The organism is Rhizobium sp. L51/94 (genome assembly GCF_019355555.1).
Taxonomy (GTDB): domain Bacteria; phylum Pseudomonadota; class Alphaproteobacteria; order Rhizobiales; family Rhizobiaceae; genus Rhizobium; species Rhizobium rhododendri.
The window spans coordinates 3,350,290-3,463,368 of record NZ_CP072141.1; the positions used below are offsets into that span (position 1 = coordinate 3,350,290).

Here is a 113,079-nt window from a genome sequence, read left to right on the forward strand (position 1 = left end):
GATGGCAACCAGCGTCCAGACGATGAGGGAGGTGAAGAACACCTTGGGCTGAGGAAAGAAGGAATGAAACACAGAGATCGCTTTCCTGAACGGGAAGATGGGAAGCATCAGCCGATGCTGATTTTGCGGGAACCTAAGGCAGTTCCAAAGCAGCGGCAACGCTCTTCCCGCTTTCTTACACATTTGTAACGGCTTGTTCCCAGGATATCATCCGATTGCTGAGCGCATCGGCGCCACGCACCGCCGGGAGGTTGCATCTGGCTTCGCGTGCCCGCGTCGCCGAGGCTGCGCGCCGATCAGGTCAGGCGCCTTATTCGTCCGCCAACGTCAAAATCACAGGCCCGTTTCGGGTGGCGATGACGGTGTGTTCGAACTGTACGGTAGGCGCGCGCGGATCGCTGTAAAGGGTCCAGGCATCGTCGCCGCCCTCGGCCCAGCTGGCGCCGAGCGACAGGAAAGGCTCGACGGTGAAGACCAGCCCGTCCTGCATGATCCGCGTCTCGCTCGGATCGGCCCAGGTCGACACCTCGGCCGGCTCCTCGTGCAGCGAGCGGCCGATGCCGTGGCTGGCCAGATTGGCGATCAGCGTGTAGCGGTGCTTTGCAGCAAAGGCGCCGACGGCCTTGCCGATCTGCAGGAAAGGCACGTCGCTGCGCACCTGGTTGAGGCCAACCCACAGCGCCCGCTTGCCATCGCGGCACAATCGCTCGATCTTCGGCTTGACCGGTGGCACCGTGAAGGATGCGCCCGTATCGGAAAAGAACCCGTCCTTTTCGGCCGACACATCCAGATTGACGAGATCGCCGGCCGCAATGACGCGCGGGCCCGGAATTCCGTGCGCCACTTCCTCGTTGACGCTGATGCATGTCGCGCCGGGAAAGCGATAGACGGTCTCGGGCGCCGACCGTGCACCGGCGTCTTCAAGCGCCTTGCGGCCGATAGCATCGAGCTCCAGCGTCGTGATCCCCGGCTCGAGAGCTGCAGCCATCACCTTCAGCGCATTTGCGCAGATACGGCCGATGTCCTTCATCTTGGTGAATTCGTCGTCGCTTGAAATGATCATCGAAACAGGATTCCGGCTCTAGCGGCCCTGTCGGGCCAAACGGATGGAGCGCTGGCTTTCGCGCCTCCTCGCTCGTCCGTCAATGCCTTTTTCCCTGTGCGCCCGTCATTTGCGGCCTATCCGGCGCTCAGAGCGTCCCCACCAGCGACGCCAGCTGGTCGGCGCACTGGCCCCAGCCCTCGTAAAAACCCATGTTCTCGTGCGTTTCGCGATCCTCTGCGCTCCAGTGCAGCGCCCGGGCGGTGTAGCGTGTCTGGCCGTTGCCGATGTCCTCGAACGTGACGATGGCGGTCATGAACGGCTTGGCCGAGGGTATCCAGGCGCTGGTGAAGGCGTCAGTGAAGACCAGCTTGCGGTTTTCGACGACATCCAGGTAGACGCCGCGGTTGGGATACTCCACGCCATCCGGCCCGAGCATCACGATGAAGCTGGTGCCGCCCGGACGCGGATCAAGCTCGGCAGTCGTGGTCCTGAACGGCAGCGGGGCAAACCACTGCTTCAGCAGTTCCGGCTCCGTCCATGCCCGGAACAGCTTGTCGGGCGTCGCTGCAATGACCCGCGTCAGCGACAACTCGTGACGGACGATATCGGCTTCGCGGACCGTATCTTCTTCGCTCATGGGACATTCCTCCTCGGTGATTGCCTGGACATATGCAGCAGCGGAAGTCTAGGACAAGTCCGGGATCTCGCCAATGGCTGCATGCCTGGACGCAGTGCTTGCACCTTTCCCCGTCAAGCGCGAGAAGAGGCAGAAATCCAATCGGTGAGACGATGACCAGAAAACAAATTGCCATCATAGGCGCCGGCCCCGCAGGTCTCATGGCCGCTGAGGTGCTGGCCAGTTCCGGCCACGCTGTCAACGTCTATGACAGCATGCCGACGGTCGCGCGCAAATTCCTGCTGGCCGGCAAGTCCGGCCTCAACATCACCCATTCAGAGGACCATGCCGCGTTTGCCAGCCGCTTCGGCAGTTCCAATCCCAGGCTTCGCCCTGCCCTCGACGCCTTTGGCTCGGATGCGGTGCGGCAATGGGCAGCAGATCTGGGCATTGAAACCTTCGTCGGCTCCTCCGGCCGCGTCTTTCCCCGCGCCATGAAAGCCTCGCCCCTGCTGCGCGCCTGGTTGAAGCGCCTGCAGGCCGCAGGCGTCACCATCCTTGCGCGACATCGCTGGATCGGCTTTGCCGATAACGGCCATGTTTTCGAGACGCCGGAGGGCAAACGCACGCTACCGTCAGATGCGACATTGCTGGCATTCGGCGGAGCCAGCTGGCCAAGGCTCGGCTCGGACGGCCAATGGACGACAGCGCTCGCAGACTCAGGCGTCGAGATAGCGCCGTTCCGCCCGGCAAACTGCGGCTTCGATGTCGAATGGAGCGAGGATATCGTCACCCGCTTTGCCGGCGCACCGCTGAAATCCGTGACGGCCACCTCGGATGCCGGCACGTCTCCGGGCGAATTCGTCATCGGCCGGCATGGCATAGAGGGTAGCCTCGTCTATGCCCATGCCGCAGCCCTTCGCGACCGTCTTGAGAGAACCGGCAGCGCCAGCCTCACGATCGACCTTGCACCGGGGCGAAATGCAAACCGGCTGGCAAAGGACCTGGCCCGCCAGGGCGCCAAAGCCAGCCTCTCCAATCGCCTGCGCAAGGCAGCAGGCATCGAGGGCGTCAAGACCGCGCTGCTGCGGGAATTCGTGCCCGCCGCCGATCTTGCCGATCCGGACCGTCTCCCCGGCTGGATCAAGGCGCTGCCGATCCCGGTTCTCCGGCCGAGGCCGATAGCCGAGGCGATCTCCTCTGCCGGCGGCATCGCCTGGGCTGCGATCGACGAGGGCTATATGCTGAAGGCCCGACCCGGGACCTTCGTCGCCGGCGAGATGATCGACTGGGAGGCGCCGACCGGCGGTTACCTGCTGACGGCGTGCTTTGCCACCGGCCGCGCCGCCGCTAACGGTCTGGATGCCTGGCTCAAGCGCTGAATGAAGCAGTTGAATCAGCCTTCCCGCCGAGTGACGCAAGCGATTAATACGATTCGGTTTTTCAGATCCTTCGGGCCGGAGATTCCGGCCTGACTACCCGCCGCTCAGGGTGCGCCGCACAGCGTCCTTCCAGCCCTTGAGCTTGACCGCGCGCGTCGCCTCGTCCATTTCGGGCACGAATTGCCGGTCGACGGCCCAGGCCTTGGCGAAGGCCTCGCGCTGTGGCCAGACGCCGGCGCGGCTGCCGGCAAGCCACGCGGCCCCGAGAGCCGTCGTCTCGAGAATCGTCGGGCGATCTACCGGCGCGTCGAGCAGATCGGCCAGCCGCTGCATGGTCCAGTCGGAAGCGACCATGCCGCCATCGACCCTGAGCACCGTCTCGTCCGCGCGCTTCTTCCAGTCCTTGTGCATGGCGTCGAGCAGGTCGCGTGTCTGGTAGCAGACTGCTTCCAATGCCGCATGGGCAAATTCCGCAGGGCCCGTGTTACGCGTCAGCCCGAATATCGCGCCGCGTGCATGGGCATCCCAGTGCGGCGCCCCGAGCCCGGTAAAGGCCGGCACGAGGTAGATATCCTGTCCGGGATCGGCCTTGGCCGCCAACCTGCCCGATTCCTCGGCCGAGCCGATCAGGCCCATGCCGTCCCGCAGCCACTGCACCGCAGCCCCTGCGATGAAGATCGAGCCTTCGAGCGCATAGGTGGTCTTGCCATCGAGACGGTAGGCGATGGTGGTGAGCAGCCGGTTCTTCGAGCGCACCCTGTCCGAGCCGGTGTTGAGCAAGGCGAAGCATCCGGTGCCATAGGTCGATTTCATCATGCCGGGCTCGAAGCAGGCTTGCCCGATCATGGCCGCATGCTGGTCGCCGGCAACGCCAAGAATGGGGACCGCCGCGCCGAAGATGTCGGGATCGGTGACGCCGAAATCGGCGGCGCAATCCTTGACTTCGGGCAGCATCGCCGCTGGCACGCGCAGGATGTCGAGCAGCTCCTCGTCCCACTCGTTGTCGGCAATGTTGAACATAAGGGTCCGAGACGCATTGGTGGCGTCGGTGACGAAATTTTTGCCCCCGGTCAGTCGCCAGATCAGGAACGTGTCGATCGTTCCGAAGCAGAGTTCGCCCCTTGCCGCCCGCGCACGGGCGCCTTTGACATTGGCCAGCATCCAGGAAAGCTTGGTCCCCGAAAAATACGGATCGAGCAGCAGGCCGGTGCGCTTCGTGAACAGTTTTTCCAGGTCCTGGCGTTTCAGCTTGTCGCAATAGGCCGCCGTCCGCCTGTCCTGCCAGACGATGGCGTTCTGGATCGGCTTGCCGGTGTCGCGCTCCCAGACGACAACCGTCTCGCGCTGGTTGGTAATGCCGATCGCGGCGATCTGCCCGGCCTCGATGCCGGCAGCGGCGATGGCATCGCGCACAGTCGAAAGCACGCTCTGCCAGATATCCTCCGGATCGTGCTCCACCCAGCCGGATTGCGGATAGATCTGCGGGAACTCCATCTGTCCGACGCCTGCCACCTTCATCTTGTCATCGAAGATGATCGCCCGCGCCGAGGTTGTTCCCTGGTCGATTGCCAGAATATAGCCGCTCATATGATGTCCGTCCTTCTCCCGAGACGACACCAATAGGACAGGCTCGCCCGTCTGAACAGAAAGCAAATGGTAAAATTATTGCCGCCGGCGGCAGGTTGTCAGTTGCAGGACTTTGGGACTAACCTCAAATTAAAGTAGCAACGCGCGGACAGAGAGCAGAGCATGGCCAGAACAGTCGTCGTCACCGGTTCCACCAGCGGCATAGGCCTTGCCATCGCCAGCGCCTTTGCCGGCAGGGGCGACAATGTCGTCATCAACGGCTTCGGCGAAGCTGACGAGATCGAGGCCATCCGCGCCAGCCTCGAGGTCTCCGGCGGCAGTGTCCTTTATCATCCGGCCGATATGACGAAGCCTGCCGAAATCGCCGACCTGATCGCCACCGCTGCGGCAGCCTTTGGCGGGATCGACGTGCTGGTCAACAATGCCGGCATCCAGCATGTCGCCCCGATCGAGGACTTCCCGATCGACCAATGGGACCGGATCATCGCCATCAACCTTTCCAGCGCCTTCCACACCATCAGGGCGGCAATTCCCTTCATGAAGGCCAGGCGCTACGGCCGGATCGTCAACATTGCCTCCGCCCATGCGCTGGTCGCCTCGCCTTTCAAAAGCGCCTATGTCGCCGCCAAGCACGGCATCCTCGGCCTCACCAAGACGGCGGCGCTGGAACTGGCCGAATTCGGGGTGACGGTGAATGCGATCTGTCCCGGCTACGTGCTCACCCCGCTGGTGGCGAGCCAGATCCCCGACACGGCAAAGGCGCGCGGCATGACGGAAGAACAGGTGAAGACCGAGGTGCTGCTCAAGGCCCAACCGACGCGCGAGTTCGTAAAGGCAGAGGAAATTGCCGCTTTGACGCTCTATCTGGCCAGCGACGAGGCGCGCCAGGTCACGGGAACGCACGTCTCGATTGACGGAGGATGGACTGCAGCCTAACCATGGCAGGTTGAAAGTTTATGACAAACGGCAAGAGGCTCCATGAACGACACGATCCGGTTCATCCTGAATGGCGAGGACATCGCCCTGTCGAGCCTGCGGCCGACGGAGACCCTGCTGGATTTCCTGCGCATCGGCAGGCACATGACCGGCACCAAAGAAGGATGCGCCGAGGGCGACTGCGGTGCCTGCACGGTTCTGGTCGGGAGGCTGATCGACGGCGGGCTGCATTACGAATCGGTCAACGCCTGCATCCGCTTTGTCGGCTCGCTGCACGGCACCCATGTCGTCACTATCGAGCATCTGGCCGCCCGCGACGGGACGCTGCATCCCGTCCAGCAGGCGATGGTCGACTGTCACGGCTCGCAATGCGGTTTCTGCACCCCCGGTTTCGTGATGTCGCTCTACGGCCTCTGGCTCGCCAACGAAAAGCCAGGCCGCGCCGCCATCGAGAAGGCCTTGCAGGGCAATCTCTGTCGTTGCACCGGCTACGAGCCGATCGTCAAGGCGGCCGAACAGGTGAGCCTGCTGCGCCCGAGCGCGCTGTTCGATCCTTTGCAAAAGACCCGAGCCGACATCATGGCACGGCTCTGGGCGCTGCAGAGCCGCGAGACGATCACCGTATCTTCGGGCGATGAGCGCGTGATCGTCCCCGGCTCCATGGACGATCTCGCCCGCATCCTGGCACAGGAGCCGGATGCCACCGTGGTTGCCGGCTCCACCGATGTCGGCCTTTGGGTCACCAAGCAGATGCGGGTACTGAACCCGGTGGTCTTCATCAATCATCTCACCGAAATGCAGTCGATCACCTCAGGTGACGGCGGCTTTACCATCGGCGCCGGCGTCACCTATACGCGCGCCTTCGAGACTATCGCCTCCCGCGTACCGACACTCGGCCGGCTGATCGACCGTATCGGTGGCGACCAGGTGCGCAATATGGGCACCATCGGCGGCAACATCGCCAACGGCTCGCCGATCGGCGACAGCCCGCCGCCGCTGATCGCTCTCGGCGCCACCGTCAAGCTGCGCTCCGCTGCAGGAACCCGCCAGTTGCGACTGGAAGACTTCTTCATCGCCTACGGCAAGCAGGACAGGCATCCGGACGAGTTCGTCGAGAGCATCTTCGTGCCCTACCCGGCCGACGATGCCAAATTCGCCGTCTACAAGATCACCAAGCGCCGCGACGAGGACATCACCGCCGTGCTCGGTGCCTTCTACCTGACGCTGGACGCTAACAACGACGTTCACGACATCCGCATCACCTTTGGCGGCATGGCCGGAACGCCGAAGCGGGCCCGCACCGTCGAGGCCGAACTGATCGGCAAACCCTGGACCGAGGCCACCGTCGAGGCGGCGCGTCCCGCCTTCGATTCCGACTTCCAGCCCTTGACCGACTGGCGCGCCACCGCCGAATACCGACAGCTGACGGCCAAGAACCTGCTGCTGCGCTTTTATCTTGAGACCACGGGCGAACCGCAGGAACTCAGGCGCTTCGAGGAGATGGCGTGATGGACAAATCCACATTCGAGAAGCGCAAGATCATCAACGGCGCCATGCACGCGTCGCTGAAGCATGATTCGGCTCACAAGCATGTCACCGGCGCTGCCGACTACATCGACGACATTCCGGAGCCCGCCAACCTCCTGCACGGGGCGCTGGGCCTGTCCGACCGGGCCCATGCGGAGATCGAGGGCATCGACCTTTCCGCCGTTGCCGCCGTCCCCGGCGTGATCTGGGTGATGACCGGCGCCGACGTGCCTGGGATTAACGACGTCAGTTCGAACGGCAAGCACGACGAGCCGCTGCTCGCCGAAACAAAGGTCGAGTTCCACGGCCAGCCAATCTTCGCCGTCATCGCCACGACGCGCGAGATTGCGCGCCGCGCCGCACGGCTGGCCAAGATCGACTATCGCGACCTGCCGCACTGGAGCGACATCGATGGCGCGCTGGCCAACGGCGGCCCCGTCGTCTACGAGCCGATGACCCTCAAGCGCGGCGAACCCGAGACCGAGATGGCAAAGGCACCGCAGCGGCTGAAGGGCCAGATGCGGATCGGTGGCCAGGAGCATTTCTATCTCGAAAGCCATATCGCTATGGCTATCCCCGGCGAGGACGACGAGGTGACCGTCTGGTCCTCGACCCAGCATCCGAGCGAAATCCAGCATATCGTCGGCCACGTCCTCAACATTCCGTCCAACGCCGTGACCGTCAACGTTCGCCGCATGGGCGGCGGCTTCGGCGGTAAGGAGACTCAAGGCAACCAGTTTGCAGCGCTCGCCGCCATCGCCGCGAAAAAACTCAACCGCGCCGTCAAGTTCCGCCCAGACCGCGACGAGGACATGATCGCCACCGGCAAGCGCCACGATTTCCTGGTCGATTACGAGGTCGGCTTCGACGAAGACGGCCGCATCCACGCGCTCGACGCCACCTTTGCGGCGCGCTGTGGCTTCTCCTCCGATCTCTCCGGCCCGGTCACCGACCGTGCTCTCTTCCATGCCGATTCCAGCTATTTCTACCCGCACGTCCATCTGGTCTCAAAGCCGCTGAAGACCCACACCGTCTCGAACACCGCCTTTCGCGGGTTCGGCGGGCCGCAGGGCATCGTCGGCGCCGAGCGCGTCATCGAGGAGATCGCCTATGCTGTTGGCAAGGATCCACTGGATATCCGCAAGCTGAATTTCTACGGTCAGCCAGGCTCCGGCCGGACGCTGACCCCCTATCACCAGGAGGTCGAGGACAACATCATCGGCCGTCTCGTCGACGAACTCGAAGCCTCCGCCGACTACCGGGGCCGTCGCCAGGCGATCGTCGAATTCAACCGCAGCAGCCGCTACATCCGCAAGGGCATCGCGCTGACGCCGGTGAAATTCGGGATTTCCTTCACGATGACCGCGTTCAACCAAGCCGGTGCGCTCGTGCATGTCTATCAGGATGGCTCGATCCACCTGAACCACGGCGGCACCGAGATGGGCCAGGGCCTCTATACCAAGGTGGCCCAGGTGCTGGCCGAGGCCTTCCAGGTCGACATCGAGCGGGTAAAGATCACCGCGACGACAACGGCCAAGGTGCCGAACACTTCGGCCACGGCCGCCTCTTCCGGTTCCGACCTCAACGGCATGGCGGCCTATGATGCAGCCCGGCAGATCAAGGAGCGGCTGGTCGCCTTTGCTGCCGCTAAGTGGAATGTCGAGCCGGCAGACGTCATATTCCTGCCGAACCGGGTTCGGGTCGGCGAGATCGAGATCCCCTTCCCCGATCTCATCAACCAGGCCTATTTCGCCCGCGTCCAGCTTTCCGCCGCCGGCTTCTACAAGACACCGAAAATCCACTGGGACCGCAAGGCAGGGCGTGGCACGCCGTTCTACTATTTCTCCTATGGTGCCGCCTGCTCGGAAGTCTCCATCGACACGCTGACCGGCGAATATCTGATCGACCGCACCGACATCCTCCACGATGTCGGCAGGTCGCTGAACCCGGCCATCGACATCGGCCAGATCGAAGGCGCCTTCGTGCAGGGCATGGGCTGGCTGACAACGGAAGAGTTATGGTGGGACGCCAAGGGCCGCCTGCGCACCCACGCGCCCTCGACCTACAAGATCCCGCTCGCGTCCGACCGGCCGAAAATCTTCAACGTCAAGCTCGCCGAATGGTCGGAAAATAGCGAGCCGACCATCGGCCGCTCAAAAGCCGTCGGCGAACCCCCCTTCGTGCTCGGCGTTTCCGTGCTCGAAGCCCTCTCCATGGCCATCGCCAGCGTCGCCGACTACCGCCTCTGCCCCAGACTCGACGCTCCCGCTACGCCCGAGCGGGTGCTGATGGCCGTAGAGCGGCTGAAAGGCCGATGAGGACGAACGACTTGCCGATATCCCGCCCCGGACCGCAACAACCGTGCCGGGAAGCCGAAGCCGCACCGAAAAACCCTCGGCAAATCAACACCTCCCCTCATTCCTGTGCTGGCAACAGGAATCCAGCCACGGCGCGTCTGCGCCGTGAGGGCACGCTTCCACTAGCAACAGAAGATCTTTCGCGCCCAAAGACTTGGGCGCACTGGATTCCTGTGACAGGCACAGGAATGAGGGTAGTGGGAGGCGCTTGTTCCCCTCTCTCCTTGTACGCCGGGGACGGCCGCATTGCACTTATTGTCCAGATCCGCCGCTTGCGCATCACACCGATAAATCTACGGCACACTCACCTCTTCACTCATTCCTGTGCTCGTCACAGGAATCCAGCCATGGCGCGTCTGCGCCGTGAGGGGATGCTCTTCCGGGCCACGATAAGCCCCCCGCGCCCAAAGACTTGGGCGCACTGGATTGCTGTGACTGGCACAGGAATGAGGGAGACCGGGGGGACTTCCTTGATGCTCTCCGTCTATCCGGAGGCCAGGCCATGATCCCCTCCCTTGCCGCCTTCCTCGCGCAAAATCCCGCTGCCGTCCTCATTGAGATCACCGGCACGCAAGGGTCTGTTCCGCGCGAGACGGGCACGTTCATGCTGGTTTCGCAACACGACATCTGGGGCACCATCGGTGGTGGGCAGTTTGAGTTTCTGGCGATTGCCAATGCGCGGGCGATGCTCGGCGGCGGTGGCATCGAGGTGATGGATATTCCGCTTGGCCCTGAGATCGGTCAGTGCTGCGGTGGCCGGACGCAGTTGCGCTGCCGTCTCGCCAGTGCAGAGACGATCGCGGACCTCCACAGGCGGCTGGATAGGGAGGCGGAAGCCTTCCCGCAAGTGACGCTTTTCGGCGCCGGCCATGTCGGGCGGGCGCTGACGGCGGCGCTGAAACCGTTGCCGGTCGCAACCCTCGTCGTCGAGACCCGCAGGGAAGAACTGGATGAGCTGCCCGATGGCACCGCGACACGGCTGCTCGCCATGCCGGAGGCGCTAGTTGCTGAGCTTCCACCCGGCAGCGTGGTGCTGATCCTCACGCATGACCACGCGCTCGATTTCCTGATCGCCCGGGAGGCTCTGGCACGAAGCGATCTGGCCTATGTGGGAATGATCGGATCGGCCACCAAGCGCGCCACCTTTGCCCATTGGCTGGCACGCGAAGGCGGCGACAAGTCCTCGCTCGGGCGCCTGACGCTGCCCATCGGCGGCGCCACCGTCAAGGACAAACGCCCCGAAGTCATCGCCGCCATGACCGCAGCCGAAATCCTGACCGCGCTCACCTCTTACCGCAGCCATGGGTCCCGATAGCGGGGATCGCGACCGTCGAGGAAACCGAGATCGCGCTTGACGCGGTCCGGCGTGGCATCGAGGTCTAGCTTCCCGCCAGCAGGCAACAGTCTGGTAAAAAAGTGCAGCAATTTTCCACGAATTGATATCCTCCGTCTTGCCATTCCAAGCGGCGAGACTGCATTGCAGGCCATGACTTCACCTTTGTTTAATTGATCTCAGGGATTGCAGTGTGCCGCCGAAAATGCTGCAGTTCCAATCGAACAACCGTCTGCATGCATAAAGAGAACTGATCCATGAAGTTATCGAGGCAGTTTCCCCTCAATGCGCTGCGCGTGTTCGAAGCGGTGGCGCGGCTGGGCAGCTTCACGAAGGCGGGCGAAGAGATCGGCATGACGCAGACGGCCGTCAGCTACCAGATCAAGCTGCTCGAGGAGAATATCGGCGAGGCCCTGTTCCTGCGCCGACCACGGCAGATCAGCCTCACCGAAACCGGGCTAAGGCTGCTGCCAAAGGTGACCGAGGCCTTCGGGATATTGAACGAGGCGATGGCGTCCGTGAGGGAGGCTGCCGAGGAGACGCTGATCATTCACTCGACGCCGACATTTGCGTCGCAATGGCTCGCGCGCAATCTGGGCTCGTTTCAAATTCTTCATCCAACAATCGCCGTTCGGCTTAAGACCTCGGATGACCTCATCGATTTCAGCCGCGAAACTGCGGACGTTGCCATCCGAAGCGGTGGCGGAAATTGGCAGGGTCTTGCTGCCAACCGGCTCATCAAGGTCGATTTTACCCCGATGCTCAGCCCACGCCTTGCGGAGGACATTGGCGGGATCCATGCGCCAGAAGACCTGCTGAAGCTCAGGATCATCGATGCCGGCGATCCCTGGTGGGTTATCTGGTTCAAGGCGGCGGGCGTAGAAAACCCTGACCTGGAAAGCCGGCCCCGCAGCCGGCTGGGCGCGCAGTCGTTCGAGGCGAGCGCCGCAATTGCAGGCCAGGGGGTGGCTATCCTGACACCCGAATTCTACCGGGACGATCTGGCCTCCGGACGGCTGCTGCAGCCCTTTCCGCTGGTTTGCGACGATGGCCACGATTACTGGCTGGCCTATCCCGAAAGCCGGCGCAACACGCCGAAAATCAGAGCCTTCCGAAACTGGCTGATGACCGCAATTCACGGCACGACCGCATGAAAGGCAGGCGCCATCGGCAATCGCTCGGCACGCGTCTCACCTGCAACTGTAACCGAACCGTCACATCTTCCCGCCGCGTGTTCGCAGGCGCAACAAACAGCATGGTATTCGCCGCCTTCCCCTTCCCTCCGCGCTGAAAATTTTCCAATGTGGGGCGACTGCGACAGGGGACGAATATGTACGAATACGCCATCGCGTGGGAATGGCTGGCCTTTGCGGCCCGCTGGTTTCACGTCATCACCGCCATCGCCTGGATCGGTTCGTCCTTCTATTTCATCGCGCTGGATCTCGGCCTCGTGAAGCACGCCAATCTGCCTGCAGGCGCCTATGGCGAGGAATGGCAGGTGCACGGCGGCGGCTTCTATCACGTGCAGAAATACCTGGTGGCGCCGGCCAGCATGCCGGAACACCTCACCTGGTTCAAATATGAGAGCTATTTCACCTGGCTCTCCGGCTTCCTCATGCTGGCGATCGTCTATTACGGCGGCGCCGACCTCTTTCTGATCGACCGGCATGTCCTCGATGTCAGCGCTCCCGTCGCTATCCTGATCTCGCTTGCGTCGCTCGCCGTCGGCTGGATCGTCTACGACCAGCTCTGCAAGTCGCCGCTCGGCAAGAATACCTGGGTGCTGATGGGACTGCTCTACGTCGTGCTGGTCTTCATGGCCTGGGGCTACACCCACCTCTTTACCGGCCGCGCGGCCTTCCTGCATCTCGGCGCCTTCACGGCGACGATCATGTCGGCAAATGTCTTCTTCATCATCATGCCCAACCAGCGCGTTGTCGTCGCCGACCTCATCGCCGGCCGCACGCCGGATGCGAAATACGGCGTCATCGCCAAGCAGCGTTCGCTGCACAACAACTACCTGACCTTGCCGGTCATCTTCTTCATGCTGTCGAACCACTATCCGCTGGCCTTCGGCACGGCCTATAACTGGATCATCGCCGCACTAGTGTTCCTGATGGGCGTCACCATCCGCCACTGGTTCAACACCACCCACGCCCGCAAGGGCCGTCCGACCTGGACATGGCTCGTCACCGTCATCCTCTTCATCGTCATCATGTGGCTGTCGACGGTGCCGAAGATCCTGTCCGGCGATAAGGACGCAGCAGCCGTCGCGCCGGCCTTCCAGCAGTTCGCCGCTGACGCCCATTTCCCGGCGGCAAAGGCCATCGTTACGACGCGCTGTTCGATGTGCCATGCGGCAGAACCCGCCTACGAGGGGATCGTTCGGGCACCGAAGGGCGTGATGTTCGAGACCGATAGCGAGATCGCCATGCATGCCCGCGAAATCTACATCCAGGCCGGCCGCAGCCACGCCATGCCGCCGGGCAATGTCACCGACGTGACGCCGGAGGAGCGCAAGGTGCTGGTCGCCTGGTTCGAAAGCTCCGTCAATCAAGGCAAGACGCAATGACCTCCACACTTCTGCGCGGCCGGCTTCTCTCCTTCAGCCGCGCGCCGCACGACCTCTCCGACACCGGAAGCTACGTCTACGAAAGCGATGGCGGCCTGCTGCTCGAAGGCGGCCTGATCGTCGCACGCGGCCCCTACGATGCGATCAAGGCCAAGGCTCCAGTCGATGCGGTCGAAATCGACCACCGTCCACACCTGATCATGCCGGGCTTCATCGACACCCACCTGCATTTTCCCCAAATGCAGGTCATCGCCTCCTATGCCGCCAATCTGCTGGAATGGCTGAACACCTACACATTCCCCGAGGAATGCCGTTTTGTCGAAAGCGCCCATGCCGAGCGCATTGCCACCCATCTGTACGACGAACTGATCCGCCACGGCACGACCACTGCCGTTGCCTATTGCTCGGTCCACAAGACCTCCGCCGACGCTTTCTTCCGCGAGGCGCTTCGGCGCAACATGCGCATGGTCGGCGGCAAGGTGATGATGGACCGTAACGCCCCTCAGGGCCTGCTCGATACGCCGCAGCTCGGCTATGACGAGACCCGCGCCGTCATCGCCGAATGGCACGGCAAGGGTCGCAACCACGTCGCCATCACGCCGCGCTTCGCCATCACCTCGACACCGCAGCAGATGGAGGCGGCAGGCGCTCTGGCCCGCGAATTCCCCGAGCTGCACATCCAGACCCACCTGTCGGAAAACCACGACGAGATCAAGTTCACCGCAGAACTCTACCCCGAGGCGCTAGACTATACCGACATCTACGCCCGCTACGGCCTGCTCGGCGACAAGACGCTGTTCGGTCACTGCATCCATCTCTCGGAGCGCGAGGCGGATGCAATGAGCGAGGCCGGCGCGATCGCCGTGCATTGCCCGACGTCCAACCTCTTCCTCGGCTCGGGCCTGTTTCCGCTGAAGGCGTTGGCACGTCGTGAAAAGCCGGTTCGCATCGGTGTTGCCACGGATATTGGCGGCGGATCGAGCTACTCGATGCTGCGCACCATGGACGAGGCTTACAAGATCCAGCAGTTGCTTGGCGAACGGCTGAACCCGCTGGAGAGCTACTACCACATGACGCTTGGGAACGCCGAGGCGCTTGCTCTTGCCGACCGCATCGGCACGCTCGACCCCGGCAGCGACGCCGACCTCGTGGTTCTCGATGCAGCGGCTACGCCTGCCATGGCGTTGAAAATGGAGGTGGTGAAAAGCCTGGTCGAGGAGCTTTTCCTCCTGCAGACCATGGGCGACGACCGGGCCATTGCGGAGACCTATGTTGCCGGCGTGGCGTCAAAGACAGCACTGTGACTATTTGGTACCAAATTTAAAAAAGCTCTTATAAAGCAAGTCAGCATTTACCCTTATTTAAAGCCAGCTGACCTAATGGTCTCAGCGGCAAGGGATCGTTTTCGGCCGCCATGATGGCACCTGCCGCTTGCCATTTCACTCATCATTTCGCCGGACCCCCGAGTTGCTCGCTTCGTCAAGAGCGGGAGGCATCGCCTCCTGCTGCCGACGTTTGCGTCCCATTCGTTGCCCGCCCACTCCTCCGAGGACAAATGTCAATTCTCAAGAACGCCAGCATCCGCACCAAGATCCTGTCGCTGATTATCCCGCTTTGCATCGTCGGCGTTGGAGCAACGGCTTTCGTCGCAAGCCGCTATAAGGCCGCCGATACGGATTACTCCAAGTTTATTGCGACCGACAACGTTGCGTCCGTCGAAATGGCAAGGGCAAACCGCAACCTGGGTGCGACCGCCTACAATGCTTATCGGGCACTTACCTACTCCGCGAAGGATCCAGCCTTCGGCGCGGCTGTAAACCTCTACGAAACCAGCAAGTCGCAGCTTTTCGGGAAGCTGGATTTCGTGAAGACAAGTCTTCCTGATCGCGCCCGGCAGGTCGATGCGCTGATCGTCAGGATCAAGGAAATCATTGCCCTGACAGACGCGTCGGTGCGTGCGAGCCAGGCGGGCCAGAGCGACGAAGCCAAGGCCCTCATGGGCAAGGCCGACAGCCTGATCACTCCCGTTGCCATGGATACAGTAGCGCTCAACGATGAAATTATTGCGGCGGTCGGCGCCAAGAGCGACGAGCTCACGGAGCAGACCAACCACACGATCTTGACGTCCCTGACCGTTGTCGGGATCACTTTCGCGCTCGGTATCCTGGCTGCTCTATTCGTGGCCGCGAAAGGCATCACAGCACCGATCGTTCGCCTGCGCGACCGGATGACGTCGCTGGCCCAAGGGCATACCGAGGCCCCGGTCGAAGGTCAGGATCGCCGCGACGAAGTGGGCCAGATGGCAGAGGCTGTCTCCGTGTTCCGCGACAATGCCATCGAGCGCCTTCGCCTTGAAGCCGAGGCAGAGAGCAACCGCAGCATGTCGGAGCGCGAGCGGATGGCACGCGAGGCACAAAAAGCGGAGGAAGCAGCCAACGTGCAGTTCGTCGTCGATCAGCTGGGCGCAGGGCTGGACCGGTTGGCCAGCGGGGATGTCGCCTATCGCATCGAAACACCGTTCGTCAGCCACCTCGATGGTCTTCGCGCCAATTTCAACGGCTCGGTCGCAAACTTGCAGGAAGCATTGCAGGACGTCGGCCGGAATGCGCGTGGAATTGACGCCGGCGCCAACGAAATCCGCTCCGCTGCCGATGACCTGTCGAAGCGAACCGAGCAGCAGGCGGCCTCAGTTGAGGAAACTGCAGCAGCCCTCGAGGAAATCACCACCACAGTCAAGGATTCGAGCCGCCGCGCGGAGGAAGTTGGAAACCTTGTATCAAAGGCCCGAGACGGCGCGGAAAAATCCGGTGCCGTTGTGCGGGAGGCGGTAATCGCCATGAACGAGATCGAACGGTCGTCGGGGGAAATCTCCAACATCATCGGCGTAATCGACGAGATCGCATTCCAGACCAATCTTCTCGCCCTCAATGCCGGCGTCGAAGCCGCCCGCGCCGGAGAAGCAGGCAAGGGCTTCGCCGTCGTTGCCCAGGAAGTCCGCGAACTGGCCCAGCGGTCTGCCAAGGCCGCCAAGGAAATCAAGGCGCTTATCACGGCTTCCGGCGAGCACGTTCGCTCCGGCGTCCAACTCGTCGGCCAGACGGGTCAGGCGCTCGAGGTCATCGTGACCGAAGTTCAGGAGATCAATCGCCATATCCATGCGATGGTCGAGTCCACCCGTGAGCAATCCGTCGGCCTTCAGGAAATCAACACCGCCGTCAACACGATGGATCAGGGCACGCAGCAAAATGCCGCCATGGTCGAGCAATCGACCGCCGCAAGCCACAGCCTGGCCCGCGAGGCTGCATCGCTCAACGAACTCCTGGCCCGCTTCAATGTCGGCGGCGAGGCTGTCAGCGCCAAGCCTGCTGTTCGCAGCGTCTCCGCCTCATCCCGCCCCGCCCCCTCTCCCGCGCGAGCCTTGGGCCGCAAGGTCGCCAGCGCCTTTGGCGGACGTGCATCGGCCGCCGCTGAGAACGCCTCCTGGGAAGAGTTCTGAGCCGTCACCAGCCAAACATGAAAGCGGGCAGACCTTGCCCGCTTTCACAGGGACTACCCATGCGGAAACTGCTTTTCTCGAAGACAACCCCGGAGTCGGCACCAAAGCTCGCATTTGCCCTTGACCCGGCGCTCGCAGCGGAAGAAATTCGGCCAGCAAAATCGCCGGAATTATGCATAGGCGAAGCCACCTTTTACCCATGAAGGCAGTTTTGATGTCCACACCGCTCACGATCGCCGATCTCAAGGCCCTGGCGAAGCGCCGCGTTCCCAAGATGTTTTTCGACTATGCCGATTCCGGCGCCTGGACGCAGTCGACCTACGACGCGAATGAGAGCGATTTCCACAAGATCAAGCTGCGTCAGCGGGTTCTGGTCGACATGACGAACCGATCGCTGCAGACGACCATGGTCGGACAGACGGTGTCGATGCCGGTGGCACTGGCGCCAACCGGACTGACGGGCATGCAACATGCGGACGGCGAGATGCTGGCGGCGCGCGCCGCAGAAGAGTTCGGCGTGCCCTTCACCCTGTCGACCATGAGCATCTGCTCGATCGAGGATGTCGCCTCGGTGACGACGAAGCCCTTCTGGTTCCAGCTCTACGTGATGCGGGACAAGGACTTCGTGATGAACCTGATCAACCGCGCCAAGGCCGCAAATTGTTCGGCGCTGGTGCTGACGGCAGACCTGCAGATCCTTGGCCAGCGCCACAAGGACCTGCGCAACGGCCTGTCCGCACCGCCGAAATTCACTCCGAAGCACATCTACCAGATGGCGACGCGGCCGATGTGGTGCCTGCGCATGGCCGGCACCAAGCGCCGTTCCTTCGGCAACATCGTCGGTCACGCCAAGAACGTATCGGACCTCTCCTCCCTGTCATCCTGGACGGCCGAACAGTTCGACCCCAAGCTCTCCTGGGACGATGTCGCCTGGATCAAGAAGCAATGGGGCGGCAAGCTTATCCTCAAGGGCATCCTGGACGTCGAAGATGCAAGGGCTGCGGCAGAAACCGGTGCCGATGCCATCGTCGTCTCCAACCACGGAGGCCGCCAGCTCGATGGCGCTCCTTCGTCGATCTCGATGCTGGGACGGATCGTCGATGCGGTCGGCGACAAGATCGAGGTCCATCTCGACAGCGGCATACGCTCCGGCCAAGACGTGCTGAAGGCAGTCGCACTGGGCGCCAAGGGCACCTATATCGGCCGCCCCTTCCTCTATGGCCTCGGGGCGATGGGCAAGGAAGGCGTAACACTGGCTCTCAGCATCCTGCGCAAGGAAATGGACGTCACCATGGCACTCTGCGGCAAGCGTGACATCAACGATGTCGATAGGTCGATCATCTCGGAGTTGTCGCAAATCTGAGGCTTCGGCCCAACTGCTACCTCAGCCAGCCCGTGGCAAGGCCGCTCGCCCAGTCCGGCCGTCCGTTGGCGAGCGCGAGCCCTGCAGCGGCCATGTGATCGTAGGCAACATTGCGGAAGGTCGCCGTCCAGCCGGTTTCCAGCTTTTCGAGGATCGCGTAGGACGCCAGCGGATGACCGGCCTCCACCTTGTGCGGATAGGGCGCGTCATCATCATAAGCCGGGCAGCCGACACTGCCGGGATTGACGATCAGGCGACCATCGGGCAGGCGCACCATGCGCGGAATGTGGCTGTGCGCGGCAAGTATAAGAGGCTGCGGGATATCGACGGCCAGGGCTTCGATCGCCTCGATCGGCTTCAGGGAAACCCTTCCATCCGGCGACACCTGCTCCAGCCAGTATAGATTGTCGTCCTCGGGCGTCGCATGGCAGAGATAGGCCTCGCCCTTATAGAGTAGATTCGTCGGCAGGGCCCGGATCCACTCAAGATGGGCCGGCGACATCTGGCGATAGGCGACGCTGTCGGAGATCTCCATCTCGGATACGGCACGGTCGATCAGATAGCGATCGTGATTGCCACGCACGGTGACCATGGGCCTCGCCAGCAGCAGGTCGCCGACCTTGCCGGCGTCCAGCGGCCCGCTGAAGCAGTCGCCGAGATTGACGATATCGGAAATGCCCAATGCCGCGATGTCGGCAAGCACGGCCTCGAGCGCAAGGAAGTTGCCGTGGATATCGGCGATCGCGGCAAATCTCATTCTCAGCTTCCCCGATATGTCGAATAGCCGTAGGGCGAGATCAGCAGCGGCACGTGATAATGGGCAGTCGTATCGGCGATGCCGAAGCGGATCGGCACGACATCGAGAAACGCAGGCTCGGGCAATTGGCAACCCGTGCCGCGCAGATAGTCGCCGGCGTGAAACAGCAGTTCGTAGGTGCCCGCTACGAAACTGTCGCCAACCAGCATCGGTCCGCCATCGACCCGGCCATCTGCGTTGGTGACGAGCGTCTTCAAGACCGTCCGCACCTCCCCGTCGATCCGGGAAAGAACGATGTACAGGCCTTCTGCAGGCTTGCCGAGCGCCGTGTCGAGCACGTGGGTCGTCAGTCCGGTCATGGCGTCGGTGCTCCGATGATATAGGGGGTCTCGAAAAAGAATTCCTGCAGATTGTTGTCCGGCCCGTCCCGGTCGACCACGAGAAAATCGCTGGCCTCTCCGAGCGTCATCAGTGGATGATGCCAGACATTTCTGGCGTAGTTCACACCTTGGTCACCTCGGGCGAGAAACACGCGCGGCCGGCCGGGTCGCCCACCCTCGTCATCTGAAACGACCACGAGGAATGGCCTGCCGGACAGGGGCGAAAAGCTCTGGCTGCCGAACGGATGTCGCTCCATCATGTCGACTGCGTAGGGAAAGGCACGAGGCTGGCCCCGAAACAGGCTGATGATGACAACCGCGCCATCCCCCTCGGCCTCCGCCGTGGCAAGCGCATGGAACCGCTCCGTCGTGCCGCCATTGATGAGGCGCATCCTGGCAGGATCGGCTTCGATGACATCGCCAAAAGGTGCAAAGGCGGATCGGGTGAGAGGCCGAATATCGAGAGATCGGGAAAGTGTCATCATTCGCCTTGAGCACGCCAGTTGCGCAAGCCTTGCAATTGATCGAGCAACTCGGGAAGCATGGTTGCGGCGGTGTACCAGACGGTATCCAGATCCAGCTGGAAATACTGATGGGCAATGCGGTTACGCATATCCCGGATGTCGCGCCACGGGATGTCGCTATGCTGGGCAACAAAGTCGGGATGGCCATCCATGATCTTAACCACGCACTCGCCGATCGCCATGATATTCATCACCACCGCGTCCTGGGTTCTCTCGTCCAGCAGAAACGCATCGTGCCCTACGTCGGCGGCATATTTTGACGCCTTGGTTGCGGCTGACTGCATGCGATCCAGATAGGTGGCGAGCCTGTCATCGCTCATATGGCAACCGCCTCGGCGATGATGCGATCCCTGATCCTGGGCGGAAAATCGCCCGGCACCTTGACGTCGACACGTACACCGAGTGCAGCCTCCAGATCACCCTGCAGGCCGCCAAGCGTCAACAATGTCGTACCGGGCATCGCGTCGACAAGAATATCGAGATCGCTATCGGCCCTGTCCTCACCCCGCAGCACGGACCCGTAGACGCGCGGATTTGCCAGCCGACGATTGGATACGATTTCCCGTATCACTTGTCTGTTGTCTCGAAGGGCATCCGATGGCTTCATGTCCAAGCTCCTGAAGCCATCATTATAGGCAACAATCCGGAGGAACGAAAGGCGCGGCAATCAAGCCTTCGTCCCAAACAACCGCAGCCGCATGATACCGCCGTCCGGATTCAGCGATGACGTCGCCATAGGGTGCAAACCGGTTGGCGTCTGATGCGGCCGCGCGCATCCGATCGAGCATCAGGGCGATGCGATCTTCGCTCATATCGGTTTTGCTTCGGCGAGAACCCGCATCCGGACATTTTCCCGAAAATCACCCGGCGTCAAAAGATGCACCGAAGTACCAAGCATCATTTGCTCGAGTGCGTCCTGAAGGCCTCCGAGAGATAGGAGAGTGCTGCCCGGAAGCGCATCCACCAGAATATCGAGGTCGCTGTCGGGACGATCCTCGCCGCGTGCTACCGAGCCGAAGACGCGCGGATTGGCCGCGTTGAAGCGCTCCGCAACGTCACGAATCGCCTGCCTGTTTCTATCCAGCACTTCCGATGGCTTCATCGCCACAACACTCCTGACGATGCAACCATACCGCAGCGAGGCAGAAGAAAAAAAACTCAAGCCTTCGTCCCAAACAACCGCAGCCGCATGATGCCGCCGTCCGGGTGCATCGCCAGCCTGACGTGGGTGACCGGGCCGATGTCGGCCAGTGCCTCGTTGCCGAACGGATGGATGTGATCCATCTGCAGCTTGGTGCGTGGCAGGAGCGGCTTCCACTGTTCGGAGGCGGCGATATCGGCCTCCGTCAGGCTATCGCCGAGGTCGGGCAGATAGGCGCCAAGAATCTCGCAGGTATCGGGGAAATTGCCCTTGTAGAATGCCGTATCGACGATGGCGCGATGGATTCTTCCGGCATGGCCGAGGCGAATGATTGCCCAGTCATGGCCAGGCCCGCGACGACGCTTGGTTTCCCAGCCATCGCCCATATTGCGACCGCGGCCCGGGCCGAGCAGCTTGTCCGGATGGCCGTAATGGGCGTCGGACCAGGCCAGTGCCTTGGCACCGTGGAAGACGTAGGCAAGATCGACTTCCTCGGAAGCACCCACCTTCGACCAGTCGAAATAGGCCGTGCCATAGACCCGCAGCCGGGCAATGCCGCCATCCGGATAGATGTGCAGCCGCAGATGCGTCCAGACCTTCTGCTTGTCGTCTATCTCGAAGAAATGGTGGGCGCTGGGGCCGAGCGGCGACTTTGCCAGCAGTTCCGTCCAGGCGGTCGTTGCATCCGGTTCGCCTGCCTCGACGAAGGCTGCCTCGATCGAGCAATGGGGCGGATAGTTGCCGGTGAAGTAGCCGGTATCGACGTCGAAACCGAAGATCTTGCCCGGCATGGCAAGGCGGATTATCGCCCAGTCATGGCCGGCAACGCGCTTGCGGCGGCTTTCCCAGCCATCCATCCACTTGCCGTTGTCGTCATAGGCCAGCGCATCCCAGTGGGGCGGCTCGTCCTGGAGCATGCGGCTGAGCGGCGCGAAGAATTCGTCGGAGACATCGATGCCCTTGGCACCGAGGCGGGCGGAGGCAAGGTTGATGGCACCCTCGGTGAAGGATGGCATGTCGGGCAGGTCGATGTAGGTCATTCAAGTCTCCGGAAGCATGGTTTTAAGGCGCAGCAGGGCAATCTTCTCCACCTGCACGCAAGCGGTCGCGAACTCCGTGTCGCGGTCGTTGTTGATACGCATCTCGAACGCATCGAGTATGTCGTCCTTGGTCAGGCCTTTGACGGCGATGATGAAGGGAAAGCCGAATTTCGAAACGTAGGCTTTGTTCAGTTCGGAAAAGCGGGCGTGTTCCTCCGGGCTCAGCCTGTCGAGCCCCGCCCCCGCCTGTTCCTGCCGGCTCTCCATCGTCAGCTTGCCGGCAATGGCCAGCTTGCCCGCGAGATCGGGATGGGCGCGCAGCACCGTCAGACGTTCGGCATGGGTCGCGTCACGAAACACCGACACCATGGCGCCGTGGATGCCAACCGCCGTCAGCGGCTCCTTGATAATGCCGGCGTCGACGGCGCGCTCGGCGATGTAGGGCGAATGCTCGAAAACGCCGCCGAAGCGCGTCACGAAGTCGTAGCGCATGATCATCTACAGCGTTCCCGGCTGGTGGTGCGCGTGCCAGTGGCGGGCGATCTCGATGCGCTGCGGGATCCAGACCTTCTCGTGGCCGAGGACATATTCGATGAAACGCTTCAGGGCGGCTGCGCGCGCCGGACGGCCGACGAGGCGACAGTGAAGCCCGACCGAGAGCATTTTTGCGCTGCCGGCCTTGCCCTCCTGATAGAGCGTGTCGAAGGCATCCTTCAGATAGGCAAAGAACTGGTCGCCCGAGTTGAAGCCCTGCGGGGTCGCAAAGCGCATGTCGTTGGTATCGAGCGTGTAGGGGATGATGAGGAAGGGCTTCTGGTCGATGCCCTTCACCCAGTAGGGCAGATCGTCGGCATAGCTGTCGGAGGAATAGAGAAAACCGCCCTCCTCCATGGCCAGCCGCAGCGTATTGTCGGACGGCTTGCCCTGGTACATCCCGTAGGGCCGCTCGCCGGTCAGTTCCGTATGCAACCGCACGGCCTCGACGATATGCTTGCGCTCGACCTCCTCCGGAAAATCCTTGTATTCGAGCCACCGGTAGCCGTGGCTGGCAATTTCCCAGCCCGCCTCCTTCATCGCTGCTACGGCCTCCGGGTTACGCGCCATGGCCATCGTCACGCCGTAAACGGTCGCCTGCACGTTGAGATCGGTAAACATCCGCCACAGCCGCCAGAATCCGGCCCTCGAGCCGTATTCGTAGATCGATTCCATGTTCAGATTGCGCTGGTTGGGCCAGGCTGCCGCACCGACGATTTCCGAGAGAAGATTTTCCGAGGCCGGATCGCCGTCGAGAATGGAGCTTTCGCCGCCTTCCTCGTAGTTGATGACGAACTGCACCGCGATACGCGCGTCACCCGGCCATTTCGGATCGGGCGTTGTCCGGCCATAGCCGATCAGATCGCGCGGATAGATATCGGATACCATCGAACCACCTCATGAAGTCAGGCAGACGGTAAGCATCGAAAGCGGAGTTGTCGAGACGGAAAGTGAGCGCCTGCAGCACGGCAGACGACGGTTCGTCAGGCGGATTTCCGCGCACTGACCTTGCCCATCGGATGCAGCGAGTGGACGCGGAATGGACCGTCGTTGCTCTCTTCCATCATCAGGGCGATATTGGAGACGAGAATCGGTTCAGCCAGAACAGGCTCGAAGAGATCGCGCAGGACGCGTTCCATACGCGGCATGTCTGCTGAATGCACAGGTCCCGTCAGCGCCATCCTGAAACGGAATTCATCCATCACGTCGGCGCATCCCCAACGATGGAGGTTGGCGAACTGCGTCGCCGACAGCAGGTCGGGATCGCAGCGATCGATTTCCGCCTCGGTCAGCGGCGCGCGGAAATGATCGAACTCCTGCGTCAGCGCCGAAGCGAGATAATTCAGCGCACTGAGCGGATAAGACGGCACGAGCCCAAAGGCATTGCCGAGCCGTGCGACTTCGAGGCGCGGGATTTGAAATGGCTCGAATGTCCCTGAATAGCGCATGAGGTCGCGCAGCAATGCGGCTTCAGCCGTCGGCTCAGCCAGTCGGAACGGTGCTTTGAGCGCTGCATGGAAGCCATAGCGACGCGGCAGGGCGGTATGAAAGGCGACCTCGCGCAGGCCGAGACCGCCAATCTCCGGCTCCTCGACCCGTTCGCCCGTATAGACGTTCCGACCAAGCCAGCTCGCAGCAACCATCGTCAGCGGATCGCGCGGAGGCGGTGTAAATCCAATGATATAGCGCATGATCCCTCCTCCGGGCCGCGGCCACACGGATAGGTCCATGCGCAACGATGCAGATAAGCGATTTGCGTGACAGAATGACGAAGCGCGGCCGGCAAATTTCACGCAGTGCGCGAAGCCACGCGAATGTGATTCACCAGGGTGAAGCTTTCGGGCATTTCAGATGCGAAAGCCGGAGCACCGGAGATCTCGCCGATAGCGATGGCAGCAAGCCGGTGTGCCAGTCCGAAGGTGATCTTGAAGCCGCCGGTCAGCGCGATCAATGAGGGGTGATCCGGATGCGGCCCTACCATTGGATCGCGGTCAATGGCTTTCGGGCGCAAGCCTGCCCATCGCTCCACGAGTTCGGCCTGTGCCAGCAGCGGCACCATGGCTCGCACGGATGCCAGCAGCGTATCGAGCAGCGCATCGGTCGACAGGGGATCGTCGAACTGGTTTTCGCTGGTGCTGCCCACTGCCACATGACCGCCATCGTGCGGCACGATGTAAAGACCGTCGCGAAAGATCACTGGCAGGTTGGGGTCGACATCGACCTTAAGAAGCGCGGCCTGTCCCTTGACAGCCTGCCCCAGCGGCTTTTGCAGATCCGTCGTCAATTGTCCCAGCAGCGGAAAGGCAGCATGTCCGGCCGAGAGGATACAATGTCCGAAGCCAATATCGCCTGCCGTGGTATGCGCCACGCCGCGGACAGGATCGAGGCTCTCGACTGCCACGCCCTGAAGGATGCGGACATTCCGCGCGCCTTGCAGGAAGGCCGACAAAACCGCGATCAGCCCACGCGGCGCGACCCGCGCGGCCAGCGTGTCATGCACAAAGCCGCTTTCCCCCGACGCCGGATCGATCCAGCCTTCTCCGGGATCGTCGATGACATTCCAGTGGAATTGCCTGTCTCCCTCGCGCCAGTTGGCGTCGGCATCGCGCGAGTGGCCTTCGGCGATCTTGCGCAGGTGTGGCTTCGGCAAGGGGATGAAACGGCCGGAGCGACGATAACCTGCCGAAAGGCCGGTTTCGAGCTCGAGTTCGGCGATATCGCCTTCGAGCGCCACGAGCGAGGCCAGCTGGAATTGCTTCTTGTTGTCCCAGCGATCCGGCATGTAGGGCATCAATGCGCCGAGCACGCCGCCGCTGGCGCCGGACCCCAGAAGGCCGCTGTCGACCAACAGCGTCTCGATGCCCTGGCATTCCGCATGGACCGCAGCCCAGAGGCCCATGATGCCGCCGCCGACGATCAGCAGTGCGGTAGACGATTGACCGGCAGGCTTTGCCGGATTAACGGCTCTTGGCATGACAGATCCAGTTTCCGATGACGCGTCGCAGACGATGAGCCAGCCGCTCGAATGGCGCGACGGCGATATGCCTTATTCGTCTGCCTTTGGCGATCATTTTTATTGCCAGACCGATGGCCGCCTCGAATGCAGTCACGTCTTTCTCGACGGCAACGGCCTGCCGGCGCGCTGGCACGGCCGGTCGGAATTCCGCATTGGCGAACTCGGCTTCGGCACCGCCCTCAATTTTTGCGAGACGTGGCGCCAATGGAAGACCGAGCGTTCGGCCGGCGCGACGCTGCATTTCATGTCCTTCGAACTGTATCCGATGCGTGCACAGGAGATCGACCGGGCTTTGTCCCGCTGGCCGGAAATCGATGACGAACGAAAGGCGCTGGTCACCTGCTGGCCCGAGACGCCGGAAGGCATCGTCTCGCTGCAACTGGACGAACAGACGCGACTGAGTGTCGTTTGCGGCCCCGCGCTAGATGGAGTAGGTGCCGCGGAAACGGGTTTTGACGCGTGGTTCCTCGATGGCTTCGCGCCGTCCCGCAACGGCGACATGTGGTCGCCTGAACTGATGCAACTGGTCCACGACAAGACGTCGCAAGGCGGCACGTTCGCCACCTACGCCGCCGCTGGTTTCGTACGCCGCAATCTGCAGGCTGCTGGCTTCGCCGTCGAACGACGCAAGGGCTTTGCCGGAAAGCGCGAAATGCTCTGCGGTGTCAGGGGTCTATCAGACGCTTGATTGCTGATCGGAGCTTTTGGCATTTTTCATCCACAGCCCGATCTTCGCTTCCAGCAGTTCCGGGCTTATGGGCTTCGACATATAGTCGTCCATCCCCGAGGCCATGCACAGTTCACGGTCACTTTCGAGCGCATGGGCGGTGACGCCGATGATCGGCACGTGGCGTCCGGCACCGTCCGCCGCTTCGATCTCGCGGATGGCACGGGTCGCCTGCAGCCCGTTCATGATCGGCATCGAGACATCCATCATGATCAGCGACGGAGTGCACCGGCGGTAGGCAGCGACCGCCTCCTCGCCGTTCCTGACAATCAGGAAATGAGCGCCGGCCGCTTGCAGGATTTGCGTGAAGACGATCTGGTTGACCTCGTTATCCTCTGCCACCAGGATATCGACGCTCTCCGCTGGCCTATCCGTCACAAAAACTGCAGCAGCCGAGACGGACTGCCCCGCGACGGCCTCCGGGGCCTCGGACACCAGCGGGCGCGGCGCCTCGCCGGTCGAGCGACGCTGACGGGCCGTGCGCACGACCTCGATCACCGTGTTGCGGAGCACGTTTGCGCGCGCGGGCTTCATCAGGTGGGCGTCGCCGCTCAGCGCTGCGTATTCCCTGTCAGCGCCGGCAACATCCATCGATGTCAGGAAAATCAGCGGCACCCCGTCAAAGCGTCGATCCTGTCGCATCGTGCGCGCAATATCGGCTCCGGTCATGCCCGGCATGTTGTAGTCGAGTATGACGGCATCGACCGCGACCCCGATGTCGGCGGCCTCCGACAGGATCGCGAGACCCGTCGGACCATCGGCGACGGCAACGCTCTGGAAGCCCCATTCGGCAAGTTGTTCGGTGAGAATCTGGCGATTGATGGCGTGATCGTCGATGACGAGGATCTGTGCACCCTTGACGTTGACCGGAACCTGCCCTTTGCCACGCGAGCCGGTTGCAGTCGGCAACGGCAGGTGGATCTTGAAGGTCGAGCCGCTGCCAAGGGCGCTTTCAACTTCCAGATAACCCCCGAACAGATCCACGAGCCCAGCGGTGATCGCAAGGCCGAGGCCGGTACCCTCGTGGCGGCGTGTCGACGACGAATCAACCTGCGAGAATTTGTCGAATATCGAGCCTAGCCGATCCTTCGAGATGCCGATGCCGGTGTCGGTCACACGGATGGTGACCATGGTGGCCCTGCCCGGCACAGGGTCCGCATCGACATCGACAAGCACATGACCGTGCTCGGTGAACTTGACCGCATTTCCGACGATATTGGTGAGGATCTGACGGAAACGCCCGGCGTCGCCGATCACCATCGACGGCAGGCGCGGTGAGACGCGCACCAGTAGTTCGACATTCTTCTCGCCGGCCTGAGACGAGAGCAGCGTCGCGACATCCTCAACCGCTTCCGCCGGATCGAAGCTCGTCTGCCGCAACTGCATCTGCCCGGCATCGATCTTGGAGAAGTCGAGGATGTCGTTGATGATCGTCAGCAGTGCGTTGCCGGATTTGGAGATGATGTCGACGAAGGTCGTCTGGCGCGCATCGAGCCCGGTCTTGCCCAGCAATTCCGCCATTCCCAGCACACCGTTCATCGGGGTCCGGATCTCATGGCTCATATTGGCCAGAAACTCCGACTTTGCCCGGTCCGCGGCTTCGCTGCGGGCAAGCAGGCGCTGCAATTCCGTCTCGCGGTCCTTCATGTCCGTGACGTCGGTGAAAACCACCAGCCATCGGCCGGAAGGGCCCATGGATGCGTTCATGTGCAGCCACGTCTCGCCACGGATATTGAAGTTTGCCGAAATCGGCTGGTGACGACGGATCCTGTCGGCCCAGGCAGCGAGTGCCTCCTGCGGCGCGGGTCCAAGGTCGCCCCGCGCGGCACAATGACGGAAGATCTTCAGCCATCGCCTGCCGACGGACAGCGATGCCGCCTCGATCTGCAGCATACCGGGCAACGCATCGTTGGAGAGCATGATGATGCCGTCCTCGACGATCATCAGCCCTTGAGACATCGCATGCGTCGCATCGGTCATCAGTTCGCCCAGGCGCTCCAGTGCCTCACGCCCTTCCGATAGCTCCCTTTCCTTCCGGCACAGCGAAGAAACGTCTGCGTAGCAGAGCAAGGTCCGGTTGCCGGAAAGCTTGCGACCGTCCACCAGCACCCGGCGGTCCACGCCAAAACTGATTTCGGACTGGAGACTGCCGTCGGGGCCGGAGATCGCCTCTATCCGCGCCTGGTAGAGCGTTTCCCAATGCGGGGCGTCCGGGCCGAAATAGCCACGCGCATGATTTCGGCGCATCACCTCGCGAAGCGACGTCGCCTCCCGGCGATCCTCCTCAGACATTCCCCATATCTCGTAGAAGGCATCGTTGGCATATTCGAGGTCGAAATTCTGATCGAAGATCAGCACGCCTGTCGGCAGCGAACCTATGATGTTTTCCAGATCCTGACTAAGCTGCTCGGCGCGCGCGCGCGTCTCCGTAAGCTGCCTCTCGCCCAGCTTCAGCGTCGATACGTCATCCATCGAGCCGACGACATAGTGATTGCCAGTGGAGGTGGAAACACCCTTCAGCCGCGTAACGACCGCATGCTGGCGCCCCGGGGCGTAGGCGACCTCGTCCTCGAATTCGAGATGCTGCTGGCTGCGCAACATGGCTTCGTTTTCCGCGAAGAAGGCCGTTCCCTCCTCGCCGAACATTTCCACTTCCGTCTTGCCGAGCGACGCCTCCGCTGTCAGGCCGGTCATCCGGAAATATGCCTCGTTACCGTAGAGGAGCCGGTGATCGGCACCGCGCACGAAGGCAGAGACCGGAAGATCGTGCAGGAGAGTCCGATAGAGCGTCGCCTCGTCGATCTTGTTGCGCAACAGCGCTTCACCTTCCTTGGTCGCCGTCACGTCGATGCGCAGTGCGACGATGGACCCATCCGGCAGGCGCTTGTGGATACAGCGCAGCCATTCCCCATCCGGCGTCCGCTCTACGAGATCGCTATGCTCGGCGCGAAGGATCGACAGTCGCTTTTCAATCCAGCGCTGCTTGTCCTCAGTGATCGAATCGGGGCTCCTCCCCGACCAGAAATCGAAAACGGCCGAATAGACGTCACGGGCGTTCATGCCGAGCGTCGCCCTGCCCACCAAGCGCAGATAGAGGTCGTTCCAGCGTCCGTTGCAGTAGGCAAGCTCGAGATCGGCAGTGTAGATGCCAACTCCCATGTCGAGCAGGCCGAAGATTTCCTCGACCACACCCGAACGAAGCAGCGACGTGTCGGCGGCGGCAATTAACCCGGTTTCCAGAGCAACCGCAGGGTCTGCAAGCTGCATTATCGATGTCGCGACATCATCGGGCGAAACACGTTCCACCGAGCGGCTGGCACCGATCTGGGGCGGCGCCTCGGTAAAGATGCCGAAGATATAGGCCCGGTCTTCCGCCGGCATGAAGCTTTCGATCTGCACCTCGAACGCCGATAGGCGATCCCGAGCGAAGCAGATCGACGTTTCTTCCGTTCCGAAGACGATGGCGCGGCGCTCTTTATCCTCGCGGTCTGCATCTTCGGCGCGATGGGAGAGCTCGTGACTGCGACAACCGATGAAATCCGAGATTTCGCGGCCGAAAAATGCCGCATAAGCCTCGTTTACCGCGACATATCGAAGATCGCTGTTTTTGACATAGGCAGGCCGGTCGGTCTCGGTGATCCGATGACAGGCAATATCCAACAGTTCACCACGGCTCTTCAAGAAAGCCTCGCTCGTTCGACGCATACAGTCTGTCTTTTTACCAAGCAGGCCGCTAACAATGTGTTAACCATACGCGTTCCGGTCTTTTGAGGCTCCATCGATGGCATCTGGCTGCGACACAAAGCGCTGCTGCCGACAGCTGGTTTATCGAAGCTGACAGTTGACTTCAGCGACGAATAGGGCCATATGCCCCTCAGCTTTCACCTTCCCGGCCGCCGCGTGAGCATGCCCTGCGAAAAAAGACGACCCGCAAGAGAAGGACAAAAGCGCTCGAAAAACGACTGCCGAATGGCGGCAGTCCCATGCGCTGGAAAGCTATTTTCCAACTTACAAGTTCCCACTTCACGCGGGGTTCTTGACGCCAGAGACCGACCGGACCGCAAGACGCGTTCCGGCGAACTCGTTTTTGGCGCCTCGAAAGGCAATTGAATTGACCACTTTTAGCGATCTTGGCTTGTCCGAACAGATTGTGACGTCTCTGACCCAACAGGGATATTCGACCCCTACCCCGATCCAGGCGGAAGCCATTCCGCTCGTTCTGCAGGGCCGCGACCTCGTCGGCCTCGCCCAGACCGGCACCGGCAAGACGGCCGCTTTCGGCCTGCCTATCATTGAAATGCTGATGAAGGACGGCAAGCGTCCCGAACACCGCAGCACCCGCACGCTGATCCTCGCGCCGACCCGCGAACTGGTGAACCAGATCGCTGCCAGCCTGAAGGAATACACCCGCAAGACGCAGCTGAAGATCGGCCTCGTCGTTGGCGGCGCTTCGATCAACAAGCAGCAGATGCAGATGGAACGCGGTGTCGACATCCTCGTCGCAACGCCTGGGCGTCTGCTCGACCTGATTGCCCGTCGCGCCCTGACGCTCGGCCATGTGTCCTACCTCGTCCTCGACGAAGCCGACCAGATGCTCGACCTCGGCTTCGTGCATGACCTGCGCAAGATCTCGAAGATGGTGCCTGCCAAGCGCCAGACGCTGCTGTTCTCGGCCACCATGCCGAAGGCCATCGCCGATCTCGCCGCCGACTTCCTGAGCAACCCGGCCCGTGTCGAAGTTTCGCCTCCCGGCAAGGCTGCGGACAAGGTCGAACAGTTCGTTCACTTCGTTTCCGGCCAGAACCACAAGACCGAGCTCCTCAAGGAATCGATGAACGCCAACCCGGACGGCCGCGCCATGGTCTTCCTGCGTACCAAGCACGGCGCCGAGAAGCTGATGAAGCATCTCGAGCACGTCGGCTTCGCGGCGGCCTCGATCCACGGCAACAAGAGCCAGGGCCAGCGCGAGCGTGCTTTGAAGTCTTTCAAGGACGGTGAAACCCGCGTTCTCGTCGCCACTGACGTCGCTGCCCGTGGCATCGACATCCCCGGCGTCAGCCACGTCTACAACTACGACCTGCCGGAAGTACCGGATGCCTACGTTCACCGCATCGGCCGTACGGCCCGTGCCGGTCGCGACGGCATCGCCATCGCCTTCTGCGCTCCGGACGAAATCCGTCTTCTGCGCGACATCGAACGCCTGATGTCCATCGACATCCAGGTTGCCAGCGGCGAAGCGCCTGCGGACCGTGCCCGTCCTGCCCGTGGTGGCGGTGGCGGCAATCGCTCCGGCGCCGGCGGCAACCGTGGTGGTGGCCAGGGCCAGGGTCGTGGCGCCGGATCGGGCGCTCCCCGCTCCGACGGCCGTCCTGCTCGTCGTCCGCGTCCAGACGGTGATTTCCGCAGCGAAACCCGCGGTGATCGCCCGGCAGTAGCGCGCGAAAACAACCGCAATGCCGATTTCCGTGGCCAGCGCACTGCAGAACGTGCCCCGCGCGAGATTGACAACGATCTGGCCTCAACCTCGGATTTCCGCCCGGCCAAGGCGCCGCAGCGTGCTCGGCCAGCCGGCGACAACGGCGCACCACGCAGCCGTCCGCCGCATGGCCGCCCAGCTCACAAGGCTGGCGAAGCCCGCGGTCGTCCAGACGGCAACAACGGCCAGGCCCGCAAGCCAGCCGGCGGTCGCCCAGGCCCCCGTCGCGAACAGGCGTAAGCCAAACCATCTGACCTCACGAAGCGGCGGGAGCAATTCCGCCGCTTTTTCTTTGCCTCGCGCATCGACCTCCGGCTGCTGCCGGCAGGGCATCCTGCAGAAAAAATAGCCAGCTGCGCAAAGGATGTGCAGAGCAAACATGCCAGCCGGAACGCTTCGCATATTAGTTATTCTGTCTATGCCAGCTCTTTCAGCGCTTGCCGGGCTTTCCCATTGGTTCCGAAATTCTATCTCCAACTGCGCATGCTTCTTGCATTGCTTCCGCCATTGTATTCAAATGAGAAAAAACGGGGACCGCAGCTTTGGCATTTGACGAAATGATAACGGCCGGTGAAAGCCCGCGCGCGCCTTATCAAACCTATTCGGAATGGTTCAACAACCAAGATCGCGCCCATCTGATTGCCAAGTCCCGCGACGCCGAGAACATCTTTCGCAAAACAGGCATAACCTTCGCGGTCTACGGACACGAAGATTCATCGGAAAAGCTGATCCCCTTCGATATCATCCCGCGCATCATCTCCGGCCGTGAATGGCGAAAGCTCGCGCAGGGCATCGAACAGCGCGTCATCGCACTGAATGCCTTCCTCGACGACATCTACCACAAGCAGGAAATCATCCGCGCCGGTCGGGTGCCGCGTGAACTGATCGAGAAGAATATCGCCTTCATCCCCGAGATGATCGGCTTCCGGCCTCCGGGCGGCGTTTATACCCACATCGTCGGCACTGACATCGTGCGCACCGGCGAAGACCAGTTCTATGTGCTGGAAGACAATGCCCGCACGCCGTCGGGTGTCAGCTACATGCTGGAAAACCGCGAAACCATGATGCAGATGTTTCCGGAGCTGTTCCATCAGAACAAGGTGCGCCCGGTCGAGGATTATCCGAACCTGTTGCGCCAGAGCCTGGCGTCGCTTGCCCCTCCCGGCTGTTCGGGCAAGCCGCGCGTCGCAGTTCTGACCCCCGGCATCTACAATTCCGCCTATTACGAGCACTCGTTCCTCGCCGACATGATGGGCGTCGAGCTGGTCGAGGGCTCCGACCTCCGCGTCATCGACGGCAAGGTGAAGATGCGTACCACACGCGGCTATGAGGCAATCGACGTTCTCTACCGCCGCGTCGATGACGAATACCTCGATCCCCTGACCTTCCGGGCGGACTCTGCGCTCGGCATTCCCGGCATCATGGATGTGTATCGTGCCGGCCACATCACCATCGCCAATGCACCCGGCACCGGCATCTCCGACGACAAGGCGATTTACTCTTATATGCCGGAGATCGTCGAATTCTACACCGGTCGCAAGCCGCTTCTGGAGAACGTGCCGACCTGGCGCTGCTCCGAACCCGACAGCCTCAAATACGTGCTCGAGCATCTGTCCGAACTGGTGGTCAAGGAAGTCCATGGGTCCGGCGGCTACGGCATGCTGGTTGGCCCGACCTCCTCCAAGAAGGAATGCGCCGAGTTCGCCGAGAAGCTGAAAGCCCGGCCGAACAACTATATTGCCCAGCCGACACTGTCGCTGTCGACCGTGCCGATCATGGTCAACAAGGGCATCGCGCCACGCCACGTCGACCTCAGGCCCTATGTGCTGGTTTCCGACAAGGTGCAGATCATTCCCGGCGGACTGACCCGCGTGGCGCTGAAGGAAGGCTCGCTGGTCGTCAACTCCAGCCAGGGCGGCGGCACCAAGGATACCTGGGTACTGGAGGACTGATACGGACATGCTTGGAAGAACCGCCAATGGCCTCTACTGGATGTTCCGTTACATCGAGCGCGCCGAAAACATTGCCCGCCTGGTCGACGCCGGAATGCGCATGTCGCTGACCCGCATGGGCGCGGTCGAAGACGATTGGGACGGTGTGCTGCAAAGCGCCGGCGTCCGCGAAACCTACGACGTCGGCCACGCCAAGCTCACCGGCGCCGACGCCATCGACTACCTTTTGCGCGACCGCAACAATCCCTCGAGCGTCATGTCCTGCATCGATGCCGGCCGCAACAATGCCCGCATGGTGCGAACCGCGCTGACACGCGAGACCTGGGAAGCGACCAACGAGTGCTGGATCGACCTCAAGGCGCTGCTCGGCAAACGGCTGAAGGCGGCGGAAATGCCTGAAGTCATCGATGCGATAAAGCGTCGCGCCGGACTGATTCGTGGCGCATTCCACGGCTCCATGCTGCGCAACGAACTCTACAACTTCGCCCGCATCGGTACATTCATCGAGCGCGCGGACAATACGGCACGCATCCTCGACGTCAAATATTACGTGCTGCTGCCATCCGTCTCGGCGGTCGGTTCATCGCTGGACAATGTCCAGTGGGAGTCGATCCTGCGCTCGGTCTCGGCCCATCGCTCCTACAGCTGGGTCTACGATGCGGAATACAAGCCGTCGAACATTGCCGACTTTCTGATCCTCAACAGCCAGATGCCGCGCTCGCTCGCCTATTGCTACGAGAAGATCGTCAGCAATCTCAGCTATCTCGCCCGCGAGGATGGCGAACGTCTTGCTGCCCATGACACCGGTGAAAGCATCCGCAAAATGCTGCAGACGCTGGAGATCAAGGATATCATGAACAACGGCCTGCACGAATTTCTCGAGAACTTCGTCTGGCGCAATAACCAGCTCGGCCAGGAAATATCCGACGGTTATCGTTTCAATCAATAAGCGGGTTTGATCATGAGACTGAAGATTAGTCACGTCACCGAATACCGCTACGACGAACCGTCGCAATTCTCGTTGCAGCGGCTGCGTCTGACGCCGCTCACCGGCCCCGGACAGACCGTGCTCGACTGGTCGCTGACCGTCGAAGGCGCCAAGACGGAGGTCGAATATGACGACCAGTTCGGCAATCGTACCAACCTGATGTCGCTCGATGGCGCGCAGGATCGCACCCGCATCGTCGCTATGGGCGAGATCGAGACGCACGAGCTGAATGGTGTGATCGGCCCACACTCCGGCTATTGCCCGCTCTGGCTGTTCCTACGCGACACGCCGCTCACCAAGGCCGGCAAATTGACCAAGGAACTGGTGCGTTCGGCGACCGGCGAGAGCGAGATCGGTCGCATGCACGCGCTGATGGGCACCATCAACCGGACTGTCGAGTATATCCAGGGCACCAGCGATACCGAGACGACAGCCGAGCAGGCGCTGGAGAGAAAGAGCGGCGTCTGTCAGGACCACGCCCATATCTTCATCGCTGCCGCGCACGCCATGCGCATCCCTGCCCGCTATGTCTCGGGCTACCTGATGATGGAAGGCATTACCGAGCAGACGGCAACGCATGCCTGGGCAGAAGCCTACATGCCGGGCCTCGGCTGGATCGGCTTCGACCCGGCAAACGACATCTGCCCGGACGAACGCTATGTCCGGATTGCGACAGGCCTCAGCTACCGCGACGCCGCTCCCGTCTCAGGGATGCGCATCGGCACGCCCGGGGAAAGCCTGACGGTGAAGGTGACAGTCGAAGCAGAACAGATGCAGAGCCAGTCGCAAAGCTGATACCATACGCTACGACCGAAGGAGCAGATCTGCCGCTGGTCGTGGGGCATTTTGATAATGTCGCAGACAGGCTTCAGTCGACCCGCCGCTTGTTCTAATGTCGCCTCACAACACGAAGCGGAGTGGCATTCATGGCAGAGTTCCCGAACAAGGCGAAGGTCGTTATCATCGGTCTGGGGGGCATCGTCGGCGCCTCCATCGTCCACCACCTGATTGAGCGCGGTTGGGACGATATCGTCGGGATCGACAAATCGGGCGTGCCGACAGACATCGGCTCTACCGCCCATGCCTCCGACTTCTGCTACGCCACCAGCCATGATTTCCTCTCCTGCTGGACAACCCTCTATTCCATCGATTTCTACGAGAAGATGGGCCATTACGCCCGCGTTGGCGGCATCGAGGTCGCGCGTGTCGGGGACGACAGCCGCATGGACGAGATCAAGCGCAAGGTCGCCTCGGGCAAGGCTTTCGGCACCCGCGCCGAATTGATCGGCCCGGCCGAGATCAAGGCGAAATTTCCGCTGATCGAAGAAGATCTGGTTCAGGGTGGCCTTTGGGATCCGGATGCCGGCCTCGTCATTCCGCGCTCGCAGACCGTTGCCGGCAAGCTGGTCGATCAGGCCGAAGCCTCCGGCAAGCTAAAGGTGTTCGCCAACACTTCCGCGCGCTCGCTGGTGGTGGAGAATGGCCGGATCAAGGCCGTCGTCACCGACCGGGGCACCGTCGAGGCCGATTACGTCGTCGTTTGCGCCGGCATCTGGGGCCGCCTGATCGCCGAGATGGTTGGCGAGGACCTGCCGGTCATGCCGATCGACCATCCGCTGACCTTCTTCGGCCCCTACACCGAGTTCGCAGGCACCGGCAAGGAGATCGGCTGGCCGCTGATGCGCGACCAGGGCAACTCCGCCTATATGCGCGACACTGGCGACCCGAAGACAGCCGAAGGTGGCCAGATCGAGTGGGGCTACTACGAGGAAACCAATCCGCGCCTCTGTCATCCCCGCGAGCTGCTCGAAAAGCACCAGACCCGCCAGTCGCCGTCACAGCGCGATCTCGACCTCGAGCAGGTGCTGGCGCCGCTGGAACGCGCCATGGAACTGACGCCGATCCTGGCCGAACTCGGCTACAACGAAAGCCATTCGTTCAACGGCCTGCTGCAGGTGACATCCGATGGCGGTCCGTCCATGGGCGAGAGCCAGAAAGTGCGCGGTCTCTGGTATGCCGTCGCCATCTGGGTCAAGGACGGCCCTGGCATGGGCAAGCTGATCGCCGACTGGATGACTGACGGACGCACCTCCATCGACCATCACGCCGTCGACTATTCGCGCTTCTATCCGCACCAGATGGAAGAGCAGATGATCTGGGATCGCTGCTCGGAAACCGCCACCAAGGTCTACAATCCCGCCGTCCACCCGCGCGAGCCCTTCTCCAAGGGCCGCAATGTCCGCCGTTCGCCGTTCTGGGAGCGCGAGAAGGAACTGGGCGGCTACTTCATGGAACTGGGCGGCTGGGAGCGCGCCCATGGCTATGCCGCCAACGAGCATCTGCTGGAAAAATACGCCGACCGCGTACCCGTGCGCGAGAACGAGTGGGACAACCGCCATTTCTGGCGCGTCTCCAACGCCGAGCATCTGGCGATGAGCGAGGATTGCGGCATCGTCAACCTGTCGCATTTCGCCATGTTCGATATCGAAGGCCCGGATCACGTCGAACTGATGGAATGGCTCTGCGCTGCCAAGATCGGCGGCGACGGCAATATTGGCAAAGGCATCTACACCCACTTCCTCGACGAGGAAGGCATGGTTCGCGCCGACTTTACGGTGATCCGCATGGCTGATCGCTGCCGGATGATCGACGGCGCCGACGCTGGCCCGCGCGATTTCCACTACATGCGCCGCGTCGCAGAGGACAAAGGCTTCGATGTCACCATCACCGACGTCACCGAGAAATACATCACCATCGGCATCTGGGGACCGAATGCTCGGGAGACGCTGCAGAAGGTGGTCGAAGACCCTGCCGCCCTCGCCCCTGAAAACTTCCCCTTCGCAGCCATCAAGCCGCTGAAGATCGGCGGCAAAAACGTTACGGCGTTCCGTATCTCCTACGTCGGCGAACAGGGCTGGGAGTTGCACATGGCCTATGACGACGGCCTTGCCGTCTGGGATGCCTTGCGCGCAACGGGCGTGATGGCGTTCGGCGTCGAGACCTATGCCAACTCCCGCCGGATGGAGAAAAGCCTGCGCCTGCAGAATGCCGATCTTCTGACGGAGTACAATCTTCTGGAAGCAGATCTGGCTCGTCCCAAGGTCAAGGAAGCGGATTTCGTCGGCAAGGCAAAGCATCTGGAATATCGGGCCAGAGACCATCAGCCGGCCATGCTCTGCACGCTCGTGATGACGGACAACATCGATGCCAAGGGCGTGGGGCGCTACCCCGTTGGCATCCTGCCGGTCCTGGATCCCGAAACCGGCGAGACGCTGGTCGACGAACTCGGCCGACGCTCCTTCACCACCTCCATCGCCTACGGCCCGACGATCGGCAAGAATGTCGCGCTTGCCTATCTGCCATGGTCCCATGCCGAGATGGGTCGCAAACTGATAGTCGAGTATTTTGGCGAGACCTATCCGGTCGAGGTGGTCGCCGTCGGCTACAAACCGCTTTACGATCCTGACAACCTAAAGCCGCGAAGCTGATGCGCAATCAGGCACTCCGCAACCGGAGTGCCCGAGCTGCTAACGCCTTCCGGCAAAGAGCTCTCGTTCTTCCACTTCGAAATGCTCCAGAAGGAGCTGGACATTGCGCCGGTTGGATTTGAAATAGACGTCGAAGAGATCGCCGATCAGCGGCACACTCCCGGCGACAGTATCGAGCCCGATATTCCCCAGCATCTTCAGCAGCAACTGGTTCGAAACGCCCAGCCGTCTCGCCTCGTTGACGATAACGAGGCCGATCAGCGCACCGCCGGCGTCGCCGATGCCCGGGATAAGCCCCATCACCGAGTCGGCGCCGAAGCTTATGCCGGTGCCCGGTATGCGGATGGCGCTGTCCATCAGCCGTGCAATGCCGTGGGCGCGGCGCAACCGGCTGACCAACTCGTGGCGTTGCATCGCCTGGCCCGTGTCAGTTCTTGTCATGAATACCTCTGTCAGCCGCCAGGACGGCGGCGATTTTTATTGGCCTCACTGGGCGCCGGCGTTCGGCGCCGGCTCTTCCGTGGAGATCGCATCCGTCGTCCGCCCGGGCTTCTCGCCCGACCCGTCCGCGTGCTCGATGGTGATCTTCACCGGGCCGGGCTCCATTTTGCCGAAGGGAGACGCAAAGGCGATTTCAGCCGCGTCACGCCCGACGCCGATCCGCACCAAACCATCGAGATTGGCCTGGCGGGTGGCATCGAACAGCCACCATCGGCCACCCATGTAGGCTTCGAAAACAGCATGGAAATCGCGAGGCTCGAGCCCGTATGCGTAGCAGGACACAAAGCGGGCCGGAATATTCAGAGCGCGGCAGAAGGCAATGCCGATATGCGCGAAATCGCGACACACGCCGGCCCGCAACAACAGGCTTTCGTCGGCCGTCGTCTGCTCGTTCGACGCACCCCGGCGGTAATCGATATTCTCATGGATCCAGTTGCAGATCGCCGTCACACGTCTGTGCCCACCAGGCATCGCTCCAAACTCTCGGTTGGCGAAGGCAGCCAGCCGGTCCGAGGGCACGAACCGCGACGGCAGCAGGAACGGCACGATATCGAGCGGCAGTTCGGACAGCGGCGTCTCGTCGATGGTCTCCGGGTCGGCGCGGAAGACATCGAGCGTCACCTCAGCCTCATATGAAAGGTGGAGCGGACCCGGCGACGCGTCGATGCTGAGATAGCGATTGTTGATATCTGGAACCACATGGGTCCGGCGCTTCAGATCAGGGGTGATGATCAAACGTTCGGTGAGCTGCTGATGACGCATCAGTCTCGCAACTTCCAGATTGAAGATGAACGTCGTCGGCTCGAGAACCTCGTACGACAAATCGCAGCCGAGCCTGTATCGTACGGTCATTTCCAATCCCTGACAGCGTGTGTTGTGCAACGCTCCCAAACAGTTCACCCGCCATTTTGTTCCAGCCGATATCAGCGCATGACCTGCAATTATCAGGGCTCAGCGAGTGGCCTCCTTATATTAGACACTTATCGGCGGATTGAAGGAAAGCGATTTAAAACAACGCCCTATGGAACAACATTCATCTTCAGGAATTTCTTATCCGCACTGGCCGACACGTCGTCGGCCTACATAATCCTAGGGAGTCCTTTATGAAATTCCGTTCGCTCGTTGCCGGTCTGACGCTCACACTCATCGGTGGTGCAGCCTTTGCTCAGACGTCGGCAGCTACCGGGGCAGATGCCACGATGGCAGGCCCAGGCATCACCATGGGCAAGATGGCTAGCGGCCCCCTGAAGTACGTCAACATTCAGGACACCGACATCGTCACTTCGAAGCTGATCGGCGTCGACATCTACAACAAGCAGAATGACAAGATCGGCGAAGTCTCCGACATCGTCATCGGCGGCGGCAAGTCCGTCATCGGCATCGTCGCCAGCGTCGGCGGCTTCCTCGGCCTCGGCGAAAGCTATGTCGTGCTCGACCCATCGTCTGTCGCCCTCGCCGACGATAACGGCACCTGGAAGGCCTATGTCGACACCTCCAAGGAAGACCTGACGAAGGCCCCGAAGCTCGACTACTCCAAGTTCAAGAAATAATCGCCGACAACCGGATTGGGCCAGCCACGCGCTGGCCCTTTTCGCGTCTTCCGACCCACCTGAAACGCAGCGGAAAGATTAATCCCATGACCTACAAGACATTGATCCTCGCCACCGTCGCCGCTGCCTTTCTGGTGACACCGGCGCTCGCCCAGACCAAGGAAGATCCTGCAGTGACCGCATGCAAGGCCACCGGCCTGATCGCTCTGCAGGCAAAATCGCCCGACATCACCGACATCGTTTTTGACATGGAGAGCCTGGCCGTCAGCGCCGCGGATACCAAGGTCGAGGATGTTTCGGTGAAAACGGTGGTGCTCGGCGAGGCCTATCTCTCTCGCAAGGGCGTGACTGGAAAATCCGATCGCTTCGTCTGCCTTCTCGGCGACAAGGGCACGGTCCTGCTGACGTTCTTCACCGCGCAGTAAGGTATCAGGCCAGCCGGACCAACGGCTCGGCAGCGATTTTGAACGTTTGAATGGCATCGACTGCAAAACTGCAAGCGGTGCCATTTTCTGTTGCGCCGCAATATCGAGTCTGGCTATAAGAGCTTATTCGACTGGACCCGGTGAAAATCCGGGTGGCTATTCCGGCCGCCGATCCGCCGGACCACGCAAATATGTGCATGCCAGGATACGACCGCATTTCAGCGGCGATCGCCATGCTTTGCGAGAATTCATCACATGATCCTATCGTCCTTCAGCCGGGACTGGTCTGCCCGTCCCACGCGTGAAATGCTGGCCGGTGCAGTTGCCACCTTCGCCCTCATCCCGGAAGTCATCGCCTTTTCCTTCGCGGCCGGCGTCGATCCGCAGGTCGGCCTGTTTGCTTCCTTCGTCATCGGCATCGTCATCGCCTTTACAGGCGGCCGCCCCGCGATGATCTCGGCTGCGGCCGGCTCCGTCGCCCTCGTGGCAGCTCCGCTGGTCCACAGCCACGGCCTTCCCTACCTGCTTGCCGCCGGACTGCTCGCCGGCGTCATCCAGATCCTCTTCGGCCTTCTCCGCCTCGGCGTGCTCATGCGCTTCGTCTCGAAGTCTGTACGGACGGGCTTCGTCAACGCCCTTGCGATCCTGATCTTCTCGGCCCAGATGCCACAGGTCATCGGCGCCGGATGGGCTACCTATGCAGTACTTGCCGCAGGCCTCGCGCTCATCTACCTGCTGCCCCTGATAACAACGGCTATCCCCTCGCCGCTGATCTGCATCGTCGTTTTGACAGTCGCGTCGGTCATGCTGCACCTGCCGGTAAAGACCGTCGCCGATCTCGGACGGCTGCCCGACAGCCTGCCGATCTTTGCGTGGCCTTCCGTGCCGTTGACGCTCGAAACCCTCGGCATCATCGCCGGCCCGGCGCTTGCCATTGCCATGGTCGGGCTACTGGAATCGATGATGACCGCCAGCGTCGTCGACGACCTCACCAATACACCGAGTTCCAAGAACCGCGAAGCCACCGGTCTCGGCCTGGCCAACGCGGCTGCCAGCCTTTTTGGCGGCATTGCCGGCTGCGGCATGATCGGCCAGACGGTGAGCAACATCAAATACGGCGGTCGCGGTCGCCTCTCGACGCTGTTTGCGGGCGCATTCCTGCTCATCCTGATGGTGCTCCTGAAGCCATGGGTATCGCAGGTACCGGTTGCCGCCTTGGTGGCGATCATGGTCATGGTCTCGATCGACACCTTCGACTGGTCGTCGCTCAGGGCCATCGTCATCCATCCGAAAATGTCGAGCACAGTGATGCTGGCAACCGTGGCGGTGACTGTCGCTACGTCAAACCTGGCGATGGGCGTCGCGGTCGGCGTGCTCCTCAGCGGCGTGTTCTTCGCCTTCAAGGTGGCGCGACTGATGGACGTGACACTCGAACCGGCGGCGGTTGACGGTCAATCCACCTTCCGAGTGACAGGACAGGTGTTCTTCGCCTCGGCCGACCTGTTTGTCGATGCATTCGACGTCGCGGAGTTTGCCGGCAAGTCGGTCGTCATCGACGTGTCGCGCGCACATTTCTGGGACATTACCGCCGTCGCGGCGCTGGACCGGGTGGTTGCCCGCTTCAGGGCGCAAGGAGCAAGCGTCGATGTCCGCGGCATGAACAAGGCCAGTTCGACACTGGTCGAAACGCTCGACAGGCCATCGACCGAAAACGCCTCCTGAGGAGCGCATCAAACAGAAAAAGGGCCCGCTGGCTGATGCCAGCGGGCCCTTTGACATAAGCCCTTCGCTCAGGCGGCCTGCGTCCGGCGCGGCAGCTTCCAGTTCGGGCGGATGAAATGGCAGGTATAGCCATTCGGGATCCGCTCCAGATAATCCTGGTGCTCAGGCTCTGCCTCCCAGAAATCGCCGACCGGCGAGACTTCGGTGACGACCTTGCCCGGCCACAGCTTCGACGCGTCGACATCGGCGATGGTGTCTTCGGCGATCCGCTTCTGCTCGTCGTTGACATAGAATATCGCAGACCGGTAGCCTGAGCCGACATCGTTCCCCTGCCGGTTCGGCGTCGACGGATCGTGGATCTGGAAGAAAAACTCCAGGAGATCGCGGTAGCTGATTTTCGAAGGATCGAAGTTGATCTCGATGGCCTCGGCATGGTTCCCGTGATTGCGGTAGGTCGCATTGCGCACCTCGCCGCCGGAATAGCCGACGCGTGTCGAGACGACGCCGGGCATCTTGCGGATCAGATCCTGCATGCCCCAGAAGCAGCCACCGGCAAGAACAGCACGTTCGGTCATTGGACTTCCTCCGTCTGGTTGATATAGGCGCCGTAGCCTTCAGCCTCCATCTGGTCACGATGGATGAAGCGCAGCGACGCGGAGTTGATGCAATAGCGAAGACCGCCGCGATCTTGCGGCCCATCGGGAAATACGTGGCCCAGATGGCTGTCGCCATGCTTGGATCGCACCTCGATGCGGACCATGCCATGCGACGAATCGTGCACCTCGTTCACATAGGCAGGCTCGATCGGCTTGGTGAAGCTCGGCCAGCCGCAATGGGAATCGAATTTGTCGGACGAGGCAAACAGCGGTTCTCCGGATACGATGTCCACGTAGATCCCAGGCTCCTTGTTGTTCAGCAAGGGGCCGCTGCCCGGACGTTCTGTTCCGCTTTGCTGCGTCACCCGGTATTGTTCCGGCGTCAGCTTGGCCACGGCTTCTGCCGTTTTCCTGTATTCCGTCATTGTAACCTCCAACGGTTTCTTCTGACCAGAGATGGCGATGCAAAGCCGATTTTTCAATCGCCGATGCCAGCAGGATAATGCAATTGCTTACATGCGACGGCAGTTGTCGCGTCGAAGAGAAGATGCAGTTGTCCCGGTGATGGCTAATCCGAACCTCTTACGCTTATGCCATTCAGGAACAAGTCCACCAGATGGCCGATACGCGATTTCGATGAATCGTCATTTTCGATGGCAATGGAGATGGCAGTTACAATGTAGATGAAATCCTCGTAAGTGACATCGCGGCGGATGGTGCCTGCTTCTTGTCCACGCTGCAGCAGCCGACGCCCTTCCGCGGTAATCGCATTACATCCGGGCGTCCCGCATTGGATAACAGTCCCGATCGAAACAGCAAGGCTCTGATACGTGCTCGTGTTCCTGGCAAGATCTTCAAGATAAGCTCGCACCGCATCGCCTGGAGTTAGATCTGGGTCGCGCTTACGGCTGGTCTCCGCCAGCGACAAGAAACGCTCGTTGCTGGTAGCGGCCAGAAGTGCCTCACGCGTGGGAAAGCGACGATAAAGCGTGCCGATACCGACGCCTGCGCGCTTGGCAACCTCCTCCAGCGGAACACCCGCTCCTTTTTCCAGAAAGAGCTCCTCTGCGGCAGAAAGGATAAGTTCGCGGTTTTTTTTCGCGTCAGCCCGGAGGGCGGGTTCATCATTCAACTTATTTTCCTTGATCGCTTGCCAAGTGGAGGATACCTCCATATTACAAGTGGAGCAATCCTCCACTTGTCAAAAAAAGGTAAATAAGAAATGACAAAACGTTTCGAAAGCAAAATCGTGGTGATAACGGGAGGTAGCGACGGCATCGGCCTCGCAACGGCAAAACTTTTCGCCATCGAAGGTGCGTACGTGTACATCACAGGACGCCGGCAAGAACTACTCGCCGAGGCCGTGAATGAGATCGGCCACGGGGCGGTCGGCGTGCAAGGTGATGTCACCAAGTCTGCCGACGTCGTTCGGCTTTACGAACGGATCCAAAGCGACCACCAAAGGGTCGATGTCGTGTTCGCCAATGCGGGCATTTACGAGGTCGTTCCGCTCGATGCGATCGACGAAACGCATTTCGACTCGATCTTCAACGTCAATGTGAAAGGTATGGTGTTCACAGTGCAGAAAGCACTTCCGCTGATGACAGCAGGAAGTGCCGTCGTCCTCAACGGCTCCATTGCTGGCAGTAAAGGCCTGCCAAGCCAGTCTCTTTATAACGCCAGCAAGGCAGCGGTGCGCTCGTTCGCTCGAAGCTGGACGAATGAGCTTAAGGAGCGAGGCATCCGCGTCAACGTCGTCTCGCCTGGTGGAACAGAAACACGCCTCATACGCAGCTACCTTGACACGCAACCGGAAGTCGAAGAGGCGCTCAATAGAAGCGTACCCCTTGGGCGGTTGGGAAAACCGGACGAGGTGGCACGCGCAGTCCTTTTCCTGGCATCAAGCGAGAGTAGCTTTGTCGCTGGACATGAACTCTTTGTCGATGGCGGTGTCGCCGCGGTTTAGGCCGAGGGCATCGCAATGCCATTGCAATCCCGGCCTCACTGCAACTGCCTGTGGTTGACCTAGTCCGTCTTGCGGTTCCGCAACGCCTCGGCCTGGGCGTAGAACTTCTTTTCCCACTCCTTGTGGTTGTCGAGACCTTCGCGGATAAATGGGGTGAAGATCGCCAGGTTCATCAGCATCCAATTGATGAAATTGGCCGGGAAACGGGTAGGCTTGTTGAAGTCGACGAACAGTACGACGCGGGTCTTGTCGGTGTGGTTCCAGGCCTCGTGCTCATACGCGTCGTCGAAAATGAGTACCTTGCCTTCCTGCCAGTGGCAAATCTGGTCCTTGACGCGGATCGCCAGCTTGTCAGCCGGTTCAGGCACGATCAGCCCCAGATGAAGGCGCAACACGCCATTATAGGGGCCGCGATGGGCCGGCAGGTGCTTGCCCGGCTCGAAGATCGAGAACATCGCCGTTTTCATGCCGGGAATTTTCTGCACGACCCGCCAAGTATCCGGGCAGGCCTGAATGTTCTGCTCGGATTTCAGCCCGAAGCCGGCGAGAAAGAATGTCCTCCAGTGGCTGTCCGTCGAGATCGTCTTCACATCCGTGGAAATTTCCTGGAAGGTCGGCAATTCGCTCTGGCGTAGCAACACGCGGTCGAGTTCGGCGCGAATCAGCGGCCAGTCCTTCTCGATCTCGGCGACCCAGGGAAAGGTCGCATTGTCGTAGACGGGGGGATTGCCGAGCTTGGCATATTTCAGGTTCAGCCGTTCGGCCCAGGCAACGATGCCCATGAAGAAGCGCGTCATGGCTCCCGGGCGCTCCATCGGCGCGATGCCGGTCGTGGCGAAAGTCTGGTCGGAAGGCTTTGGCTCTACGGAAGAGGAATTGGTCAGGGTATCGGTCATATCTATCAATTTCTGCTGGAAAGACGATCGTCGAGCGTCGGAGTTGGGCTTATAGAGCCATTCGGTTTGCGGCTAGTATGTATGCAATCGGCTACGATGCGCAAGCATCGCAGTCCGCGATCCCGGCACGCATCACCGCATTCTGATCGCCTCAGACTTTCAGTTCGCGGCGCTCGAGTTCCGTCACAAGCGCCAGATCCAGAACCTTCTGCAGATTGGCGGCATGGCGGAAATTCGGATCCTGGGGAACGCCGGTGCGCACAGCCTCTGCAAAGCGCTGGTAGTTGGTCGGCACCGCGGGTACGTCGATGACTTTCCACTCCGCCGTTTCCACATCGTCTCCGACGCAGGCGCGCAGTTCCGAACCGTCCGGACGGTGGATGACTTCTAGCCCGCCGCGCTCGCCATAGACCCGCAACTTCAGTTCGTTGAGATGCCCCGTTGCCCAGCGCGTCGCATGCACGACGCCAAGGGCGCCGTTGGCAAAATCCACCGACATCGCAAAGCTGTCATTGGCATCGAGCCGGTATTCACCAATCTGCCCACCGGGCGCCTTATTGAAGGTCTTCAGTCGTGCAAACACGTGGTCGATATCGGTGGCGGCGCCATAGGCGGCAAAATCCAGAATGTGGATGCCGATATCGCCCAGCACGCCGTTCGACCCGTGGCCAGTCGATAGCCGCCAGAGCCAGGTGGATTCGCTGCGCCAATCTCCCCAGGCCTTGGAAACGAGCCAACTCTGCAGGTAGGACGCCTCGACGTGCTTGACTGTGCCGATCTCGCCGGCGATCACCATCTCGCGGGCCCGCTGCAGCGGCGCGACGTTACGATAGGTCAGGTTGACCATGTTGATGACGCCGGCTCGTTCGGCCGCCTCCGTCATCTCGAGCGCCTTTTCATAGTTCTCGGCCAGCGGCTTTTCGCAAAGCACATGCTTTCCGGCCGCCAGCAGGGCGAGCGTCGTCGGGTGGTGCATGCGATCCGGCGTGACGTTCGTCGCCGCGTCGAATTTCCCCCAGGCGATCGCCTCGTCCAACGACGTGAACCGGGTCTTGATATTAAACCGGTCGGCAAAGGTCGCAAGCCGGGTGGCATCGCTGTCGACAGCCGCGACCACCTCCACGCCTTCTATGCGCGCGAAATGATCGAGCTGGTTCTTGCCCATGACGCCGGTGCCAACGATGATGAGACGCATATTCGACCTCAGCGGTAACCGGCTTCGCCGGCCTGGTGCAGTTTCGGGCCACGCTCCGTGATCGGCTCCAGCGCCTGCTCGACGGGAACGTTCGGCGCGTCGTGGATGCCGGTCAATGCGGCCTGCGGATTATAAGCCCAGGCAACGGCGTTGATCAGCACTGTCTTGATATTCGGGTCGTAGTAGGTCGGATAGGTCTCATGACCCGGGCGGAAATAGAAGATGTTTCCCGCGCCCCGCTTCCAGGTCATGCCCGACCGGAAGACCTCGCCGCCCTGGAACCAGGAAATGAACACCGTTTCGAGGGGTTCCGGCACCGAGAAAGCCTCGCCGTACATCTCCTCGTTTTCGAGCACGAAATTCTCCGGCAGACCGGCGGCGATGGGATGGCTCGGATTGACGACCCAGACGCGCTCCCGCTCGCCGGCCTCGCGCCATTTCAACGCACAGGGCGTGCCCATCATGCGCTTGAAGATCTTGGCGAAATGGCCTGAATGCAGGACGATGAGCCCCATGCCCTCCCAGACGCGCTTGGCGACGCGCTCGACGACCGCATCATCGACAGCCCCATGGTCGGCATGGCCCCACCAGACGAGGACATCGGTATCGCGCAGCCGCGCTTCGCTCAATCCGTGTTCCGGCTCCTGCAGGGTGGCAGTCGTTGCCTCGATGCGCACATCGCTGTTCAGCGCCGCGGCAATCGCTGTGTGCATGCCCTCCGGATAGACCTTGCGAACCACGTCGCTTGTCTGCTCGTGGATATTCTCGCCCCAAACCACTGTTCGAATTGTTTTTGCCATAGCATCTCTCCCGTGAGTCTCTGTTGTATTGCGGCATTCCCGCCTTTTTCGGGGCACGCTGCCAGCTCGCATGATGTTGAAGCAAATAGAGCGGCCATCCGAGTTGAGAAAGGGCGCCAGGCCTTGCGCTCAATGCGAAATCGATTTGGAAAACAGGTTGACGACGAGCACTCCGGCGATGATCAGCACAAGCCCGATGACGGCCGGCAGATCAAGGCGCTGACGGAAGAACACCAGCCCGACAACCGAAATCAGCACGATGCCGAGCGCGCTCCAGATCGCGTAGGCAACGCCGACGGGTATGGCCTTGAGCGTGATCGACAGGCAGTAGAACGAAGCTGTGTAGCACGCGACGAGGACGACGATCGGCCAGGGTCGCGTGAACTGCTGCGACAGTTGCAGCGCGGTCGTGCCGATTACCTCCAGCACGATGGCGACCAGCAGCAGGCCATAAACGGATGCATTCGCCATCGGGCCTTCTTCTTTCTATTTGTGCGTGAGACTGACAAGCCGGTCGACGAGCGCCTGCCGGGATGCGGGTGTTGCATCGCCACTGCCGAGAACCTCGGCAAGCCAGATCCCGTCTGTGGCAAACCGCACGATCCGGGCATCGACGGACGAATCCGTACCGACGAAATTCTCGCTCTGCTTTTCCACCCAGTCTCGCCAGCGCCGCCGCAGCGCCGGGTCGGTCAGCAGCGTCAGCGTCGCCTGCCCCCAGTCCCCGGGGGTGTCGGTACGCTCTTTGAGATCGACGACCGCACGCAGATAGCCACGGGTGAAACGGCCATAAGGCACTGGGTCGTTGCGCATTTGCCCATCGATGGCCGCATCCAGATGGTCCAGCAGGCTGTCGAGCATGGCCTCCAGCAAGCTGGCCTTGGTCGGGAAGTGATGCAGGAGTCCGCCCTTGCTGACCCCAGACGCAGCCGCTACGGCATCCAGCGTCACAGAGGCGACGCCGCGCTCAGCCGCCAGACGCGCGGCAACCGCAAGCAGTTGCTGGCGGATAAGCACGGGTTGCTTTTTTCTGTGGTGTGCGTCGGACATTCCGCATGACATACCGTCCAGACGGTTTTGTCAATTGTATAAACCCGTCAACTGGCCGACCCCACCTCGATGCGCCTTTCCGTCGTGACATCGAAAATATGCACCTGCGATGGGTCGATGGACAGGCCGATGCGATCCCCCGGCCGTACGCCCCGACGGGAGGTCTCGACGATAGTCAGTTCCGGGACCGTGACTGTCGTCAGGAACGTCGAGGACCCCGTCGATTCGACGGTGTCGATGCGGATATCGAACGTCCCCTGCCCTTCGGGCGCAGTGACGAGATGTTCGGGACGCAATCCGGCAAGCACCGGTTGGCCGGATTGCAACTGGCCGGAGATCGGCAGCATCCGCTGACCTTCTGCAAAATCGAGCACCACGCTCCGGCCATCGGCAGCGGCGCGTGCCGGCACGAAGTTCATCGCCGGTGAGCCGATGAAACCTGCCACGAAGCGATTGACAGGCCGGTCGTAGAGATCGAGCGGCGCACCCTGCTGCTCGATGACGCCGTCCTTCATGACAACGACATGATCGGCCATCGTCATTGCCTCGATCTGGTCATGGGTGACGTAGACGAAGGTCGCCTTGAGCCGCTCGTGCAGCATACGGATTTCCTTGCGCATGTGGACGCGCAACGCCGCGTCGAGGTTCGACAGCGGCTCGTCGAACAGGAAGGCCTTCGGATGGCGGACGATGGCGCGGCTCATGGCAACACGCTGCCGCTGGCCGCCAGAGAGCTCGCGCGGGTAGCGTTTCATCAACGGCGTCAGCCCTGTGGTGGCTGCAACATCGGCAGCGGCCTTGCGGGCCTCGGCTTTCTTCACGCCACGGATGCGAAGGCTGTAAGTGAGGTTCTCCTCGACCGTCATGTGGGGATAGAGCGCATAGGACTGGAACACCATGGCAATGTCGCGCTTGCGCGGCGGCACGTTGGTCATCAGTTCGCCGGCAATGCGCATGTCGCCCGCAGAGATCTTCTCCAGCCCCGCCAGCGACCGCAGAAGCGTGGACTTGCCGCAGCCGGACGGCCCGACCAGCGCGACGAAAGTGCCGTCCTCGATGGCCAGATTGATATCCTTAAGCGCGTGGAAGGCGCCGTAGTACTTGTTGACGCCGCTGAGTTCGATTTGAAGGGTCATTTGAGGGCTCCCGATGTGAGGCCGGAAACGATGCGTCGCTGCAGAAGAACGAAGATGGCAAGGATGGGCGTCACATAGATCGTCGAATAGGCCATGATCTTGTTCCAGTCGGTGGTGTTGGGGCCCATGAAGCTGTTGAGCCCGACGCTGGCGGGCTGCAGGTCCGCCGCCTGGATCATCGACTTCGAATAGACGAACTCGCCGAAGGCCTGCATGAAGATGAGAATGGCGCTGACGAGGATACCGTTGCGGGCCAGCGGCAGGACGATGTTGAAGAAGGCACCGATGCGCGAATTGCCGTCCACCAGCGCAGCCTCCTCCAGTTCCATCGGCACGCTCATGAATGTAGCGCGCACGAGCACCACGAAGAACGGCATCTTGTTCGCGGCGATGGCGATGATGACGGACAGACGCGGGTAGTCGAGCAGTCCGATCTGCGAGAAGCCGACAAATATCGGCGTGATCATCAGCGACGGCGGCAGCACCTGCAAAAGCAGGATCAGAAACAGCCCGACATCGATCCAGCGGTTGCGGTACCGCGCCAGCACATAGGCGCACCCGCAGCCGAATATCGAGATCAGCACGACGGCACCGACGGCGATGACCAGCGAGTTCCAGAGGTAGCGCGCCATGTTGCGGCTTGCCCACACCTCGCCATAGATGCTCCATTGGGGATCGTGCGGCCAGAAGCTGGGTGGCGTGACATACATCGCCGAGCCGCTTTTCAGACTGGTCACATACATCCAGTAGAGCGGAAAGAGGTAGATGACGGCAAGCACGATGGCGGCAAACAGCATCAGCCTGTTGCGGAAAGTGTCACTCATCCCCGCACCTCATGGCGTGTTGACCGGACATAGATCACCGAAGCGACAATGACGAAGACCAGCATGATGACCGAAATTGCAGCCCCCTTGGCGAAGTCGTACTGGCGGAACGACAGGTCCCAGGCCCAGAACTGCGCGACGTTGGACGAGTTGTTCGGCCCTCCGTCGGTAATCGCCGCAAACAGGTCGAATTGCTGCAGCGTGAAGATCAGCCCCAGCGAGACCACGGCACCGATGGTCGAGCGCATCATCGGCAGCGTAATCGTCCAGAAGCGCTGGAAGACATTGGCGCCATCGAGTTCGGACGCCTCGAACAGATCCTTCGGAATAGCGGCAAGGCCGACGGAGAGAAGGATCATATTGAACGCGGCACCCAGCCAGATGTTGGCGAGAATGACGGCCCACAGCGAGAAATTCGGGTCCGATCGCCAGAAGATGTTGCTGCTGATGATGCCGGTTTCGCGGAGCATGAAATTAAAGATGCCGAAGTCGCCGGACAGCATCCAGTTCCAGACAGCGCCGACAACAAGACCGGGCATCACCCACGACACCAGGAACAGCCCGCGCAGCCAGGAGGCGCCGGGAAAATTCACCCAGAAGAACAGTGCGAGGCCAAAGCCAATGGCAAACTGGCCGGCAATCGATGCTACGACGAAGATCGCCGTGTTGAAAAGGATGCTGCGCGTCTGCGGCAGCTGGAACAGGTCGATATAGTTCTGAAGACCGGCAAACGGCCTGATGAAGGTGCCCATGCTGAACATGTCGACCTGCTGGAAGCTCATCAGCACATTGTAGATGAGCGGCAGTCCGGACAGCAGGAACAGGAAGGACAGCGGAAAGACGACAAGCGTGATGTCGAAACCGCGACCGTCGGTGAGACTGGATAGGATTTTGCGCATGGTCTCCCTGTGGGTCAGCACGGCGGTGCTGCCTTGCAATCTCGAAATGGGGCCATCTCTACATTGGCGACGAGACGGCCCCTTCCGGGAGGAAACTGTGGGGATGGCGGATCTGCACCGCCATCCGGCTAGAGTGCTGGTATCAGCCGAGCGCCTTGATCTTCTGGGCAGCCTGGTCGAGCGCGTCCTTCGGCGACATCTGGCCGGTGAGCGCCGCCTGGATGGCATCCTGGATCGCCTTGGAGATCTTCGCCCATTGTGGCGACGGACCACGCGGCTTGGCATATTTCAGCTGTTCGACGAAGGTCTTCAGAGCTGCGTCTTTCAGAGCATTGCCGGTCGGCGGGATGGTGATGTCGGAGCGGGCCGGCAACTGGCCGAAATCCTTGAACATCGTCGGGTCCTGGGACACGAAATATTCCACCACCTTGAAGGCTTCTTCCGGGTGCTTGCTCTTCGAGAAAATCGCCCAGTTATAGTCGCCCATGGCCGACGAGCGTTGTGCGCCTTCCTCAGGAACCGGCAGGAGCGCGGTGCCCCAGTCGAACTTGGCATCCTTCAACATGCGATCGATTTCCCACGGGCCGGAAATGACCATGGCGGCATTGCCGGAGTTGAACGTGGCGGTCGAATCCCATTGCCCGCGTGTCAGCGAATCGCGCGAGGCAAGCTTTTCGTCGATGATCTGCTTCCAGATGGTCAGTGCCTTTACAGCGCCATCCGTGTTGATGTGGTCGTAGGTGGCGCCGCCCATCTGTGCCCAGGGCAGGAACTGGAACGTCCCCTCTTCACCAGCCTTCGCTGAAAACGCCAGGCCGTAGACGTTCTTTGCCGGATCGGTCAGCTTCTTTGCATCCGCAACCAGCTCGTCCCAGGTCTGCGGCGGCTTGGCAGGATCGAGCCCGGCTGCCTTGAACATGTCCTTGTTGTAGTAAAGCGCGATAGTATTCGTTGCCTTCGGAACGCCGTAGTATTTGCCGTCCCACATCACCGACTTCAGCGGACCGGGGAAGTAATTGGCAGGCTTGACCACCGTCGACTTGGAAATCATGTCGGTGAGATCGAGAAAGGCGCCATGCGATGCGAACAGTGCATGGTCCGGATTGTCGATGGCGATGATGTCCGGCGCCTTGCCGGTCGAATAGGCGCGCATCGCCTCGCTGACAACGTCGTCGAACTGGATTTCGCGATATTCGATCTTGATGCCGTTGTTGAGCGCATTGAACCGCTTGGCAAGATCGGGGGCCGGTTGCCCATCCTTGTCCAGCGACCAGACGGTGATGACTGTGTCCTCTGCCCTCGCCGAAAGTCCGAATGCGGACACGCTGGCCAGAGCCAGGACGCCAAGCAACATGATTTTACGGATACCCATAATTCTCCTCCTTCTTGGTTATCCATTGGACCGGCGTCCTCCCGCCGGCCTTATGCACGTCTTCAGTATCCTGCGAAACTCAGGCGGCGATCGCGACGAAATCGCCACCGCGGCTCTTCTTCAGGTAATTCAGTCCGTGGACCTGACCGGTCATCTCCAACTCGTTGCGGTAGACCGGATCATGCCAGCCTTCGATGTCGATCGAGCCGGACCAGCCAGCCATCCGCAGCTCGGAGATGATGTCGGTCCAGTTGCTGTCGCCGAAACCGGGCGTGCGCATGAGGACGAATTCTTCCTTACCGAAAATGCCATGCTCCTTGATTACATCCCAGCGGATCGTCGCGTCCTTGCCGTGGACATGAAAGATCTTCGACGCCCACTTGCGGATCTGCGGCAGCGGCTCGATCAGGTAGACCATCTGGTGGCAGGGTTCCCATTCCAGCCCGATGTTGTCATCCGGAGTTTCGTTGAACATAAGCTCCCAGGCATCCGGATTGTGGGCGATGTTCCAGTCGCCGGTCGCCCAGTTGCCTTCCATGGCGCAGTTTTCGAAGGCGATCCTGACGCCCTTGTCGGCGGCGCGCTTGGCAAGCTCGCTCCAGATCTGCTTGTAGCGCGGCAGGCTGTCGGTCAACGGCTTGTTGCGGACGCGGCCGGTAAAGCCGGCAACGCAAGTGGCGCCAAAATGATGGGCGTTGTCGATACAATCCTTCCAGCCCTGCAGCGTCTGCAGGTCCATGTCGCCTTCCTCAAGCGGATTGCCGAACATGCCGAGTGTCGACATGGTGATATCGCGATTGCCGATGGCATCGATGCAGCGTTTGCCGAGCTCGGCAAGGTTCTGGCCGTTTGTCGTCTGCCAGAAGAACGGCTCGAAACTTTCGAAACCGAGATCGGCGATCTTGGAAATGCGCGCGGCAGCGTCCTCGTCGGAGGCCTTGACCATGGTGCCGATGCGGATGGAATTGGCTGGATTATTCACGATCTCTGTCCTTGTACTGAAGGTCTTCAGGCTGAAATGTCGATGCGTTGTCCGGACCTGGCGCTCTCGATGGCGCCAAGCACCATGGCAAGGCTGCGGATATTGTCGCTGCTCACCGTCTCAGGGGGCCGCCCGGTCTTTACGGCCTCGAGGAAGCTGGCGATGACGCTGGCATGACCGTGGGTCTCCGCCTCATGCTCGGGTCCCGGCACCTCGATCGGGGTAAAGCCATGCAGCAGCCCCTCCTCGTTGCCGGCGACCGTCGCCTCGAAAGCGTCCTCGCCATCCCAGGTCAGCATGCCCTTCGAGCCCGTCAGCCGCCACTGGCTTTCCCAGCTCGTCCGCCGCCCCTCGGCACACCAGGAGCCGCGATAGGTGAAAGTGACGTCGTCCGAAAATTCGAAGATGGCGTGGGCAGATGCACCGTCGCGGTACCATGAGCCTTTCGGGTTCGTCTCTACGCAATAGACGGCCAGCGGCTTGCGGTCGGCAACGAAGCGCGCCGCATCGAAGGTATGGATCGCCATGTCGAGCAGCAGCACATGATCCATCTCATCGCGAAAACCGCCGAAATGCGGCCCGAGGAAGAAATCGCAGTGTATGCCGGTCAGTTCGCCGATGGCACCGCTTTCCACAAAGCGCCGCAGGCGCCGGATGCCGGCGATATAGCGGCGGTTCTGGATGATGGCGTGCACCTTGCCGGTCTCCGCGGCCAGTTCGATCAGTGCCGCACCTTCCGCTAGCGATGTCGCCATCGGCTTTTCCGAGAGCACATGGCAGCCGGCTTTCAGCGCCGTCGACACGACGCCGAAGCGCGCAGCCGGAATGACGACGTCGAACACCATGTCCGCCTTCGTCCGGGCAATGACATCACCGAGATCGGAGCCTATGACGGCACCTTCGAGGCCGAACTCCTTGGCAAGGTTCTCAGCCGTCTCGCGGTTGAGATCGACGAGGCCGACAATTTTTATGGCAGCGGCTACCGCCGGGTCAGATGCGATGGCGCGCAACCAGCCTTTGGACATAGCTCCGCACCCGCACAAAATGGCATTGAATGTCAAAATCTTTTCCTCCGCCGGAGCGCGTCATCTCCCATGACAATGGCTCCGTAAACGTTTACGAGACTAGTCAGAAATGTTTTGCTGTGTCAAGAGAGGGAAAAACGGAATTTGCCGACCGAAGGAAAAACGCCGCCGATGAAGGGTATCCGACAGCTCGCCAAACACCTCGATATTTCGATCGGCACGGTCTCACGCGCCCTCAATGGCAAGGCCGATGTCAATGCCGAGACGCGTCAGCGTGTGCTCGCAGCAGCCGTCGAACTCGGCTATGTCGCCAACCAATCCGGCAGAAGCTTGCGCCAGGGAACGACCAACGTCATCGGCCTGATGATGGAATCGAGCAAGGAAACCAACGAGAACGGTGACAACTTCTTCCTAGGCCTCACCAGCGGGCTGCAGAGCGTGCTGTCGCGGCACAAGCTCGACCTTATCATGCTGCCCTGCCCGAGCGAAGAGGATCCGACCGAATACCTGCAGCGCATGGTCGCCCGCGGCATCGTCGACGGCATGATCATCTCTGCCACGCAGCGAATCGACCATCGTCTGGACCTCCTGTCACGCACCAAGATCCCTTTCGTCACGCTCGGCCGCAGCCAATCCGGCGGCGAATATTCCTGGGTCGATCTCGATTTCGACGGCGTCGCAAACAGCTCAGTCGACCGACTGATCGCCAAGGGCCATCGCCGCATTGCCGTCGCTGCCCCATCGAACGACGTCAATCTCGGCTACATCTTTCTCGACGGCTACCGGAATGCCCTGAAGCGCCACGGCATCGCATATGACCCGTCGCTGGTTTTCAGGGTCAAATCCAGCGAGCAAGGCGGCTACCAGGCGGCACACGAGATGCTGTTGCTTGACGACCGGCCAACGGCGATCATCCTCATCTACGAACTGATGGCGATCGGCCTTTACCGCCGGCTGACGGAGGCAGGCGTCATTCCCGGCCGCGACCTCGCCGTCATCGGCTTTCGCGAGGAGCCCCGCGCAAAATTCCTGCAGCCAACGCTGACCTGCTTTCGCATGTCGGTGCGCGATCTCGGTGTCGAACTGGCCGAGACCCTGCTGGCCACCATGCCCGCCTACGCGTCCTTCTATCCGAAAGGCGCCTGCAACACGATATGGCCGCTGGAGCTGGTGCCGGGCGAAAGCGATGGCTTCGAGCGGAAACCCTGACCGCAGCGCCGAAACGCCGCAGCCAGCCATCGAAGCTTGCGGGATTGTCGACCGCGCGGCATGTAGGATGCAAAGCAGGAGCCGGCGGTGAGCGAAGAGACGACCACATTGTATGAAGCCATCGGTGGCGCGCCAACGGTGCACGCGCTGACCGATCGCTTCTATGCGCTGATGGATACGCTTCCCGAGGCCGCCCGCTGCCGCGCCATCCACCCGCCGAGCCTCGACGGCAGCCGGGAGAAATTCTACGAATACCTGACCGGCTATCTCGGCGGCCCTCCGCTCTACACAGACAAGCGCGGCCATCCCCGCCTGCGCAGCCGCCACTTGCCCGCAGCTATCGGACCACTTGAGCGCGACGAATGGCTGCTCTGTTTTCGCCGCGCACTGGATGAGACGATTGCCAGCGAGCAACTCAGGGGCATCATCTGGGAACCGGTCGAGCGCCTTGCCCACCACATGCAGAACAAGGAATAGCAGCCCGATGAAAGCCTATGTCCGCCCAACCCTTCTGCTTATGTCCGGCATCTTCGGCTGCGCAGGCGTTGCCCTGGCCGCAGCATCCGCGCATGCCGGTGGCGATACGCACCTGCTGGCGTCGGCATCGGCCATGTGCCTCGCCCACGCGCCGGCCCTGCTGGCGCTCTACATCGGATATCGCAGCCTTCGCACCGCGCCGCTTGGCGGCCTGATGATGGGGCTCGGCACCCTGCTGTTCACAGCCGATCTGCTGGCTCTTTACGCAAGGGGAACCGGGCTGTTTCCGATGGCGGCCCCCATCGGCGGCTTCGCCATGATGGGCGGGTGGCTGGTCGTGGCAGCAGGCGCCTTCTTGCGGACAAGACCGACGCCCGATTGAGATCAGCCAGACGGCTCAGATGCCTAGGACCACGTTAAAACCCTCGAACACGGGATGGCCGATATAGACCGCCTTGTGATCGCCGGCATTGCGGTGGGACTTCCGAAAGCTCTCGGATTTGGTCCAGTTGATGAAATCAGCCTCGTTGGCCCAGGTCGTGTGCGAGGAAAACAGGGTGTAGCCCTCTTCTTCGTTTGTCTTGCTGCGCAACAGCCGGAACTCGACGAAGCCCGGAACTTCCGGCAGGCTGGAATCGCGATTTCTCCAGATGGATTCGAATTCCGCCTCGGAGCCGACGGCTACCTTGAAGCGGTTCATGGCGATATACATGGTAATCCCTTTCGAGCCCTACGGGCCTTTCAAGCCTTGGAAGAATATCGCCGATGTTTGCCCGATGCAGCGGCAAAGGCAACCACATTTCTCCCCGTCGCGGCATCGCGTCCGAAGGCTGCGACTGGCACCTCGCCCGGCGGACGGGCGGCCTCACGTGGAAAGACAATGACATCAGGCGCATGGGCCGCTGTACCCCGCCGCGCCATCAGCGCAGAAATCTCAGGCACTGCTGCGCCGCCCTCACCAGTCGGCGCCAGCCTGTGGAGGCCGATCATATTCACGCTGTCGGAGCTATCGGTCATTGTGTCGTAACCCGGTCGTTCATGGTGTGAAGGGCGCGCTCGAGGCTGGATTTGCTGCCGTTGCGCAAGGGGATGAAGGTCTTGCCGTAGCGCTTGCAGCCGGTCTTGACCCTCAGGCAGGCATCGTGGCTGATACAGTCGATAGGGCAGAAGACGCAGTCTACCGACTGCAGCGCGGTGTCGATGCGCGAGACCGCTTCCCGCAGCCCGCCGTCATGGTGCAACAGTTCGGCGCCGAAATTGCTGGCGATCTGGCGAAGATGGGCAACCTGGCAATCGCGTCCGCCGACATAGAGAAAGCTGCGGCCGTCCAATCGGGATTTACCCGTAGCCACTGGCGCAGCCTCGGTGATCGCCACCTCGCGGTTATCCCTTTTGCCCTTGCGCGCCATGCCATCACTCCGTTTTTCTGGTTTCATCCCGGCCCGATTTCGGTGGGCCTAGAGCGACCTTATTAAACTGGAGTATTCGAGTAAAGTATAAACTTGATTATTTTACTCATCTTATTTGTCTCCCCTAATTGCCTGTGACCTGCACCTCCTGGGTGAAGGTCCAGCTGGGCTTTCCCCACTCCGGCGGCAGCGACGGAAACGGTGCGGCACGGCGAACGCCGTCGAGCACGGCGGCATCCAGATCGGGGACGCCGGAACTGCGTGCGAGCGACACGGCACTCAGTTCGCCGCTGGCGCCGACCGTCAGCCGGACGCGTACGGTCATCGCGGCGGTCATGCGCCGGTACTCGGAGGGCACGCGCACCGAGCGGCGGATGCGCGACTGTACCTTGCCGGGATAGTTCGCCACGGCGGCGCTGCCCGATCCCTGGCGATTGCCGACTGCTGCCGAATTGCTGTCGGAGCGGGCTGTTTCGGTGCCTTCCGACGAGCCGCGCTTGGTATCCTGCTCGTTTTCCCCCTTCGAGCCAGACTTCATCTTCGCAGCTTTCGGCGGCGGCTTCTTCACCACGTCCTTCGGCTTCTGTACCTTCGGCGGTGGCGTCGGCTTCTCGATAGGCTTAACCGTCGCCTCCGGCGGAATGATCTCCGCTGGCGGCGCGGGCGGGACAGGAGCACTCGCCGCATCTGTCGGAGGTGCTGCCGGCGGTTTCGTTTCCTCGAGTGGGATCTCGGTCGCTTGCGGCTGGACGACGGTGGGTTCGGCCGGCACTTGCGCCGCCAGTACCTCCGGTTCGGGAGAAACGACAGTCTCCGGAGAGACCTGGCTCAACGCCTGCGTCGGCTGCACCGGATCAGGCTGAATAGCTTCCGGCACCGGTTCGGATGGCTGGACAGCGGGTGCGGGTTCGCTCGGCTGCGGCTCGACCGGAGTGACTTCGGCCGTTTCGGTCTTGCTCGGCTGGACGGCCTCGGCAACGATTTCGTCGGGCTTGGGAGGCTCCTTGTTCTCTTCGCCCGAGGCCTGTTGGTCTGCGTCGCCGTTTCCAAGCATGACGACACTGACACTGTCGCCGGCATCCTCGACAGGATCTTCCGGCAACGTCACGACGGCCGTCATCAGCGCCGAAAACACCGCTACGTGAAAAAGCAGCGAGCAAAGGCTTGCCGCAAGACCTGCCGTCCTCGTTCCCGCGCGGACCGTCCTTGGCGCGTCCGGCAGCAGGTCGATCGGCGGCGCTGCCGTGCCTGCTTCCGCCGCCGCGTCGGGATGCGCCGGATAGGACGCGATGCGGGTAAAGCGCGCATAGTGGACGACTGCCTCGGCAGCCGGGGGACGCGGGAATTCGTCAAGTCCCGACAGCTCGTGGGCCGGAAATATCGGCGGCGTGTTGTCGTTGACAACGGCTCCCATGCGCGGATCGATGCCGGCAAATGGTCTGGATCGGGACTTGGCTGGACTGGTCATGCGCTGCATCCGCCGCTCGGGGAATAGGCGGGCGGCCGGGATCTACCCCGACGCCCGGGATTTCAACCCTCGAAGGGGATTGGCGTCTGCGACCGGGTCGTCAGCGCCGCCTTGCATTCTCCGGCGGCCGGCCCGTCGCAAACTGGCGTGTCGTTGACGATGACCCGGGTGACCGCCTCGCATTTGAGGTTCGGCATATCGAATTGCCGCACCCGCTTCTTGCCCACCGGCAAATCGCGGAAATCGAGCACGGTCACTTTGTCGACGGCGTTCTTTTCGTTGAAAAATGCCAGTTCGAAGGAGATCTTGGCAATCGGCGTCGCCATGTCGTTCTCGGCGACGAAGGTCATCATGCATCCCTTTGCCGATGGCGTAAGAGCATTGAGCTCGACATTCAGGCGAGCAGCAACCGGTGTCTGTTGCTGGGCCGAGGCGGATCCCCCCGCTGCCGCGACGACAACATTGCAGACAAATAAACAGACGATCGTCTTCAAGCGCATAGGGCTCTCCTGCACCGGTTCAGGGCGGCAACGACCATGAGATGCGTTGCCTGAAAATTTAAACTTGACTCAGTTAGTATCCTATTGCGTCTTTAGGAAACCATGACTATGAGAGTCAAGATAAAACTCCGGGTAGACCGGCCCGATCCCATGATTTTGCAGGCAAAAACAAGCCAGATGATTGCTGATAAGACGCCAGCGACCCCACCGCCGCATGCGGTGCAGACGGTCAGGACGATCGAGAGCGCCGAGATCTTTCGCGGTCAGAACGAGATCGTCATTCGGCACGAAGATTTCATCTACCGACTGAAAATCACCCGACAGGGCAAACTGATACTCAACAAATAGGGCATTTGACGATGACGACCCCAACCCGACCAAGCCCCGCCGAAATCCGCAACTTCCGCGCCGAAAACCCGAAGATGCGCGAACGCGATATCGCAGCCCGTCTCGGCATCTCCGAGGCCGCCCTGGTGGCTGCCGAAGTAGGCCTCACGGCCATCCGTATCGACGCCAGCGCCAATCGCTTCCTGGAGCATGTGGAAAGTCTCGGCGAAGTGCTCGCCCTGTCGCGCAACGAAAGCGCCGTGCACGAAAAGATCGGCATCTACGAGAACATCAAGTCTGGCAAGCATTCCGCCATCGTCCTCGGCGAAAACATCGACCTACGGATTTTCCCGTCACGCTGGGTGCACGGCTTTGCAGTCACCAAAACCGACGGCGATGACGTCAAGCTGAGCCTGCAGTTCTTCGACAAGGCCGGCAGCGCCGTCCACAAGGTTCACCTGCGCCCCGCCTCCGATGTTGCCGCCTATCATGCGATGGTGGCGGCACTGCGTATTGAGGACCAGTCTCAGGAATTCGTCGAGGACATGTCCGGCTATGACAAGGGCAGCGTCGACGGCGAGGTCAGCCGCGACGAATTGCGCGACCACTGGGGCCAGATGAGGGATACCCACGAGTTCATCGGCCTGCTGAAGAAGCTGAAGATCGGCCGCCAGTCGGCCCTCCGGACAGTCGGCGACGATTACGCCTGGAAGCTCGACGGCGGCGCCGTCCAAACCATGCTGGAGGCTGCCGCCGCAGATGGCCTGCCCATCATGTGCTTCGTCGGCAATGACGGCATCATCCAGATCCATTCCGGTCCGATCGCCAGCATCAAGACGATGGGGCCGTGGATCAACGTGATGGACCCCACCTTCCATCTCCACCTGCGTCTCGACGACATCGCCGAGGCATGGGCGGTGCGCAAGCCGACCGCCGATGGCCATGTCAGCTCGCTCGAAGCCTATGGCGCCGATGGCGAGATGATCATCCAGTTCTTCGGCAAGCGCAAGGAAGGCTCGGACGAGCGCCCTGAATGGCGGAAGATCATCGAGGCCTTGCCGAAAATGGCAGCCGAAAGCGTTGCAGCCTGAGGATACGACGATGAAGTCCATTCGGAATTTGCACCGGATCAAGGCATGGCAGGCAGCGCTCACCCTGAGCGTCATGCTGATGCCGACGATCCCCGGAGCGACGGCATTCTACCACGTCGCCGGTCAGGCCAGTGCCGAGGAGGCGCGCAAGCTGGACACATCGCGGCTCGTGTCGATCGGCGGCGACATCACCGAAATCGTCTATGCGCTTGGCGAGGAACATCGGCTGATCGCCCGCGATTCGACCAGCGTCTATCCGGAAGCCGCCACGAAACTGCCGGATGTTGGCTACATGCGGGCGCTATCGCCGGAGGGCATACTGGCTGTCAATCCGACCGCCATTATCGCGGTGGAGGGATCCGGCCCGCCGGAAGCCGTCGCGGTGTTGCGCAATGCCAGCCTGCCGTTCGAAACCGTGCCGCAGGGCTACGACCGGGACGGTATCCTGAAGAAGATCGCCGCCGTCGGCACCCTTCTCGGCGTTCCCGACAAGGCCCGCGCGCTGGATGACAAGGTCGCCGCCGATCTCGACGCCGCCATCGCGGCATCAGACAAGCGGCCGCTCACGGAGCGCAAGCGCGTCTTGTTCATCCTCAATGCGCAGGGCGGCAAGATCATGGCATCCGGCACCGGGACTGCCGCCGACGGCATCATCACGCTCGCCGGCGCCATCAACGCCGTCGGCGTTTTTCCCGGCTACAAACCGCTGACAGACGAGGCGATCATCGAAGCCAAGCCCGACGTCATCCTGATCATGAACGGCGGCGGCGGACACGCTTTGAGCGACGAGGACCTTCTGAAGCAGCCCGCACTCGCCCTGACCCCAGCAGCGGAACACAAGGCGATCGTCCACATGGACGGGCTGCACCTTCTCGGTTTCGGGCCGAGGACTGCCAGCGCGATCCGCGACCTCAACCGCGCAATTTACGGAGGCTGAGCCATGGCAATCAGCGATACCGCCGGACACTCCCTGGGGATCGCGGCCAGGAGCCGCGATTGCCTCGCCCGTTATCGTGCCGGCGACCGGTCGCAGATCGCGGTCGTTGTGATCGCCACGCTGGCCGCCCTTGCTATGTTCGCCCTGCTGTTCTCGGTCACGACGGGCGCATCTGATGCTTCCGCATTCGATGTGGTCCACGATCTCTTTCGCGGGACCGGAGCCGCCACCGCGCTCAGCATGCGCGACCACATCATCGTCTTTGATATACGCCTGCCCCGCGCCATCCTCGGCTTCCTGATCGGCGCCTCCCTCGCCGTCTCCGGCGCCATCATGCAGGGCCTGTTTCGCAATCCGCTGGCAGACCCGGGCCTTGTCGGCGTCTCCTCCGGCGCAAGCTTTGGCGCGGTGGTGATGATCGTCCTCGGCAGCACGCTGGCGGCACCGATCTACGCCGTGCTCGGCATCTATGCCCTGCCGCTCGCCGCCTTTGCCGGTGGCCTCGTGACAACCCTGCTTCTCTACCGCATCGCCACTCGGGACGGTCAGACATCCGTTGCAACCATGCTGCTCGCCGGCATCGCGCTTGGCGCGCTGGCGATGGCGGCCACCGGCGTCCTCGTCTACATGGCCGACGACAGGCAGTTGCGCGACCTCACCTTCTGGAGCATGGGCTCGCTCGCCGGCGCCACCTGGACGAAGATTGCTGCCGCCGGGCCGATCATCGTCCTCTCGCTCGTCGCCATCCCGGTGATCGCCAGGGGCCTCAATGCGATTACGCTGGGAGAAGCCGCAGCCTTCCACATGGGCGTGCCGGTGCAGCGGCTGAAGACGGTCGCCATCCTCGTCGTGGCTGCGGCAACCGGCGCATCCGTCGCCGTCAGCGGCGGCATCGGCTTCGTCGGCATCGTCGTCCCACATGCCCTGCGCATGGTGATCGGCCCCGACCACCGCTACCTGCTTCCAGCCTCGGCACTGCTCGGCGGAACCTTGCTGATTTTCGCCGACGTGCTCGCCCGCACCATCGTCTCGCCGGCAGAAATGCCGATCGGCATCATCACCGCGGCCGTAGGCGGTCCTTTCTTCCTGTGGATCCTGCTGCGCAATCGCACCCGGCTCAGCCTCTAAGGACAACAAGTGATCGACGTTTCCAACCTCTCCGTCCGGCTTGCGGGTAAATCCGTGGTCGATGGCGTGAGCTTTACCGCCCGCCCTGGCCAGCTGACGGCAATCTGTGGGCCGAACGGCTCCGGCAAGACGACAGTAATTAAGGCGATCTCCGGCGAGCTTGCCTATGGCGGTTCGATCCGGCTTGGCAAGGACGAGGTCAGGACGATGAAGCCCTGGGCGCTCGCACTCTCACGGGGCGTCCTGCCGCAGGCGAGCACTCTCTCCTTCCCCTTCTCGGTGCGCGAAATCGTCCTGATGGGCGTCACCGCAGGCGCCAACAGCAAGCCGCAGCACGCGGAGAGGATCGCCATGGAGGCTCTCCGCGCCGTCGATCTCGCCGGTTTCGAGGGGAGGCTCTACGAGCAGCTGTCCGGCGGTGAGCAGCAGCGTGTGCAATTTGCTCGCGTGCTCTGCCAGATCCCACGGCCGGTCGTTGACGGCAAGCCCTGCTGGCTGCTGCTCGACGAACCTGTTTCCAGTCTCGATATCAGCCACCAGCTGGCGATCATGCAGCTGTCGCGCGCCTTCTGTGCGGCCGGCGGTGGCGTCATTGCGATTATGCACGATCTCAATCTTACGGCCCTCTTCGCCGACCAGATCGTGCTTCTGAAGTCAGGCCGGCTGGCCGCCAACGGCGCCGTTGCATCCGTTCTCAGCGACGAAAACCTGCATGCGGTGTTCGGCTGCGAGCTCCGCGTCAATCGGGTGCCCGACAAGGCGATCCCGTTTGTGCTGCCACACAGCGTGTTCGCCGAAGCAGGCGCCTGAGATGGAACTTTTCCACCATCGTCGCGTTCAGCTGTCAACGACATAGGTCAATGCCGACGGCTTAGTTTTGACGTTGGTAGTGGCCTCCCACGAAGAGACGCATTGGCGCGTTGACAATAAGGAGAACAAAAATGGCAAACTCCCTCCTCGATACCATCCGCAGCAAGCGCAATGGTGCTATCAGCGACATAGAAGACACCATCGAAGATCAGATGGACAACCTACGCGGCGAGATCGCTGCGCTTACCAAGCTCATCAGCAAGAACGGCGCCAGCCAGAGCAAGCGTATCCGCGCACAGGCCGAATCCGGCTATGAAGACCTGCTTGCCCGCAGCGAAGATCTGTTGCACCAGCTGCAGGACGGCTACGCTCGCAGCGCCAAGGAAGTCCGCGCCACTGTACGCGCGCATCCGACAGCCTCGATCGGCGCAGTTGCAGCCATCGGCTTGCTGTTCGTCTTGCTCGCACGCCGCTAAGGAACATCAATGCTGGGTCCCATCCTTGGCTTGCTGCTATCGGGCTCCGTGAAGAACACCGTTGCGCGCACCAAGCGCAACGGTATTTTCATTGCTATCGCAGCGGTCTTCATCCTCACCACATATGTGTTCGGCCTGTCTGCCCTGGCGCTCTGGCTTGGCACGATCTACGGCCCGCTCCACGCGTCGTTGATCTTAGGTGGCGGCTGCCTGCTGATCGCAGTTGCCATCCTTATCGTTATGGCCAGCATCAACGCGCAGGAAGCGCGCCGTGCGCGCGAAAAGCGGCTGGCTGCGCAATCCATGGCCACGGTGGGCCTCGGACTGTTGCGCTCGCAGCCGATGCTTGCTGCAGCCGTTGCCGGCGCGTTTCTGCTCAGCACCGTGATGGGCTCGCGCGACGACGACTGAGCGATCTCGCTCAAGCAATCCCGCCAAGCCAATAAAAAACCCGCCGCACTCTCGAAGTGCGGCGGGTTTATTTTGTGACAAATCAAAGCTGTAAACGATCAACGGATTAAAACGCGAACGCCCTTGAGGTCAGCGGCGAAGAGGTCGCATCCGGGCCGAAGTCAGCCTCTCCGGTGATCTGCAGCAGTTCCTGCAAACGTTGGCGGGCACGGTTGACGCGGCTCTTGATCGTACCGACGGCACATTCGCAAATCTCCGCGGCTTCTTCGTATGAGAAGCCGGAAGCGCCGACCAGGATGATTGCTTCACGCTGGTCAGCAGGAAGCTGTTCCAGCGCCTTACGGAAGTCTTGAAGATCGAGGGCGCCGTATTGCGACGGATGGGTCGCCATCGATTCCGTGAACAGACCATCGCTGTCCTGGATTTCCCGACCGCTTTTGCGCATCTGGCTGTAAAGCTCGTTGCGCAGGATGGTGAAGAGCCAGGCCTTCATGTTGGTGCCCATCTCGAAGTGGTCCTGCTTGGCCCAAGCCTTCATGATGGTATCCTGCACGAGATCGTCGGCACGGTCGTGGCGACCGATGAGGGAGATCGCAAATGCACGCAGGCTCGGCAGCGCAGACAGCATCTCGCGTTTGAAACTTGGTTGGACTTTATCCATGAGCCTACTCCCGCTCGACCGACTTTGCGGACGCCATTTCGACCTGGTCGAGTTTCTCAAGCAAATCGAGGAAGCGGTTCGGGATGGCTTCGTCCTGTGCAGCGGCATACAGGCTGCGTAGACGGCTGCCGATCTGGCTGTTTGGATCGAGGAGGTCCGCAACTCTAACATCGGGCCTTGGCTGTTCCGTGTCTTCCTGATGGGACGCTGTCATATATATTTCACTCTCGGACGTGTTGGCGTTAGGCTTGTTTCCGGGCGACACCGGAAACGCGGATTAGGGTTGTCAGGGACCGCATTTACGTTGTCATCGAGGCTGGACATGCTAGACCCAATATCACGTGGACGCATAATGCATGCAGCGAAAAAAAGTTCCAGCACCTCGGAACATTTCTGGTTGCCGGCTGTTATAAGCCTATTAAAGACGGTTAAACATGCCACGGCTACTGACGGGAGCTATTTTATGACACTTTCCACTCGAATTGCTCCGCATCTCCCCTACTTGCGTCGCTATTCCCGGGCACTTACAGGCACTCAGACCTCCGGCGACGCCTATGTAGCAGCCGTTCTGGAAGCCATTATTGCCGATATCTCCATCTTTCCGGACACTTCGAACGATCGCGTCGCGCTCTACAAGCTTTTCACCACCCTGTTCGGTTCGAGCTCGGTCCAGGTTCCGGAACCGACTTCGCCTTACGCCTGGGAGAAGCGTGCCTCTGCAAACCTTTCGAAGGTTTCGCCGGTAGCCCGGCAGGCCTTCATCCTGGCATCCGTTGAGAATTTCCGCATGCCTGAGATCGCCGAAATTCTTGGCCTCGACGAAGCCGAAACGGCTCGCCTGCTTGACAGGGCGTCTACCGAGATCTCCCGTCAGGTAGCAACCGACATCATGATCATCGAGGATGAGCCGCTCATCGCCATGGACATCGAGCAGATGGTCGAGAGTCTCGGCCACCGCGTGACCGGCATCGCCCGTACCCACGCCGAAGCCGTTGCACTCTACAATGCGACAAAGCCGAGCATGGTTCTTGCCGACATCCAGTTAGCAGACGGCAGCTCTGGTATCGATGCGGTCAACGACATTCTGAAAAACGCCAGCGTGCCGGTCATTTTCATCACCGCCTTCCCGGAACGTCTGCTGACAGGCGAACGCCCCGAACCGACATTCCTGGTGACGAAGCCGTTCAACCCGGACATGGTGAAGGCACTGATCAGCCAAGCGCTGTTCTTCAACGAATCGACGAAAGTCGCGGCCTGACATTCGATCCACGGAACAATAGAAAAGTGAAAGCGTTCCGTCAGCCCGGAGCGCTTTTACAAAACGACTTGCGATTTGGCTGATGTGCCCGCCTAGTCGGACACCCCGGGTTTCAATCCGGTTAGGCGAAGGAAAGGCATCTTGGTGAATAACGTTGATCCATCGTCCAGCTCACCGCTCGGGTTCGAGGGTAAGGCTGCTATGATGGAACGCGCACTCGGAAGTGCGGGCGTTTCGATCATCTACCAGGACGCCTGTCTCCTGGTATCCTATTTCGAGAACCTTCCCGAACATCTGACCGGCATCGCAGCCCTCGGAATTGACGATATCGCGTTGTTTGGCGAGAAGGATGGAAATCACATCCTGGGCCTGAAGCGCGACGTGCTCAGCAGCGGCAAACAGGCCAAGGCGGAAATCTCGATTCCCTCTGCAGAGGGCATAAAGATCTATGAAATCAAGATGGAACGGACCGATGGTGCCAGCCACGGCATCCTTTCCGTGATCTTCGAGGTGACTGAAAGCCGTCATCGCGAAAAGGTTCTAAAATCGCTTCTGCGCGAGCTGTCGCATCGCTCCAAGAACCTGCTTGCCATCATCCAGGGTATCGCAACCCAGACCGCGCGCAACACCCTGTCGCTGGATAACTTCCTGATCAAGTTCCGGGGACGCCTGCAGTCGCTGTCGAACTCGCAGGACCTCATTACAGATTCGAGCTGGCGCGGCGCCTACCTCTTCGAACTCGCCCAGAAGCAGTTTGCCCCCTACTGGCCGGACGCGAGCATTCCTGTTCCGATCCACGGCATCAATGCTCACCTGACGCCGAATGCCGCGGTGCATCTCGGACTGGCGCTGCATGAGCTCATCGTCAATTCCGCCACCCATGGCGCCATCGCCGCCGGCACGACCAGCATCACGCTAGACTGTCAGGCCGTCGAATGGGAAGGCAAGCAGGCCGTCGAAATCGTCTGGTCGGAAACGATCGTGACACCTGGCGCCGCCAATGATTTTGAAGACAACAGTTTCAGCAAGACGGTGCTGGAGCGCGTCGTACCGACGTCGATGAACGGCCGCGCCAAGCTCGGCGTCAGCCCCGAGCATCTCGACTACCGCTTGACGATTCCGGAAACGGAATACGAGATCCTGAAGCAATCCTGATCTCACCCCCCAGAAATAATGCATTTGAAGACGCAGAAAATCAGCCGTTGCGAGGGCGCGCAACGGCTGATTTATAACTCACCGGGAGGGGGACCGTGAGTAGACGTCCGACGACGCTTTGAAGGGGCGCGCACCTGGGTGGGTGCATTCATCATCAGGACACACTGATAACTGTCCAGCGTACCGCTGGTTCCACCGTATTCGAAATAATTCTCTCTTCTGGGCAGGAACCAGCTCGGCGCGTCTGCCGTGCAGGACCCCACAGCTGCATGCGGGGAATGGAAAGCGGAAAGCTCCCTAAACATAAGTCAATAAAAACAAATACCTAGAGACTAGGTTCCTCCCCTTGACCGGATTAAAATCTCCAAAAATTTACCGTTTGATAAATTTTTTTTCCTGAGTTAGCTTTTACGCACTGGCCGTTGATAAGAGGGAACTTAAAATGGGACGACTGGAAGCTGGGATTAAAAGTGGCCGACTGACCGCGGCGGAATACGGTCGAAACTTTTCCGACCTGCATCCGCGGCTCGGCGACCACGAGGCGCTCGTCGAATCCGATCGCTGTTATTTCTGTTACGATGCACCGTGCATGACGGCCTGTCCTACCTCGATCGACATCCCGCTGTTCATCCGCCAGATCTCGACCGGGAACCCCATCGGCTCTGCAAAAACGATCTTCGATCAGAATATCCTGGGCGGCATGTGCGCCCGCGTCTGTCCCACCGAGCAGCTCTGCGAGGACGTCTGCGTCCGCAACACGGCCGAGGAACGACCAGTGGCGATCGGCCGCCTGCAGCGCTACGCGACGGATGCGGCGATGGCGGCTCAAAAACAGTTCTATACGCGCGCCGAGCCGACCGGCAAAACCATCGCCGTGGTCGGTGCCGGCCCCGCCGGTCTCGCCTGCGCCCATCGGCTTGCCGTCAATGGCCACGCCGTCGTCATCTTCGATGCCCGTGAAAAGGCTGGCGGCCTCAACGAATACGGCATCGCCACCTATAAGGCCGTCGATGATTTTGCCCAGCAGGAAGTCGATTACGTCCTGTCGATCGGCGGCATAGAAGTCCGCAACGGCCAGATGCTCGGCCGCGATTTCACGCTCGGCGAACTCAGCGCCAAATACGACGCCGTCTTCCTCGGCCTCGGCCTTACCGGCGTGAATGCCTTGAGGGCTGAAGGCGAGGATCTCGAGGGCGTGGCGGACGCCATTTCCTATATCTCGGACCTCCGCCAGATCGCCGACAAAGCCGACATCGCCATCGGCCGCCGTGTCGTCGTCATCGGCGGCGGCATGACGGCAATCGATGTTGCCGTCCAGGCCAAGCTGCTCGGTGCCGAAGAGGTGACGATCTGCTACCGTCGGGGCAAGGAACACATGAACGCCTCCGAGTGGGAGCAGGACCTGGCCGCCTCTAAGGGCGTCATGATCCGCCATTGGCTGGCACCGAAGCGCATCATCGAAAAGGACGGCAAGGTAGCCGGCATCGAGGTCGAATATACCGAGCTTCGCGATGGCCGCCTCACCGGCACCGGCGATACCGGCGTCATCGCTGCCGACCAGATTTTCAAGGCCATCGGCCAGACGCTCGTGGCGTCCGGCATCGAAACTCTGCAGATGGAGGCAGGCCGCATTGCCACCGACGCAGACGGAAAAACCTCGGTCGACGGCATATGGGCCGGCGGCGACTGCATTGTCGGAGGAGACGACCTGACGGTGTCAGCCGTGGCACAGGGCCGCGACGCTGCCGAATCCATCAACCGCACGCTGGCTGCCGTCGCGCACCCCGCCGCTGCCGTCGCCTAAGGGGAGAGTGAACAATGGCTGATCTGCGCAATAATTTCGTCGGCATCAAATCCCCCAACCCCTTCTGGCTGGCCTCGGCACCGCCGACGGACAAAGCCTACAACGTCAACCGCGCCTTCGAAGCCGGCTGGGGCGGCGTCGTCTGGAAGACGCTCGGCGAGGACGGGCCACCTGTGGTCAACGTCAACGGACCGCGCTATGGCGCCATCTGGGGCGCCGACCGCCGCCTGCTCGGGCTCAACAACATCGAACTCATCACAGACCGCGACCTCCATACGAACCTGCGGGAGATGAAGGAGATCAAGATGAAATGGCCGGATCGGGCGCTGATCGCCTCGATCATGGTTCCCTGCGAGGAGCAGGCTTGGAAGGCGATATTGCCGCTGGTCGAGGAAACCGGCTCCGACGGCATTGAACTCAATTTCGGCTGTCCTCACGGCATGTCGGAGCGCGGTATGGGTGCTGCGGTCGGACAGGTGCCGGAATATATCGAGATGGTCGTTCGCTGGTGCAAGCAATACACCCGCATGCCGGTCATCACCAAGCTGACACCAAATATCACCGACATCCGCAACCCCGCCCGCGCTGCCAAATCCGGGGGAACCGACGCGGTATCGCTGATCAACACCATCAACTCGATCGTCTCGGTGGATCTCGACAATTTCGCCCCGAACCCGACTGTCGGCGGCAAGGGCAGCCACGGCGGCTATTGCGGCCCCGCCGTCAAACCGATCGCGCTCAACATGGTGGCTGAGATCGCCCGCGATCCGCAGACCCACGGCCTGCCGATTTCCGGCATCGGCGGCATTACCACATGGCGCGACGCCGCAGAATTTCTGGCACTTGGCGCTGGCAACGTCCAGGTCTGCACCGCCGTCATGACCTACGGCTTCAAGATCGTCCAGGAAATGATTACCGGCCTCTCCGACTGGATGGACGAAAAGGGTCACCGGACGCTCGACGATGTCATCGGCCGTGCCGTTCCGAATGTCTCCGACTGGCAGTATCTCAACCTCAACTACATCGCCAAGGCCAAGATCGATCAGGATGCCTGCATCAAATGCGGCCGCTGCTACATCGCCTGCGAGGATACCTCGCACCAGGCGATCACCAACATGGTCGATGGCATCCGGCATTTCGAGGTGAAAAACGAGGAATGCGTTGGCTGCAATCTCTGCGTCAGCGTCTGTCCGGTCGAAAACTGCATCACCATGGAGGAACTCCCGGCTGGCACGCTGGACACACGGACCGGCAAGATTGTCGACCCGAACTACGCCAACTGGACGACGCATCCCAACAACCCCATGGCACGCCAGGCCGCCGAATAGCCTTTCGTCCTCAGTCAGCCGTTATCGATATTGGAACGGGGCCCGCACCATGTTTTTTGCTACGTGGCGGCCCCCTGCTGTCGGATCGACCCGCACGGGAATGCCAGGCCGGCAATCGAAACCGGCAACGTAGGCGTTATACAATTGGCGATTCCATGAAAAGTAACCGAAAACTCGGCTTTGACTGGATATAATCCAGCCCTCAGGTATACCGGGTTCTTGGTGCTCTCACTGGGCAGTAAATATGCTGTTCGGGCCGACTGAATGACTTTTCGAAATGCCCTCCGTGCCGGCACTGCCGAGTACCATGATGTTGTCGACCATCTGTTTGGTCGCTTCGACATGACCGATCGCGTCCACTATACTGCATTTCTGACAGGCCACGCGCGCGCCCTTCCTGCAGCCGAGCAAGCTCTCGAGGCCGCCGGAATTGCCCGCATCTTCCCGGATTGGCCGGAGCGTCGCCGTAGCCATCTGTTGCGGGCCGACATGGCGACGCTCGAGCTGGTCATGCCCCCGCCTGTCGCCTTGGCTGCCTTCTCCTCCGACGATGAAATCTGGGGCGCAGCCTATGTCATCGAAGGTTCGAAACTGGGCGGCGCGATGCTTGCAAAGCGCGTACCGGAACATTTTCCCTCCGCATATCTCTCCTACCAGGGACCCAAAGGCGCCATGAAAGCGTTTATGGATAGGCTGGATGCGGCTGCACCCGTTGACAGGGAGCGCGCGATAGCGGCGGCTAGGTCTGTATTTGCCGCTTTCAGGGCCGCCGCCGAACTCGAACTGGAGAAATCCGCCTTTTGACCGATGAATTGCAGCGTATCGACCTAACCAATTGCGATCGTGAGCCGATCCACCAGCTCGGCACGATACAGCCGTTCGGCTTTCTCCTGGCATTGTCGTCCGATTGGCTGATTGCACGGGCCTCTGTCAATCTCGGCGAATTCATCGGCGTGGAGCACGAGCAGATCCTGGGCCGGCCGCTGACGGAATTGTTTACCCCGGACGCTGTGCACACGCTGCGTAACCGGATGGCCGTGATCCGCGGGCAGGATACCGTCGAACGCCTGTTCGGCGTCGTGCTGCGTGAAGGTGGCGCACGCTTCGACATTGCGCTGCATATTTCGGATAGACAGATAATCATCGAGGCGGAGCCGTCGCCTGCGGCCGACGAAAGTGGTGCGATATCGATTCGCAGCATGACCGCGCGCCTTGACCAGACGGACACACAGCAGGCCTTCTTTCGCGAAGGCGCACGGCAGGCGCGCGCACTGACCGGCTTCGACCGCGTTATGATCTATCGTTTCGACGAGAGCGGCGCAGGTGAAGTCGTGGCGGAAGCGGCGCGATCGGGCATCGGCTCTTTTCTCGGATTGCACTATCCTGCCTCCGACATTCCAGTACAGGCGCGTGCACTCTATCTCCGCAACCTGTTCAGGATCATCTCCGACGTCGATGCCGTTCCTGTGCCGATCGCACCGCAGCTTACCGAACATGGACAGCCACTCGATCTTTCCATGTCGGTTCTGCGATCGGTATCGCCGATCCATATCGAATATCTGAAGAACATGGGTGTGGAAGCATCGATGTCGATTTCGATCGTTGTCGAAGGTGCGCTGTGGGGCCTGTTTGCCTGCCATCACTACAGCCCTCGCCTGCCCTCGCTGGAACGACGCGCCAATGCCGAATTGCTCGGACAGATGTTCGCCTCGCGCCTGGAAAGCCGCGAACGGCGGATAGCGCTTGAATACGAGCGCAAGGCTAAGCAGATCGGCGATCGCCTGCTGACATCGGTCGCCGGCAATACCAGCTTGCTCGATGACCCCGCCTGGCTGATCGACGCTCTCGCCGATGTCATTCCGGCAGACGGAGTGGGCGTCTGGATCGACGGGCGCATGGCTCTGAGCGGCGCCACCGTCTCCGAAGATCAGGTCGCCGAGCTGACGTCGCTTCTCAATCGAAATGCCGCAGGCAGGGTCTTTGCAACGGACAGCATTCGAAGCTGGTATCCGGACTGGGACGAGAGCACCCATGTCTGCGGCCTTCTGGCTATCCCGATTTCCCGCTCTCCCCGTGACTATGTCATCCTTTTTCGCCAAGAGATCATCCGCTCCGTGCGCTGGGCAGGCGATCCTAACAAACCTGCCGAGTATGGTCCGGGCGGTCCACGCCTTTCGCCGCGCAAGAGCTTCGAGAGCTGGTCGGAAATGGTGCGCGGCCACTCCCTCGCCTTCACCGCCCCTCAACTGCGCGTCGCCGAGACGATCCGGGTGGCCCTGATCGAAGTGATCCTGCGCCTCTCCGAGGAAGCGAATGCGGAGCGGCGTGTTGCGAGCGAGCGTCAGGAACTGCTGATTGCCGAACTCAACCACCGCGTCCGAAATATCCTCAGCCTGATCGGAGGGTTGATTCGCCACTCGAAATCCGCAGATCTTTCTGTCGACGGCTACATCGAGCAGCTTCAGGGACGCGTGCAATCGCTCGGCCGCGCCCACGACCAGCTGACCCAGGACCAGTGGGCGCCGGCGTCGTTCAGGCAACTGCTGGAAGCGGAAAGTGCCGCGTATCTCGGCAAGACCTCCGGCCGACTGGATATCAACGGCCAGGAGGTGCTGCTGGACCCGAAAGCCTTTACGACATCGTCGCTGGTCTTCCACGAACTCGTTACCAACAGCGTCAAGTACGGCAGCCTTTCGGCTGCGGGCGTCGTTGCGATCGACTGGGATCGGGATGCCGAGGGCAATCTGCGCATCCAGTGGCGTGAAAGCGGCGGCCCTGCCGTGACCACACCCACGCGCGTCGGTTTCGGATCGACGATCATCCGACGCTCGTTCATCTACGATCTGGACGGCGAGACCAGCATCCGCTTTGCCGAAGGCGGCCTGGAAGCAGATTTTGTCATTCCGGCGAAATTCGTGACCTTTGTCAGCGCCGCCGTACTCACCGCTCCGCAGAAAGAAATGATCGACAGCCAGATTGCTTCCGCACCGCTCGGTCAACAACCGCTCGCCGGAATGTCGGTGTTGCTTGTGGAAGACAATCTGATCATTGCCATGAACGGTGAGGATATTCTGAAAAGCCTCGGCGCTGCCGAGGTCATCGCCGTTCCCAACGTGTCGCAGGCGCTCGCCGCCCTAGACCAGCAGCCGCTCCAGATGGCGCTGCTGGACGTCAATCTCGGCGTGGAGACGAGCTTTCCCATCGCCGACCGGCTGATAGGCATGAATATCCCGTTCGGCTTCGTGACCGGCTACGGAGACAGCATCCCGCAGGGCGACACCTATGCGGACATCCCCGTCCTGCAGAAGCCCTACACCTGGGAGAGCATCGAGGCATTTCTGGCGGTCGTCCTCAGGCCGCGCGACGAGTGAATGCCGGTGATTACGCCTTCTTCTGCGGGATCATCAGCCCGTTGACGAAAAGCTGCTCCAGATAACGGGCGGCATCCTCGAACCGGCCCTCGCCGGAGCTCCCCTGCCCGAGGACCGCGCGCACCTGGACGTCGAAGTCGGCATAGTGCTGCGTGGTCGACCATATCGAGAAAATCAAGTGATAAGGGTCGCATTTGGCAATCTTGCCGGCCTTCGCCCAGGCGCGGATGACAGCCGCCTTCTCGTCGACAAGGCTCTTCAGCGGCCCCTTCAGCTCGTCCTCGACATGCGGTGCACCCTGCAGCATCTCGTTGGCAAACAGCCGGCTTTCGCGCGGAAAATCCCGGGCCATTTCCAGCTTGCGACGGATATAGCTGCGGATCTCGCTCTCGGGATTTCCTTCCGGATTGAAGACGCGCAGCGGTTCGAGCCAGGTGTACAAAACGCGATCGATCAGGGCTCGGTGGATCGCCTCCTTGGTGCGGAAATAGTAGAGCAGATTGGGCTTCGACATGCCGGCAACCTCGGCAATCTGGTCGATGGTGGAACCGCGAAAACCATGCATTGAAAAGACATCGAGGGCGGCCTCGAGAATAACCTCTTCCTTTACTTCCTGGATGCGGGTGCGGCGCTGCGTCTTCGCCGCTCTGGGGGTCGCCATGTCGATTTCGCTTCTCCTTGAAACCCGCGCAGTTGTCACTTCCGCCACGCGCCGGCGCCAAATCTGATCGTCCGGGTATCTGCCTGTATTTTGTCGCCGCTTTTCGCGATTTTCATCTTGAGCACCGGCGTGGAAGCTGTAATGTTTACCAATCGGTCAAATTATCGATGAGTTGCAATACAAAGGCAACCGTCGATTTTCCGGAGCAAGAAAAACAAAAAACGCTCCGCAGCAAGACCAAGGGAACGACCGGTCATGCCGCTCGCATGGCCGCGACAAAACGGGCGAGGATTATCATATGGTGGCCGCACCAGGCGAAAACATGCGTATCAATGGCGACCGCCTTTGGGATGCGCTGATGGATATGGCGAAGGTCGGACCAGGCATTGCCGGCGGCAACAACCGCCAGACGCTCACCGATTCCGATGGCGAAGGACGCCATCTCTTCCAGCAATGGTGCGAAGCAGCCGGAGTGACTGTCGGCGTCGACCGCATGGGCACGATGTTTGCCACCCGGCCCGGTACCGATCCCGACGCACTTCCGGTCTATGTCGGCTCGCATCTCGACACCCAGCCTACCGGCGGCAAATACGACGGCGTTCTCGGCGTGTTGGCCGGTCTCGAAGTCGTGCGCACCATGAACGATCTCGGTATCAAGACAAAGCATCCAATCGTCGTCACCAACTGGGCCAATGAAGAGGGCGCCCGCTTTGCTCCGGCGATGCTGGCCTCTGGCGTCTTTGCCGGCATTCACGATCTCGACTACGCCTACAGCCGCAAGGATCCGGACGGAAAGACCTATGGCGACGAACTGAAGCGTATCGGCTGGCTCGGCGACGAGGAAGTCGGCGCCCGCAAGATGCACGCCTACTTCGAATACCATATCGAGCAAGGCCCCATCCTCGAAGCCGAAAACAAGGCGATCGGCGTCGTCACCCACTGTCAGGGCCTATGGTGGCTGGAGATCACGCTCACTGGCCGCGAAGCCCATACCGGCTCGACACCGATGGCGCTGCGCGTCAACGCGGGCCTTGCCATGTCAAGAATTATCGAGATGGTCCAGGCCGTGGCGATGGAAAACCAGCCGGGCGCTGTTGGCGGTGTCGGCCAGGTATTCTTCTCTCCCAACTCCCGCAATGTGCTGCCCGGCAAGGTCGTCTTCACAGTCGACATCCGGACGCCGGATCTGGCCAAACTCGACCGGATGCGCGAAAGGATCGAGACCGAGGCGGCAGGCATCGCCGAAGCCCTCGGCGTCGGCTGCTCGATCGAGGCCGTCGGCCATTTCGATCCGGTGACCTTCGATCCGACATTGGTGTCAGCGGTCCGCAACGCCGCCGAAAAACTCGGCCTCAGCCACATGAACATCATCTCCGGCGCCGGCCACGACGCCTGCTGGGCCGCCAAGGTGGCCCCGGCCACGATGATCATGTGCCCCTGTGTCGGCGGCATCAGCCACAACGAGGCGGAAGATATTTCCAAGGAATGGGCATCAGCCGGCGCCGACGTACTGTTCCACGCGGTGGTGGAGACGGCGGGGATCGTGGAGTAGACGATGCTAGTCACGTCGAGCGATAGCAAGGCTGCGGGGGCTGTGTCTTCTCCCTTCTCCCCTGCGGGGAGAAGGTGGCCCGAAGGGTCGGATGAGGGGCGCGAAATGCACGAGGATGACATCACTAGACGACGTCCCGGTAAAACCCAGCAGGCCCGGCGATTGCGCAAAAATGAGACTGAAGAGGAATACCGTCTTTGGAGCGATCTGAGAAATCGGCGCCTGAATGGTCACAAATTCGCACGCCAAATTCCATTAGGCCCTTACGTGGTGGATTTTCTCAGCCGCGAAACAGGCTTGATCGTTGAGGTCGATGGCGTCCAGCATGCAGAGATGCAATCGGACACCCGCCGTACCCGGTGGCTTAACCAGCACGGTTATTCGGTCATACGCTTTTGGAACCAGGAGGTTCTTCGTGAGCGGCGGGCAGTTCTGGACACGATCCTGGCAGCCCTTGAAGGGCAGCTTTCTGTCCGAGACGAGATACTACGCTTTTATCCTGCGATCGACACCGGAAAGAGGCCCGGATGACCAGATCCTGTAGGCCCCTCATCCGGCCCTTCGGGCCACCTTCTCCCCAACGGGGCGAAGGGGAAGCATGCCGCAATCCCGGCGAGGGCGGATGGTCTCTTGCCAAGACGTTTGAACACCGAAAATTTCACAATCGGGAACGAAAGCCATGAGCACAGTCATCAAGAACGGCACCGTTGTCACGGCCGACCTGACCTACAAGGCCGACGTCAAGATCGAGGATGGGGTGATTGTCGAGATCGGGCCGAACCTTCTGGGAAATGAAGTGCTCGACGCCACCGGCTGTTATGTCATGCCGGGCGGCATCGATCCGCATGTGCATCTCGAGATGCCGTTCATGGGCACCTACTCGGCCGACAATTTCGAAAGCGGCACGCGCGCAGCGCTTGCAGGGGGCACGACGATGGTCGTCGATTTCTGCCTGCCGGAGCCCGGCCAGTCGCTGCTCGATGCGCTAAACCGCTGGGACAACAAGTCCGCCAGCGCCAATTGCGACTATGCCTTCCACATGGCGGTGACCTGGTGGGGCGAGCAGGTCTTCAACGAGATGGAGACCGTCGTCAAGGACAGGGGCATCAACTCCTTCAAGCACTTCATGGCCTACAAGGGTGCCCTGATGGTCGACGACGACGAGATGTTCCACTCGTTCTCGCGCTGCGCCGAGCTTGGCGCCTTGCCGATGGTGCATGCCGAGAACGGCGATATCGTCGCCCAGATGCAGGCAAAGCTGATGGCGGCGGGTAACAATGGTCCCGAGGCCCACGCCTATTCCCGGCCTGCCGCTGTCGAGGGCGAAGCGACCAACCGCGCTATCATCATCGCCGATATGGCCGGCGCGCCGCTCTATGTCGTCCACACCTCCTGCGAGCAAGCACACGAGGCCATCCGGCGCGCCCGCCAGAATGGCATGCGCGTCTATGGCGAGCCGCTGATCCAGCACCTGACGCTCGACGAAACCGAGTATTTCGACAAGGATTGGGACCACGCCGCCCGTCGCGTCATGTCGCCACCGTTCCGCTCGAAGCTGCATCAGGACAGCCTGTGGGCGGGTCTGCAGTCAGGCTCGCTGCAATGCGTCGCGACCGACCATTGCGCCTTCACCACCGAGCAGAAGCGCTTCGGCGTCGGCGACTTCACCAAGATCCCCAACGGCACGGGCGGCCTCGAAGACCGTCTGCCGATGCTGTGGACCCATGGCGTCGCCACTGGCCGCCTGACGATGAACGAGTTCGTCGCGGTCACCTCCACCAACATTGCCAAGATCCTGAACATGTATCCGAAGAAGGGCGCGATCCTGGTCGGTGCGGACGCCGATATCGTCGTCTGGGACCCCACTCGTGCCAAGACGATCTCGGCTGGAAACCAGCAGTCGGCCATCGACTACAACGTCTTCGAGGGCAAGCAGGTCGTCGGACTGCCGCGCTATACGCTGACCCGCGGTGTCGTTGCCATCGAGGAGACGACGGTGAAAACCCAGGAAGGCCACGGCAAGTTTGTGAAGCGCGAACCCTTCGCCGCCGTCAACAAGGCCCTGTCCACCTGGAAAGACGTCGTCGCGCCCCGCAAGGTCCAGCGCACCGGCATCCCGGCAAGCGGGGTGTAACTGTGCGCGCCCGCCACCTTCTGGTTACCGCCATTCTGCTCGTACCGACCTATGCAAACGCCGATGGCCTGGGACTGGCCATCGACGGCAATTATGGCAGCAAGGAAGGATGCATCTATGCAAAGACCGGAGAATCGAGCGGTGCCGATACATTCCTGCTGCTGACGCCTGATGCCGTGACGACGTCCGTTTCCAGCTGCGAGTTCAAGAAGATCGTCAAGACCAGCAACGACAGGTTCACCGTCACGGCCGCCTGCCAGGCAGAAGGTGAAGACAGCGCTGGCGAAGAGAGAGTTGATATCATCCGTGTAGACAAGAGCAGTTACCGCATCCTTTTCGAGGACGGGACAAAATTGGGACCCGTGAAGAAATGTCGGTAATCGCATCCACGCCAGAACAGAAGATCACGGCATCCGTCGTGTCTGCCCGAAATCTCTGTCTCACCTACCAGACGAGCGATGGTCCGGTGCATGCGCTGAGCAACGTCGATCTCGATGTCCGCAAGGGCGATTTCATCTCCTTCATCGGCCCTTCAGGCTGCGGCAAGACGACGTTTCTGCGCTGTATCGCCGATCTCGAGAAGAAGACTTCCGGCGAAATCGACGTCAACGGCATGACGCCTGAAGAGGCCCGCAAGGCGCGAGCCTATGGCTATGTCTTCCAGGCTCCAGCGCTCTATCCGTGGCGCACCATCGAGAAGAATATCTCCCTGCCGCTCGAAATCATGGGCTACGCGAAGGATGAGCGGGACAAACGCATCGCCCGGACGCTGGACCTCGTCAACCTCACCGGCTTCGAGAAGAAGCACCCCTGGCAATTGTCGGGCGGCATGCAGCAGCGCGCATCGATCGCCCGCGCACTCGCCTTTGACGCCGACCTTCTGCTGATGGACGAACCCTTCGGCGCACTCGACGAGATCGTCCGCGATCATCTGAACGAGCAACTGCTGAAACTCTGGGCCCGCACCAACAAGACGATCTGCTTCGTCACCCACTCGATCCCTGAAGCGGTCTACCTGTCGACGAGGATCGTCGTGATGTCGCCGCGCCCCGGCCGGGTGACCGATATCATCGAATCCACGTTGCCGGCGGAGCGTCCGCTCGGCATCCGTGAAACCCCCGAATTCCTCGCCATCGCCCACCGCGTCCGCGAAGGCCTGCGCGCCGGCCACTCCTATGAGGAATAGGCCATGAACGGCACCTTCCTCCTCTGGCTCGGCGGCGCCATGCTGATCTTCCTCGGCGGCGCCACCGCATCGCGGGCCTATATCGCCACCAGCAATGTCCTGATCCTCGTGCTGTCCCTCGGGCTTTACTGCGTCGGAAACCTGATGATGGTGCGGTTGATGCGCGAGGGCGGCCTTGGCCTTGCCATCTCCGCCTCGGCCATCGTGCAATTGGTCGCCATCAACATCATCGCCTTTGTCGTCTTCGGCGAGCGCCTCAGCTTGGCGCAGATGGCAGGTGTCGGGCTCGGCGTCGTATCTATGGCGTTGATGCTGCTTCCCTTGCAGGGAAAGGCGTGAGCATGGAGAACGAACAGTTTTTCCGGCACAAGTTCATTCCCGTGACGACCGTTCTCCTCGCCATCCTGGCGATCTGGTATGTCGCCACCGTTATCATGAACGCCCCTTTCCAGATCGACCTCGACAGCCGCGCCGGCGTGTCCACAGGCCCACTGGAGTTCATTGGCAGGACGATGGCGCAGCCGAAGCCGACGCTTCCGGCGCCGCACCAGGTGGCGATTGCGGTTTTTGACAACACCTTCCTGCGCGCCATCGATAGCAACCGCAGCCTCGTCTACAACGCCTGGATCACGCTGACATCCACAGCCGTCGGCTTCGTCTTCGGCACGCTTCTCGGTATCCTCATCGCCATCGGCATCGTCCATGTCGTCACGCTCGACCGCAGCCTGATGCCTTGGATCATCGCCTCCCAGACCGTGCCGGTGCTCGCCATCGCGCCGATGGTCATCGTCGTGCTCGCCGCGGTCGACATCACCGGGCTGATCCCCAAGGCACTGATTTCGACCTACTTGTCGTTTTTTCCGGTGACGGTCGGCATGGTCAAGGGTCTTCGCTCACCCGAAGCCATGCACCTGGACCTCATGCGCACCTACAAGGCCACAGCCACCCAGACATTCTGGAAGCTGCGTCTGCCCGCCTCCGTGCCTTACCTGTTCACCTCGATGAAGGTCGGTATTGCGGCGAGCCTGGTCGGCGCCATCGTCGCTGAATTGCCGACCGGAGCTGTCGCCGGCATCGGCGCAAAACTCCTCGCCGGCTCCTATTACAGCCAGACGATCGACATCTGGGCCGCGCTCGTCGCGGGCTCGGTACTAGCGGCCCTGCTCGTCGGCATCGTCAGCATTGCCGCCCGCATCGTCGACCGTGCGATGGGGAGGCGCCCATCATGAAGAACCTCCAGTATTCCTGGCAAAGCCTCGTGGCGATCCTTCTTTGCATCGGCGCCGCCCTCACCTTTCCGCTGATCGAACCCGGCAGCGGCGATCCCATCCTGCCCGGTATCAGCGCCCTGATCTTCTTCATGATCATCATCTCATGCTTTCTGTCGCAGTTGACACTGCCGCCGGCGATCAGTGCTGCCATCCTGTTTCTGGCAGCCCATGAAGTCGCTTGGCTGCTGTTGACCGCAATCACCGGCAATGAGGGCGCCGCCAGACTGTCATTCTTCCTTTTGCTGGCGTCCGCATGGCTGCTCGCGTGGCGCTGCGTCAGCATTCTTTCGGATATCCGCCCGCACTCGCGCTTTTCCGGTACGGTCCTGAGGCTGCTAATTCCGGCGATCTTCGGTGCCTGGATCCTGATCATCTGGGAGGCCGCTACGCGTGGCGCCGGCATCCCGTTCATCATCCTGCCGCCGCCGAGTGCCATTGCCGTCCGAATTGCCAGTTCCTTGCCGATCCTTGCCGCCGACGTTCGCCAGACGATCTTCAAGGCGGTGATCGCCGGCTACGCCATCGGCTGCATCAGCGGATTTCTGGTGGCGATCCTCGCCGACCGCTTCGCTTTCCTGAGGCGCGGCCTGATGCCGATTGCCAACCTCGCCTCCGCCCTGCCAATCATCGGCGTCGCCCCGATCATGGTCATGTGGTTCGGCTTCGACTGGCAATCGAAGGCGGCCGTGGTTACCATCATGACTTTTTTTCCGATGCTGGTGAACACCGTGGCAGGCCTTGCGGCATCGGGAGCGATAGAACGTGACCTGATGCGCACCTACGCCTCGAGTTACACCCAGACCCTGTTCAAGCTCCGGCTTCCAGCCGCAGCACCCTTCATCTTCAACGCATTGAAGATCAACTCGACGCTGGCTCTGATCGGTGCCATCGTCGCGGAATTCTTCGGCACCCCCATCGTCGGCATGGGCTTTCGCATCTCGACCGAAATCGGCCGGATGAACGTCGACATGGTGTGGGCGGAAATCACGGTGGCGGCGATTGCCGGCTCCGTTTTCTATGGCGTCGTGGCCTTGGTGGAAAGGGCAACGACTTTCTGGCATCCGTCGAGCCGTGGTGGCTAGACGGCCTGCTATCCTGGCCAGGGATCGCAGGCATAACTTCAGAGGGAAAAGGGAAGAAAATGAAAAAAATAGTCATGACATTGATGGCCGGCACCATGGCCGTTGCCGCAGCCCAGTCAGCACTTGCTGCCGACAAGGTGACGCTGCAGCTGAAATGGGTCGCCCAAGCCCAGTTCGGCGGCTACTACGTCGCCAAGGACAAGGGCTTCTACAAGGCGGAAGGCCTGGACGTCGACATCAAGCCGGGCGGCCCTGATGTCGCTCCTGAGCAGATCATCGCCGGCGGCGGCGCTGACGTGATCGTCGACTGGATGGGCGGTGCCCTGGTTGCCCGCGAAAAGGGCGTGCCGCTGATCAACATCGCCCAGCCCTTCGAGAAGTCAGGCCTTGAAATGGTCTGCCGCAAGGACGGCCCGGTCAAGACCGAAGCCGACTTCAAAGGCCACACGCTCGGCGTCTGGTTCTACGGCAACGAATATCCGTTCTTCGCCTGGATGAACAAGCTGAAGATCCCGACATCGGGCGGCACGGACGGTGTCACGGTCCTGAAGCAGAGCTTCGACGTCCAGCCGCTGATCCAGAAGCAGGCCGACTGCATCTCGGTGATGACCTACAACGAATATGGCCAGGTCCTCGACGCCGGCTTCAAACCTGAGGACCTCACCGTCTTCAACTATACCAAGCTCGGCGTGAACCTGCTCGAAGACGGCCTCTACGCCAACGAAACGAAGCTCAAGGACCCGGCCTTCAAGGAAAAGATGGTCAAGTTCGTTCGCGCCTCCATGAAGGGCTGGAAATACGCCGTCGAGCATCCCGATGAAGCCGCCGAAATCGTCGTCGATAACGGCGGTCAGGACGAAGCCCACCAGAAGTTCATGGCCGGCGAAGTCGCCAAGCTGATCGGCTCCGGCAAGCTCGACAAGGCGCTCTACGAACGCACCGAAAAAGCCCTGCTGGACCAGAAGATCATCACCAAGGAGCCCAAGGACGCCTGGACGCACGCCATCACCGATGCCGCGCTGAAGTAGTCTTAACGCTCTAACAGTCCTGAAACGCGCGGGCTCTCATGCCTGCGCGTTTCTGCGTTGAGGGGCGGTGAAATTGCCGCGTCAGATCGGGATCCCGAGGCAAAATAGGCTCGGAACCGATTGGTTCATCACCACTTTCGCCCGAACCTGCCGAGATAAAGGCGCACGTGCTGTAAACTGATTGTCACCCGCAGCGGCTATCCTAGCGATATCTGGGTCCTTCGACCTGCAGATTTTCAGCCTGCGGTGGAGCATCCGCCCGCTAGCGGACTGCGTGTTGCCAGCCGCGCCATTTCCAGCGACACTCGCTTTGATCGCAGCCGAACGAGGAGACCGACATGAACAACATCTCCAGTGAAAACGACCCGGATTTCCGCCCGGCGTCCGCCTGCACGCTCTCGGCGATCTTCGACAGCAGGAGCGAAGCAGCGTCCGCAGTCGCCCGCCTGCAAGACGCCGGCATTCCGTCGGAAGCAGTCCATTTCCTCCCCAATATCGCCAGCGAAGGCGACGAGCCGGCAACTGCAGCGGAGCCGGTCGACTTCTGGCACAAGCTCGAAAACTGGTTCTTCGCCGACCACGAGCGAGCCGCCTATTCCGAAGGCCTGCGACGCGGCGGTTTTCTGGTATCGGTGATCGACGTCGACAAGGCGCAGTACGACATCGCCCGCAATATCCTCGACGACGAAGGCTCCATCGACATCGACGAGCGTGCGGACCAGTGGCGTCGGGAAGGCTGGAGCGGCAAGCCTTAACACTTGAGGGCTATGGCGTGTTGCAACCTGGAGAATGACATTTGACACGCGAAATCGAACTGAAGCTCGAATTGTCGCAGGAAGCCAAGGACAGGCTTCTGAACTCGCCACTACTGGGCGAGCCATTGGCGGTCTTCGAGCAGCGCGCGCTCTACTTCGACACCCCTGACCAGACGTTGCGCAACGCAGGCTTTTCGCTTCGCATCCGGCAGGCAGGCGATGTCCGCACCCAGACGATCAAGGCAACGCACCAGAGCACTGCCGGCCTGTTTGCAAGGCCCGAATGGGAATCGATCGTCGAGACGGACGTCCCTGTTCTCGATCACACCGCACCCATTTCCACAGACCTATGGCCCGATCTCGATGCCGATCAACTCGTGGTCCAGTTCATCGTGCAGGTGCAGCGAAAGAAATGGCTGCACAGGGAGGACGGCTCCGAAATCGAGATCGTCGTCGACGAGGGCATCGTCATCGCCGGGGACCGCCGCAGCCCGGTGTGCGAGGTCGAACTGGAATTGAAGGACGGCAACACGCTCGATCTCTTTCGCGCCGCGCGCAAGATCCAGGATATCGACGGCCTGCGCCTCGGGGTGCTTTCGAAATCCGAACGCGGTTACGCCCTGGTCGCGCCGTTGCAGAATTTCTATAAAGCCGAGCCCGTGCAACTCGACCGAACGGCCAACGCCGTGACGGCCTTCCAGACCATTGGCCAATCCTGCTTCCGGCAATTTCGCCTGAACGAGACGGTGCTAGCCGATCGACGAAACCCGGAAGCGCTGCATCAGGCCCGCGTCTCCCTGCGCCGGCTCCGTTCGGCCCTGTCGATCTTCAAGCCTATTCTGGTCGATCCCGAGGCAGGCCGAATTGCCGCCGAACTGAAATGGCTGGCCTCGATCATGGGCGACGCTCGCAACTTCGACATTCTCGTATCGACTGCAGACAACGGCGAGCTTCGCGACCGCCTGAAGGTTCTGCGCACCGAAAAATACGATCTCGCCATAGAGGCGATGGCATCTCCGCGCGCACGGCGGGTGGCCATGGATTTCATCGAGTGGTTATGGTGCGGCGCCTATCTGGAGATGGAGGAAACCCGGGAAGCGCGCCACGCGCCGGCCTCGGAGTTCGCCTCCCATGCCCTCGACCGCCTGCGCAAGACCATCAGGCGAAACGCTAAACTTCTGGCAGATGGAACCGACACGGAGCGCCACGAGGTTAGAAAGGATGCGAAGAAACTTCGCTACGCCGCCGAGTTTTTCGCCTCCTTGTTCAGCGACAAGCAAGGACGAAGGCGCCACAGGGAGTTCGTGAAAGCTCTTGAGAAACTCCAGGAACATCTGGGCGGCGTCAACGATCTCGCCACGGCGCCGGCAGTCCTTCGTGATCACGGCCTGGAAGACCACCCGGATGCCGGCAGGCTATCCCCGACAGGAAGGAAGACCAAGCTACTCCAAGCATCCGCGGATGCGCTGGACGATCTGCTCGATGTCAAAAGGTTCTGGCGATGACGTCATCATCGGTATGGGTCCCATTGAAGGCTCCAGGGGTGCGCTGCCATGGATGAGCCGACGGTGAAGCTGCAGACGGGGGCGCCTGCCCTGAAGCAGACTGCACAGCCGCTGTTCGAGCGGGCGGGTGCAATCTGCTATCGCCGGATTTCCCGCGAGGTGCTGCTGATCACCAGTCGTCGGAGCGGGCGATGGGGCATCCCCAAAGGCAATGTCGAAGCTGGCGAAACCTCCGCACAGGCGGCGGAGCGCGAAGCTTTCGAGGAGGCCGGCATACGCGGCACGTGCGCGCCCGAGATCCTTGGAGCATTTGCCTACCGCAAGGAGGGCACCAACGCATCCTACCGTGTTTCAGTCCACCTTCTCGACGTCCGCCTTGCCGTTACGGAGTTTCCGGAGAAGGGTCAACGCATCATGAGATGGGTACCCTTTCCGGAGGCGATTGAAGCCGTGCACCAGCCCGGATTGAGAATGCTGCTCGGTGTCCTTGGAAAGAGCAGTCTTTTCGGCGAAAATTCGTAAAGCCGGAATAGCATCCCGACGCCTTGTGGAAGTCCAACGGAGTGTCGCCACCTCCAATCTGGAGGGCGCTCTCAGGAACTTTTAAACAAGGCGCTTTCAAAACTTATTTTTGCTAGTATTGAACTTCATGATCCGAAGTTTGGAACGGGTCGTAACCTTGTCAAAAGGGGTCTACGGGGCGTTTTCACAGGTAAGAGCGCTATTGCAGATGGCGAGTAAACCGAGCATCGAGAACTGCCGCATTTCCAAACGCCCGACGATCGACCGCAACATTCGAAAGAACAGCATGTTCCGCACGCCGCTCAAAGCCCAGACCGCCGCATTCCTGCTCTTGAGTCTGCTGCCCGCCTTTGCCGCAAGCGCGGAGGAAACTGCTGTTGCGGCCCCCAAGCAGAACCTTCCGGCCATCGTCGTGACGCAGGCCGTGAAGCGCAACATGGTCGAGAAAATCGTCGCCACCGGAACGGTCAAGGCAGTCGAGGAAGTCTACATCCAGCCGCTCGTCGATGGCCTGCCGATCAAGACGTTGCATGCCGACGTTGGCGACAAGGTAACGGCCGGCAGCACGCTGGCGACGCTGAGCGACGATGCGCTGGTGCTCCAGAAGGCCGAGACGCAGGCAACGCGCGCGAAGGGTCAGGCGACGCTTGCCCAGTTGCACGCCCAGCTGATCGAGGCGCAAGCCAACGACGCCCAGACCGAATTGCAGCGCGCACGCTCCGTTGCCATGGGTGAAAAGGGTACCGTCTCGGTTTCGACCGTCGAGCAGGCAACGGCGTCGGCAGCAGCCAACAAGGCAAGGGTGACATCGGCCGAACAAGCCATCGCCGTCCAGGAAGCCGATCTCAAGGTGGTCGACAGCCAGATCGCCGACATCGACCTGAAGCTTGCCCGCACCGGCGTCAAGACGCCCGTAAGCGGCACGGTCGCGTCGCGCAACGCGCGCGTTGGCGCCATTGCCAACGGCTCAGGCGATCCGCTGTTTACCATCATCCGGGACAGCGCCCTCGAGCTAGTCACCGACGTCTCAGAGAGCGATATAACCAAGATCCAGGCGGGGCAGAAGGCCACCGTCTCGCTCTCCGGCAGCCGTGAAAAGCTGACCGGCTCGGTGCGTCTCGTCTCCCCGACAGTCGATGCCGTCACCCGGCTCGGCGCGGTCCACATTTATATCGACGATGGCAGCAAGGCACGCGCCGGCATGTACGGCAGCACAGAGATCGTCATAAACCAGACGGACGGCATCGCCTTGCCGCTGACTGCTGTCAACAACGAGCCACAGGGATCGTCCGCCCGCAGGGTCGAAAACGGGATCGTCAAGTTCGTCAGCGTTGAAACCGGTATCCAGGACGGCGCCTATATCCAGATCGTCAAGGGTCTGAATGCCGGCGACGAGGTGGTGGCCAAGGCGGGTGCCTACGTGCGCGACGGCGACCACATTACGCCGGTGCACGATATGCCCGCTGCAACCAACTGAACGGGGCTCAGATGAATTTCTCCGCCTGGTCCATCCGCAATCCCGTCGCACCGCTGCTGGCTTTTGTGCTGCTGCTGTTTGTCGGCGTGCAAGCTTTCAACAAGCTGCCGATCACCCGTTTTCCGAACATCGACGTTCCCGTCGTCAACATCACCGTAACCCAGAACGGCGCCTCTCCGGCGGAACTGGAAATGCAGGTGACCAAGGAGATCGAGGACGCCGTCGCCAGCATCAACGGCATCGACGAAATCCAGTCGACGATCAATGACGGCGTATCGCAGACTGTGGTGGTCTTCCGCCTTGAAGTGCCGACGCAGCAGGCCGTCCAGGACACCAAGGACGCCGTCGACCGTATCCGCGGCAACCTGCCGGGCAACGTGGACGAACCGATCGTATCCAAGGTCGATGTCGAAGGCCAGGCGATCCAGACCTTTGCGGTCTCCTCTCCCAATATGACGCTCGAGGAACTCTCGTGGTTCGTCGACGACACCGTCAAGCGTTCGCTTCAGGGCCAGAAGGGCATCGGCCGCGTCGACCGGTACGGCGGTGCGAACCGCGAGGTGCGCATCGAGCTCGATCCCGACAAGCTGAACGCCCATGGCATCACCGCGCTCAGCGTCAACCAGCAACTGCGCGGCACCAACATCGATCTCGGCTCAGGCCGTGGCCAGGTGGCCGGCAGCGAGCAGGCAATCCGCGTGCTCGGCGATGCCCGCGACGTGGCCCAGCTTGCCGACACCACGATTGCGCTGTCCAACGGGCGCTTCGTGAAGCTTTCCGATCTCGGCGCGATCAAGGATACCTATGAGGAGCCGAAATCCTTCTCGCGCTTCAACAACAATCCGGTGGTCACCTTCGGCGTCTTCCGCGCCAAGGGCGCCAGCGAAGTCAGCGTCGCAAAGACTGTGTCCGAAAGCCTCGCGAAGGTCAGGACGGAAAACCCGAACGTCAGCATCGAACTGATCGACGATTCGGTCTACTTCACCTATGGCAACTACGAGGCGGCCATCGACACACTGATGGAAGGCGCGCTGCTCGCCGTCATTGTCGTGTTCCTGTTCCTGAAGAACTGGCGCGCCACGCTGATCTCGGCCATCGCCCTCCCCCTGTCGGCCATTCCCACCTTCTGGATCATGGACCTGATGGGCTTCTCGCTCAATCTGGTGAGCTTCCTCGCCCTGACGCTGGCGACCGGCATCCTCGTCGACGACGCCATCGTAGAGATCGAAAATATCGCCCGCCACATCAAGATGGGCAAGACGCCGTACCGCGCGGCCATCGAGGCTGCGGATGAAATCGGCTTGGCGGTCATCGCCACCACCTTCACCATCATCGCCGTGTTCGTGCCCGTCTCCTTCATGCCGGGCATACCCGGCCAGTATTTCATCCAGTTCGGCCTCACCGTCGCCTTCTCGGTGTTCTTCTCGCTACTGGTCGCCCGGCTCATCACGCCGATGATGGCAGCCTACCTGATGAGTGCCGAAGACGGCATGGACGATCATCACGACAATGACGGGCGCATGATGCGCGGCTACACGCGGATGATCCGGGTTACCACGCGCTGGCGCTACACGACGCTGCTGGCGGCCATCGCCTTCCTGATCGGGTCCGTCTATTTTCTCTTCCAGGTGCCGGGCAGCTTCCTGCCGCCTGACGATGCTTCGCGGATCGTGCTCTCCGTCGAACTGCCGCCAAATGCCCGCCTCGACGACACCGACAAAGCGACCGACGCCGTCTACAAGCGGGTCAAGGACATCGCCGGCGTCGAAAGCGTCTTCGTGCTCGGAGGAGCGTCTCCGAAGGGCGACCTGGAATTGCGCCGCGCGACCGTGACCCTCGGGCTTTTCAAGCGCGACCAATCGCTCGTAACGAGGCTCGTCAACGACGTCCTCGGCTCCATCCCCATCGTCGGCCCGCATTTGCCGAAGGTAACCCCGAAGGGTCGCATTCGGCCGCAATGGGATATCGAGAAGGAAGTCTTCGCCAAGTTGCGCGATATCCCCGATGTCCGGATCACCAAGCTGAACGACCGCGGCGAGCGCGACCTGTCGTTCAACTTCCTGTCGCGTAGCTCAACCGATCTCAACGGCGCCATCGCGACGCTGGAATCGAAGCTGCGAGCCGATCCGCTGCTGGCAAATGTCAGCCCGGATGGCGCCTTGCCGCGTCCGGAACTGCAGATCCATCCGCGCAAGGACGAGGCTGCCCGGCTCGGCATCACGCCGCAGGCGATATCCGACACCTTGCGGGTGGCTACCATCGGCGACAGCGATTCGTTGCTTGCGAAGATCTCGCTCGACGACCGCCAGATCCCGATCCGCGTTCAGGCATCTCTCGACATGCGGCGCGATCTCGCCGCCATCCGCGCACTCAGGATCCAGACGGCAACCGGCGGCACGGTGCCGCTATCGACGGTGGCCGACATCGACTATTCCGAAGGCCTGAGCTCGATCAAGCGCAACAACCGTTACCGCGTCGTCTCCATCGGCGCCGACCTGCCGCAGGGAGTCGCGCTGAACAGTGCATCCGACCGTTTCCGCCAGATCGTCGCCGGGGCGAATATTCCGGCAAGCGTCCACCTGGCTGAAAGCGGCGACGCCAAGGTACAGAACGAAATGCAGCAGGGCTTCATCAATGCCATGCTGCTAGGGCTGCTGCTGGTGCTGTCGGTGCTGATCCTGCTGTTCAAGGATGTCATCCAGCCCTTTACCATCCTGTTCTCGCTGCCGCTTGCCATCGGCGGCGTCGCAGCAGCGCTAATCGTCACCCACAACCCGCTGTCCATGCCGGTGCTGATCGGCATCCTCATGCTGATGGGCATCGTGACCAAGAACGCCATCCTGCTAGTCGATTTCGCCATCGAGATGATGCACAAGGGCATGCCGCGCGTCGAAGCCATGGTAGAAGCCGGACGCAAGCGCGCGCGGCCGATCATCATGACTTCGATTGCCATGTCGGCCGGTATGCTGCCCTCCGCATTGGGCGTCGGCGAAGGCGGCTCGTTCCGCGCGCCGATGGCAATTGCCGTCATCGGCGGCATCATCGTCTCAACCGTGCTGAGCCTGATTGTCGTGCCGTCCTTCTTCCTCATCATGGACGACTTGTCGCGTCTGCTCGGCTGGCTCTTCGGACGTCTGGTCGGGCGCAGGGATGCCGACGACGTCGTCGTTACCCAGGAAAGCCTCGCAGCTGCGATGGCGGCGAACCGGGCGGAACTCACGGATCTGGAGCGGCGCTTCGAGCGGCTGGAGCAGAAGGATCCTTCCCACCGGGCGGGCGACGATAAACGGAATATCCTCAACTTGCCGCCTCACGCCGCTGAATAATGTGCGATAGTGACAGGCGGGTACGAAAGCGCTGCGATGGCTGGCCGACGGGGGCATCCTTGATCCAGGTCAAGTTGGTGAAAGCCTCGGGTGGCTATGATGAACATTATATTTTTGGAGGGCTTCGTGCATGAGCAGTCTGCTGCCGATGGGCGAGCGTGAGAAGTCGCTTCTCCGGACAATGCCGTTTATCAGTTCGCTGATCGGAGAAGCCTCTGACAAGCTGGTCGAGAGCGCCTCCGCCGTCCACTGCGAAGCGCGCGATATTATCTTCCGCCAAAATGAGCCGTCGGAATTCTTCTACTGCGTGCTGAGCGGCTATGTTCGCCTCTACCGCCTGAACAGGGACGGCAGGGAAGCGGATATCCGCCTTTGCGGCCCCGGAGACACCTTTGCAGAGTGCGTACTCTATGCAGAGGGCGGATACCGCTACAATGCCCAGGCGACGGACACGACGCTCCTCTGCCGGTTCGAGACGCACTCCGTGCGGCGTCTTGCGGAGCGTTATTGCGCGATCGACAAGGCGATGGTGAGCGTCATATCGAGCCACTTTCTAGACAGCATAGATTGCATCGCCAATGACCGGCTGCAGACGGCCCCGCAGAGGGTCGCCAACTATTTGCTGAATGCCTGCGCCGGCAGCGGCGAAGCCGCCCAGCTCCGCCTACCCTTCCCCAAAAGCCTGCTGGCAGGAAAACTGGGCCTGGCGCCGGAAGCCCTGTCGCGGGCGTTCTCGACCCTTAGGAGCTCCGGCGTCACAGTCCACGGCCGCCTGATCGAGATCAAGGACCCGGAAGCGCTTAGAAACGTCTGAGCTTCAAAGCCCGCCGTGGAGCTTGAGGAAATCGACGATCGTGCCAACGCCGTCGCCGCGCTTCATGTCGGAGAACACGAAGGGCAGATCGGCCCGCATGCGGGTTGCGTCACGGTCCATGACCTCGAGATCGGCACCGACATGCGGCGCAAGGTCCTTCTTGTTGATGACCAGCATGTCCGATTTCGTGATGCCGGGCCCGCCCTTGCGCGGGATTTCCTCGCCCTGGCAGACCGAGATCACATAGATGGTGATGTCGGCAAGATCCGGAGAGAACGTTGCGGCGAGGTTATCGCCACCGGATTCGATGAAGACGATATCGAGATCCGGAATCCGCGCATTCAGCCCGGCTATCGCCTGCAGGTTGATGGTTGCATCCTCGCGGATGGCGGTGTGCGGACAACCGCCGGTCTCCACGCCGACGATACGATAGGACGGCAACGCCTGCATCCGTACCAGTGCCTCGGCATCTTCAGTCGTGTAGATGTCGTTGGTGACGACGGCGACGGAATACTCGTCGCGCAATGCCTTGCACAGCTTCTCCGTCAGCGCCGTCTTGCCGGAGCCAACAGGACCGCCGATACCGACGCGCAGGGGACCGTTTCTGGATTTCATGGTTCGAACTCCGATAAAACATAAGGATAGTGAAACGCGACAGCGGCGGATAGAGGCAAATGACGTATCCGCACCCCGCCCCGCCGGGATGAGAGTGGCAGAGCGGCGATCACGAGCGGAACAGCCTCACCCGTTGCGTCTCGTGCCTGAGAGCCACGATGTCGGCCTGGACAGCGGCCGAACCCAGATCGTCCAGGGTGGAAGACGCTGCTTTGGCGGCGGTAGTCGAAACCAGGGTTTCAAGCCCGGCAAGCACCCCGACGCCGTCCCTCTGGCCACATACACTGAGCCGAATGGACGCCGAGACGCCCTGCGACACGAAGGCATGCAGGTAAGCCGCGATAGCGTCGCGTGCCCCGACCCCATGGGCTGCGGCAACCGCGCCGACGGCAACGGGATAGGCAAGCTTTTCAGGAACAGACACCGGCATCTGCGGCCATGCGCCGGCAGCCGCCAGGAAAGCGTCCCCCAGTAGCATTGTTTCCTGATGCCGCTCCCGCGAACCGGCCAAAGCTTCTGCGAGTTCGGCGCAGGCAGCAAGCGGCTGGGGATCAGATGCCGAAGTATGCGCCTCGGCCATCAACACCGCATCGTTCCAGACAGCGCCATGGGTAAGGACCGAGGACAACCATGAATCGAGATCCCGGGCATTGGTCACCAGCCCGTCATGCACCGCTCTTTCGAGGCCTTGCGAATAGGCAAACGAACCAATCGGGAAGGCCGGCGACAGCCAGGCCATCAGACGCAGCAGGGCAGTTGTTTGACTGACGTCACCCATGACGGTCAGTCGTGTGCCGGATGGCCGTGGTCGTGACCATGCGAATGGTAGGCGCCTCGCGCCGGCTGAAAAGGCTCGGTGACGTCGGCCACATCGGCACCCAGGCCTTCGAGCATCGATCGAATGACGTGATCGCGCAGGATGAGGATACGATCTTCCTCGATTTGTGCCGGTAGATGCCTGTTGCCGAGGTGCCAGGCGAGCTCGATCAGATGCAACCGGTTGCGCGGCTTGATCTCGAACAGCTTCTCCGGCGCAGCGACGATCTCGATGAGTTCACCGTCCTCGCGCACCAGAAGATCGCCGTGGGCCAGCAGAACCGCTTCCTTGAGGTCGAGCATGACCATGTCGCCGTTCTCCAGATGCAGAAGCTTGCGGCGAAGATGGCGAAGATCATGCGGCAGGACGACCTTTTCGATCGGATGGGAAGATGGGGTGCCAGCCGGAAGATAGGAGGTGATGCGTTGCATGGAAGGTTCCGTTTCTGTGAAGCGTGACCATGCAAAATAGTCATCGTCTATGCAACAGGAATGCGAACGCGACGTTTGGTTTCCCAGGCGCCAAACCCGGGCCGAGGCATTGCGGTCATATATGTCATGTCGGGATCGAGCAAACTGGAACAGTGCGCGACGGTGTGGGGCCTTTCGTTTTCATGTACAACCCGGTTTCGGCCCAGCGCCTTCGCGAGATAAAGCGCGTTGTCAGCAGCCGCATAGACAGCCTCCGGACTGCGCACCGGGGTGAAGTCGGCAATACCCGCCGAGATCGTGACGGAGATCGCGCCACAATCGATCAAAATACTGGTGTTGCAGACTGTGACCTTCGCAGCTTCGATCCGCGCAATACGATCTTCGGCACTGCCTCCGGATAGCAGAACACCGAACTCCTCGCCCCCGAGACGACCGACCACGGCCTGCTCGCTGAAAATTTTCGACAACACTCCGGAGATCGCAACGATAACGGCATCACCGGCGGCGTGACCATAGCGGTCGTTGACCGACTTGAAGCGGTCCACATCGAAGATGACCAGCGATGCATCTTTATCCGCGCCCGCCATGGATTCGGCAAAGGCGCGACGGTTGAATAGTCCAGAAAGCGTGTCGGTGCGGCTCAAACGTTCGAACTCGGCACGCGAAACCGAAATTTCGTGGATGGAGTAGCCTGTCAGGACCGCGAGAATGGCGGACACCGTTCCCCCGATCAGCCAGGAGAGCATGATGCCAAGCCGGATGCAGTCCGCTAGCGGCAGCCGCAAAATGCCGAGCCACGACATCACCGGCAAGGCCGTCACGACCACCATGAGCGAGAGGAGAACCGATAGAAAACTCGCCTTTAAGGCGAAGATATAGATCGTCCGGCGTTGATGAAAGTTACCGAGCTCGACCTGTAGCGGTATCCATCTAGACATGCAAACCGCCCTCCCCACTCCCGCAACACCCGCATTTGGGATAGCCGCCCTTCTCATTACAGAGTGTTAAGGAAATCGATAGAATGCGGCCTACCGGTAAGTTGTGAACGCTCAGCGAACAAACCATAAGCATTTGATTATAATGTTCTAATTTAGACAGAAACGCAATAATTGCCAAAGGTTGCGTGCCGCCAAATCCATGCCGGAATAATGTCTCGCTACGGCACGCAATCGCCTCAAAACCACGCAAAGTATTTACCGCTACAATATCCCTGGTAAACGAATTGAGCCCCGAAGTCGGGGCTCAATCAAGACAGGATATTTTTTGTTAGGCAGCAACCTGAAGCGACTTGAGGTTCTCCAGGATGTTCTGCGGCGAAGAAATGCCATAGGGATCGTTCTCGGCGTTATCCGAGTAGCCCTCTTCTTCAAACCACTGCTCGACGACGCCGTCATTGATAACGGCAGCGTAGCGCCAGGAGCGCATGCCGAAGCCGACATTGTCCTTGCAGACGAGCATGCCCATCTTGCGGGTAAACTCGCCGGAACCGTCCGGAATGAGCTTGATGTTGACGAGGTTCTGCGACTTGCCCCAGGCATTCATGACGAAAGCGTCGTTGACCGAGATGCAGTAGATATCGTCGATGCCCGCGGCCTTGAACTCGCCGTACAGCTTTTCGAAATCAGGAAGCTGGAAGGTCGAGCAGGTCGGCGTGAATGCGCCCGGCAGGGAAAACACGATGACGCGCTTGCCGGCGAAATAGTCGGCAGATGTCACGTCCTGCCACCGGAAGGGGTTCGAGCCACCGACAGATTCATCGCGAACGCGGGTGCGGAAGGTGACGGAGGGTACTTTTTTCCCGATCATCATAATCATCTCTCCTTCGAAGGATGGGTCAGCAGCAAGTCTTGGGAGAAAATCTGCCGGCCCGATTGAATACCCCTCCGTAGCGAAGAAATTGCGGCAGTGCAGCATAAAAATGGGCATCCACAGGCTCGCATGACAGTCATGCGGGAAGCGCATGGCGTCCTTGTCAATGGACAGGCTGTGACGGCATCAGGAGGTCTGGAGAGACTGCCATTCCCTCAGATCGTCCGTCTGGATCCAGATCGTGTCCTCGTCGCCGGCGCGACCATGCTCCAGCTTGAAGGCTGCGACCTCGAGAAACAGTGAATGATATTCGAGCAGCCTCAAAAGGGACGCATCCGCTGGCTCGGCGACATCCTCGAGCGCCTCGCGGGTGACGATTACCAGCCAGTTCTGACTCTCGTCGCAGGCCGAGATATGGCCGTTTTCATCGGACAGAAAGGGCGGGAATCCGTCCCTCATCGACAGCGTCATGACTTCGCCTCTCTTGGCCGGCAGTTCCGGGTACTATTGTCGGCGATTGGATTTGCCGCCCGCGCCGTGCAGCTTGATATCGCCATTATCGGGGAAGAATTGCGGACCGACGATACGCACCACCCTGCCAGGACGGTCTTCTTTGCCGGAAACGCTAGTGTCGGCCTGAACTGTCTTAGGCCGCTCCAGCGCAACGCTACCGCCGGCGGAGGCCCCGTATACGCCAACGGTGGTTACAGCCGCCAGAAGCCCCAGGATGGTGACGGTCGTTTTCGGAAAAGTTTTCATGGTGAACTCGCCAGGGTTGGTGTGTTGCTGGCGAAATGGTTGAACGCCCCATAAGTTCCCGCAAGGGGCGACTTAAGCGACAGACAGCCAGGAGCATGCGGAAATACTTAACGAAGCAGGCGCAATTCGCGTCGTTATTGCGCTGTTCACCCGGACCCGCTGAGGTTTGCAATCGTCAACCCACGCATTTTGCATGGCTGCAGTGAAATATGAAGGTATTGTGACAACGCTCCGCGCGGCGTACACGCGGCCTCCTCGGAATAAAAGTACACGCAAATCACATGCTCAATATCAAAACTCTTTTAAGCGCCAAGATAGTCAGGCGCGCAATCTGTCGTGCGAACGTCGTTGGCAGACGCCGTCGACGTGCCGAACTGCTGGCGAAGAACGCCGTGCATCCATCTATGTTCGGAGACAGCCTCGGCTGATAGCCGGTATACGCTTTCGTTGAAAGACATGGCCCGCCAGCATCCATTTGCGATGCTGGCGGGCATATTTATATCTAGCCTAGAACAGGAAGTAGCGCTGCGCCATCGGCAAAACTGTTGCCGGCTCGCAGGTGAGAAGCTCGCCGTCCGCCCGCACCTCGTAGGTTTCCGGATCGACCTCGATATGCGGCGTCAGGTCGTTATGGACCATCGACGCCTTGGAGATGCCGCCGCGTGTGTTGCGCACCGCGACCAGTTGCTTCGCCACGCCTAGCCTGTTCTGCAGTCCTGCATCGAGCGACGCCTGCGACACGAAGGTGACGGAAGAATTGGTCAGGCTCTTGCCGAAGGCGCCGAACATCGGCCGGTAGTGCACCGGCTGCGGCGTCGGGATGGAGGCGTTCGGATCGCCCATCGGGGCTGCCGCGATCGTGCCGCCGATGATGACCATGTCCGGCTTGACGCCAAAAAACGCCGGGCGCCACATGACGAGGTCGGCGCGCTTGCCGACTTCGATGGAACCGATCTCATGGCTCAACCCCTGCGCAATCGCCGGATTGATGGTGTATTTGGCAATGTAGCGCTTGACGCGGAAATTGTCGTTTTCGCCGATTTCCTGCGCAAGCCTGCCGCGCTGGCGCTTCATCTTGTCGGCCGTCTGCCACGTGCGGATTGCTACCTCGCCGACGCGGCCCATGGCCTGGCTGTCGGACGAGATGATCGAGAAGGCACCGATATCGTGGAGAATATCTTCAGCCGCAATGGTTTCCTTGCGGATACGGCTCTCGGCAAAGGCGATATCTTCCGGGATTGACGACGAGAGATGATGGCAGACCATCAGCATGTCGAGATGCTCGGCAATCGTGTTGACGGTGTAGGGCCGCGTCGGGTTCGTCGACGACGGAATGACGTTCGGCTGGCCGCAGATCTTGATGATGTCAGGCGCATGCCCGCCGCCCGCACCCTCGGTGTGGAAGGCGTGGATCGTCCGGCCCTTGATCGATCCGATGGTATCCTCGACAAAGCCGCTTTCGTTCAGCGTGTCCGTGTGGATCATCACCTGCACGTCGTATTCGTCTGCAACCGTCAGGCAGCAGTCGATGGCCGCGGGCGTCGTGCCCCAGTCTTCGTGCAGCTTCAGCGCACAGGCGCCGCCCAGCACCATTTCCTCGAGCGCGCCAGGCAGCGAGGCATTGCCCTTGCCGGCAAAGGCAAGGTTCATCGGAAACGCGTCGGCAGCCTCGATCATCCGCGCGATGTGCCAAGGACCGGGCGTGCAGGTCGTGGCAAGCGTGCCGTGCGCCGGGCCGGTGCCGCCGCCAAGCATGCAGGTGATGCCGGACATCAACGCTTCCTCGATCTGCTGCGGCGCGATGAAGTGGATGTGGCTGTCCATGCCGCCGGCGGTGATGATCTTGCCTTCGGCGGCAATCGCCTCCGTGCCCGGCCCGACGATGATATTGACGCCAGGCTGCATATCTGGATTACCAGCCTTGCCGATGGCCACGATGCGTCCATCCTTGAGGCCGATATCGGCCTTGACGATGCCCCAGGTGTCGATGATCAGCGCGTTGGTGATGACCGTATCGACGGCACCGTCGGCGCGCGTCACCTGGCTCTGCCCCATGCCGTCGCGAATGACCTTGCCGCCGCCGAACTTCACCTCTTCGCCATAGGTGGTGAAATCCTTTTCGACCTCGATGAACAGTTCGGTGTCGGCAAGCCGCACTTTGTCGCCGGTGGTCGGCCCGAACATGTTGGCATAGGCGGCGCGGGAGATCTTGTAGGCCATCGTCTTTTTACCTCTGGAGCTCGGATAGTTGCGTGTCTCTGGCTTATGCCCTGTCTAGGTCGTCGCTGTCGGTCGATGTGTTACCGTGCCATCCGGAGACACCAGCGGGGCCGGCGGCATCGTTCGATGAAGCTCAATTTCCCGAGCCTTCCGCCATTTCCTTCAGTTCCTTTGTCCGCAGCCGGGTCATCGTCGCCTTGCAACTTGATACGAGCATTGGCTCCATCGATCCGCCGCGCGCCTGGAAGCCCTCCGCCTCGCATTGACCGTCCCGGTAGGCGATCCAGCCGCGCTGTCCGGCAAGCAGTGCCTTCTCAGCGCCCTTCATCTCTCCTTCGAGATCGGCATCGACTGCCTGCAGGGACGCCCGGGTCTTCTTGTATTGCGTGTTCAGATCGGCATCCGCCGAATCGAAATCCTGTTCCGCGCAGATGTTCATATCCATTTGCGTCTCGGCCTTGCTGCAGTCGGGCGTTTCGTCAGCCAAGGCTAGACCGTGCACCGCCGCCATCATCATGCCTGCCGCAGCCATCATCAGGTTCAAACGCATCGGCTGTCCTCAGTGGTGCGGGATCAGAGCTTGCCCATGACCAGCTGGCGAAAACCGTAGACCTCGCGCTTGCCGGAAAGGGGAATGAGCGTCACAGAGCGGGTCTGGCCTGGCTCGAACCTAACGGCGGTGCCGGCCGGGATGTCGAGGCGCATGCCCCTCGCCTGCTCGCGGTCGAAGGCGAGCCCGCCGTTTGTCTCGGCGAAATGATAGTGGCTGCCGACCTGCACCGGCCGGTCGCCGGTATTGGACACGTCGATGGAGATCGTCGGGGCGCCGGCGTTCAATTCGATATCGCCGCTGGCGGCAATGATTTCACCGGGGATCATCGGATGTTCCTCTTCATGCGGCCTCGGCGGGCGGGCAGCCCCCGGCCTTCAATATACGTTTCGTCGAGGCCGGATTGGCCGCAAGTTTTGCTGCCGGTCGTACCGGACGACGGACCAGCTCACCACCGCAGTTCGGGCATATGCCGGAAAGCGTGCCGGAGGCGCAATCGGCACAATAGGTGCATTCGAAGCTGCACATCATCGCCTCGCGGCTATCCGCCGGCAGGTCGCGATCGCAGCATTCGCAATTGGGCCTGAGCTCGAGCATGACAGGCTACCGGATAGGTTCGTGGACGGTGACAAGCTTGGTGCCGTCGGGGAAGGTCGCCTCGACCTGCACGTCGTGGATCATCTCGGCAATGCCTTCCATCACCTGGTCGCGGCTGATGACATTTGCACCGGCCGACATCAGGTCGGCAACGGACCGGCCGTCGCGTGCGCCCTCGACGACGAAGTCGCTGATCAGCGCGATAGCCTCGGGATAGTTGAGCTTGACGCCGCGCTCAAGCCGCCGGCGCGCCACCATCGCCGCCATGGAAATCAACAGCTTGTCTTTTTCTCTCGGAGTGAGGTTCATCGTCTGCCTATCGCTTGAACTAGAGATTCCAGACTTTCGGCACTGGCGCGCCATTGCGCAAGGCCGAAATGATCGGGATGAGGATTTTTCTGAGCGCAAAGCCATCTGCCGCCGCAAGCCGGATCACCAGCTTGCCGTTCCAATGGCTGACGCCGCCGTTGCGCCCCTCCAGCATCGGCCGAACGGTCGAGAGATAGCGCTCCGCCGAAGGGCCTGCGTAGAGAACCGTGACGAAGGCAACCTGCCCGCCCAGCACCGCCCGCTCGGCAGTCAGGGCCGCGACATCGCCGTCGAACCGCAAGTCCTCGGCATGGATCAGCTTGCCGTTGCGGCGAATGCGCCAGCGGTCGCGGAAAAGTCCGGTCAGCATCGCCTCGCCCATCGCCTTGCGGCCCAGCAATACGGCTTCGACAGCGAGGAATTCCGCCGTCCCGTCGAGGTCGACATCGAGCGTGCGCGACAGCGCAGCGCGGTCGAACAGGATCGTCTCCTGCGGCAACCAGTCGACCCGCGCTCGGGCGCCGACCTCGATCCGCGTCCTGATTTCGGCAATACCGGCGGATGCCTTGTAGATCTTCTCGCAGGCCTGCGTCGTCACGTCGATGCGTGTCTGCGCCGCCGCCGTGACGCTCCAGTCCATGCGATCGCCACCGGTCAGCCCGCCCGCCGTGTTGATGATGACGGCTTCCATCGAGCTGTCGAAGGTGTCTGGCAGCCGTATCTTGGCAGCGCCTTCCTGGAAGAATTCGGCAAGCCGGGTACGTCCGTCGAGCCACTTCGCCGCCAGGTGGCCGCGTCCCTCGGCCCTTTGCGGCCTGGTGCTCGCTGCCATCATCGTCATTATGCGATCCTTGCGGTAAACTTACACAATAGCCGCCATTCAACCTCGCAAGCGTCTGAATGCAAGCTCTTTTTCGTTTCGCCGTATTTCTGAGAAGCTTCCATCAGACCGTCAGGTGGCGTCGGGCTTCCGGCTTATCCAGCGTTTCGGCCAACCCTTCATGAACGATCTCGCCGCGGTCCATGATGTAGACATAGTCGGCAAGCTCCCGGCAGAAATCGAGATATTGCTCGACCAGCAGGATCGCCATCCCAGTTGAATCCCGCAGATACTGGATGGCACGGCCGATGTCCTTGATGATCGAAGGCTGGATACCTTCCGTTGGCTCGTCAAGCACGAGGATCTTCGGCCGCGTCACCAGCGCCCGGCCGATGGCCAACTGCTGCTGCTGCCCGCCCGAGAGATCGCCGCCCCGCCGCGACAACATGGATTTCAGTACCGGAAACAGTTGGAAGATGTCGTCCGGCACGGTCCGGTCGCGGCGCGCCAGCGGCGCAAAGCCGGTCTCAAGATTTTCCTTCACCGTCAGCAGCGGGAATATCTCGCGCCCTTGCGGCACATAGCCGATACCCTGCTTGGCCCGCGCATAGGGCGCCAGGCCGTCGAGCTTATGATCGTTGAAGCTGATGCTGCCGGCACTCAGCGCATGCTGGCCGGTGACAGCCCGCAGCAGCGAACTCTTGCCGACGCCGTTGCGCCCAAGCACGCAGGTGATCTTGCCCATCTCCGCCTTGATCGAAATGCCGCGGAGTGCCTGGGCGGCGCCGTAATGGAGATTTGCGTTTTCGACGGTCAGCATGGTGCGGATTCCTTTGTTTTCCGGGCGAGCACCCCCCTCTGTCCCTCCGGGACATCTCCCCCACAAGGGGGGAGATCAGCCGAGACTTCTGGGCCCGAAAGGGAAAAGAACGATCTCCCCCCTTGTGGGGGAGATGTCAGCGGAGCTGACAGAGGGGGGTAAGCCCACCCCAGACTGTGGATCATGCCGTTCATCACCGCCCCAGATAATTCTCGATCACCTTCGGATCGCTGCTGACGAAATCGATTGAGCCTTCCGCGAGCACGGAGCCTTCAGCGAGACACGTCACCTTGACGCCGAGATCGCGGATGAAGCCCATGTCGTGCTCGACCACCACCACCGAGCGGGTCTTGGCGATTTCCTTCAGCAGGATTGCCGTCTCGGCGGTTTCCGCGTCCGTCATCCCGGCCACCGGCTCGTCGACCAGCAGCAGCTTCGGCTCCTGCGCCAGCAGCATGCCGATTTCCAACCACTGCTTCTGGCCATGGCTGAGGTTGGCCGCCAGCTCGTCGCGCCGATGGTGCAGCCGGACGGTATCGAGGATCTCGTCGATGCGGGCGCGGTCGGTCGGGGTCATCCTGTAGAACAGCGTCGCGAACACGCCGCGACTGCGGTTCAGTGCCAGTTCCAGATTGTCCCAGACCGTATGGCTCTCGAACACCGTCGGCTTCTGGAATTTCCGGCCGATACCGAGCAATGCGATGTCGGCCTCGTCCTTCTTGGTGAGATCGACGGCGCCGTTGAAGAACACCTCGCCTGAGTCTGGCTTGGTCTTGCCGGTGATGATGTCCATCATCGTCGTCTTGCCGGCACCGTTCGGGCCGATGATCGCCCTGAGTTCGCCGGGCTCGATGACCATCGACAGCGAATTCAGCGCCTTGAACCCGTCGAAGGAGACAGACACGTTGTTGAGGTAGAGCATGCTTGTGGGTTTGCCGTCCGTGATCATGCTCTTACTCCGCCGCCTGAATGGGTTCGTCGCTCTCGCCTTTTTCCGCCGCCGCGGACGCCCGCCGCGACCTGCCGCCGCCGGTGCCGTAATGGGCAATCGTGCCAATGACGCCACGTGGCAGGAACAGCGTCACGGCGACGAATAGCCCGCCGAGCGCAAACAACCACACCTCAGGAAATAGTCCGGTAAAGATCGTCTTGCCGCCGTTGACGAGGATCGCCCCGATGATCGGACCGATCAGCGTGCCGCGCCCGCCGACCGCCGTCCAGATGACCACTTCGATGGAGTTGGCCGGTGCGAATTCGCCGGGGTTGATGATGCCGACCTGCGGCACGTAGAGTGCACCGGCAATGCCAGCCATCATCGCCGAGACAACGAAGGTGAACAGCTTGATGTTCTCGACTCGGTAGCCGAGGAAACGGGTCCGGCTTTCGGCATCGCGCACACCGACCAGCACCTTGCCGAACTTGGAGCGCACGATACCCGACGCGATCAGCAGGGCCAGCGCCAGAAACAGCGCGGTCAGCGCGAACAGCGCCGCACGGGTGCCGTCGGCCTGAATGTTGTAGCCGAGGATCTCCTTGAAGTCGGTGAGGCCGTTGTTGCCGCCGAAACCCATGTCGTTGCGGAAGAAGGCCAACAGCAGCGCATAGGTCATCGCCTGCGTGATGATCGAGAGATAGACGCCGTTGACGCGCGAGCGGAAGGCAAACCAGCCGAATACATAGGCGAGCAGCCCCGGCACCAGCAGCACCATCAGTGCTGCAAACCAGAAATGGTCGAACCCGTACCAGAACCACGGCAGCGCCTTGTAGTTCAGGAACACCATGAAATCGGGCAGGATCGCGTTGCCGTAGGAGCCGCGGGCACCGATCTGGCGCATCAGGTACATGCCCATGGCATAGCCGCCGAGCGCGAAGAAGGCGCCGTGGCCGAGCGACAGGATGCCGCAAAAACCCCAGACGAGATCGAGCGCCAGCGCCAGTAGCGCGTAGGTCAGGTATTTGCCGAACAGCGACATGATGTAGGTCGGCACATGCAATGCGCTCTGCGGGCTCGTCAGGAGGTTGGACGCCGGGACGAGAATTGCCACTGCAATCAGCAGCAGGATTGCAATGATGATCTTGCGGTCGAGAGACCGGAGCAGGAAGGCCGTTATCATGCTTCCACCGCCCTTCCTTTGAGTGCGAAGAGCCCACGCGGTCGCTTCTGGATGAACAGGATGATGAGGACGAGCACCAGGATCTTGCCGAGCACGGCGCCGGCATAGGGCTCGAGGAACTTGTTGAGGATGCCGAGCGACATGGCGCCGACCAGTGTTCCCCAGAGACTGCCGACACCGCCGAAGACGACGACCATGAAGCTGTCGATAATGTAGGCCTGGCCGAGGTTCGGCGAGACATTATCGATCTGACTGAGCGCCACACCAGCCATGCCTGCAACGCCTGAGCCAAGCGCGAAGGTGAAGGCATCGACCCAGGCGGTGCGGATACCCATCGAGGACGCCATGCGCCGGTTCTGGGTTACCGCCCGCATCTGCAGCCCGAACGACGAGCGCTTCAGCAGCAGCAGCAGGGCAACAAAGACGACCAGCGCAAAGGCGATGATCCAGAGCCGGTTCCAGGTGATATCGAGGCCGCCGAGGTCGAACGAGCCGGACATCCAGTTGGGATTGCGGACTTCCCGGTTGGTCGGGCCGAAGATCGATCGCACCGTCTGCTGCAGGATGAGCGATATCCCCCAGGTGGCGAGCAATGTTTCCAGCGGCCGCTTGTAGAGGAAGCGGATGACGGTGCGCTCGATCAGGAAGCCAACGGCGCCGGTGAACAGGAAGGCTGCGGGCACGGCAAAGGCCAGGGAATACTCCGCAAGTCCCGGCGCATATCGGGTGATGGCCTCCTGCACGACATAGGTCGTGTAGGCACCGAGCATGACCATTTCACCATGCGCCATGTTGACGACGCCCATTACGCCGAAAGTGATCGAGAGGCCGATGGCAGCCAGCATCAGAACCGAGCTCAGCGACAGGCCGTACCAGATGTTCTGCGCGACATCCCAGAGCGCCAGGGTATCCTTGATCGCATCCATATCCTTTTGGATGGCAGGCTGCAGGTCGGCCGATGCCGTCTGCATCGCTGCCGTCAGGATGGTCAGCGCATCGCGGTCCCCGCGGGCCGCGATCATGTCGATGGCAGCCTTCTTGTCGGCCGGGCTGGCGTCGGTCTTCAAAAGCACGACAGCGCGCGCCGCTTCCATGGTCTTCTTGACCTGAGGATCTTTTTCCTCGGCCAGCGCGGAATTGAGCAGATCGATATTGCTGGGGTCGGCGTCCTTCAGCATGCCCTCGGCAGCCGCGAGGCGTGCGTCGCGATCCGGGCTTAGCAGCGTCAGCTGGCCAATCGAGGCGCTGATGACGCCGCGCAGAGAATTGTTGACCTTGACCTTGACCATCGTGTCCGGATCGACGTCGGCCACAGCCTCGCCGGTGAGCGGATCGACAAAGGTTGGCGCATCGTCGGTGCCACCCTGCAAAAGTACCGGGCCGCCATCCTGGTTGACGAACAGCAGGCCGTCGCTCAGTTCCTTGAGGATCTTGCCGACATGCGGGTCCTTGGAAGCAACCAGCGCCTTGATCGCCGCTTCGCGTTCCGGAAAGTCGCCGACACCGAGCGCGTCGACCAGCGGATGGACCGCATCTTCCGCCTTCAGCACGGTGGCGAAGGCCGGCAGGGCGAGGCATAGGGTCAATAGGAAAATCTTGATGGCGCGATACATCGGCTCTTTTGCCTCGGTTATCGTAAAGCTGGGCTTTCCCTTCTCCCCCTCGGGGAGAAGGTGGCCCGAAGGGTCGGATGAGGGGGCACGGCAGAGAAGCCCCCTCATCGTCTCGCATTCGCTCGACACTTCTCCCCGACGGGGAGAAGGGGGAGAGATCCCCCTTACGTGCCTTGTCCAAATTACATGCCCTTGCCACCGCACTTGCCGGTAGCGACGTTGAAGTTGCCGCAGGACATTGGCTTGCGCCAATCGGAGATCAGGTCCTTGGAGTCGGGCAGGTAGTCCGACCATTCGTCGCCAACAACAGCAGGCGTCTGCTGGACGATGTCGAACTGGCCGTTGCCCTGGATTTCACCGATCAATACTGGCTTGGTGATGTGGTGGTTCGGCATGACGGTGGCATAGCCGCCCGACAGGTTCGGAACGGTCGTGCCGATGATCGTGTCGAGCACCTTGTCGGTGTCGGTGGAGCCGGCAGCCTGGACAGCCTTAACCCAGGCGTTGAAGCCGATATAGGCGGCTTCCATCGGGTCGTTGGTAACGCGCTTGTCATTCTTGGTGTAGGCGTGCCACTGCTTGATGAAAGCCTTGTTGGCAGGCGTTTCAACGGATTCGAAGTAGTTCCAGGCGGCGAGATGGCCGACCAGCGGCTTGGTGTCGAGACCGGCCAGTTCTTCTTCGCCGACCGAGAAGGCGATGACCGGGATGTCGGTGGCCTTGATGCCCTTGTTGCCGAGTTCCTTGTAGAACGGCACGTTGGCGTCGCCGTTGATCGTCGAGACGACGGCGGTCTTCTTGCCGCCCGAACCGAAATCCTTGATCTTGGAGACTTCAGTCTGCCAATCGGAGAAGCCGAACGGCGTGTAGTTGGTCATGATGTCTTCTTTCGGAATACCCTTGGAAATCAGGTAAGCCTCGAGAATCTTGTTGGTGGTGCGCGGATAAACATAGTCGGTGCCTTCGAGAACGAAGCGCTTTACGCCTTCCTTCTGCATCAGGTAGTCGACGGCCGGGATCGCCTGCTGGTTAGGCGCGGCGCCTGTGTAGATGATGTTGCGCGAGGATTCTTCGCCTTCATACTGGACCGGGTAGAACAGCAGCGAGTTCAGTTCCTCGAATACAGGCAGAACCGACTTGCGGGACGAGGATGTCCAGCAACCGAATACGGCTGAAACCTTGTCCTTCTGGATCAGCTCGCGGGCCTTTTCGGCAAACAGCGGCCAATCGGAGGCGGGATCGACGACGACGGCTTCGAGCTTCTTGCCGAGAAGGCCACCCTTCTTGTTCTGCTCGTCGATGAGCATCAGCATGGCATCCTTGAGAGTGGTCTCGGAGATGGCCATGGTGCCGGAAAGCGAATGAAGAATGCCGACCTTGATCGTGTCGTCCGCAGCATAGGCGGCGCCGTTGAACAAAGCCGACGTCGACAGGACGGTACCGATAACGGCACCCGTGACGTAGTTCTTGAAATTCATTGTTTTATCCCCTCTTCGAATTCGACAACACCGGCGAAAACCCGCCGTTAACTGTTGCTTGAGGGACTATGGTTTGGCGCGGGAGAAAACCGTATACGCAATTTGACGTAGGCGGTGGGCGAAACGTGCATCCTTTGCGTCGCGCCGCTTTAAGGCCGAGGATGAACCGTGTTAGCTATCCTCACAGCAAATCGCAGAGGACGTCGACAAAGGCATGGCCGCACGCCAACGCATCATCCCCGTCAGGCGCGAATATAATCGCTGGGTCGCCAACCAGACGCTGGAAGACTACGCCCTGCGCTTTACCGCCAAGAGCGCCCGGCAATTCTCCTCGGCGCGGATTTCGCAGACGGCTATCGGCGCCATCTCGTTCCTGGCGCTGGAGGCAATCGGCGGCGCCATCACGCTCTCCTACGGCACGACCAACGCCTTCTACGCCATCATCGTCGCCAGCCTCGTCATGCTCGGCATCGGCCTGCCGATCAGCCGTTACGCCATCCGCCACGGCGTCGACATCGACCTTCTCACCCGCGGTGCCAGTTTTGGCTATATCGGCTCGACCGTCACCTCGCTGATCTATGCCAGCTTCACCTTCATGCTGTTTGCCATCGAGGCATCGATCATGTCCGGTGCGCTTGAACTGACGCTCGGGATCCCGCTGTGGATCGGTTATATCATCAGCGCCTGCATGGTGATCCCGTTGGTCACTCACGGGGTCCGCCTTATCAGCCGCTTCCAGCTTCTGACCCAGCCCTTCTGGATCGTCCTGAATGTCCTGCCCTTCGTGTTCATCGCCTTTTCCGACTGGGAAAAGTTCGATATCTGGCGGGCCTTTGCCGGCCTCGACCGGCCATCCTCTTCCGGCACCCTTGCGCCCTTCAACCTGATCGATTTCGGCGCTGCCTCGGCTGTCATCCTCGCGCTGATTTCGCAGATCGGCGAACAGGCGGATTTTCTGCGCTTCCTGCCGCCGGAAGGCCATCGCAAGCTTCGCCACCGGCTGGCGATCTTTCTTGCCGGTCCCGGCTGGGTGATCATCGGCGCGCCGAAGCTGCTGGCCGGCTCGTTCCTTGTCGTGCTGACGCTGAGCGCCGGCGTGCCGCCCGACCGTGCCGCCGACCCGGCCCAGATGTATCTCACAGCATTTGGCTACATGATCCCCTGGCACAATGCAGCGTTGCTGCTGATGGTCGCCTTCGTGATGGTCTCGCAGCTGAAGATCAACGTCATGAACGCCTATGCCGGCTCGCTGGCCTGGTCGAATTTCTTCTCGCGCCTGACCCATAGCCATCCCGGCCGCGTCATCTGGCTGGTGTTCAACGTCGCCATCGCGCTGCTACTGATGGAGCTTGGCATTTACCGGCTGCTGGAAGAGACGCTCGGCATCTTCTCGATCATCTCCATGGCCTGGCTCTGCACGATTTCGGCGGACCTGTTCATCAACAAGCCGCTCGGCCTCGCCCCAGAAGGCATCGAGTTCAAGCGCGCCCATCTCTACGACATCAACCCAGTCGGCCTTGGCGCCATGACCCTGTCGGCCGGCATCGCATTGACGGCGCATTTCGGCCTGTTCGGCGCAGTCGCCGCATCGCTTGCTCCCTACATCACCCTGATCGTAGCGCTGGTCGCCTCGCCTGCCATCGCCTGGGCCACCAAGGGCAAGTTCTACCTCGCGCGCAAACCGCGCCAGAGCTGGAAGAACCTCACCGATATCACCTGCTCGATCTGCGAGCACCCGTTCGAGCCGGAGGACATGGCCTGGTGCCCCGCCTACGCGGCGCCGATCTGTTCGCTTTGCTGCTCGCTCGACAGCCGCTGTCACGACATGTGCAAGCCGAACGCCAATCTCAACGCCCAGATCGGCACCGTCGCCCGCGCAGTGCTGCCGGCGACGGTCATCGCCAAGCTGACAACGAGGCTAGGGCGCTATGGCATCGCCGTCGTGCTGGCGCTCGGTGCCGTCGGCGTCATCCTCGCCCTCATCGCCCACCAGGTATCCTCCGCATCGCCGGAGACGGCCGAAGTGGTCAACCGCACCATCCTGATCGTCTTCTTCGTCTTCGCCGTCATCGCTGGCATCGTCTGCTGGTTCTACGTGCTGGCCCATGACAGCCGCGTCGTTGCCGAAGAGGAATCATCGCGACAGAACACGCTGCTGCTGAAGGAAATCGCCGCCCACAAGAAGACCGACGCGGCGCTACAGACCGCCAAGGAAACAGCTGAAAGCGCCAACCGTGCCAAGAGCCGCTATGTCGTAGGCCTCAGCCACGAATTGCGCACCCCGCTCAACGCCGTGCTCGGCTACGCCCAGATCCTCGAGCGCGACGAAACGATACCGGCGCCGCGCCAATCCTCGATCCGCGTGATACGGCGCAGCGCCGAGCACCTGTCGGGGCTGATCGACGGACTGCTCGATATTTCGAAAATCGAGGCCGGTCGCCTGCAGGTCTATTCGAACGAGATCAACATCCGCGATTTCCTCGACCAGATCATCGACATGTTTCGGCCGCAGGCACAGGCAAAAGGCCTCACCTTCATCCATGAGCGCGCCGCCTCCCTGCCGGATTACGTCCGCACCGACGAGAAGCGGCTGCGGCAGATCCTCGTCAACCTGCTGTCCAACGCCATAAAATTCACAGACCGGGGAACGGTGCGCTTCGACGTCGGCTATCGTAGCCAGGTGGCCACATTCTCGCTTTCCGACACAGGACGCGGCATCGCCGAGAAGGACCTCGGACGCATCTACGAGCCGTTCCAGCGTGGCGAGGCAGAAACCGTCCGGCCGATGCCGGGCCTCGGCCTCGGCCTGACCATCACCCAGCTCCTCACCAACACCCTGGGCGGCGAGATTTCGGTGACCAGCGAAAAGGATGTCGGCTCGACCTTCAAGGTGCGGCTGATGCTGTCCGCCGTGCAGCGGCAGATGAAGCCCGTGCCGCAGGAGCGCAAGATCGTCGGCTATGACGGCTCGAGGCGGACGATCGTTGTCGTCGATGACAACGAGGATCATCGGGAGATGATGCGCGAGATTTTGGTGCCGCTCGATTTCGTTGTCCTGACCGCCGTCAGCGGCCCGGATTGCCTGACACTGATCGAAGGCATCAAGCCCGATCTTTTCCTTGTCGACATCTCGATGCCCGGCATGAACGGCTGGCAACTGGTGGCAAGGCTGCGCGAAAGCGGACAGGCGGGACCGATCCTTATGCTCTCGGCCAATATAGGCGATGGAACCGCTGGTCGAGAAAACAGCAGCGGCCACGACGACGCCATCAGCAAGCCGGTCGATATCCGGCAATTGCGCGACCGGCTGGCGCTACATCTCGGCCTCAAATGGATCTATGCCGACACCGTTGCAGCCCCTGCAATTAAGGCACCGCTGCCAATGAAGAGCCCCGGCCTCGATCATATCGGAGAGTTGATAAGCCTTGCCGAAATCGGCTATATCAGGGGCATTGAGGCAAAGCTTGCAGATATCGCCAGGCTGCCCGAGAACCAGCCTTTCATCGATGCTCTCCGGGTTTATGTCCAGGCCTTCGATCTGACCGGCTTTCTGGCATTCCTGCGTGAATTCGACATCGAAAAGGTAGAACCGATTGGCTGAACCCGCCCTGCCCCGCGACATCGTTCTGCTCGTGGATGACTCGCCGGAAGCCCTCGGATTTCTGACCGAAGCGCTCGAACAATCGGGCTTTTCCGTTCTGATCGCCACTTCCGGTCCGGCGGCGCTCGCCATCGTCGAGCGTATCACGCCCGACCTTATCCTGCTCGATGCCGTTATGCCCGATATGGACGGTTTCGAAACTTGCCGCCGGCTAAAGGCGAATTCCGGCATTTCGCAGGTGCCGGTGATCTTCATGACGGGGCTGACCGAGACCGAGCACGTCGTCCACGCGCTGGAATCCGGTGGCGTCGATTATCTTACCAAGCCGATCAATATCGACGAGTTGCGCGCCCGCATCCGCGTTCATCTGCGCAATGCCCGCTCGGCGCAAAGTGCAAGGGTGGCGCTCGATGCCGCCGGCCGCCACCTGCTCGCCGTCAGAGGCGATGGCAGCATCCACTGGTCGACGCCGCAGGCAACGCGATTGGTCAATGCCGCCACCGGCAGCGACGATGGCCTGGAGCTTGTCGTGGCTGAAATCAGCGGCTTCATGCGAAAAGGCGGGCGCACCCTTCCCACTCGCGACAACGTTCTGTCCATCAGCCCCAACGGCCATGCAGCGCTGCAACTGGCTTTTCTCGGCACGATTGGTCCTGACGAGCACCTGTTCCGGCTGACCGCTGCACGGCAACATGCCGACGACAGCGTGCTGCGCCAGCATTTTTCCCTCACCCAGCGCGAATCCGAAGTGCTGCTGTGGATCGCCAAGGGCAAGGCCAACCGCGACATCGGCGAAATCCTCGGCCTTTCCGCCCGCACGGTAAACAAGCATCTGGAGCAGATCTACGTCAAGCTCGGCGTCGAGAACCGCGCCTCGGCAGCCGTCAAGGCGGCCCATGTGCTGCGCGAGATGTAGCGACGCAATCGATCCTCCATTTTGCAAGCAAGGACCAGCACGATGAACTACCGTGTCGTTCTCTCCGGCTGCTCAGGCGGCGGCAAATCAACCCTACTCGCCGAACTGCAGCGTCTCGGCCACAGTGTTATTGAGGAGCCAGGCCGGAAGATCGTCGCCGAGGAGCGACAGGGCGAGGGCAAAGCCCTGCCCTGGGTCGATCTCGCAGCATTTGCGCGGCGCGCCATGGTGATGGCCAAGAGCGACTGGAACACTGCCAGCCAACTTGAAGGCTGGGTGTTCTTCGACCGTGGTCTTGTGGATGCCGCCGCAGCGCTGGCATACGCGACTGACGAAAAAACGCTTTTGCCACTCATCGACGGCTGGCGCTACCACCATCAGGTTTTCCTGACGCCTCCGTGGCAAGAAATCTTTCAGACCGATACTGACCGCCGCCATGCGTTTGACGATGCCGTGCGGGAATACGAGCGCCTTCTGATCGCTTATTCGAGGCTCGGATATGAAGCCGTCGTCCTGCCGAGATTGTCTGTGACAGAGCGTGTCCGCTTCGTGTTGGAAACGCTGTCGCCATTCGGCGACACGACGTCTCCGGTCGAAAACGGAAAAGGCCCGGACGAGCCGGGCCTTCCCAAAATCAGCGACAGAAAATGAGTTACTTCACGTCCTGCGGGAAGTAGCTGATCTTGCCGTCGGGGCCCTTCTTCCATTCGTACATGATGTAGCCTGGGATCTTCGGGTCGCCCTTGGCGTCGAACGAGATATCGCCGAGAACGGTTGAGAACGGACCCTTTTCGTGCATGGCCTTGGCAACGGTTTCAGCGTCAACCGAAGCAGCAGCCTTGGCAGCGGCAGCGATCGTCTGAACGGCAGCATACGAGTAGAGCGTGTATGCTTCCGGGTTGAAGCCGGCAGCCTTGAACTTCGCAACGAGGTCCTTGTTGGCCGGGTTCAATGTCGGATCTGGACCGAAGGTGTTCAGCGTGCCGATGACGGCGTCGCCAGCGATCGAAGCCAGTTCGTTCGAAACGATACCGTCGCCCGAAACGAGTGTGGCCTTGACGCCCTGGTCGGCAGCCTGGCGGATGATCAGGCCGGCTTCCGTGTGCAGGCCACCCCAATAGATGATCGAGACGCCGGCTTCCTTCATCTTGGCGATGAGGGCCGAGAAGTCCTTGTCGCCGACGTTGATGCCTTCGTACATGACTTCCGTCATGCCGGCGGTGTTCAACGCCTTCTTGGTTTCATCGGCGAGACCCTGACCGTATGGGGTCTTGTCGTGAATGATGGCGATCTTCTTGTCC

116 protein-coding genes and 1 other annotated feature (2 of these 117 cut by a window edge) are annotated in these 113,079 nt (G+C 61.2%); of the genes, 54 read left to right on the forward strand and 62 right to left on the reverse strand.

All coding sequences use genetic code 11. The features are described from left to right. The 3 genes from sbmA to J5274_RS16315 all read right to left on the reverse strand — a co-directional run. Positions 1-72, reverse strand: partial view of a peptide antibiotic transporter SbmA gene (sbmA, locus tag J5274_RS16305; RefSeq protein WP_142823407.1) — the 5' end (the start) only. It extends 1,194 nt beyond the left edge of the window; the window shows 72 of its 1,266 coding nt (coding positions 1-72); the start codon lies at positions 70-72; its stop codon lies beyond the left edge, outside the window. A gap of 238 nt (positions 73-310) precedes the next feature. Then, complete coding sequence (gene map, locus J5274_RS16310) at positions 311-1,063, reverse strand: type I methionyl aminopeptidase (protein WP_111222625.1); 753 nt, start codon at positions 1,061-1,063, stop codon at positions 311-313. A 127-nt stretch (positions 1,064-1,190) separates the two neighbouring features. Next, the gene (locus tag J5274_RS16315) at positions 1,191-1,682 is read right to left on the reverse strand and encodes an SRPBCC family protein (protein WP_142823408.1); all 492 of its coding nucleotides are present in this window, start codon (positions 1,680-1,682) and stop codon (positions 1,191-1,193) included. Positions 1,683-1,834: 152 nt separating this feature from the next. On the opposite strand from J5274_RS16315, the gene J5274_RS16320 reads away from it, so the two are divergent. Further along, positions 1,835-3,043, forward strand: coding sequence for a TIGR03862 family flavoprotein (locus J5274_RS16320; RefSeq protein ID WP_142823409.1), 1,209 nt, complete (start codon positions 1,835-1,837; stop codon positions 3,041-3,043). A gap of 93 nt (positions 3,044-3,136) precedes the next feature. Here the strand turns inward: J5274_RS16320 and glpK are convergent, their stop codons facing one another. Further along, positions 3,137-4,630 (reverse strand): glycerol kinase GlpK, encoded by a 1,494-nt coding sequence (gene glpK / locus J5274_RS16325; RefSeq protein ID WP_142823410.1) that lies wholly within the window; start codon positions 4,628-4,630, stop codon positions 3,137-3,139. A gap of 162 nt (positions 4,631-4,792) precedes the next feature. Between glpK and J5274_RS16330 the strand changes: the two genes are divergently transcribed. The 4 genes from J5274_RS16330 to xdhC all read left to right on the forward strand — a co-directional run bounded on the left by J5274_RS16330 (position 4,793) and on the right by xdhC (position 10,765). Next, positions 4,793-5,566 carry a 3-hydroxybutyrate dehydrogenase gene (locus J5274_RS16330; protein WP_142823411.1) on the forward strand — a complete coding sequence of 258 codons (774 nt, stop codon included), beginning with the start codon at positions 4,793-4,795 and terminating at the stop codon, positions 5,564-5,566. A 42-nt stretch (positions 5,567-5,608) separates the two neighbouring features. Next, positions 5,609-7,075, forward strand: coding sequence for a xanthine dehydrogenase small subunit (gene xdhA / locus J5274_RS16335; protein ID WP_219274680.1), 1,467 nt, complete (start codon positions 5,609-5,611; stop codon positions 7,073-7,075). Then, the gene (gene xdhB, locus J5274_RS16340; protein WP_142823413.1) at positions 7,075-9,411 is read left to right on the forward strand and encodes a xanthine dehydrogenase molybdopterin binding subunit; all 2,337 of its coding nucleotides are present in this window, start codon (positions 7,075-7,077) and stop codon (positions 9,409-9,411) included. The genes xdhA and xdhB overlap by 1 nt, the downstream gene beginning before the upstream one ends. A gap of 544 nt (positions 9,412-9,955) precedes the next feature. Continuing rightward, on the forward strand, positions 9,956-10,765 hold the full coding sequence (xdhC, locus tag J5274_RS16345; RefSeq protein ID WP_374113749.1) for a xanthine dehydrogenase accessory protein XdhC: 810 nt from the start codon (positions 9,956-9,958) through the stop codon (positions 10,763-10,765). Here the strand turns inward: xdhC and J5274_RS28820 are convergent. Beyond that, a complete protein-coding gene (locus J5274_RS28820; RefSeq protein ID WP_142823415.1) occupies positions 10,741-10,938 on the reverse strand; it encodes a hypothetical protein in 198 nt (65 codons plus the stop codon). The two genes, xdhC and J5274_RS28820, sit on opposite strands and share 25 nt — an antisense overlap. A gap of 102 nt (positions 10,939-11,040) precedes the next feature. Between J5274_RS28820 and J5274_RS16350 the strand changes: the two genes are divergently transcribed. The 5 genes from J5274_RS16350 (at position 11,041) to J5274_RS16370 (ending at position 18,214) form a co-directional block, all read left to right on the forward strand. Beyond that, a complete protein-coding gene (locus tag J5274_RS16350) occupies positions 11,041-11,937 on the forward strand; it encodes a LysR substrate-binding domain-containing protein (protein WP_142823416.1) in 897 nt (298 codons plus the stop codon). Positions 11,938-12,113: 176 nt separating this feature from the next. Beyond that, entirely contained in the window at positions 12,114-13,355 is a 1,242-nt protein-coding gene (locus J5274_RS16355) for a urate hydroxylase PuuD (RefSeq protein ID WP_142823417.1), read from the forward strand. Continuing rightward, entirely contained in the window at positions 13,352-14,659 is a 1,308-nt protein-coding gene (gene guaD, locus J5274_RS16360) for a guanine deaminase (protein WP_142823418.1), read from the forward strand. Before J5274_RS16355 ends, guaD begins: the two co-directional genes overlap by 4 nt. Before the next feature lie 251 nt (positions 14,660-14,910). After that, positions 14,911-16,851 carry a methyl-accepting chemotaxis protein gene (locus J5274_RS16365; RefSeq protein ID WP_142823419.1) on the forward strand — a complete coding sequence of 647 codons (1,941 nt, stop codon included), beginning with the start codon at positions 14,911-14,913 and terminating at the stop codon, positions 16,849-16,851. A 214-nt stretch (positions 16,852-17,065) separates the two neighbouring features. Next, positions 17,066-18,214 carry an alpha-hydroxy acid oxidase gene (locus J5274_RS16370; RefSeq protein ID WP_142823420.1) on the forward strand — a complete coding sequence of 383 codons (1,149 nt, stop codon included), beginning with the start codon at positions 17,066-17,068 and terminating at the stop codon, positions 18,212-18,214. A 16-nt stretch (positions 18,215-18,230) separates the two neighbouring features. Here J5274_RS16370 and J5274_RS16375 read toward each other — a convergent pair whose 3' ends face one another. The 12 genes from J5274_RS16375 to J5274_RS16430 all read right to left on the reverse strand — a co-directional run bounded on the left by J5274_RS16375 (position 18,231) and on the right by J5274_RS16430 (position 25,564). Next, positions 18,231-18,971, reverse strand: a complete 741-nt coding sequence (locus J5274_RS16375; RefSeq protein WP_142823421.1) for a metallophosphoesterase — start codon at positions 18,969-18,971, stop codon at positions 18,231-18,233. Positions 18,972-18,973: 2 nt separating this feature from the next. Beyond that, the gene (gene uraH / locus J5274_RS16380) at positions 18,974-19,330 is read right to left on the reverse strand and encodes a hydroxyisourate hydrolase (protein ID WP_142823422.1); all 357 of its coding nucleotides are present in this window, start codon (positions 19,328-19,330) and stop codon (positions 18,974-18,976) included. Further along, positions 19,327-19,836 carry an ureidoglycolate lyase gene (locus J5274_RS16385; RefSeq protein WP_224140220.1) on the reverse strand — a complete coding sequence of 170 codons (510 nt, stop codon included), beginning with the start codon at positions 19,834-19,836 and terminating at the stop codon, positions 19,327-19,329. Before J5274_RS16385 ends, uraH begins: the two co-directional genes overlap by 4 nt. Further along, positions 19,833-20,195, reverse strand: coding sequence for a DUF86 domain-containing protein (locus J5274_RS16390; RefSeq protein WP_142823424.1), 363 nt, complete (start codon positions 20,193-20,195; stop codon positions 19,833-19,835). The genes J5274_RS16385 and J5274_RS16390 overlap by 4 nt, the downstream gene beginning before the upstream one ends. Further along, positions 20,192-20,482, reverse strand: a complete 291-nt coding sequence (locus J5274_RS16395; RefSeq protein ID WP_142823425.1) for a nucleotidyltransferase family protein — start codon at positions 20,480-20,482, stop codon at positions 20,192-20,194. Before J5274_RS16395 ends, J5274_RS16390 begins: the two co-directional genes overlap by 4 nt. Positions 20,483-20,504: 22 nt before the next feature. Beyond that, the gene (locus J5274_RS16400) at positions 20,505-20,687 is read right to left on the reverse strand and encodes a hypothetical protein (RefSeq protein WP_142823426.1); all 183 of its coding nucleotides are present in this window, start codon (positions 20,685-20,687) and stop codon (positions 20,505-20,507) included. After that, the gene (locus tag J5274_RS16405) at positions 20,684-20,977 is read right to left on the reverse strand and encodes a nucleotidyltransferase family protein (RefSeq protein WP_142829260.1); all 294 of its coding nucleotides are present in this window, start codon (positions 20,975-20,977) and stop codon (positions 20,684-20,686) included. Before J5274_RS16405 ends, J5274_RS16400 begins: the two co-directional genes overlap by 4 nt. A 56-nt stretch (positions 20,978-21,033) precedes the next feature. Continuing rightward, the gene (alc, locus tag J5274_RS16410) at positions 21,034-22,056 is read right to left on the reverse strand and encodes an allantoicase (protein ID WP_142823428.1); all 1,023 of its coding nucleotides are present in this window, start codon (positions 22,054-22,056) and stop codon (positions 21,034-21,036) included. After that, complete coding sequence (gene uraD / locus J5274_RS16415) at positions 22,057-22,554, reverse strand: 2-oxo-4-hydroxy-4-carboxy-5-ureidoimidazoline decarboxylase (RefSeq protein WP_142823429.1); 498 nt, start codon at positions 22,552-22,554, stop codon at positions 22,057-22,059. Beyond that, positions 22,555-23,478 carry an allantoinase PuuE gene (gene puuE / locus J5274_RS16420; RefSeq protein WP_142823430.1) on the reverse strand — a complete coding sequence of 308 codons (924 nt, stop codon included), beginning with the start codon at positions 23,476-23,478 and terminating at the stop codon, positions 22,555-22,557. It abuts the gene before it with no gap. Between the two features lie 95 nt (positions 23,479-23,573). Beyond that, a complete protein-coding gene (locus J5274_RS16425) occupies positions 23,574-24,281 on the reverse strand; it encodes a DUF1045 domain-containing protein (protein ID WP_142823431.1) in 708 nt (235 codons plus the stop codon). 98 nt (positions 24,282-24,379) lie between these two features. Beyond that, a complete protein-coding gene (locus J5274_RS16430; protein ID WP_142823432.1) occupies positions 24,380-25,564 on the reverse strand; it encodes an FAD-binding oxidoreductase in 1,185 nt (394 codons plus the stop codon). On the opposite strand from J5274_RS16430, the gene mnmD reads away from it, so the two are divergent. Continuing rightward, positions 25,563-26,294 (forward strand): tRNA (5-methylaminomethyl-2-thiouridine)(34)-methyltransferase MnmD, encoded by a 732-nt coding sequence (gene mnmD, locus J5274_RS16435; protein WP_142823433.1) that lies wholly within the window; start codon positions 25,563-25,565, stop codon positions 26,292-26,294. The two genes, J5274_RS16430 and mnmD, sit on opposite strands and share 2 nt — an antisense overlap. On the opposite strand, the gene J5274_RS16440 is transcribed toward mnmD, so the two are convergent. Continuing rightward, positions 26,283-30,014 (reverse strand): response regulator, encoded by a 3,732-nt coding sequence (locus J5274_RS16440; protein ID WP_224127768.1) that lies wholly within the window; start codon positions 30,012-30,014, stop codon positions 26,283-26,285. The two genes, mnmD and J5274_RS16440, sit on opposite strands and share 12 nt — an antisense overlap. 454 nt (positions 30,015-30,468) lie before the next feature. On the opposite strand from J5274_RS16440, the gene J5274_RS16445 reads away from it, so the two are divergent. From J5274_RS16445 to J5274_RS16465, 5 genes are all read left to right on the forward strand, one after another. Then, positions 30,469-32,049: a DEAD/DEAH box helicase gene (locus tag J5274_RS16445; protein ID WP_224127770.1), complete on the forward strand. Its 1,581-nt coding sequence runs from the start codon at positions 30,469-30,471 to the stop codon at positions 32,047-32,049. Between the two features lie 302 nt (positions 32,050-32,351). Continuing rightward, entirely contained in the window at positions 32,352-33,761 is a 1,410-nt protein-coding gene (locus J5274_RS16450) for a circularly permuted type 2 ATP-grasp protein (RefSeq protein ID WP_142823435.1), read from the forward strand. A gap of 7 nt (positions 33,762-33,768) precedes the next feature. Then, on the forward strand, positions 33,769-34,710 hold the full coding sequence (locus J5274_RS16455) for an alpha-E domain-containing protein (protein WP_142823436.1): 942 nt from the start codon (positions 33,769-33,771) through the stop codon (positions 34,708-34,710). Positions 34,711-34,722: 12 nt separating this feature from the next. Then, positions 34,723-35,544 (forward strand): transglutaminase family protein, encoded by an 822-nt coding sequence (locus tag J5274_RS16460; RefSeq protein ID WP_142823437.1) that lies wholly within the window; start codon positions 34,723-34,725, stop codon positions 35,542-35,544. A 131-nt stretch (positions 35,545-35,675) separates the two neighbouring features. Further along, positions 35,676-38,237 carry an FAD-dependent oxidoreductase gene (locus J5274_RS16465; protein WP_219274682.1) on the forward strand — a complete coding sequence of 854 codons (2,562 nt, stop codon included), beginning with the start codon at positions 35,676-35,678 and terminating at the stop codon, positions 38,235-38,237. A gap of 39 nt (positions 38,238-38,276) precedes the next feature. On the opposite strand, the gene J5274_RS16470 is transcribed toward J5274_RS16465, so the two are convergent. Further along, on the reverse strand, positions 38,277-38,678 hold the full coding sequence (locus J5274_RS16470; RefSeq protein ID WP_224127772.1) for a DUF4112 domain-containing protein: 402 nt from the start codon (positions 38,676-38,678) through the stop codon (positions 38,277-38,279). 45 nt (positions 38,679-38,723) lie between these two features. Continuing rightward, positions 38,724-39,590 (reverse strand): transglutaminase family protein, encoded by an 867-nt coding sequence (locus tag J5274_RS16475; RefSeq protein WP_142823439.1) that lies wholly within the window; start codon positions 39,588-39,590, stop codon positions 38,724-38,726. 251 nt (positions 39,591-39,841) lie between these two features. Between J5274_RS16475 and J5274_RS16480 the strand changes: the two genes are divergently transcribed. From J5274_RS16480 to J5274_RS16490, 3 genes are all read left to right on the forward strand, one after another. Next, positions 39,842-40,288, forward strand: a complete 447-nt coding sequence (locus tag J5274_RS16480) for a PRC-barrel domain-containing protein (RefSeq protein ID WP_142823440.1) — start codon at positions 39,842-39,844, stop codon at positions 40,286-40,288. An 86-nt stretch (positions 40,289-40,374) separates the two neighbouring features. Beyond that, positions 40,375-40,713, forward strand: coding sequence for a hypothetical protein (locus J5274_RS16485; RefSeq protein ID WP_142823441.1), 339 nt, complete (start codon positions 40,375-40,377; stop codon positions 40,711-40,713). A 130-nt stretch (positions 40,714-40,843) separates the two neighbouring features. Next, positions 40,844-40,899, forward strand: a sequence feature (sul1 is cis-regulatory element that is thought to sense ions involved in sulfur or methionine metabolism; They are found in Alphaproteobacteria). Positions 40,900-40,968: 69 nt separating this feature from the next. After that, a complete protein-coding gene (locus J5274_RS16490; protein WP_142823442.1) occupies positions 40,969-42,435 on the forward strand; it encodes a SulP family inorganic anion transporter in 1,467 nt (488 codons plus the stop codon). Between the two features lie 68 nt (positions 42,436-42,503). Here J5274_RS16490 and msrA read toward each other — a convergent pair whose 3' ends face one another. The 3 genes from msrA to J5274_RS16505 all read right to left on the reverse strand — a co-directional run bounded on the left by msrA (position 42,504) and on the right by J5274_RS16505 (position 44,163). Beyond that, the gene (msrA, locus tag J5274_RS16495; protein ID WP_142823443.1) at positions 42,504-43,010 is read right to left on the reverse strand and encodes a peptide-methionine (S)-S-oxide reductase MsrA; all 507 of its coding nucleotides are present in this window, start codon (positions 43,008-43,010) and stop codon (positions 42,504-42,506) included. Further along, the gene (gene msrB, locus J5274_RS16500) at positions 43,007-43,456 is read right to left on the reverse strand and encodes a peptide-methionine (R)-S-oxide reductase MsrB (RefSeq protein ID WP_142823444.1); all 450 of its coding nucleotides are present in this window, start codon (positions 43,454-43,456) and stop codon (positions 43,007-43,009) included. The genes msrA and msrB overlap by 4 nt, the downstream gene beginning before the upstream one ends. A gap of 143 nt (positions 43,457-43,599) precedes the next feature. Further along, a complete protein-coding gene (locus tag J5274_RS16505; protein WP_142823445.1) occupies positions 43,600-44,163 on the reverse strand; it encodes a TetR/AcrR family transcriptional regulator in 564 nt (187 codons plus the stop codon). 90 nt (positions 44,164-44,253) lie between these two features. On the opposite strand from J5274_RS16505, the gene J5274_RS16510 reads away from it, so the two are divergent. After that, positions 44,254-44,997 (forward strand): SDR family NAD(P)-dependent oxidoreductase, encoded by a 744-nt coding sequence (locus J5274_RS16510; protein WP_142823446.1) that lies wholly within the window; start codon positions 44,254-44,256, stop codon positions 44,995-44,997. Between the two features lie 59 nt (positions 44,998-45,056). On the opposite strand, the gene J5274_RS16515 is transcribed toward J5274_RS16510, so the two are convergent. From J5274_RS16515 to J5274_RS16565, 11 genes are all read right to left on the reverse strand, one after another. Then, on the reverse strand, positions 45,057-45,893 hold the full coding sequence (locus tag J5274_RS16515) for an aspartyl/asparaginyl beta-hydroxylase domain-containing protein (RefSeq protein ID WP_142823447.1): 837 nt from the start codon (positions 45,891-45,893) through the stop codon (positions 45,057-45,059). A 151-nt stretch (positions 45,894-46,044) separates the two neighbouring features. Beyond that, the gene (locus J5274_RS16520; RefSeq protein ID WP_142823448.1) at positions 46,045-47,088 is read right to left on the reverse strand and encodes a Gfo/Idh/MocA family protein; all 1,044 of its coding nucleotides are present in this window, start codon (positions 47,086-47,088) and stop codon (positions 46,045-46,047) included. 8 nt (positions 47,089-47,096) lie between these two features. Beyond that, a complete protein-coding gene (locus J5274_RS16525) occupies positions 47,097-47,888 on the reverse strand; it encodes a ThuA domain-containing protein (protein ID WP_142823449.1) in 792 nt (263 codons plus the stop codon). 129 nt (positions 47,889-48,017) lie between these two features. Continuing rightward, a complete protein-coding gene (locus J5274_RS16530; protein WP_142823450.1) occupies positions 48,018-48,359 on the reverse strand; it encodes an SMR family transporter in 342 nt (113 codons plus the stop codon). 15 nt (positions 48,360-48,374) lie between these two features. After that, positions 48,375-48,938, reverse strand: a complete 564-nt coding sequence (locus J5274_RS16535) for a TetR/AcrR family transcriptional regulator (RefSeq protein ID WP_142823451.1) — start codon at positions 48,936-48,938, stop codon at positions 48,375-48,377. 47 nt (positions 48,939-48,985) lie between these two features. Beyond that, the gene (locus J5274_RS16540; protein ID WP_142823452.1) at positions 48,986-50,074 is read right to left on the reverse strand and encodes an ABC transporter ATP-binding protein; all 1,089 of its coding nucleotides are present in this window, start codon (positions 50,072-50,074) and stop codon (positions 48,986-48,988) included. Next, on the reverse strand, positions 50,071-50,898 hold the full coding sequence (locus J5274_RS16545) for a carbohydrate ABC transporter permease (RefSeq protein WP_111222583.1): 828 nt from the start codon (positions 50,896-50,898) through the stop codon (positions 50,071-50,073). The genes J5274_RS16540 and J5274_RS16545 overlap by 4 nt, the downstream gene beginning before the upstream one ends. Then, the gene (locus J5274_RS16550) at positions 50,895-51,797 is read right to left on the reverse strand and encodes a carbohydrate ABC transporter permease (protein WP_142823453.1); all 903 of its coding nucleotides are present in this window, start codon (positions 51,795-51,797) and stop codon (positions 50,895-50,897) included. The genes J5274_RS16545 and J5274_RS16550 overlap by 4 nt, the downstream gene beginning before the upstream one ends. Positions 51,798-51,939: 142 nt before the next feature. Continuing rightward, complete coding sequence (locus tag J5274_RS16555) at positions 51,940-53,169, reverse strand: sugar ABC transporter substrate-binding protein (protein ID WP_142823454.1); 1,230 nt, start codon at positions 53,167-53,169, stop codon at positions 51,940-51,942. Between the two features lie 79 nt (positions 53,170-53,248). Then, positions 53,249-54,151, reverse strand: coding sequence for a sugar phosphate isomerase/epimerase (locus J5274_RS16560; protein WP_142823455.1), 903 nt, complete (start codon positions 54,149-54,151; stop codon positions 53,249-53,251). 26 nt (positions 54,152-54,177) lie between these two features. Further along, positions 54,178-55,212 (reverse strand): Gfo/Idh/MocA family protein, encoded by a 1,035-nt coding sequence (locus J5274_RS16565; RefSeq protein ID WP_142823456.1) that lies wholly within the window; start codon positions 55,210-55,212, stop codon positions 54,178-54,180. Positions 55,213-55,347: 135 nt separating this feature from the next. Here J5274_RS16565 and J5274_RS16570 point away from each other — a divergent pair, with 135 nt between their 5' ends. The 3 genes from J5274_RS16570 (at position 55,348) to J5274_RS16580 (ending at position 57,244) form a co-directional block, all read left to right on the forward strand. Continuing rightward, the gene (locus J5274_RS16570) at positions 55,348-56,385 is read left to right on the forward strand and encodes a LacI family DNA-binding transcriptional regulator (protein ID WP_142823457.1); all 1,038 of its coding nucleotides are present in this window, start codon (positions 55,348-55,350) and stop codon (positions 56,383-56,385) included. Between the two features lie 87 nt (positions 56,386-56,472). After that, positions 56,473-56,862, forward strand: a complete 390-nt coding sequence (locus tag J5274_RS16575) for a group II truncated hemoglobin (protein WP_142823458.1) — start codon at positions 56,473-56,475, stop codon at positions 56,860-56,862. Between the two features lie 7 nt (positions 56,863-56,869). After that, a complete protein-coding gene (locus J5274_RS16580; RefSeq protein ID WP_142823459.1) occupies positions 56,870-57,244 on the forward strand; it encodes a DUF423 domain-containing protein in 375 nt (124 codons plus the stop codon). 15 nt (positions 57,245-57,259) lie between these two features. On the opposite strand, the gene J5274_RS16585 is transcribed toward J5274_RS16580, so the two are convergent. The 5 genes from J5274_RS16585 to J5274_RS16605 all read right to left on the reverse strand — a co-directional run bounded on the left by J5274_RS16585 (position 57,260) and on the right by J5274_RS16605 (position 60,239). After that, positions 57,260-57,574 (reverse strand): antibiotic biosynthesis monooxygenase, encoded by a 315-nt coding sequence (locus J5274_RS16585; RefSeq protein WP_142823460.1) that lies wholly within the window; start codon positions 57,572-57,574, stop codon positions 57,260-57,262. A gap of 29 nt (positions 57,575-57,603) precedes the next feature. Continuing rightward, positions 57,604-57,879, reverse strand: a complete 276-nt coding sequence (locus J5274_RS16590) for a hypothetical protein (protein WP_142823461.1) — start codon at positions 57,877-57,879, stop codon at positions 57,604-57,606. Further along, on the reverse strand, positions 57,876-58,271 hold the full coding sequence (locus tag J5274_RS16595) for a DUF2325 domain-containing protein (protein WP_142823462.1): 396 nt from the start codon (positions 58,269-58,271) through the stop codon (positions 57,876-57,878). The genes J5274_RS16590 and J5274_RS16595 overlap by 4 nt, the downstream gene beginning before the upstream one ends. Positions 58,272-58,395: 124 nt before the next feature. Further along, the gene (locus J5274_RS16600) at positions 58,396-59,739 is read right to left on the reverse strand and encodes a cell envelope integrity protein TolA (RefSeq protein ID WP_142823463.1); all 1,344 of its coding nucleotides are present in this window, start codon (positions 59,737-59,739) and stop codon (positions 58,396-58,398) included. A gap of 62 nt (positions 59,740-59,801) precedes the next feature. Then, positions 59,802-60,239 (reverse strand): hypothetical protein, encoded by a 438-nt coding sequence (locus J5274_RS16605; protein ID WP_142823464.1) that lies wholly within the window; start codon positions 60,237-60,239, stop codon positions 59,802-59,804. A 177-nt stretch (positions 60,240-60,416) separates the two neighbouring features. Between J5274_RS16605 and hemP the strand changes: the two genes are divergently transcribed. From hemP to J5274_RS16640, 7 genes are all read left to right on the forward strand, one after another. Further along, positions 60,417-60,587, forward strand: a complete 171-nt coding sequence (gene hemP, locus J5274_RS16610) for a hemin uptake protein HemP (RefSeq protein WP_142823618.1) — start codon at positions 60,417-60,419, stop codon at positions 60,585-60,587. Between the two features lie 11 nt (positions 60,588-60,598). After that, entirely contained in the window at positions 60,599-61,657 is a 1,059-nt protein-coding gene (locus J5274_RS16615; protein ID WP_219274683.1) for a hemin-degrading factor, read from the forward strand. Between the two features lie 10 nt (positions 61,658-61,667). After that, on the forward strand, positions 61,668-62,594 hold the full coding sequence (locus J5274_RS16620) for a hemin ABC transporter substrate-binding protein (protein WP_142823466.1): 927 nt from the start codon (positions 61,668-61,670) through the stop codon (positions 62,592-62,594). A 3-nt stretch (positions 62,595-62,597) separates the two neighbouring features. Then, entirely contained in the window at positions 62,598-63,722 is a 1,125-nt protein-coding gene (locus tag J5274_RS16625) for an iron ABC transporter permease (protein ID WP_142823467.1), read from the forward strand. Positions 63,723-63,731: 9 nt separating this feature from the next. Next, positions 63,732-64,532: a heme ABC transporter ATP-binding protein gene (locus J5274_RS16630; RefSeq protein WP_142823468.1), complete on the forward strand. Its 801-nt coding sequence runs from the start codon at positions 63,732-63,734 to the stop codon at positions 64,530-64,532. Between the two features lie 131 nt (positions 64,533-64,663). Next, positions 64,664-65,008 (forward strand): YqjD family protein, encoded by a 345-nt coding sequence (locus tag J5274_RS16635; RefSeq protein WP_142823469.1) that lies wholly within the window; start codon positions 64,664-64,666, stop codon positions 65,006-65,008. A gap of 9 nt (positions 65,009-65,017) precedes the next feature. Further along, positions 65,018-65,419 carry a hypothetical protein gene (locus J5274_RS16640; protein WP_142823470.1) on the forward strand — a complete coding sequence of 134 codons (402 nt, stop codon included), beginning with the start codon at positions 65,018-65,020 and terminating at the stop codon, positions 65,417-65,419. Positions 65,420-65,525: 106 nt separating this feature from the next. On the opposite strand, the gene J5274_RS16645 is transcribed toward J5274_RS16640, so the two are convergent. After that, on the reverse strand, positions 65,526-66,080 hold the full coding sequence (locus tag J5274_RS16645; RefSeq protein WP_111222568.1) for an RNA polymerase sigma factor: 555 nt from the start codon (positions 66,078-66,080) through the stop codon (positions 65,526-65,528). A 4-nt stretch (positions 66,081-66,084) separates the two neighbouring features. Further along, on the reverse strand, positions 66,085-66,294 hold the full coding sequence (locus tag J5274_RS16650; RefSeq protein ID WP_111222567.1) for a NepR family anti-sigma factor: 210 nt from the start codon (positions 66,292-66,294) through the stop codon (positions 66,085-66,087). A 249-nt stretch (positions 66,295-66,543) separates the two neighbouring features. On the opposite strand from J5274_RS16650, the gene J5274_RS16655 reads away from it, so the two are divergent. The 6 genes from J5274_RS16655 (at position 66,544) to J5274_RS16680 (ending at position 74,996) form a co-directional block, all read left to right on the forward strand. Further along, positions 66,544-67,338 (forward strand): response regulator, encoded by a 795-nt coding sequence (locus tag J5274_RS16655; protein WP_142823471.1) that lies wholly within the window; start codon positions 66,544-66,546, stop codon positions 67,336-67,338. Positions 67,339-67,539: 201 nt separating this feature from the next. Next, the gene (locus J5274_RS16660; protein ID WP_142823619.1) at positions 67,540-68,493 is read left to right on the forward strand and encodes a sensor histidine kinase; all 954 of its coding nucleotides are present in this window, start codon (positions 67,540-67,542) and stop codon (positions 68,491-68,493) included. Between the two features lie 442 nt (positions 68,494-68,935). After that, positions 68,936-70,297 carry an NAD(P)-dependent oxidoreductase gene (locus J5274_RS16665; protein WP_142823472.1) on the forward strand — a complete coding sequence of 454 codons (1,362 nt, stop codon included), beginning with the start codon at positions 68,936-68,938 and terminating at the stop codon, positions 70,295-70,297. A 14-nt stretch (positions 70,298-70,311) separates the two neighbouring features. Beyond that, entirely contained in the window at positions 70,312-71,625 is a 1,314-nt protein-coding gene (preA, locus tag J5274_RS16670) for an NAD-dependent dihydropyrimidine dehydrogenase subunit PreA (RefSeq protein WP_142823473.1), read from the forward strand. A 264-nt stretch (positions 71,626-71,889) separates the two neighbouring features. Then, the gene (locus J5274_RS16675) at positions 71,890-72,429 is read left to right on the forward strand and encodes a biliverdin-producing heme oxygenase (protein WP_142823474.1); all 540 of its coding nucleotides are present in this window, start codon (positions 71,890-71,892) and stop codon (positions 72,427-72,429) included. After that, positions 72,426-74,996 (forward strand): HWE histidine kinase domain-containing protein, encoded by a 2,571-nt coding sequence (locus J5274_RS16680; protein ID WP_142823475.1) that lies wholly within the window; start codon positions 72,426-72,428, stop codon positions 74,994-74,996. Before J5274_RS16675 ends, J5274_RS16680 begins: the two co-directional genes overlap by 4 nt. A gap of 10 nt (positions 74,997-75,006) precedes the next feature. Here J5274_RS16680 and J5274_RS16685 read toward each other — a convergent pair whose 3' ends face one another. Next, positions 75,007-75,657 carry a TetR family transcriptional regulator C-terminal domain-containing protein gene (locus J5274_RS16685; RefSeq protein WP_142823476.1) on the reverse strand — a complete coding sequence of 217 codons (651 nt, stop codon included), beginning with the start codon at positions 75,655-75,657 and terminating at the stop codon, positions 75,007-75,009. 298 nt (positions 75,658-75,955) lie between these two features. On the opposite strand from J5274_RS16685, the gene J5274_RS16690 reads away from it, so the two are divergent. From J5274_RS16690 to J5274_RS16760, 15 genes are all read left to right on the forward strand, one after another. After that, positions 75,956-77,209 (forward strand): Zn-dependent hydrolase, encoded by a 1,254-nt coding sequence (locus J5274_RS16690; RefSeq protein ID WP_219274684.1) that lies wholly within the window; start codon positions 75,956-75,958, stop codon positions 77,207-77,209. A 3-nt stretch (positions 77,210-77,212) separates the two neighbouring features. Further along, a complete protein-coding gene (locus tag J5274_RS16695) occupies positions 77,213-77,740 on the forward strand; it encodes an endonuclease domain-containing protein (RefSeq protein WP_142823477.1) in 528 nt (175 codons plus the stop codon). Between the two features lie 148 nt (positions 77,741-77,888). Continuing rightward, complete coding sequence (gene hydA / locus J5274_RS16700; protein WP_142823478.1) at positions 77,889-79,343, forward strand: dihydropyrimidinase; 1,455 nt, start codon at positions 77,889-77,891, stop codon at positions 79,341-79,343. Positions 79,344-79,345: 2 nt separating this feature from the next. Further along, entirely contained in the window at positions 79,346-79,723 is a 378-nt protein-coding gene (locus tag J5274_RS16705; RefSeq protein WP_142823479.1) for a hypothetical protein, read from the forward strand. Continuing rightward, the gene (locus tag J5274_RS16710; RefSeq protein ID WP_142823480.1) at positions 79,714-80,529 is read left to right on the forward strand and encodes an ABC transporter ATP-binding protein; all 816 of its coding nucleotides are present in this window, start codon (positions 79,714-79,716) and stop codon (positions 80,527-80,529) included. The genes J5274_RS16705 and J5274_RS16710 overlap by 10 nt, the downstream gene beginning before the upstream one ends. 3 nt (positions 80,530-80,532) lie before the next feature. Beyond that, positions 80,533-80,868 carry a hypothetical protein gene (locus J5274_RS16715; protein ID WP_142823481.1) on the forward strand — a complete coding sequence of 112 codons (336 nt, stop codon included), beginning with the start codon at positions 80,533-80,535 and terminating at the stop codon, positions 80,866-80,868. Between the two features lie 2 nt (positions 80,869-80,870). Beyond that, the gene (locus J5274_RS16720) at positions 80,871-81,758 is read left to right on the forward strand and encodes an ABC transporter permease (protein ID WP_209184444.1); all 888 of its coding nucleotides are present in this window, start codon (positions 80,871-80,873) and stop codon (positions 81,756-81,758) included. Then, entirely contained in the window at positions 81,755-82,882 is a 1,128-nt protein-coding gene (locus J5274_RS16725; protein WP_142823483.1) for an ABC transporter permease, read from the forward strand. The genes J5274_RS16720 and J5274_RS16725 overlap by 4 nt, the downstream gene beginning before the upstream one ends. Before the next feature lie 59 nt (positions 82,883-82,941). Further along, a complete protein-coding gene (locus J5274_RS16730; protein ID WP_209184446.1) occupies positions 82,942-83,910 on the forward strand; it encodes an ABC transporter substrate-binding protein in 969 nt (322 codons plus the stop codon). 338 nt (positions 83,911-84,248) lie between these two features. After that, positions 84,249-84,665 carry a hypothetical protein gene (locus J5274_RS16735; protein ID WP_142823485.1) on the forward strand — a complete coding sequence of 139 codons (417 nt, stop codon included), beginning with the start codon at positions 84,249-84,251 and terminating at the stop codon, positions 84,663-84,665. A 41-nt stretch (positions 84,666-84,706) separates the two neighbouring features. Then, entirely contained in the window at positions 84,707-86,170 is a 1,464-nt protein-coding gene (locus J5274_RS16740; protein WP_219274685.1) for a CHAD domain-containing protein, read from the forward strand. A 48-nt stretch (positions 86,171-86,218) separates the two neighbouring features. After that, a complete protein-coding gene (locus J5274_RS16745; RefSeq protein WP_219274686.1) occupies positions 86,219-86,692 on the forward strand; it encodes an NUDIX hydrolase in 474 nt (157 codons plus the stop codon). 286 nt (positions 86,693-86,978) lie between these two features. Continuing rightward, the gene (locus J5274_RS16750) at positions 86,979-88,169 is read left to right on the forward strand and encodes an efflux RND transporter periplasmic adaptor subunit (protein ID WP_142823621.1); all 1,191 of its coding nucleotides are present in this window, start codon (positions 86,979-86,981) and stop codon (positions 88,167-88,169) included. A gap of 11 nt (positions 88,170-88,180) precedes the next feature. Continuing rightward, a complete protein-coding gene (locus J5274_RS16755; RefSeq protein WP_142823488.1) occupies positions 88,181-91,495 on the forward strand; it encodes an efflux RND transporter permease subunit in 3,315 nt (1,104 codons plus the stop codon). Between the two features lie 130 nt (positions 91,496-91,625). Beyond that, positions 91,626-92,309 carry a Crp/Fnr family transcriptional regulator gene (locus tag J5274_RS16760; RefSeq protein WP_142823489.1) on the forward strand — a complete coding sequence of 228 codons (684 nt, stop codon included), beginning with the start codon at positions 91,626-91,628 and terminating at the stop codon, positions 92,307-92,309. Positions 92,310-92,312: 3 nt separating this feature from the next. Here the strand turns inward: J5274_RS16760 and ureG are convergent, their stop codons facing one another. From ureG to urtA, 19 genes are all read right to left on the reverse strand, one after another. Then, positions 92,313-92,924 carry an urease accessory protein UreG gene (gene ureG, locus J5274_RS16765; RefSeq protein WP_142823490.1) on the reverse strand — a complete coding sequence of 204 codons (612 nt, stop codon included), beginning with the start codon at positions 92,922-92,924 and terminating at the stop codon, positions 92,313-92,315. A gap of 109 nt (positions 92,925-93,033) precedes the next feature. Next, complete coding sequence (locus J5274_RS16770; RefSeq protein WP_142823491.1) at positions 93,034-93,702, reverse strand: urease accessory protein UreF; 669 nt, start codon at positions 93,700-93,702, stop codon at positions 93,034-93,036. A 5-nt stretch (positions 93,703-93,707) separates the two neighbouring features. After that, a complete protein-coding gene (ureE, locus tag J5274_RS16775; protein WP_142823492.1) occupies positions 93,708-94,172 on the reverse strand; it encodes an urease accessory protein UreE in 465 nt (154 codons plus the stop codon). A 47-nt stretch (positions 94,173-94,219) separates the two neighbouring features. Further along, on the reverse strand, positions 94,220-95,002 hold the full coding sequence (locus J5274_RS16780) for a GGDEF domain-containing protein (protein WP_161991112.1): 783 nt from the start codon (positions 95,000-95,002) through the stop codon (positions 94,220-94,222). A 436-nt stretch (positions 95,003-95,438) separates the two neighbouring features. Next, positions 95,439-95,978, reverse strand: a complete 540-nt coding sequence (locus J5274_RS16785; RefSeq protein WP_142823622.1) for a peroxiredoxin — start codon at positions 95,976-95,978, stop codon at positions 95,439-95,441. A 189-nt stretch (positions 95,979-96,167) separates the two neighbouring features. Next, positions 96,168-96,452: a hypothetical protein gene (locus J5274_RS16790; protein WP_142823494.1), complete on the reverse strand. Its 285-nt coding sequence runs from the start codon at positions 96,450-96,452 to the stop codon at positions 96,168-96,170. A 33-nt stretch (positions 96,453-96,485) separates the two neighbouring features. After that, entirely contained in the window at positions 96,486-96,740 is a 255-nt protein-coding gene (locus J5274_RS16795; protein WP_219274687.1) for a hypothetical protein, read from the reverse strand. A gap of 302 nt (positions 96,741-97,042) precedes the next feature. Then, positions 97,043-97,198: a hypothetical protein gene (locus J5274_RS16800; protein ID WP_153816480.1), complete on the reverse strand. Its 156-nt coding sequence runs from the start codon at positions 97,196-97,198 to the stop codon at positions 97,043-97,045. Positions 97,199-97,247: 49 nt separating this feature from the next. Beyond that, positions 97,248-98,960, reverse strand: coding sequence for an urease subunit alpha (gene ureC / locus J5274_RS16805; RefSeq protein WP_219274688.1), 1,713 nt, complete (start codon positions 98,958-98,960; stop codon positions 97,248-97,250). 133 nt (positions 98,961-99,093) lie between these two features. Then, complete coding sequence (locus J5274_RS16810) at positions 99,094-99,510, reverse strand: lysozyme inhibitor LprI family protein (protein WP_142823497.1); 417 nt, start codon at positions 99,508-99,510, stop codon at positions 99,094-99,096. Between the two features lie 23 nt (positions 99,511-99,533). Next, positions 99,534-99,839: an urease subunit beta gene (locus J5274_RS16815; RefSeq protein WP_111222537.1), complete on the reverse strand. Its 306-nt coding sequence runs from the start codon at positions 99,837-99,839 to the stop codon at positions 99,534-99,536. A 13-nt stretch (positions 99,840-99,852) separates the two neighbouring features. Continuing rightward, positions 99,853-100,107 carry a DUF1272 domain-containing protein gene (locus J5274_RS16820; protein WP_111222536.1) on the reverse strand — a complete coding sequence of 85 codons (255 nt, stop codon included), beginning with the start codon at positions 100,105-100,107 and terminating at the stop codon, positions 99,853-99,855. Positions 100,108-100,113: 6 nt separating this feature from the next. Continuing rightward, entirely contained in the window at positions 100,114-100,416 is a 303-nt protein-coding gene (locus J5274_RS16825; protein WP_142823498.1) for an urease subunit gamma, read from the reverse strand. Between the two features lie 19 nt (positions 100,417-100,435). After that, on the reverse strand, positions 100,436-101,257 hold the full coding sequence (locus tag J5274_RS16830) for an urease accessory protein UreD (RefSeq protein WP_142823499.1): 822 nt from the start codon (positions 101,255-101,257) through the stop codon (positions 100,436-100,438). Positions 101,258-101,360: 103 nt separating this feature from the next. Continuing rightward, the gene (urtE, locus tag J5274_RS16835) at positions 101,361-102,056 is read right to left on the reverse strand and encodes an urea ABC transporter ATP-binding subunit UrtE (RefSeq protein WP_142823500.1); all 696 of its coding nucleotides are present in this window, start codon (positions 102,054-102,056) and stop codon (positions 101,361-101,363) included. A gap of 193 nt (positions 102,057-102,249) precedes the next feature. Then, positions 102,250-103,005 (reverse strand): urea ABC transporter ATP-binding protein UrtD, encoded by a 756-nt coding sequence (gene urtD, locus J5274_RS16840; protein ID WP_111222533.1) that lies wholly within the window; start codon positions 103,003-103,005, stop codon positions 102,250-102,252. Positions 103,006-103,009: 4 nt separating this feature from the next. Then, on the reverse strand, positions 103,010-104,170 hold the full coding sequence (gene urtC / locus J5274_RS16845) for an urea ABC transporter permease subunit UrtC (RefSeq protein WP_142823502.1): 1,161 nt from the start codon (positions 104,168-104,170) through the stop codon (positions 103,010-103,012). Then, positions 104,167-105,783, reverse strand: coding sequence for an urea ABC transporter permease subunit UrtB (gene urtB, locus J5274_RS16850; RefSeq protein ID WP_142823503.1), 1,617 nt, complete (start codon positions 105,781-105,783; stop codon positions 104,167-104,169). The genes urtC and urtB overlap by 4 nt, the downstream gene beginning before the upstream one ends. A 182-nt stretch (positions 105,784-105,965) precedes the next feature. Beyond that, positions 105,966-107,261, reverse strand: a complete 1,296-nt coding sequence (gene urtA, locus J5274_RS16855; protein WP_142823504.1) for an urea ABC transporter substrate-binding protein — start codon at positions 107,259-107,261, stop codon at positions 105,966-105,968. A gap of 214 nt (positions 107,262-107,475) precedes the next feature. On the opposite strand from urtA, the gene J5274_RS16860 reads away from it, so the two are divergent. From J5274_RS16860 to J5274_RS16870, 3 genes are read left to right on the forward strand one after another with little or no spacing between them, the layout of a single operon-like run. Then, positions 107,476-110,862 carry an ATP-binding protein gene (locus tag J5274_RS16860; protein ID WP_142823505.1) on the forward strand — a complete coding sequence of 1,129 codons (3,387 nt, stop codon included), beginning with the start codon at positions 107,476-107,478 and terminating at the stop codon, positions 110,860-110,862. Continuing rightward, positions 110,855-111,778 carry a response regulator gene (locus tag J5274_RS16865; RefSeq protein ID WP_142823506.1) on the forward strand — a complete coding sequence of 308 codons (924 nt, stop codon included), beginning with the start codon at positions 110,855-110,857 and terminating at the stop codon, positions 111,776-111,778. Before J5274_RS16860 ends, J5274_RS16865 begins: the two co-directional genes overlap by 8 nt. A gap of 42 nt (positions 111,779-111,820) precedes the next feature. After that, positions 111,821-112,429, forward strand: coding sequence for an AAA family ATPase (locus J5274_RS16870; RefSeq protein WP_142823507.1), 609 nt, complete (start codon positions 111,821-111,823; stop codon positions 112,427-112,429). Between the two features lies 1 nt (position 112,430). Here J5274_RS16870 and J5274_RS16875 read toward each other — a convergent pair whose 3' ends face one another. Then, positions 112,431-113,079, reverse strand: partial view of a branched-chain amino acid ABC transporter substrate-binding protein gene (locus J5274_RS16875; RefSeq protein ID WP_111222527.1) — the 3' portion only. Its footprint extends 476 nt past the window's final position; 649 of the gene's 1,125 nt are visible here — the last part of the coding sequence; the start codon falls outside the window, past its right edge — the gene reads right to left on this strand; the stop codon is at positions 112,431-112,433.

Bases quoted from the DNA above. Each gene is read 5' to 3' on its own strand.
- J5274_RS16725 (WP_142823483.1), top strand. From the start codon at position 81,755: ATGAAGAACCTCCAGTATTCCTGGCAAAGCCTCGTGGCGATCCTTCTT.
- J5274_RS16515 (WP_142823447.1), bottom strand. From the start codon at position 45,893: ATGACCGATACCCTGACCAATTCCTCTTCCGTAGAGCCAAAGCCTTCC.
- J5274_RS16590 (WP_142823461.1), bottom strand. From the start codon at position 57,879: ATGACCGATAGCTCCGACAGCGTGAATATGATCGGCCTCCACAGGCTG.
- J5274_RS16405 (WP_142829260.1), bottom strand. From the start codon at position 20,977: ATGAAGCCATCGGAAGTGCTGGATAGAAACAGGCAGGCGATTCGTGAC.
- J5274_RS16350 (WP_142823416.1), top strand. From the start codon at position 11,041: ATGAAGTTATCGAGGCAGTTTCCCCTCAATGCGCTGCGCGTGTTCGAA.
- J5274_RS16465 (WP_219274682.1), top strand. From the start codon at position 35,676: ATGGCAGAGTTCCCGAACAAGGCGAAGGTCGTTATCATCGGTCTGGGG.
- J5274_RS16510 (WP_142823446.1), top strand. From the start codon at position 44,254: ATGACAAAACGTTTCGAAAGCAAAATCGTGGTGATAACGGGAGGTAGC.
- J5274_RS16745 (WP_219274686.1), top strand. From the start codon at position 86,219: ATGGATGAGCCGACGGTGAAGCTGCAGACGGGGGCGCCTGCCCTGAAG.
- J5274_RS16795 (WP_219274687.1), bottom strand. From the start codon at position 96,740: ATGAAAACTTTTCCGAAAACGACCGTCACCATCCTGGGGCTTCTGGCG.
- urtC (WP_142823502.1), bottom strand. From the start codon at position 104,170: ATGATAACGGCCTTCCTGCTCCGGTCTCTCGACCGCAAGATCATCATT.
- J5274_RS16595 (WP_142823462.1), bottom strand. From the start codon at position 58,271: ATGGCGCGCAAGGGCAAAAGGGATAACCGCGAGGTGGCGATCACCGAG.
- J5274_RS16615 (WP_219274683.1), top strand. From the start codon at position 60,599: ATGACGACCCCAACCCGACCAAGCCCCGCCGAAATCCGCAACTTCCGC.
- J5274_RS16665 (WP_142823472.1), top strand. From the start codon at position 68,936: ATGGGACGACTGGAAGCTGGGATTAAAAGTGGCCGACTGACCGCGGCG.
- guaD (WP_142823418.1), top strand. From the start codon at position 13,352: ATGACCTCCACACTTCTGCGCGGCCGGCTTCTCTCCTTCAGCCGCGCG.
- J5274_RS16315 (WP_142823408.1), bottom strand. From the start codon at position 1,682: ATGAGCGAAGAAGATACGGTCCGCGAAGCCGATATCGTCCGTCACGAG.
- J5274_RS16555 (WP_142823454.1), bottom strand. From the start codon at position 53,169: ATGGGTATCCGTAAAATCATGTTGCTTGGCGTCCTGGCTCTGGCCAGC.
- J5274_RS16355 (WP_142823417.1), top strand. From the start codon at position 12,114: ATGTACGAATACGCCATCGCGTGGGAATGGCTGGCCTTTGCGGCCCGC.
- alc (WP_142823428.1), bottom strand. From the start codon at position 22,056: ATGACCTACATCGACCTGCCCGACATGCCATCCTTCACCGAGGGTGCC.
- ureG (WP_142823490.1), bottom strand. From the start codon at position 92,924: ATGAAATCCAGAAACGGTCCCCTGCGCGTCGGTATCGGCGGTCCTGTT.
- J5274_RS16625 (WP_142823467.1), top strand. From the start codon at position 62,598: ATGGCAATCAGCGATACCGCCGGACACTCCCTGGGGATCGCGGCCAGG.
- J5274_RS16425 (WP_142823431.1), bottom strand. From the start codon at position 24,281: ATGCGCTATATCATTGGATTTACACCGCCTCCGCGCGATCCGCTGACG.
- J5274_RS16520 (WP_142823448.1), bottom strand. From the start codon at position 47,088: ATGCGTCTCATCATCGTTGGCACCGGCGTCATGGGCAAGAACCAGCTC.
- J5274_RS16715 (WP_142823481.1), top strand. From the start codon at position 80,533: ATGAACGGCACCTTCCTCCTCTGGCTCGGCGGCGCCATGCTGATCTTC.
- J5274_RS16535 (WP_142823451.1), bottom strand. From the start codon at position 48,938: ATGTCCGACGCACACCACAGAAAAAAGCAACCCGTGCTTATCCGCCAG.
- J5274_RS16330 (WP_142823411.1), top strand. From the start codon at position 4,793: ATGGCCAGAACAGTCGTCGTCACCGGTTCCACCAGCGGCATAGGCCTT.
- J5274_RS16710 (WP_142823480.1), top strand. From the start codon at position 79,714: ATGTCGGTAATCGCATCCACGCCAGAACAGAAGATCACGGCATCCGTC.
- J5274_RS16470 (WP_224127772.1), bottom strand. From the start codon at position 38,678: ATGACAAGAACTGACACGGGCCAGGCGATGCAACGCCACGAGTTGGTC.
- J5274_RS16570 (WP_142823457.1), top strand. From the start codon at position 55,348: ATGAAGGGTATCCGACAGCTCGCCAAACACCTCGATATTTCGATCGGC.
- J5274_RS16370 (WP_142823420.1), top strand. From the start codon at position 17,066: ATGTCCACACCGCTCACGATCGCCGATCTCAAGGCCCTGGCGAAGCGC.
- J5274_RS16650 (WP_111222567.1), bottom strand. From the start codon at position 66,294: ATGACAGCGTCCCATCAGGAAGACACGGAACAGCCAAGGCCCGATGTT.
- J5274_RS16810 (WP_142823497.1), bottom strand. From the start codon at position 99,510: ATGCGTTTGAACCTGATGATGGCTGCGGCAGGCATGATGATGGCGGCG.
- J5274_RS16540 (WP_142823452.1), bottom strand. From the start codon at position 50,074: ATGACCCTTCAAATCGAACTCAGCGGCGTCAACAAGTACTACGGCGCC.
- J5274_RS16365 (WP_142823419.1), top strand. From the start codon at position 14,911: ATGTCAATTCTCAAGAACGCCAGCATCCGCACCAAGATCCTGTCGCTG.
- glpK (WP_142823410.1), bottom strand. From the start codon at position 4,630: ATGAGCGGCTATATTCTGGCAATCGACCAGGGAACAACCTCGGCGCGG.
- urtA (WP_142823504.1), bottom strand. From the start codon at position 107,261: ATGAATTTCAAGAACTACGTCACGGGTGCCGTTATCGGTACCGTCCTG.
- hydA (WP_142823478.1), top strand. From the start codon at position 77,889: ATGAGCACAGTCATCAAGAACGGCACCGTTGTCACGGCCGACCTGACC.
- J5274_RS16490 (WP_142823442.1), top strand. From the start codon at position 40,969: ATGATCCTATCGTCCTTCAGCCGGGACTGGTCTGCCCGTCCCACGCGT.
- J5274_RS16820 (WP_111222536.1), bottom strand. From the start codon at position 100,107: ATGCTCGAGCTCAGGCCCAATTGCGAATGCTGCGATCGCGACCTGCCG.
- J5274_RS16730 (WP_209184446.1), top strand. From the start codon at position 82,942: ATGAAAAAAATAGTCATGACATTGATGGCCGGCACCATGGCCGTTGCC.
- J5274_RS16770 (WP_142823491.1), bottom strand. From the start codon at position 93,702: ATGGGTGACGTCAGTCAAACAACTGCCCTGCTGCGTCTGATGGCCTGG.
- msrA (WP_142823443.1), bottom strand. From the start codon at position 43,010: ATGACCGAACGTGCTGTTCTTGCCGGTGGCTGCTTCTGGGGCATGCAG.
- J5274_RS16635 (WP_142823469.1), top strand. From the start codon at position 64,664: ATGGCAAACTCCCTCCTCGATACCATCCGCAGCAAGCGCAATGGTGCT.
- J5274_RS16690 (WP_219274684.1), top strand. From the start codon at position 75,956: ATGGTGGCCGCACCAGGCGAAAACATGCGTATCAATGGCGACCGCCTT.
- xdhB (WP_142823413.1), top strand. From the start codon at position 7,075: ATGGACAAATCCACATTCGAGAAGCGCAAGATCATCAACGGCGCCATG.
- urtB (WP_142823503.1), bottom strand. From the start codon at position 105,783: ATGTATCGCGCCATCAAGATTTTCCTATTGACCCTATGCCTCGCCCTG.
- J5274_RS16785 (WP_142823622.1), bottom strand. From the start codon at position 95,978: ATGATCGGGAAAAAAGTACCCTCCGTCACCTTCCGCACCCGCGTTCGC.
- J5274_RS16320 (WP_142823409.1), top strand. From the start codon at position 1,835: ATGACCAGAAAACAAATTGCCATCATAGGCGCCGGCCCCGCAGGTCTC.
- J5274_RS16525 (WP_142823449.1), bottom strand. From the start codon at position 47,888: ATGGCAAAAACAATTCGAACAGTGGTTTGGGGCGAGAATATCCACGAG.
- J5274_RS16480 (WP_142823440.1), top strand. From the start codon at position 39,842: ATGAAATTCCGTTCGCTCGTTGCCGGTCTGACGCTCACACTCATCGGT.
- J5274_RS16815 (WP_111222537.1), bottom strand. From the start codon at position 99,839: ATGATCCCCGGTGAAATCATTGCCGCCAGCGGCGATATCGAATTGAAC.
- J5274_RS16720 (WP_209184444.1), top strand. From the start codon at position 80,871: ATGGAGAACGAACAGTTTTTCCGGCACAAGTTCATTCCCGTGACGACC.
- J5274_RS16455 (WP_142823436.1), top strand. From the start codon at position 33,769: ATGCTTGGAAGAACCGCCAATGGCCTCTACTGGATGTTCCGTTACATC.
- J5274_RS16735 (WP_142823485.1), top strand. From the start codon at position 84,249: ATGAACAACATCTCCAGTGAAAACGACCCGGATTTCCGCCCGGCGTCC.
- J5274_RS16750 (WP_142823621.1), top strand. From the start codon at position 86,979: ATGTTCCGCACGCCGCTCAAAGCCCAGACCGCCGCATTCCTGCTCTTG.
- J5274_RS16640 (WP_142823470.1), top strand. From the start codon at position 65,018: ATGCTGGGTCCCATCCTTGGCTTGCTGCTATCGGGCTCCGTGAAGAAC.
- J5274_RS16605 (WP_142823464.1), bottom strand. From the start codon at position 60,239: ATGCGCTTGAAGACGATCGTCTGTTTATTTGTCTGCAATGTTGTCGTC.
- J5274_RS16675 (WP_142823474.1), top strand. From the start codon at position 71,890: ATGACTTTTCGAAATGCCCTCCGTGCCGGCACTGCCGAGTACCATGAT.
- xdhA (WP_219274680.1), top strand. From the start codon at position 5,609: ATGAACGACACGATCCGGTTCATCCTGAATGGCGAGGACATCGCCCTG.
- J5274_RS16600 (WP_142823463.1), bottom strand. From the start codon at position 59,739: ATGACCAGTCCAGCCAAGTCCCGATCCAGACCATTTGCCGGCATCGAT.
- J5274_RS16580 (WP_142823459.1), top strand. From the start codon at position 56,870: ATGAAAGCCTATGTCCGCCCAACCCTTCTGCTTATGTCCGGCATCTTC.
- J5274_RS16860 (WP_142823505.1), top strand. From the start codon at position 107,476: ATGGCCGCACGCCAACGCATCATCCCCGTCAGGCGCGAATATAATCGC.
- J5274_RS16695 (WP_142823477.1), top strand. From the start codon at position 77,213: ATGCTAGTCACGTCGAGCGATAGCAAGGCTGCGGGGGCTGTGTCTTCT.
- J5274_RS16530 (WP_142823450.1), bottom strand. From the start codon at position 48,359: ATGGCGAATGCATCCGTTTATGGCCTGCTGCTGGTCGCCATCGTGCTG.
- J5274_RS16475 (WP_142823439.1), bottom strand. From the start codon at position 39,590: ATGACCGTACGATACAGGCTCGGCTGCGATTTGTCGTACGAGGTTCTC.
- J5274_RS16645 (WP_111222568.1), bottom strand. From the start codon at position 66,080: ATGGATAAAGTCCAACCAAGTTTCAAACGCGAGATGCTGTCTGCGCTG.
- J5274_RS28820 (WP_142823415.1), bottom strand. From the start codon at position 10,938: ATGGCCTGCAATGCAGTCTCGCCGCTTGGAATGGCAAGACGGAGGATA.
- J5274_RS16655 (WP_142823471.1), top strand. From the start codon at position 66,544: ATGACACTTTCCACTCGAATTGCTCCGCATCTCCCCTACTTGCGTCGC.
- preA (WP_142823473.1), top strand. From the start codon at position 70,312: ATGGCTGATCTGCGCAATAATTTCGTCGGCATCAAATCCCCCAACCCC.
- urtE (WP_142823500.1), bottom strand. From the start codon at position 102,056: ATGCTGACCGTCGAAAACGCAAATCTCCATTACGGCGCCGCCCAGGCA.
- J5274_RS16545 (WP_111222583.1), bottom strand. From the start codon at position 50,898: ATGAGTGACACTTTCCGCAACAGGCTGATGCTGTTTGCCGCCATCGTG.
- J5274_RS16755 (WP_142823488.1), top strand. From the start codon at position 88,181: ATGAATTTCTCCGCCTGGTCCATCCGCAATCCCGTCGCACCGCTGCTG.
- J5274_RS16485 (WP_142823441.1), top strand. From the start codon at position 40,375: ATGACCTACAAGACATTGATCCTCGCCACCGTCGCCGCTGCCTTTCTG.
- J5274_RS16375 (WP_142823421.1), bottom strand. From the start codon at position 18,971: ATGAGATTTGCCGCGATCGCCGATATCCACGGCAACTTCCTTGCGCTC.
- mnmD (WP_142823433.1), top strand. From the start codon at position 25,563: ATGACAGATCCAGTTTCCGATGACGCGTCGCAGACGATGAGCCAGCCG.
- J5274_RS16790 (WP_142823494.1), bottom strand. From the start codon at position 96,452: ATGACGCTGTCGATGAGGGACGGATTCCCGCCCTTTCTGTCCGATGAA.
- J5274_RS16870 (WP_142823507.1), top strand. From the start codon at position 111,821: ATGAACTACCGTGTCGTTCTCTCCGGCTGCTCAGGCGGCGGCAAATCA.
- J5274_RS16460 (WP_142823437.1), top strand. From the start codon at position 34,723: ATGAGACTGAAGATTAGTCACGTCACCGAATACCGCTACGACGAACCG.
- J5274_RS16385 (WP_224140220.1), bottom strand. From the start codon at position 19,836: ATGATGACACTTTCCCGATCTCTCGATATTCGGCCTCTCACCCGATCC.
- J5274_RS16585 (WP_142823460.1), bottom strand. From the start codon at position 57,574: ATGTATATCGCCATGAACCGCTTCAAGGTAGCCGTCGGCTCCGAGGCG.
- uraH (WP_142823422.1), bottom strand. From the start codon at position 19,330: ATGACCGGACTGACGACCCACGTGCTCGACACGGCGCTCGGCAAGCCT.
- J5274_RS16395 (WP_142823425.1), bottom strand. From the start codon at position 20,482: ATGAAGCCATCGGATGCCCTTCGAGACAACAGACAAGTGATACGGGAA.
- J5274_RS16550 (WP_142823453.1), bottom strand. From the start codon at position 51,797: ATGCGCAAAATCCTATCCAGTCTCACCGACGGTCGCGGTTTCGACATC.
- J5274_RS16760 (WP_142823489.1), top strand. From the start codon at position 91,626: ATGAGCAGTCTGCTGCCGATGGGCGAGCGTGAGAAGTCGCTTCTCCGG.
- J5274_RS16620 (WP_142823466.1), top strand. From the start codon at position 61,668: ATGAAGTCCATTCGGAATTTGCACCGGATCAAGGCATGGCAGGCAGCG.
- J5274_RS16825 (WP_142823498.1), bottom strand. From the start codon at position 100,416: ATGAACCTCACTCCGAGAGAAAAAGACAAGCTGTTGATTTCCATGGCG.
- msrB (WP_142823444.1), bottom strand. From the start codon at position 43,456: ATGACGGAATACAGGAAAACGGCAGAAGCCGTGGCCAAGCTGACGCCG.
- urtD (WP_111222533.1), bottom strand. From the start codon at position 103,005: ATGATCACGGACGGCAAACCCACAAGCATGCTCTACCTCAACAACGTG.
- puuE (WP_142823430.1), bottom strand. From the start codon at position 23,478: ATGGTATCCGATATCTATCCGCGCGATCTGATCGGCTATGGCCGGACA.
- J5274_RS16830 (WP_142823499.1), bottom strand. From the start codon at position 101,257: ATGACGATGATGGCAGCGAGCACCAGGCCGCAAAGGGCCGAGGGACGC.
- map (WP_111222625.1), bottom strand. From the start codon at position 1,063: ATGATCATTTCAAGCGACGACGAATTCACCAAGATGAAGGACATCGGC.
- uraD (WP_142823429.1), bottom strand. From the start codon at position 22,554: ATGATCATGCGCTACGACTTCGTGACGCGCTTCGGCGGCGTTTTCGAG.
- J5274_RS16430 (WP_142823432.1), bottom strand. From the start codon at position 25,564: ATGCCAAGAGCCGTTAATCCGGCAAAGCCTGCCGGTCAATCGTCTACC.
- J5274_RS16780 (WP_161991112.1), bottom strand. From the start codon at position 95,002: ATGGTGGTCGTGACGGCCTTGCCGGTGATGTCGTGGCTCGGCATTTTG.
- J5274_RS16390 (WP_142823424.1), bottom strand. From the start codon at position 20,195: ATGAGCGATGACAGGCTCGCCACCTATCTGGATCGCATGCAGTCAGCC.
- ureC (WP_219274688.1), bottom strand. From the start codon at position 98,960: ATGGCCTACAAGATCTCCCGCGCCGCCTATGCCAACATGTTCGGGCCG.
- J5274_RS16660 (WP_142823619.1), top strand. From the start codon at position 67,540: ATGATGGAACGCGCACTCGGAAGTGCGGGCGTTTCGATCATCTACCAG.
- hemP (WP_142823618.1), top strand. From the start codon at position 60,417: ATGATTGCTGATAAGACGCCAGCGACCCCACCGCCGCATGCGGTGCAG.
- J5274_RS16800 (WP_153816480.1), bottom strand. From the start codon at position 97,198: ATGTCTTTCAACGAAAGCGTATACCGGCTATCAGCCGAGGCTGTCTCC.
- J5274_RS16685 (WP_142823476.1), bottom strand. From the start codon at position 75,657: ATGGCGACCCCCAGAGCGGCGAAGACGCAGCGCCGCACCCGCATCCAG.
- ureE (WP_142823492.1), bottom strand. From the start codon at position 94,172: ATGCAACGCATCACCTCCTATCTTCCGGCTGGCACCCCATCTTCCCAT.
- J5274_RS16400 (WP_142823426.1), bottom strand. From the start codon at position 20,687: ATGAGCGAAGATCGCATCGCCCTGATGCTCGATCGGATGCGCGCGGCC.